Below are 115343 nucleotides of genomic sequence, written 5' to 3'. Positions count from 1 at the left end.
CCTGAAGACACAGGAGCAGCGCTACCGGGCTCTTATCGAAGCGAGCGCCGCCATGGTCTGGCGTGCCTCCCCCAACGGTTCGCTCATCGAAGGATTCTCGGGCTGGGCAGGTTTTCCGAGCCAGCCCTCCGATGAACTCAGGGATTACGATTGGCTGGATGCCGTCCACCCCGATGACCGCGAGCGAGTGACCTCCGCGTGGCTGGAAACGCTCGCATCGGAAGAGGCCTCGACGACCGAATATCGCGCGCGCGGTCCCGATGGCTTCTATCGCTGGGTCCTGACGAGGGCTGTCCCCCTCCGCGCGCCCGATGGGGCAGTCCAGGAATGGGTCGGCACCGTCACGGATATCCATGAACAGAAATCCGCGGCCGAGCGCCTGCGCCAAAGCGAAGAGCAGTATCGCGCTCTGATCGAAGCCAGCGCTGCGATCGTCTGGCGCGCAGCCACGGACGGCTCGATCACCAAGGTCTGGGGATGGGAGGCGTTCAGCGGCCAGCCCAGGAGAGAATATACGGGTTTCGGATTCCTGACCGCTGTGCATCCCGACGACCGCGAGAAGCTCCTCGCGCAATGGCGGGCGATCCGGCTCTCGGAAGAACCCGGAATGCTGGAATATCGCATTCAGCGGGCGGACGGCCGATACCGGTGGGTTCTGGCGAGAGCCGTGCCTCTCCTGAATGAAGACGGGTCCGTGCAGGAATGGGTCGGCACGGTCACGGACATTCACGATCAAAGACGAGCCGAAATGAAGCTGCGCAGCAGCGACGAAAGGCTCCGGCTGGCGATCGAGACGACGGCGCTTGGGATCTGGGACCTGGATCTTCTGACCGGACGTCGCCAGTGGATGCCGGAGGCCCGGCAGATCCTCGGCCTCGATGCCGATATTTCCCTGACGCGCGAGATCGTGCTCGGCGGCATCCACCCCGACGACCGCGATCGCATGGAGCATATGTTCTATGACGACGGGGTCGGTGGCAGCCTGACCTATAGCGGCACCTTCCGCGTCATCCGCAGCGATACGGGCGAAGAGCGCTGGATTTCGGCTATCGGCCGCACGATGATCGACGACGAAGGACGTCCCGTTCGCAAGATCGGCACGGTTCAAGACGTCACCGAGCGCAAGGTCGCCGAAAACGCCCTGCGCTCCAGCGAAGAACGGCTGCGCACCCGGGAAGCTCATCTCCGGTCGATTCTGGAAACCGTGCCCGATGCGATGGTCGTGGCGGATGAAAGCGGCATCATCCGCTCCTTCAGCGCCACGGCGGTGCGCATGTTCGGCTACGACCCCGAGGAGGTTCTCGGAACCAGCGTCAAGTATCTCATGCCTCTCCCCTATCGCGAACAGCATGACGGTTATATCCGGCGATATCGGGAAACGGGAGAACGCCGCATCATCGGGAGCGGCCGCGTCGCCGTCGCCCAGCGCAAGGACGGCTCGACCTTTCCGATGGAAGTGCAGGTCGGCGAGATGGAGTCGGACGGCGAGCGCTTCTTCACGGCCTTCATCCGTGATCTCACGGAGCGCCAACGAACCGAGACGCGCATGCAGGAGCTGCAATCCGAGCTCGCCTACATGTCCCGGTTCACGGCCCTGGGCGAGATGGGCTCGACGCTGGCCCACGAGATCAATCAGCCGCTGACGGCGATCACGAGCTATCTCAAAGGCTGCAGCCTGATCCTGGCCGGCAACGAGGATGAGAAGGTCGCCCTCGTGCGCGGTGCCATCAACGAGGCTGCCGAGGAAGCCCTGCGGGCCGGCGAGGTCATCCGGCAGCTGCGCGAGTTCGTCGCCCGCGGCGGAAGCGAGCATCAGATCGAGGGGCTGCAAAGGCTGGTCGAAGAGGCCAGTGCCCTGGCTCTCGTCGGAGCCAAGGAGAAGGAGATCAAGGTCGAGTTCGACTTTCCCTCCGACAGCCCGCTGGTTTTCGTCAACCGGGTTCAGATTCAGCAGGTTCTCCTCAACCTGATCCGCAATGCCATCGAGGCCATGCAGGACGTTTCCCGGCGCGAATTGCGGATCATGGCAGGCGTCGACGGGCGCGAACCGCTGGTTCGGATCAGCGTTCAGGACACCGGTTCCGGGATCGCGCCGGAAGTCTTGAAGAACCTGTTCAAGCCGTTTACGACCACCAAGCGGAGCGGCATGGGCGTGGGCCTCTCGATCAGCCGAACGATCGTGGAATCCCATGGCGGCAAGATCTGGGCGAATTCGACACCCGGCGAAGGAACCACGTTTCATTTTACCTTAAGAACCGTCGACAAGGAGGATATGGCCAGTGTCGAACACGCCGATCGTATATGTGGTGGATGATGACGTCGGGGTACGCAAAGCCTTGTCGTTTCTGCTGGTATCGGCTGGCCTGAACGTTCGCCTGTACGAATCCGCCAAAGCATTCCTCGAAGAAGTCGGCGATCCGGGCCGGTGCTGCATCGTCACGGATGTTCGCATGCCCGGCATCGACGGGCTCGAATTCATCCGGCGTCTTCAGGCCCGCGGCATCAATGCCCCCGTCGTCGTCATGACGGGCCACGCCGACATTCCGCTCGCCGTCGAGGCCATGAAGGCGGGCGCGATCGACTTCCTCGAGAAGCCGTTCAGAGAGGACCGCTTCCTCGAAGTGGTCCGTTTCGCCCTGGTCTGCGACGAGAAGAGCGTGCGTAAAAGCCAGGAGCTTCTGAGAACGCAGGCGCGCCTGCAATCCCTGTCTCAGAGGGAGCGGCAGGTGCTCGACGGTCTCGTTGCCGGCAAGGCCAACAAGATGATCGCCCACGAGCTGAACATCAGCATCCGAACGGTGGAGATCCACCGCTCCAACGTGATGGCGAAAATGGAAGCCAAGAGCCTGTCCGAGCTGATCCGTATGGCTCTCTTCCTGGAAGTCGCAAGCGGGACCTGACGTCCAATCGCCAAGGGTCACCGACGCTCGCCTGTGGCGAGCTCAAAGCCATTCAGGCAAATCTCTCCAACAGAAACCTCGACAGACCCATGCTCGACGTCAGACGCATTGCTCCGGTTCCAGCCAACGAGGCGATCGATCCCTCGTCTGGCAAACCGGACGGGCACCATATCGTCTCCAATAACAATCGCTGGTCGAAGGCGGATTTCGAGTTCAGGGATCTGACGAGCGAGGCATGGTGCGAACTCAGGTTCCGGATCGCCTGGCATCCGGAGGAAAGCAACCGGATGGCCCCTGACTTCGCGGCCATCGGTGTGAACTTCCTCGCCGAGGATGGATCGGGCGTCGACTTCGCTTATGTTCCCGGTCTCGCAAGAAGCCAGATCGATCCGCATAGCTCGCTCGTCGCGGGACCCGACTATCACGGCCACGGCTCCGCACTCCCCTCATCCAACAGGATCGCATGCACTTTTCTCGTGCCGGCGCCGGCCAGGCACCTGTCCATCGCCATTCGCAGCTGGCGCAACTCCCACCCGTTTTCGATCAGCGAGATCGAACTCAGCCAGCATGCTCCACCGTCATCGACAGATGCCGAACCGCCGATTGGAACTGCGCCGCGCAACGAAGCTGGGGCAAGTTCGCGCAGCACCTGGCTCGCTTTGGGCGGCGAACCGACATGGCTGAGCTACGGCATCGTTTCCGGCCACCCGCTCGTCGTCCGCGGGCAACTCGTCCGCGACATCGCAGATCCGCAAGGAGCTCTGGTGCGCGTCGTTTTCCGCGATGCCCAAGGGCAGGCTCTGCCGCTTCCCTATCACGATATTTCCAATGCGCCGGGGATAGGGGCCTTCATCGAGGTTCCCGTTCATCGGCAGACGCGGCGGTTCACCCTCGAACTCTCTCCTCCCCCACATGCTGCAACGGTCGATCTCGGCTTTCAGCTCCGCGCGGGCGACACCGCGATCAGCTTGGCGACACCGCTTGAAATCTCCGTGGGCGACCGCCTTCTTCTCGAGGACATTCAGGAAGAAGCCACACCGGACGTCACCGGCTTCCTCGAGCAGGCGCTCGGACGCCTGCAGCCATCATCGGATGCCGCGCATACGCGTCTTAGATCAGACCAGACGGGCCATTTGTGGGACAGCGATGCGCTCACGACCTTGTCGACCTTTCACGACAAGCTTCATATCGTTCAGCACGGAGACAGGCCTCTTGCGACTGGGGGCAGGCTCGCGCTTCAGGGTCTTGAGCCCTGGGGGCTTCCCGATACGCTTACGTGGACAGAGGACCCCTTTCAATCACCGGGCTGGCGTCTCGCGTTCCAATCTCTCGCATGGCTGCTTCCCATGGCCGGCGAACCAGGACGGAATGCCCGCTCGCGTGCGATCGACTTCGCGATTTCCTGGTCGAACGCCAACCCATGGGGGCAGCCCGCGGATCCGCTGAGCGCCTATCCCTCGTCGGTGGCGGTTCGAACCGAAGTCTTCCTGCATCTCCTTGCTCTGAACGCCGCATCGACGAGCCCGGCCGCGCTCAAGCGGCAGCGTAACCTCTTTGCCGAGACCATCAGGCATGGCTTCACCCTGGCGGAGATCGTCAGCCAGAACGTCTTCTCGCATTCGCTGCTGCAGATCCGCACCGCGGGCGCCCTGCTCGCGTTGGCCTGCGCGCTCCCGCGCTTTCCCATGGCCTCTTATTGGAAATCGATTGCGCTTGCCCAACTTCGCAGCGGGTTCGATCAGCTTCTCGGGCCGGACGGAGCTTCGGTCGAGGCCTCCTGGCATTGCCGATTGGAGGCCATCTCGCTGGCTCTCATCCTAGCGCAGAACCTCGAAGACGAGGCGGACAGTGCCGGATTCCGCACGCATCTCTCGGCGCTCGCGAAGACGCATCTCCGGCAAACCGTCGCGATCACCGATCCTGTCGGCATGCTTCCCGCCTTCGGTGACATGCCTCACGGCCACCACTACGCGTCCTGGCTGCGGCGGCTGATCTCCACTTATGGCCGATCGCTGCTCGCCGACCGAAATCTCGCCGAGGAATTGGCCTATCCGACCGGCTCGCGATCGATCATTTCGGAAGAGGCCGGTATTGCCGCCTTCCGGCACTATGAGCGCAAGCCGAACTGGGCTTACCTCTGCACGTCGTTCAATACGCAGCGCCACGAAAACGGTCACTTCGACTGCACGTCGTTCGTTTATGCGGCCAATGGCATGCGCTGGGTCGCAGATTCGGGAGGCTCAGGCCTCCACGATGCTGGCCCCGCCAGGCAGTATCTGCTGTCGTCGCGGGCGCACAATGTGGCCATTCCCGATGGCCGCGAACAAACGGCCGGAACGGGATGGATCGAGACGGATCGCGCCGTCAACGGAGCCAGGCTGCTGAGCATCGGGACCAACGTACACGGCCCGGACTGTCGGCATGCCCGCACATTCCTCTGCCTGGACGATCTGAGCGCGGTCGCCGTTCTCGATCGTTTCCAGACATCCCGTAGCCAGCTCTCGTTTCGCGGGTTCCTGCATTTCGAGGAAAACGTTGCCGTCGCCTTGGCACAGGCACAGCTTGCCATCGGCTTTAGCGGCAAGAGCAGGCTGCGCATCATTCCCCACATCGTTGCGGGAAAGTTCGACGGGATGGCGGTGGAAAGCGGCCGCAGCGCCAGGCTCGGTGAGCTGCAGGGATTCGTCTCCCATCCCACAGGCGGGCTTCAGCCGGCCAATGTTCTGAACTACACGCTATCGGGTCCTGGCTCCGCCTGCGGCGGCGTCGTTCTCGCCGCCAACGAGCAGGGCCTGCGGAAGATTCAGGAGCTGCTCGCATCTCCGGGCGTACAAAGCCTGTTTTGCTGAATCGCCGCCGGTTCTCCTTCTCAATCCCTTAGGCGACGCGTCGCTGAGAGTGGAAAACCGGATCCGCTATTCGGCACGATGCTCTAGTCGAACAGGGCGTCGATGGCGTCCTGGGATGTGACGCCCTTGTCGCTCGCCAGCGCGGGGCCGTTCAACAGTGCCGCGTCGCCCTTGCGCCTTGCATCGTCGACGGTCTCGACATCCTTGAAGCTCTCGAGTCCGCCCCAGATCTCGATCATGTGGTGAACGCGCTCCTCGACGAACCGCATCGCGCCGACGACCTTGCCGATGCGCTGCCCGGTAATGTCCTGGAAATTGCAGGCCTCGAAGATGCTGATGACCTGATCGAGGATCTCGCGGGCGATCTCCTGGTCGCCGCCCGTGAGGCGGGACGACAGGTTGCTGGAGAGCTCGTCGATCCGCTCGGCCGATGCCAGGATCGAGTTGGTTGCCGTTTCCGTGCCGAGAACGATCGCGCCGAGCTCGTCCGTGACCCGATTGATCTCCTGCCCCTGGGCGCCGGCATAGCGCAGGGTTGCGATCTCGCGCTTCGTGCGCGCGATCGCCTCGTAGATCGAGTCGAGCTCTGCCTTGAGACGCAGGGCCTCCTGCATGTCCCTGCGGTGCTCTTCGAGCAGGGAGGTCGAGATCTCGCGGGCCGGAACGATCGATTCCTTGATCAATCCGAGCATGTTCATGACCTCGGAATGCCTCTCCAATACGCCTTCGTCATTGGAAACGACACCGAGGCTCGCCTCGATACGGTAGCTCTTATGGGGCTTCATGGCCGTTGCTCGCCTGACAGTCAAACGCCGAAGACGGAACTGATCTTCGTTCGCAGGGTTTCGGCGTTGAACGGCTTGACGATGTAGTTGTTGACGCCGGCCTTCTTGGCGGCAACGACGTTCTCGGTCTTCGCCTCGGCCGTGACCATGATAAATGGCAGCGAGCTCAGCTCCCCGTCGGCACGAACCTGCTGAAGCAGCTCGTAGCCGGTCATCGGCGCCATGTTCCAGTCCGAGATGACAAGGCCGTACTTTCTCGCCCGCAGCTTCTCGAGCGCTGCCTGGCCGTCTGACGCGTCGTCGACATCGTTGAAGCCGATCTGCTTGAGAAGGTTGCGCAGAATGCGGACCATCGTCTGATAATCGTCGACGACGAGAACGGGGGTGGACAAATCTAGACTCACGGAACTCATCCTAACTCAACATGGGAACTTTCAGCTCTAGCCGGCTTCAGGCGGCCTCACGCTCGGTCTCAAAAGCGAGCACGGCGTCGACATCGAGCACGATCAGCAGCTTGTCGCGGAGCTGGTGCACGCCCTGGGACAGACCGACCCAGCCGCGATCCATATGGACTGGATTGGGCTGCATCTCGTCCGGGTCGAGCTTGAGCACCTCACCGACATCATCCACGAGCAGGCCGTAAGCCTCTCCGTGGTTTTCGAGGCCGACGGCCATCCGGCGCTCCATACCTGTCGCATCGTCGAGACCGAGACGTCGGCGCAGGGATACGGCCGTAACGACGCGGCCGCGCAGGTTGAGCAGGCCTGCGATCTCTCCTGGCGCCAGCGGCACGGTCGTCATTTCGCTGACGACGAAGACGTCGTGAACGCGGCTGATCGGAAGGCCGAGGAGCTGGCCTGCCACCATGACGGTGACGAACTCCATTTGCCGGGAGGTCGCCTTCGTCCCTCCGGACGCGATCGAATCGATTGACTTCATGATCAAGCAGCCTCTTCAAACGATGCATTGAGCTCGGCCAGGGCGGAAAGCAGGCCGCGCCGGTCGATCTTCGATACGATCTCGGAAATCCTCAGCTTTCTGGCGAGAGCGATCTGCTGCGGGTCCGGCTTGACCGTCATTCCGATCACGGGCGTGTTGGCATGATGCGGGTCGGCACGCAGCGAGGCGACCAGCGCGAAGCCGGAATGGCCGGAGAGTTCGAGATCCGTCACGACGATGTCAGCATGGAGGCCGCCGGACAGGAGACGGACCGCCTCTTGCGCGGTCGAGGCGGTCTGAACGCGATAGCCGGACGCCTTGAGCACGGGCACGAGCATGTCGCGGAAGAAGGTCGAGCTGTCGACGAGAAGCAGCGACTTGTCCTGGCTGGCGCGCCGATCCTTACGCGCCCAGGTTTCGAGCACCATCGGCAGGTAATGCGCCACGTTGACGATCTCGGTGGTGCGCCCGCGCACCACCGCCGATCCGACGAGATCGGAGCGTTCGGCGAGAAGCTCGACGTCGAGCTTGTCCTCGACGATGTCGACAATCTCCGCAACCGCCAGACCCATGGAAACATCGCCATCGGAGAAGACCAGCAGCGACTGCATGCCCTGCCGCTTGATCGCCAGCTCCTCGTCGCAGGAGACCAGCGGCATCAGGCGTCCGCGATACTGAACGACCGGGCGTCCGCTCGACCATTCGATGGTCGAGGCCTCGATCTCCTCGAGACGTGTCACGAGCGACAGCGGCACCGCCTTCAGGCTCTCGCCGCCGCCGCGGAAAACGAGCAGGCTCGTCATGTCGTCGGCCGCGGCAACAGTTTGCTCCGTTCCGGCGTCGCTCTGGAACTCGTTGCTGTCCGCTTCCGATCCGACCATGCGCGCCAGACCGTTCGGATCGATGATCAGAACCACGGCACCATCGCCGAGGATGGTGTTGCCCGAGAAGAGCTGGATGTGACGCAGCTTGGAGGACATCGGCTTCACGACGATTTCTTCCGTATGGAAGACGCCGTCGACGAGAATGCCGAAGCGCTGATGCGCAACCTGGGTCACAACCACGAAGCCGTGATTGGCATCCTCGTTGCCGGACAGCCCCATGACCTTCGACAGAGGCACGATCGGCAGCAGACGGTCGCGCAGGCGCAGGATGGGCGTTCCGTTGATGCGCTCGATGGAGTGCTCCGACGACGGCGACACGCGGACGAGCTCGGAAACCGCGACCTGCGGAATGGCGAAGCGCTGATCCTTGGACGACACGATGAGCGCTGCGACGATGGCGAGCGTCAACGGGATCTTGATGGTGAACGTCGTGCCTCGGCCCTGCTCGGAGCGGATGTCGACGGTTCCGCCGATCAGCTCGATATTGGTCTTGACGACGTCCATGCCGACGCCGCGGCCGGAGACCGAGGTGACCTTGGCAGCGGTCGAGAAGCCGGGATGGAAGATGAACTTCGCGACCTGCGCATCGCTCATTCGCTCCACTTCCGAATCCGTCGCGATGCCCCGCTCAACGGCCTTCTTGCGGATGGCTGCAAAGTTCAAGCCCTTGCCGTCGTCGGCGATCTCGATGGTGATCGAGCCACCTTCGTGATAGGCGTTGAGGCGGATCGTTCCCTTTTCCGGCTTGCCGGCGGCCTTGCGGTCTGCAGGATTCTCGATGCCGTGGTCGGCCGAGTTGCGGACCATATGCGTGAGCGGGTCCTTGATGACCTCAAGCACCTGCCGGTCGAGCTCGGTATCGGCTCCCTGCATGACGAGCTCGATCTTCTTCGAAAGCTCGTTCGACAGGTCGCGAACCACCCGAGGAAGCTTCTGCCACGCATTGCCGATCGGCTGCATGCGGGTCTTCATGACGCCGTCCTGCAGTTCCGCCGTCACCTGCGACAGGCGCTGCAGCGGCACCTTGTAGCCGTGATCTTCAGAGCTTCTGCGGGCGATTTCGAGCAGCTGATTGCGGGTCAGCACGAGCTCGGACACCATCGTCATCAGATGTTCGAGCGTGTCCACGTTGACGCGGATGGTCTGGACCTTGCCGGCCATCCCTTCGCCGCTCTCGCCTGAATCGGAAGTCTCCGCATTCTTCTTCGCGGATTGTGCCGGGGCCGGCGGAGCCGCAGGGACCTTCGGGGCGCTGGCGACGGGCTTCTCGATGACGAGAGGTGCCGGCCCGGGTGCCTCGCGAAAGGCGCGCTCAAGCTCATCCAGCGACACTTCACCGGGCTTCAGCGGCCGTTCAAGAACCTGATAGGTCAGCGATCCCGATGTAGATGCCGTCTGCGGGCCAGGGGCCTCCTGGAACGCGCGCTCCAGATCGTCGAGGGAGACCTCGCCCGGCTTCAGCTCGCGCTCGAGCACCTGATAAACAGTCGATCCGGACGTCTGCGATTTTACGGGCTGCGCCGGTGCCACTGGCGGAGGCGCTTCCTGCGCCGCCATCTTTTCCAGCATCTCGATCAGGTCGGAATCGGATCCCTCCGGTTCTGCGCCTTGGCGCTCCAGCTCGCCCAGGATCTCCTTGATCCGGTCGAGGGTGGTGAGAATCAGCGACACGGCGGGGGTCGTCACCGGCATACCGTCGCGGAACTTACCCATCAGCGTCTCGGCGGCATGCGCGAGCGCTTCGAGACGCGGCAGGCCGAGGAAGCCGCAGGTTCCCTTGATCGTATGAACTAAGCGAAAAATATTGCTGAGAATTGCTTCGTTGTTCGGATCTTGCTCGAAGCGGACCATCTCCACGTCGACCGTCTCGAGATGTTCGTTGGTCTCGGTTAGAAACTCAAGAAGGAGGTCGTCCATTGCCGTGTCTCAACTCTTACTAAGCGAACGATGGGCACCAAATGCGGCGCCTCAAGATGAATGGATCACGCGGGCATAATGCCAATAATGAAGCGCTGAACCTCATGTTCATGCTTGAGGGATTGCTTGGAAATCCCCAAAAGGCGCCGGTGATGATCGAAGCGCCTTGTTCACCTGTCAGATGTCGACATTCGTTCCACCGAGAGCAACTCTCCCGACCAAGGCCGCTTCATCGACCCGATCTGCCGGAACACTTCTTCTAACCGTCAGCCTCCGCCTGACGCTGAGGAAATTTAAATCTCCGTTTCCTGCAATAAAGTTAACGACTTGGCGTTTCGTTGCAGAATTTGCACTGGCTCAAGGCGATACGAAGCGACGGCATGGTTGATGAATTGCTAATCGCAACCGCAACATGAACGAAGCGGATCTCTCGCGCAGACAAAGGTGTCGGGAGAGTTCCGCTCGTTCGATCGCCATGCTCAGCGTCCGGTTCAGGCCGCCTTGATGCCTGACAGGAAAGCATCCACTTCGCGGCTGAGATTCGCGGAATGGTGCGAAAGCTCGCGTGCCGCGCCCAGAACCTGCGATGCGGCCGATCCGGTCTCGCCGGCGCCCTGGCGCACCAGCGCGATACTGCCGGTCACCAGTTCCGTGCCACGGGCAGCCTCCTGGATGTTGCGCGATATCTCGCCGGTCGCGGCGCCCTGCTCTTCCATGGCGGCAGCGATCATGGTCGAGATATGCGACATCTCGCCGATGGTCTTGGCGACGTTCTGGATCGCAGCTACCGATTCCTGCGTCGCCTGCTGGATCGCGGTGATCTGCGCCGCAATCTCGTCCGTCGCCTTGCCGGTCTGGCTCGCGAGATCCTTCACCTCCATGGCGACCACCGCGAAGCCCTTCCCGGCTTCGCCAGCGCGGGCGGCCTCGATGGTCGCGTTGAGGGCGAGCAGGTTCGTCTGGCTAGCGATGGTGTTGATCAGCTGAATGACGGTGCCGATCTTGTCGGCCACGGTCGCGAGCGTCTGCACGGTCTCGTCCGTCCGCTTCGCGTCCTCCACCGCCTGGCCGGCGATGCGGGAGGATTCCGCCACTTGGCTCGCAATTTCGCGAATCGAGATCGAGAGCTCTTCCGTCGCCGCGGCGACGGTCTGAACATTGGCGGTGGTCTGCTGTGCAGCGGAGGCGACATTGACCGACTGATCGTTGGTCTGGTCGGCAACCGAGGTCATGGACTGCGCCGTGGATTCCATGTCCGACGCCGCATTGGCGAGGGCATGAGTCATGGTGCTGACATTCACCTCGAACTTCCGGGTCATTTCGTCGAGCATCTGCGCGCGGCGGGTCTTCGCCTCCAGTTCGAGCATGGCCGTCTCATCGGCGCGCCGCTTGGCGATGATGGCGTCCTTGAAGGTTTGGACCGAACGGGCCATCGCGCCGATCTCATCGGAGCGGCTGACGGACGGAATGGCGATTTCGGTCTCGCCGGCGGCAAGCGCATCCATCGTGGTGGTAAGAGCCTGAACCGGCCTGACGAGGCCGCGGGCGAGGAACCAGGCGCAGGCGATCATCACGGCGAGGAGGCCCGCCACCCAGGCGCCGGCCTCAAACACGCGGTCCTTGAAGATGGCGTCGATATCGTCGGTATAGACGCCGGTGCCGATCACCCATTGCCAGGGCGCGAAGGCAAGCGAATAGGCGAGCTTGGGCGACGGCTCGGGCTGCCCGGGGCGCGGGAAGAGGAAATTGACGTAGCCACCGCCCTGCTTTGCCGCCTGCACGACCTCGAACATGTAGCGCACGCCATTGGCATCGCGCTGGTCCATCAGGTTCTGACCTTCCAGCTTCGGGTTCACGCCGTGGGCGAGGTTCACGCCCTCATAATCGTAGACATAGAAGTAGTCGTTGTTACCGAACCGGATCGCCCGCATCGCGGTCTTGGCGCGGGCCTGAGCTTCTTCCTTGGATACACGGCCCGCATCGGCCTCCGCGGCGATGCTCTTGACTACCGACAGCGCGGCCTCGACCTGGCCTGCAATGGCGACCTTGCGTTCGCGGACGATGGAGTCGCGGATGGCATAGAGCTCGACGACGATCGCTGCGACGCACAGCAGAATGGCTGTTGCGACAAGGACGGCAAGGCGACGGGAAATTGTGAAAGACATCGAATTAACCTGATGGATTGCGTTTCATACGAAAACGACTGCCCGGAAGTTCATCCCGGACAGTCGATCTTCATTGCTCAAAATTTCAAGATGCGGCGCCGACGTAGGAGTAGCCGATATAGCGCTTGGCATCGATCGGGTCGTATCCCAGACGCTGGCGCAGCTTTTTGCGCAGCTTGCTGATATGGCCCTCGACCACGCTGTCCTCGACGTCGTCGCTGTAGATGCCGTAGACCGCATCGAAGATCTGCTTTTTGGTGAGCCGGTGCCCCCGCTTGCGGACGAGATATTCGAGGATGTGCCGCTCGCGGCGCGGAAGCGCCAGCGGAAGGCCGTCGATCTCCGGGTCGCGCCCATCGAAGAACACCTTGAGCTTGTCGCCCTCGTTCTGCGTCTTCTTGCCGGCATTGGCATTCACGCGCCTCCAGACCGCCTCGGAGCGGGCCAGGATTTCCCGGACATGAACCGGCTTACGGACCACGTCGTCGAATTTCGCGGTGAAGAGCTCGAGGGTCTCCTCGAGGGAGCGAATGTCGCTCAGGGCGATGATCGGCGCCTTGGAGTAGCGCCGGATGCTTTCCGCCGACTGGACCCGCTCGTCGAAGGTGCCGAGAACGAAACCCTGAATGGCATCGAGGTCTGAATCGGAGGCTGTTTCCAGCCAGTCGCTGAATTCGTTTGCGTATAAGCCAAGGGAGGATATGCCTTCACGCTTGAAGCTCGCAACATATCCGGACGTTACCATCTGCCGGTCATCGACGACGATATACATTTTCTCTGCCCCGCCTTAGTAATTAAGTGCGTCTAATCTATTTTTATTTGCCGCTTGCAGTTTTTATACTCAACAGAGTCGCTCTCTGCGGCTGAGTTGGAAGGTATATTTTGCCGAGTCGGCGGACAATACGTAAAGAATGGGACCCGCCGAGAGCTTATGGTTAATCGGTCTTAATCAACCTTAATCGGCCGGTAAGATATTGCCGGCTGAGAGCATGGCGCCCACGCCAGACACGCCAAGGATCTGATAGGACACGTCTTTTCCGATGGTCCGAAAATCCTGCCGGTGGGCACGCTCCCGCACCATCCGCCCCGGCAACATTGTCACTACGTAGTTTCCGCAAGTATTGCGTACGTAGAAGCACCTGTTCGTGCTCAAGCAGCTTATGCCGGATCAGGCGCGTCGGGACGGACCGCAAGCGCGACTCAGACAAGATTCGGCCTCGTGGAATGCTCCGGCGGAATATGCTGTCGACACCAAAAGGGACCTGCCATTTATTCCGTTAACTCTAAGTGATCGTAGGTGGCCGCCGATTCTTGACCGCAATCTGGCCCACCAGTATTTCCTGAAGCTGACTATAGTTCATTCATTGCGGACAATAGGTCACCAGCACTATGGCAAGCCTTCCCTGCGAAGGTCGGCATGACGCGCTGCCATTTTACCGGTCTTGAGCCCGGATCATGAGTGCAACGGATCGAGCTCCGCTCGAGGCATGATGCCATTCCGTTGAGTCGGTTGAACTCCGGCAGCTTTTCAAGGAGCGCACAGTTTCCGAGCGGGCAGTTTTTCGTATGATCGAGCGTCCAAGGTCCAGCAATCTGCCTGAATGGAAAGAGGTCGACCGTCTTGCCGCGCTCCAGAAACTCGACATTCTGGATACCGAGCCGGAGGTCGAGTTCGACAGCATCGCGAGGATTGCGGCCCAGATATGCGATGCCTCGATCGCCTACATTTCCTTCATCGATGAGCATCGTCAGTGGCTCAAGGCGAAGATCGGATTGGATATCACCGAGGTTCCCCGGGAGGCATCGGTCTGCAGCCATGCCATGCTGGAACCGGGATTGTTCGTCGTCTCCGACCTGAATGCGGATCCGCGCTTCCTCGATCTTCCTAGAGTCTACGGCATTCCCCTGCCGTCCTTTTATGCAGGGGCTCCATTGAGAACCGCTGACGGTCTCCCTCTCGGCATGCTTTGCGTTCTCGATCGCGAAGCCCGCCCGGAAGGACTGAATCCGCAGCAGGAAGAAGCACTCGCCGCTCTGGCGCGCGCAGTCATGTGCCAGCTCGAGTTGAAGCTCGCGAACAGAGCGGTGGCGGAGAGCGAGGAGTTCTCGCGCCGGCTTCTGGCAAGCTCCGACGATTGCATCATGGTCTTAGACCTGCAAAGACGCCTCCGCTTCATGAGCCAGGGCGGCATGCGCGCCATGGAAGTCTCCGACTTCGGCGCGGTGGAGGGACGCAGCTGGTGCGATCTCTGGAGCAGCGCTGCCGGAGAGGATGCGCACAGGGCGATCGAGGCTGCCAGGACCGGGGTCACGGGTCGCTTCCAGGGGCCGTGCGCGGTAGCGGCGAGAGCGCCGAAATGGTGGGACGTTGTCGTCTCGCCCATCATGGGGAGAAGCAGCGCGCCGCAGGGCTTCCTATGCATTTCCCGCGACATCACGGAGTTTCGCCATACCGAGCAGAGCCTGCGCCGGAGCGAGCAGCGTCTGCGCACCCTCGTCGACGTGATGCCGCTCTCCTTCTCGTCGCCGCAGGTGGTCTGGTTCACCGATCCTGACGGAGAATTCACCTATTGCAACGACGTCTGGTACGAGTACACGGGGCTGCGCTCGGATGCCTCGCCGCGAGAGGGATGGACCTGCGTCGTCCAGCCTTCGCATCGCGAGACAATCGTAGGCCAGTGGAAGGATGCGCTTGCAAAGGGTGTGTCCTTCGAGATCGAGATGTCGCTCCGCCGCGCTTCGGACGGCATGTATCGATGGTTCATCGTTCGTGGGCAGCCCCTCAAGAACGAAGAGGGCCATGTCGAGCAATGGTTCGGCATCGCCATGGACATCCATGAGCGCAAGCAATCCGAACAGGCGTTGAGCGACAGCGAGGAGCGGCTGCAGCTGGCCTTGAAGGCCGCTCATATGATCGCCTGGGAGTTCAACCCGCAAACGGACGCCACCACGCGTTCGGAGAACTCGCTTGCTCTCTTGGGCATCCATCCCGGCCTGGACAGAACCTTCATGACGGGCATCCATCCGGAGGATCATCAGAAGGTCGAGGGATTTCTGAAGCGGATCCAGACCAGCGGTTCGGATTCCATCGAATGCCGCTATGTGATGCCGGGCGGTGAGGTGCGCTGGCTACGGGCCCGGGGCGAGCAGGCCGCGCCCGATCGCATCGTCGGCGTGACCTTCGATATCAGCGAGCACAAGGAGGCCGAAGAGGAGATCTGGCGCTCGGCCAATCACGACGCTCTCACCGGGCTGCCCAATCGCAATCTCTTCCAGCATCGTCTCGAAGCCGCTCTCGCCCAGGCCGCGCAGGCCGGCAGCAGCGTGAGCCTGCTTCTGATCGACCTCGACGATTTCAAGGACATCAACGACACGCTCGGTCACGATGCGGGCGATGCCCTGCTGCAGGAGACGGCCCGTCGCCTGTCCGCGATGGTCCGCAAGTGCGATACGGTGGCGCGCATCGGCGGCGACGAGTTCGCGGTGCTCGTCGTTGAGCCGCTCAAGCTCGAGAATGCCAACAGGCTGGGATCGCTGATCGGAGAAATGCTGCGCCAGCCGTTTACCTACCAGAAGCGCACGCTCGTCAGCAGGGTGAGCATCGGCATCGCCGCCTATCCCGATCACGACGGGACGCCGACCGAGCTGGTGAAGGATGCGGATATCGCGATGTATCAGGCGAAATCGCGGGGCCGCAACCGGGTCATCACCTATTCGCCCGAGATGAGAAAGGCGATCGAGCAGCGCGTGTCTCTCGGCAGAGGAATCCGGGAAGCAATCGCCAGCGACGAGATCGTTCCGTTCTATCAGCCGAAGGTGAATCTCGCGACGGGCGAGATCGTCGGCCTCGAGGCGCTTGCGCGCTGGCGGCATCCCAGCGAAGGCATCCTGACACCCGCCTTCTTCGGCGCCGTCTTCGAGGATCACGAGATTGCAGCGACCATGGGCAAGCTGCTGACCTCGAAGATCGCCGCCGATGTGCGCCAATGGCTCGATCAGGATCTCTCCTTCGGCCGGATCGCCTTGAATCTGTCTCCGGCGGAGTTCGCCCAATCGGGCATCGTCGACAACATGCTGCGGACGCTCGACTGGCTCAAGGTGCCGCCGAGCGTCTTCGAGGTGGAGGTCACGGAGACCGTACTCCTCGGGCGCAATTCCGACAGCGTGTCCTCTGCGCTCGCCCAATTCCGGCAGCAAGGGATCCAGATTGCCCTCGACGATTTCGGCACCGGCTACGCCTCGCTGACCCATCTGAAGCAGTTCCCCGTCGATCACATCAAGATCGACCGCAGCTTCGTGAGGGACCTCGAGCACGATTCCGACGACGAGGCGATCATCGCCGCCGTCATCAGCCTGGGCAGGAGCCTTCAGCTTGCGATCACGGCGGAGGGGGTGGAGACGCATGGGCAGGCGCGCCGCCTGCGGGAGCTGGGCTGCGATCATGCCCAGGGCTATCTCTATGCGAAGCCCATGGCGGCCGAGCAGGTGCCGGAGCTTCTCAGGCGCTGGAACTCCATGCTGGTGAAGCCTCGCTCGGAGAGGAATGCCAGGATGCTCGTCGGCCGGCCGTCAATCGGGTCTTCAACCTTCCGAACTGATCTTCCACTCTGAAAAGCGCGTCGCTCCGCGCTGAAAAGCCATCCGCCTTTCCGCTCGATGCGCTGGGCCATACGCTCAGAAAGTGATCTGGCTCAGGGCCAGATCAGCCTCTGGATGCTGCATATCCAAGCCATGCCAGAACAACCGCGACACCACAGGCAAGCCAACTCGCCCATGTTGGAATTGAAGTCTGCCCGACAGTAATCGGCAGCCCCGTGACGGCCCTAACCATTTGCAGGACAGCTACGAGAACAAAGATCAACGCTGCAAGAAGCGAATACTGATTGGCGGTCATTGGCGCCTCCCTGGCAGCACGAAACAGCGAACATGCCATCGACAGGTAACCTACAGGTTTTGCCTTACTTATAACTTAGATGCACACGCTGATCCCATGGATGCCGGAGACGATGGAGGAGCGTACCCTGACCGGCAGGCTTCACGGGGTTGTGGACACTGATGGTCTACCGGTCCATCTCCCCCTCGTATCAGTACGCGTTCGGTTGCTTTCTGATGAGTCCGCGCCTTAGAAAGCGATATCGGAGAAGGAGCCCAGCCGAATGAGCGTTCGCATTTCAAGCCCCCGCCTGAGTGCCGAAATATCCGAGACCGGAGCCGAACTCGTCCGGCTCCAGGACGAGCATGGGCGCGAATTGCTATGGGACGGCGATCCCGCTTTCTGGACCGGGCGCTCGCCTCTGCTCTTTCCCATCGTCGGCCGTGTCAGGAACGACCGGATCCGGGTGCGCGATACGGAATATGAGCTGCCGAAGCATGGCTTTGCACGCATTTCGACCTTCGATCTGGCGGAGGCCGACACCTCCCGCTGCCGCTTCCGCCTCTCCTCCGATGCGACCACGCTCGAGCGATATCCTTTCCCATTCCAGCTCGACATCGCCTACGCCATCGAAGGCAGCACGCTGACGATCACGGCCGTGGCGGGCAATACGGGCTCCGATCCGATGCCGGTCTCGTTCGGATTTCACCCGGCCTTTCGCTGGCCTTTGCCCTATGGGGCGCCCCGTGAAGCCCACGCGATCCGGTTCGAGCACGAAGAAGCGGCCCCCATTCGTCGCCCGGTGGACGGCCTGATCGCCCGGGAGGCCTTGCCCAGCCCGGTCCAGGGCCGTTCCCTGCTGCTGCGGGACGACCTTTTCGAAAAGGATGCCATCGTCTTCGACGATCTCAGGAGCCGGTCGGTCGAGTATGGCGCACCGGACAGCGGGAGCATTCGGGTCGACTTTCCTGGCATGCCGCATCTCGGAATCTGGACCAAGCCCGGCGCCGGCTATATCTGCATCGAACCGTGGCAGGGCCATGCGGACCCGGAAGGTTTCGAGGGCGAGCTCTCCACAAAGCCGGGAATCGTTCTCGTTCCGCCCGGTGAGAGCCGAAACTTCTCCATGACGATTACCGTCGACAGCAAAGGATTCTGAGGTCCGGGCGGGTCGCAGACGCTATTTCAGCGGCTCTTCCACGAGCGCGCGCAGGTGATGAACCACATCTTCGCTGCGATAGGGCTTCGGCAAGAAGCGCCCGTCGTCCGGGATCTGCTCGGGGCTGGGCTTATGATAGGCGGAGGACACCAGGAGCGAGATGTGCGGCCAGCGCCGGTGGACGCTTTCGGCGAGATCGAGACCGTTCATGGAGCCGGGCATGTCGATGTCGGTGAACAGGACCTGCACATCCTCGGAGCAGGATTCCAGAACGGCCAAGGCTACATCCGCGTTGGCGGCCTCGAGCACGTGAAACCCGGCATCCTGCAGATCGTCGGCGGCAGCCATCCGCACGAGCGGCTCATCCTCGACCAGCAGGACGACAGGACTGTTTTCTGAATACTCGTTCATGTGGCATGGAACGAAGCTAACCTATGTTAGTTCCTAATGCTCAGGTGGCTTTTTCGAGCAAGGAGCAAGACTGTGACGTCGCACAAATTCAAAGTCGGAGATCAGGTCCGGCTGGTCAGGCTTGCGAGCACCAATACGGTCGAGGCATTTCTGAACATGGTGTCGGCCACGGATCCCACAAAGCTCGACGAGACCTGGGAAATCACCCGGCTGCTGCCTGAGGACAGCAGCGGCTTCCAATATCACATCCGCGGAGCCCAGGCGGGGCCGGGCCGCCTTGTGCGGGAGGAGCAGTTGCAGGCTGCCTGAACCTGGGCGGCAACCAAAGAAGCGCCGGAGCCTATCGACGAGACAGGCCCCGGCTTAAAGCATCGGACCCAAAAGTGGACTTGCACTTTTGGGATGATTCCGATGCTTTCTTCTTGAATGAGAGCATCGGTCAAGACGGACCCGGAGGGCCGCGTCAGCGACCCAGCGGGCCACGCAAGTGAAAACCGGATCCACTTTTCCGTCCGATGCTCTAGGGCCACCTCAGCCGGCTTTGCGCAGCGGAGCAGCAGCGGTTTGGGGGGCCTGATCGGCGGGACGCTTCTTCCGGCGGCGGAAGGCGTGCAGCTCCTGGCGAACCGACTCCAGAACCGGATCGAAGTTCGAACCATGTTCCTTCGCAAGATCGACGAGCACGTCGATTGCCCGAAGCAGGCGCGCCTCGGTCACGGGCTCCCATTTGCGGCCTGACCATTCATCCATCTCAGATCCTCCTCATGGACTGCGACAGACACTGATCCAGAGAGTCTTGCATCCGGGTTAAAGCCGGTGCCCAAAACCCTCTCCCGACCTTCCCTCCCACCGGCACCTAAGTGCGTGGAACCGCTGCCTTATCGCTGCGGTTTACCGTTGCCGGCTCGTTCCGACCGGTGCGTTGACGAATGAGGTTGGTCCGACCATGGCGAATAATCCGGCTGTTGAACAATCTGGAACGGGGCGAGCCGCCCGGTCTTCGGCCGTCACGACCATGTGGGCCGTGGTGCTCGGATGGGCTCTCGTCAAGCTGGTCGCCGGAGGCGAGCGCCGGAGGATGCCGGTTGCCCACGGGCGTGCCTCGCAGAGTCCCGCCCCGGCCGCGGGCGGACAGCGCAGCGAGGACAGGGGCTTTGGGGAAAAGGAGCATGCTCCGCCGCATGCCGCCCATGAGAAGGGCCGCGGCCGCCAGGCCGACGCGCCGACGGAGATCCCCGCCCGCGGCTGGAAGGATATTCTCTGGCGCACCTACGAGGAATTCCAGAAAGACCGCGTGATGTCGGTTGCGGCCGGCGTGACCTATTATGCTCTGCTGGCCGTGTTCCCGGCGATTGCTGCCCTGGTGTCCATCTATGGGCTCTTCTCCGATCCCTCCTCGATCCAGGATCATCTTGCAGCCCTGTCCGGCGTGCTGCCGGGCGGCGGGGTCGACATCATCCGCGAGCAGGTGGTCCGCATCGCCTCGCAGGGCGGCGGCACGCTCGGCTTCGGCTTCATCTTCGGCTTGGGATTGTCCCTGTGGAGCGCCAATGCCGGCATGAAGGCTCTCTTCGACGCTCTCAACATCGTCTATGATGAGGAGGAGAAGAGAAGCTTCGTCGCGTTGAACCTGCTGTCTCTCACCTTCACCCTCGGCGCCATCGCCTTCATTCTGTCGGCGCTGGTCGCGATCGTGGTTCTTCCGATCGTGTTCAATTTCATCGGATTGGGTACACAGGCGGAATGGATCCTCGCCATTGCCCGCTGGCCGCTTCTTCTGATCGGCCTCGTCCTGGGGCTGTCGCTCATCTATCGCTTCGGCCCAAGCCGCGACAAGGCGGAATGGAAGTGGGTGACACCCGGCGGCATCGTCGCCGCAATTCTGTGGCTCGTCGTCTCAATGCTGTTCTCGTGGTACGTGGCCAATTTCGGGAGCTACAACGAAACCTATGGTTCGCTCGGCGCCGTGATCGGCTTCATGACCTGGATCTGGCTGTCGACGATCATCGTTCTGCTGGGCGCCGAGATCAATGCCGAGATGGAGCACCAGACCGCCAAGGACACCACCGAAGGCACCCATCAGCCGATGGGAACGCGCGGCGCGCAGATGGCGGACACGATCGGCGTCACCAAGAGCTGATGAAAACGTCGATGCGGGGTCAGGCCTCGGCCTGCGCGCTCTTTTCGGAGACATACTGCATGCGCGCGGCGCTGCCCGGCTCCACGCCTTTCTCGGCGCACCAGCGGGCGAAAGAATCGGGTTCGATCTGGATGCGGGAGATGTGAAGGCCGGCGGCGCGGCCGACGCTCTCGTTGTTTTCGGCCGCTGCCAGCCAGGCCTCATAGGTTGGGGCAAGATTGTGCCGGTCGCTCATCATGTCGCGGATGCGGGGATAATCCTCTCTGCGGTACCAGGGCAGGCCGATCCGGCGGGTCGGCGTGTCCGACATAGGATGAGTCTCCCTCGCTCCTGTCAGGCGATCGAGCCCTCTTGAGACGAGGGCTCGATGCCGGACCATTCATTCAGCTCAACAGGTATAGGGCAGCCGGCACGGCTGTCAGCAGGCCGGCGGTCGCAAACAGCATGAGGCGATGATCGGGATTGGCGATGCGATGCACCTTCCGCGCCGTCGATCCTGCCTCCATGCTCCACCCGTTCATGCAGGAGCACAGGAGCCGGTGAGAGGCGCCTTCCGACAGTTCGAAGAATTCCATGGCATCCCCGAGCGTATCGCCTTTCAGGCCGGCAGCGCGCAGGACGGGATCCTCGAAGGCGACGGTGATGGGGGATTCGTCGGACCGCAATTCCGGGCGCTTGTTCTTGGGAACGAACTCGATCTCGCCCAGGGACCTCAGGCGCCGTTTCGGCTGGCGCTCCAACAGTTCGGCCCAACGCTCGAGGCGTTCGTGCCGCGACAGGAAACCTTGCTTGAACTCATGCACCTCAGCGACGCTACGCAGCTTCTCTACAGGCTTGTGTTCCATAGGTATTCTCCTGCAAGGGAGCCGACCCTGAATCCAGGGCCGAGCCCAGGGGAGCCTATCATCGCCCGAGTCCCGGGCTTTTTTGCGTCAAAGTATCCTTTAAAAGAGCGTCTCGTGCGGGTGGGCCACATGCTCCTGGAAGATCGCGCCGGTCGCCGGCTCCACCTCCTTGAGCACGACCGCATAGCCCCAGAGATTGGCCACCATCTGCAGCACCCGCTGCGCGTCGTCCTTGTGCAGCAGCGTCCTGTTGAGCACGTGATGGTGCAGGATCAGGCGCCGGTCGCCGGCGAGATCCACGTCGATCACCTGAATGTCCGGATCGCTCCAGCCGACATCGTAATGCCGCGAAAGGGAGCGCCGCAGGCGGCGATAGCCGCGCTCGTCGTGAATGGCCTCGATCAGCAGCTCCGGCTGCTCCGGATCGTCGACGAGGTGGAACATGCGCCATTGCCGGATCAGATGCGGGCTGAGGAACTGGGAGATGAAACTCTCGTCGCGGTAATTCGCCCAGACGTCGCGCAGGACCGCCATGGCATCACCTCTGCCGGCGATGTCCGGGAACCAGTCGCGATCCTCCGCCGTCGGCTCGGTGCAGATGCGCTCGATGTCCTGCATCATGCCGAAGCCGAGCGCGTAAGGATTGATGCCGCCGTAATGCGGATCGTCGAATTGCGGCTGACGGGTGACGTTGGTGTGCGACTGAAGGAATTCCAGGAAGGCGCCGTCGCTGATCTGCCCGGTCTCGTGCAGCCGCGTCATGATGCGGTAATGGCAATAAGTGGCACAGCCCTCATTCATCACCTTGGTCTGGCGCTGCGGATAGAAATACTGCGCGATCTGGCGGACGATGCGCAGGATCTCGCGCTGCCAGGGCTGCAGACGCGGCGCCGACTTCTCGAGGAAGTACAGGATGTTCTCCTGCGGCAGTTCGAGCAGGGCGCGGCGGCGCTCCTCGCTCAGCTGCGGCTTGGCCGCGGCGCCCTTGGTGGGCACCGTACGCCAAAGATCGTTGAAGGTCTCCTCCTGGTGGCGATGGCGCTCTTCCTCCCGCCGTTCCTCGGAGCGCAAGTCCGGCCGCTTCTTGCGCGGATAGCGATGGACGCCATGGGACATCAGCGCATGCGCGGCATCCAGCACGCGCTCGACGGCGGCATGACCGTAGCGCTCCTCGCAGCGCGTGATGTATCCCTTCGCGAATTCGAGATAGTCCAGGATGCCGTCCGCGTCGGTCCATTCCTTGAACAGGTAGTTGTTCTTGAAGAAGTGATTGTGCCCGAAGGCCGCGTGCGCGATCACGAGCGTCTGCATCGTCGCCGAGTTCTCCTCCATGATGTAGGAGATGCACGGATTCGAGTTGATGACGATCTCGTAGGCGAGGCCCATGAGGCCTTGCCGATAGCTCGATTCATGCATCGCGAAGCGCTTGCCGAACGACCAGTGCTTGTAGAACAGGGGCATGCCGATCGAGGCATAGGCATCGAGCATCTGCTCGGCGGTGATCACCTCGATCTGATTGGGATAGACATCGAGTCCGAGCTCGCCCACGCCGATCGCCTCGACCGCGTCATGGATGCGCTGGATCGTGCCGAAATCCCAGTCGGCTCCCTGGTAGAGCAGGCCGTCGTGCTCGATCACGCTCATGGTACTCGTGCTCCTGCCTCCGCGTCGCGCCGGCGGAAGAGCTCGCGGAAGACGGGGTAGATCTCGCGGCGGTGGTTCACCTTGCGCATGGCAAGATTGGCGCCCTGCTCCTGCAGGGTTTCATAAGTCTGCCAGAGCGACGTCTTGTGATTGATGAAGCCCGTCTGCATGCGGTCGCTGTCGCTGCCCACTTCGAGATAGGCGTAGTACTGGCACACGGGCAGGATCACGTCGCGCAGGAGCGCGGCGCTGGTGGTGCCGTCGTTCGGCGAATTGTCGCCGTCGGAGGCCTGGGCCGCATAGATGTTCCAGGCATCCGGCGAATAGCGCTCCTCGACGATCCTCTGCATCTCGCGCAGGGCCGAGGACACGACCGTTCCACCGGTTTCGGGGCTGTTGAAGAAAGTCTCCTCGTCCACCTCCTTGGCTTCGTGGGTGTGGCGGATGAAGACGATCTCCACATGCTTGTAGCGCCGCGTCAGGAAGATGTAGAGCAGCATGTAGAAGCGCTTGGCGAGGTCCTTCATGTGCTCGGTCATGGAGCCGGACACGTCCATCAGGCAGAACATGACCGCCTGCGCCACCGGCCGAGAGACGGGTTCGAAGCGGCGATAGCGCAGGTCGATGGGATCGATATAGGGGAAGCGCTTGGTTCGGGCTTCCAGATGCTCCAGCTTCTGGCGCAGCTCCAGCAGGCGCTCGGAGGTCTCCTCTTCCTTTTCGAGAAGCGCGATCTCCTCCTGCAGGCGCAGCAGTTCCTCGGGCTTCGGGCGCCGCATGGCGATGCGGCGCGAGAGGGCGTTTCGCATGGACCGCAGCAGGGCGAGATTGACCGGCGAGCCGGTGACCGTGTAGCCCGCCCGCCTCAGGCCCTGCGTCTCCACCGTCGCGACGCGTCGCTTGGCGAGATCGGGCAATTCCAGATCGTCGAGGAAGAGGTCGAGGAATTCGTCGCGGGTCAGGACGAAACGGAAATCGTCCTCGCCCTCGCCGTTGTCTCCGCCGGCCGCGCTGCCGCCCCCGCCGGGCGGCCTGTCGACGGTATCGCCTTCCACGAAGCGCTTGTTGCCGGGCAGGATGTGATCGTGCACGCCACCTTCGCCGGACCGCCGGAAGCTGGGTTCGCGGACACCGTCGGCCGGGATCGAGACTTCGCCTCCTCTTTCGAGATCGGTGATGTCCCGATCACCCGCGGTCTGACGCACGGCCCGCTGAATCTGCGCCTTGGCTCGGCGCAGAAAGCGTTGGCGATTGGCCAGACTCTTGCCCCCTGGGTTGAGGCGCCGGTCGATGATGTACATAGGAACGCCTGATCTGCCTCCGTCTTCCGTCAGCCCGCCTGCTTCACGCGCATGTACCATTCCACCAGGCGCCGTACCTGGCGTTCGGTGTAGCCGCGCTCCATCATCCGCTTCACGAACTCGCCGTGCTTCTTCTCGGTCTCGCTGTCCTTCTTGGAGCCGAAGCTGATCACGGGCAGGAGTTCTTCAACCTGCGAGAACATCCGGCGCTCGATCACGTCGCGGATCTTCTCATAGCTCGTCCAGGAGGGATTGCGGCCATGATTGCCGGCCCGGGCGCGAAGCGAGAACTTCACGACCTCGTTGCGGAAATCCTTCGGATTGGCGATGCCCGCCGGCTTCTCGATCTTGGTCAGCTCCTGGTTCAGGAGCTCCCGGTTGAGTAGCTGGCCGGTATCGGGGTCCTTGAAGTCCTGATCCTCGATCCAGGCATCCGCATAGGACACGTAGCGGTCGAACAGGTTCTGACCGTAATCGTGATAGGATTCGAGATAGGCCTTCTGGATTTCGTGTCCGATGAAATCCGCATAGCGGGGCGCAAGCTCCGCCTTGATGAATTCGAGATAGCGCCGTTCCACGTCCTGCGGCAGCTGCTCGCGCCGCAAGGATTGTTCGAGCACGTACATGAGGTGGACCGGATCGGCGGCCACCTCGATGGTGTCGTGGTTGAACGTGGCGGACAGGACCTTGAAGGCGAAGCGGGTCGAAATGCCGTCCATGCCTTCATCGACGCCGGCGGAATCCTTATATTCCTGCAGGCTTCGCGCACGCGGATCGACCTCGCGCAGGCTCTCGCCGTCATAGACGCGCATCTTCGAATAGAAATTCGAATTCTCATGCGCTCTGAGCCGCGACAGAACCGAGAACCGGGCCAGCATTTCGAGCGTGGCCGGAGCGCAGGGCGCACCCGACAGTTCGGAGCCGCGGATCAGCTTCTCGTAGATCTTCTGCTCTTCCGTGACGCGCAGGCAGTACGGCACCTTGATCACATAGATGCGATCGATGAAGGCCTCGTTGTTCTTGTTCGTCCGGAAGGTCTGCCACTCCGCCTCGTTGGAATGCGCCAGGATGATGCCGCTAAACGGAATCGAGCCGATGTTTTCGGTACCGACATAATTCCCTTCCTGCGTCGCGGTGAGCAGGGGGTGCAGCATCTTGATCGGCGCCTTGAACATCTCGACGAATTCGAGAATGCCCTGATTGGCGCGGTTGAGGCCGCCGGAATAGCTGTAGGCGTCGGGATCGGCCTGGGACAGGGTTTCCAGCTTGCGGATATCGACCTTGCCGACCAGGGACGAGATATCCTGGTTGTTCTCGTCGCCGGGCTCCGTCTTGGCGATCCCGATCTGCCGCAGGCGGGACGGGTTGATCTTGATCACCCGGAATTTCGAGATGTCGCCCCTGAACTCGTCGAGGCGCTTGATCGCCCACGGGCTTAGGAGGTTCGTCAGCCGGCGCTGGGGAATGCCGTAACGCTCCTCGAGCATTTGACCCATCTGTTCCGGATCGAACAGCCCGAGCGGGCTCTCGAAGACCGGGCTGATCTCGTCGCCGGCTTTCAGGACATAGATGGGGTTGACCTCCATCAGGGCTTTAAGGCGCTCGGCGAGGGAGGATTTACCGCCGCCCACGGGCCCGAGCAGATAAAGGATCTGTTTGCGCTCTTCCAGGCCCTGCGCAGCGTGACGGAAGAAGCTGACGATCCACTCGATCGTCTCTTCCATACCGTAGAATTCGGAAAAGGCCGGGTAGACCCGGATCGTCCGGTTCATGAAGATGCGGCCGAACCTCGCGTCCTTCGAGGTATCGACAAGCTGCGGCTCGCCGATCGCTGCCAGGATGCGCTCGGGAGCGCTCGCATACATCATGGGGTCGTTGCGGCACCCTTCCAGGTAGTCCGCCAGGGACATCTCCGCCTCGCGGCGGGTTTCATAGGTCTTCAAGAAACTCGAGAACAGGTCGTCGGAATGAAGCATGGCGCCACCGAAATCCAATCCCTCTCAGAGACAACTATTGTAGCACCGCTAAGGTTGCCCAGACCATGCGATACCGCTATGCGGTCAAATGATGCGGCGTACTCCTTATCCTCATGGCGGAGAATCGTCAGTCGGGGCTCGCCTCTGGAGCCTGCGCGACTGGTCATTTGCCCACCCTTGATACCTAGACTCGCGGATTGCGGGCGGGACAGCAAGTTAAAGTTTCCGGCAATCCCGGAAATTCACTGTGCTGCTTTGCCGCCTGCGTGAGCTTTTGACGCCTTTTTCGTCAGCCTTCGCAAGGTTTCGCGACCCGATCCGAGCGACGCGACCACCGTTCATCACGGGCGTGTTACCGATCATTGAAACGTGCAAGCCCTTAACCGATGCTGAATTTGCACGGCGATCCTGCAAACAAACCCTCTGCCATCGGTTGACGATCGCCCGACCGAACCTATCGTTTGTTGCGTTCGGCTTACCTCTACAGACCCGCCGTATCACGGCGCGTGACTGCACCATCCGCCGGCCGACAATTCGGAGAATATTCCCGTGATCAAAGCTTTCGGCTACGCTGCCCAGGACGCGACCACTCCGCTTGCTCCCTTCAGCTTCGAGCGTCGGGATCCGCGCGAGCGCGACGTCCAGATCGAAATCCTTTACTGCGGTGTCTGCCATTCCGACCTGCACACGGTTCGCGGCGAGTGGGGCGGAACGCTCTATCCCTCCCTGCCCGGCCATGAAATCGTCGGACGCGTCACGCGCGTCGGATCGGGCGTGCAGAGATTCAAGGCCGACGATCTCGTGGGCGTCGGCTGCATGGTGGATTCCTGCCGCACCTGCCGCTCCTGTCGGGAAGGCCTCGAGCAATACTGCGAGGTGGGTTTTACCGGCACCTATAACGGCCCCGAGCAGGGCACCGGCGCCAACACCTATGGCGGCTATTCCAACACCATCGTGGTGGATGAAAGCTTCGTCCTGAAGCTGCCGGACGGGCTTGATCCCGCGGCGGCAGCGCCGCTTCTGTGCGCAGGCATCACCACCTATTCGCCCCTGCGGCGCTGGCGGGTGAAGGAGGGGCAGAAAGTCGGCGTCGTCGGCCTCGGCGGCTTGGGCCATATGGCCGTCAAGCTGGCGCGCGCCATGGGCGCGCATGTGGTGCTGTTCACCACCTCGCCCAACAAGCGGGAGGATGCATTGGCGCTCGGCGCTCACGAAGTCGTGGTCTCGCGGGATCCAGACGCCATGAAGGCGCACGTGAACAGTTTCGATTTCATCCTCGACACCGTCGCCGCACCGCATGATCTCGACGCCTATCTCGTGCTTCTCGCCCGCGACGGCGCCATGGTGCTGGTCGGCGCGCCCGCCGAACCGCATCCGGCCACCACGGTGTTCAACCTGATCATGAAGCGACGCCAGCTCGCCGGCTCCCTGATCGGCGGCATTCCCGAAACCCAGGAGATGCTTGATTTCTGCGCCAAGCACGGGATCGTGTCCGAGATCGAGATCATCCCGATCCAGAACATCAACGAAGCCTATGAGCGCATGCTCAAGAGCGATGTGAAGTACCGCTTCGTCATCGATATGGCCTCGCTGAAGCAGGACGCTGCCGCCTGATCTTGAAGCGCCTTGGCACTCGATACGCCCGCCTGCCAAGGCGGGCGTTGCCATGATCGGCCCCAGGAACCGAGCAAAGCCGATGCCGGTTAACGGCCAAGGCAGCACATTGGCAGCGCCGGACCGATCCGTCCGGCAGGATCGGTTCTTGCATGGTCTCCGATACGGGACGGCTCCTGAAAGTGGCTCTGGCGGGCTGGTGGAACGACCGCGCCATGAGCCTGGGTGCCTCCATCGCCTTTTTCACGGTCTTTTCTCTCGCGCCCATGCTGCTGGCGGCCATCGCCGTGGCAGGCCTCGCCTTCGGCCGTGAGGCGGCGCAGGGCGCCATCGTCGGCGAGCTCGGCGGGCTCATCGGCACCAAGGAGGCGTCCGCCCTCGAAGCCCTGATCGCCGGCGCCAGCAATGTCGGTTCCGGGATCATCGGCACGAGCGTCGGCATCGCGACATTCCTCCTGCTCGTCACCGGCGCCGTGGTGGAACTGCAGGATGATCTGAACATCATCTGGAAGGCCAAGCCGCCGGCAAGCTACGGCGTCATGGATTTCGTCCGCACTCGGCTCGTCAGCTTCGCGCTGGTGCTCGGGATCGGGTTCCTGCTGCTGGTCTCGCTCGTCATCGACACAGGCCTGACGGCCGTCGGGCATTATCTGGAGGCGAATTTCTCGGGCGCGACGGTCATTCTGCGCTTTCTCAACAACCTCGTCTCCTTCGCCGTGGCAGCGGTTCTGTTCGCGATGATTTTCAAGATCCTGCCGGCGGTCGATATTACCTGGAACGACGTGTTCACCGGCGCCCTGGTAACGGCCCTCCTGTTCACCTTCGGCAAGTTCCTGATCGGGTATTATCTCGGCAAGAGCAACGTCGCCTCGGCCTACGGCGCCGCTGCCTCGATCATCACCATCCTGCTCTGGATCTACTATTCCTCTCTCATCCTGCTGTTCGGCGCGGAGTTCACGAAAGCTTATGCGGAAAGCCGCGGTAGCCTGTGCCCTGGCCACAACACGACCCCGTGAACGAAAAACGGGCCGGGGAAGCCCCGGCCCGTTCCATTCATTACGTCCCGTGAGCTGCAACGCCTATTCGGCCGCCTGCCCCATGGCTCCGTTCGCGGCGACATTGCGCATGCCGCCAAGAACCTCCTCGGCCGAGGCCTGGTAGTTCTTCACGGAGCTCGTCCACGGCCCCCAGGCGGCCGGATCGAGCTTGTCGCCGTTCTTGCCGAGGTTCTTCAGCCGGCGCTGATCCTCGTCGGTCAGCACCTGCTTTTGCAGCGGCGGCAGGTTCCGGACATCGTCGGGCTTGATGCCGAGCATCTTGCCGACGCGAGTGCCGTAATCGTCGTGCACCATCAGGAAGTGCCACACCATGCGCTCCTGCACGTCGCGTTCGCACTGGCCGAGCAGCGTCCCCATGTTGTTGACGAGGTCGTCGCGCTCCCAATCCATCATGGTGCTGTAGCGGCCCCGGGGATGGAGGTAATCGTTGCGCCGCTCGAGGACGCTGCGAGTGAGCCGTCCGCGCACCTCGGGCGGATTGTTCGGCTCCTCGCGCGGCGATTCATGCAGGCCGTTATGGATCGACGGCTCGTAATTCACATGCGGGTTCTGCCCCGGCGCCAGATCCCGCCGATAGGCCATCGTCCCGCCGTTCAGATTGGTGGAGACCTTGGCGTTCTTGGCCTGGTTCACCGGCAGCTGCAGGTAGTTCGTGCCGACGCGGTAGCGCTGGGTGTCCGAGTAGGAGAAGGTGCGGCCGACCAGCATCTTGTCGTCGGAGAAGTCGAGCCCGTCTACCAGCACACCCGTGCCCATGGCGATCTGCTCGTTCTCGTTGAAATGATCCTCGACATTGCGGTTGAGCGTCATCACGCCGATATGCCGCAACGGAAAGTCCTTCTCCGGCCAGACCTTGGTGTCGTCCAGGGGATCCCAGTCGAGCTCGGGGTGGTCATTGTCCTCCATGATCTGCACGTAAAGGTCCCATTGCGGATACTCGCCGCGCTCGATCGCCTCGAAGAGATCCCTGGAGGCGGAGCCGAGATCCTGCCCCTGCACCTTGGCCGCCTCGTCCGCCGTCAGGCTGGCGACGCCGCAGCGCGGGTGGAAGTGATACTTGACCAGGACCGTGTCGCCCTTGTCATTGACCATCTTGTAGGTGTTGACCCCGAACCCCTCCATATGGCGGTAGCTCGCCGGGATCCCGCGCGGGCTGAACAGGTGGGTCAGCATGTGCATGGATTCAGGCGTCTGGCTCATGAAGTCGAAGATGCGGTTCGGCTCCTGACGGAAGGTGACCGGATCGGGCTTGAGCGAATGGATGACGTCTGGAAACTTGATGGCATCGCGAATGAAGAAAACTGCCAGGTTGTTGCCAACCAGATCCCAATTGCCGTCCTCGGTGTAGAATTTTACCGCAAAGCCGCGCGGATCGCGGGCGACCTCAGATGAATCGCGGCCGCCGATCACTGTCGAGAAGCGGATCGCCAGGGGAGTCTTCTTGCCGGCCTGCTGGAACAGCTTGGCCCGGGTGTATTTGGACGCAGGCTCGTCGCCGATCTTGCCGGTCACCTCAAGCTCGCCATAGCAGACGAAGCCGCGGGCATGGACCACCCGCTCCGGGATGCGCTCGCGGTCGAAATGGGTGATTTTCTCCAGGAACTGGTAATTTTCCAGCGTGGCCGGACCGCGGCTGCCCACGGTGCGCTGCGACTGGTTGTTGGCGACCGGATGTCCCTGCCTGTTCGTCAGAACACGGTCGGACGTTCCGGACGGTGCCTTGGGGGTCTTGCCCATCATTTATCTCCCTTGATTGATCGGCCATGGCCCGATTGTGCGGAGCACAGCCTCCGGCGCAGCATCATGAACGCGCGTGCACCCGCAGAGGCGGAGTAAGGGGATACCTGATGCAGAAACCGAGAAAGGGAATAGAAAGAGCCAGAACGCCACAGCCGGAGAATGGAGTGGCAGGGCATCACTGCAGCAGAGAATCGGCACCAGCAGATCTAGCAATTATTACCTAGTACCACATTCAAGCTACCATTTAAGGCGAGTTGACCGATGTAACTTGTTTCGTGTGATCTGAGAGTTCGGAAATTTTTCAGCACGATTTCTGTCAGCTCGGAGGACCTTATGAAAGGCGATATAAGGACTTTGGATAGAATCAGATTTCACTATGAAGTGGAGAGATCTCTCTCTGATCAACTGCGTCAGGCCTCTTCATCGGAAAGGGGCAAACTATACCATTCGCTCTACAACGAATTGTTCACGAGGGTCACCGATCACGAGCAGTTCCAAGTCAAGGGCAATGCCGAGGCAAGAGAAAAAGAAACCGCCATCCAGTTTGGCCGGCTCAAGCCCTTCCTCGGGAAAAACGATGTCTACTGCGAGATCGGTGCCGGCGACTGCGCATTGGCGATCGAAGCAGCGAAGCACGTCAAGAAGGCTTATGCTGTAGAGGTTTCGGAAGTAATTTCAGAAAACGCCAATTTTCCCGAAAATTTAACTTTCGTCCTTTCCGATGGAATCAGCATTCCGATCCCTGAACGGACCGTCGATATCGTTTATAGCAATCAGCTTATGGAGCATCTCCATCCAGAAGACAGCGTATCGCAACTTAATAATATATATAAAACATTAAAGCCCGGCGGCAAATACGTTTGCATAACGCCCAATAGATTATCCGGCCCGCATGACATTTCCCGTTACTTCGACGACGTCGCAACCGGTTTTCATCTTAAAGAATACACCAATTATGACTTGAGGGATGTCTTCGCAAAAGCCGGCTTCAGAAAATTTAGAGTGATATTGAGCTGGCAACATGTGGTAGTTCCATGGCTTCTGCCATTGGCCCCATTCGTTCCAATGGAAAGAATGCTGGAAACTCTACCTAAAAAGCTCAGGCGGCGGCTATCGTTTGCTTTGGGAATTATGAAATTCGTAGCAATCAAATGAGACTGCCCTGAACCGCGCCGCCGCGAGAATACCGGCTGGTTCCAGGATGTCTCGATGGTCGCCGTCCGCACCCTACCGGGCCGGGCGGCGCCGGATGTGCGGATCGTCAGCGGAAGAGGCGATCCCCCTGCTCGTCGATGATCTGCTTGGCCTTGGTCACGGAAAAGGACACGGCATCGTCCTTGCTGGGATGCGTTTCCGCACGCACGAAGCGGTGCTCCTTCGTCCCGGCCTCGTAGTCCTTCTCGATGATTCCGGCTGTCTGATAGCCGCCCTTGGACGAGTAGGGTTCCGGGCGGATGCGAAAGCCCTTGTATTCCACAGCCTCGGCGGCAGGCTCCGCCTGCTCGCCCGCGCCGCTGCCTCCGGCAAACCGGTTCCACAGGTCTTTCAAGATCGAAGCCATCGCTGCCGCCACTGAACAAAGGGTGATTCGGGAGGCGGAAGCATAGCTGGGACATGGCAGGGGCGCGAATCGCTCTCGAACTCCCATCACGATCCGATGATCGTCCCGATGCGGAGATCCGAATGCCTTGACGCCGCCCCTGCCGCATCCAACTCTGAAGTCGGTTGAGATCAGAAGATACAGGGGCCCTCGCCATGAAACATCCTCTGTTCGGATTATGCTTGTCCGCTGCCCTCCTGACGGGCGGCGTCGCCTTTGCCCATCACGGCTGGGGCAGCTACGACGCGGCGAAGCTCATCACCATCGCCAGCAATGTCGAGCGGGCCGACTGGGAAAATCCCCATGTGATGCTGGTCGTGTCCTATCAGGGCAAGGACTGGGAAGCGGTTCTGGCCCCTCCGTTCCGCATGAACGCCCGGGGTCTGACCCCCGACATGATCAAGCCCGGCACCGCGGTACGGATCGAAGGCTATCCCTCGACGCGGACGGCGACGGAAATGCGGGCCGAGCGTATCATCGTCGCCGGCAAGACCTACGAATTGCGCTAGGCCGCGATGTATCTCGATCTGCTCGCAGCCCTGGAAGCCTCATGGATCGGCCACGTGGGACGTCATTCCGCCTGGCTCTACATGGCCACGAACCTGCTGCATGTCCTTGGCGCCGCCTTCGTCGTCGGCGGCATCGCCGTTTTCGACCTGAAGGTTCTGGCCGAGCATGGAAAGAACGCCTGGCAGGTCGGCCGCTATGCCATCCCGCTCGCAGCCCTTGGCTTGGCCTTGCAGATCCCGACCGGGATCCTTCTCCTCGCAGTCGAGGCCCGCGCTCTCGGCGTGAATCCGGCGTTCTATCTCAAGCTTGCGTTCATCTTCCTCGGGCTGATCAACGTCGCTCTGTTTCATCTTCGTTTCGGTTCGGCCCTCCGCGCCGGCACGCTGCCTCCGGAAGCCCGCGCCTATGCGCTCGTTTCGCTGATTGCCTGGATCGTGGCGCTCTTGGCGGGACGAATGATCGCCTATCTCTAGCTTGGCGCAGAGCGTAGCATTCACCCCTGCTGCATCGAGAAAGACGAGGCTCCTGATGCGCTTGTGGCCGGTGCTCTGCGGATTGCTTTTCTGCTGCGGCGCCGCATCGGCCGATCCAAGTCCTGCCACCGAGACGGTCGAGCAAGCCCTGTGCCGACTCATCGAAGGAGCGGCAAGGGCGCAGCAGGTCCCGCACGACCTGCTCACGCGGCTGATCTGGCAGGAAAGCTCGTTCCGTCCGCATGTGGTGAGTCCGGCCGGTGCGCAGGGCATCGCGCAGTTCATGCCGGGCACAGCGAAGGAGCGCGGCCTCTCCGACCCGTTCGACCCGGAACAGGCTATCCCTAAGGCCGCCGAATTCATCGCCCATCTCAACGAGCAGTTCGGCAATTTGGGTCTTGCAGCCGCAGCCTATAACGGCGGACCCGCCCGTGTCGCATCCTGGCTCGCAGGCCGTGGAGATCTGCCCTCCGAGACCAGAAGCTACGTTTTGATCGTGACCGGCCGGACGGCCGAGGAATGGGCGCAGGAGGCCAGGGAGGCGAAGGCCGCCGGGGATGAGGAGAAGCCTCCCGGTGAAATGCAGAGCTGCCGCCAGATCGTCGCCGCCCTGCGCATCCCGAGACGTGGGGAGGAAACGGTCGAGGCGCCCTTCGCGCCCTGGGGCGTGCAGCTTGCGGGCAATTTCTCGAAGGAACGCGCTCTTGCCACCTTCCGGCGCACGAGCCAAGCCTATGCCTCGCTTCTGAAGGACACGCGCCCGATGATCATCGGCACCCGGCTGCGCTATCGCGGCACGCGCACCTTCTATCGCGTCCGCGCGCCGGCCGAGACGCGGCAGGAGGCCGAGCAGCTGTGCCGCAATATCCGCACCGCCGGCGGCAGTTGCATCGTGCTGCCGAGCTAAAGAAAAAGCCTGCACCGCCATCGCGGTGCAGGCTTTCAGGAATTCTCAAGCGAGCGAAGGATCAGCGGCGCTGGGGTCGCAGCGAACGCGCCAGCTCGCGGATCACGTTGTCCTCGATGTTGAGGTTCAGATCGTTGTCGTCATGCGCGTCATCGTCACTAAGATCGGCCTCCACCGGAGGAGCGGCGGGACGGGACAGGACGCCACGCTGGGCAGGTGCGGCGCGTTCGGCAGCCGGTTGAGCGGCGGGAGCGGCCGGAGGCGCATTGCGCTGCTGCTGTCCAACGGCGGCCTCGCTCCGGGACGGCGCATAGCCGCGCGGCGTCGCATAGCGGTTCTCGAGGGTGTCGAGCAGGCTGTTGAGCGCCGCGTTGGACATGGGCACGTCGGGAGCCTGCGGCGCGCCTTCGAGGGCGATGGACCGGTTGTGGTAGGCGACTTCCGTCGTCACGTCCTGACCGAACCACGAGAGAGGACGGAAATCCCTTGCCTCTTCGTCGCTCTCGAACGGCACCGAGATCAGGTCCAGCGGCCCTGGCGTCACGAACCGGAGGATCTGGATGTCGCGGGTGCCGACGGTCAGATGCGTGAGCAGATAATCGAGCTTTCCGGGCGTCACGTCGAGAAGCGCTTCGGCATGGGCCCGCGGCACCTCGGTGCGCTCCTCGATCGGACCATTGGGGCCCGAGTGAAGCAGCACCAGGCTGCCCTTGTCGCCTTCGACGACGACGAAGGAGCTGCGGTCGGCCTGATTGGGGAAGTGGCCTTCCGTAACCCGATTGCCTCCCCGCTCCTTGCGGATCAAGCGCGCAAGGGAAGAAGCAATAAGATAACGCCGGGAAGTAACCATATCAAGTTTCTCTACTATTGACGGAGTGCCACTTACCAGCTCGTAGAACTTACAGCCGCCCTGCTCAATAGAACGAAGTTGCAGTTTATATGATCGGGGCAATGTGCCTCAATTCGACACGCAACAACGTTTGCAGCGCAAGTGTTTTGAGCCTGTAAGCACAAGTTCTTGGAAGCCTATGATGGCGTTCCCATGGCAAAGTTCAATGGACGGAGCCAAAAGCTGCCAGAGTTTTGTCGATAAAGTTAACAGCCCTTCGGAGCCGTCCGACGAGACATCCGGCAGCCGATGCCGCCTCCGCATGCAGGATCGGGTTTCCTGCGCATCGAGCCATCACATAAGTTAACGACCCGGCACTTCAGTCGAGGAATGCCGGGTCGCCGAGCTTAAGGATTGTCAGCGAGTTACTCGCTGCCCTTGGTCTTCGGCACGTAAGGACCGTTGCCGTCGAAGGTGTAGGCGGTCTTCACCGTGGTATAGAATTCCTGCGCGTAGCGGCCCTGCTCGCGCGGCCCGTAGGACGAGCCCTTCCGGCCGCCGAACGGCACGTGGTAATCCACGCCCGCGGTCGGCAGGTTCACCATCACCATGCCGGCCTCCGCATTGCGCTTGAAATGCGAGGCGTATTTCAGGCTCGTGGTGCAGATGCCCGAGGACAGGCCGAACGGCGTGTCGTTGGCAAGCTCCAGCGCCTCGTCGTAATCCTTCGCCCTGGTGACGGTCGCAACCGGCCCAAAGATCTCCTCGCGGGCCACGCGCATCTCGTTGCTCACCTCGGTGAACAGGGCCGGTGCCAGATAGAAGCCGGGCGCTTCGCGCGTCAGCAGCTCGCCGCCGGCGACGAGCTTGGCGCCCTCTTCCTGGCCGATCTTGATGTACTTCAGGTCCTGGTCGAGCTGGCTCTGGTCGACGACCGGGCCGATATGGGTGCCGGCCTTCAAGGCATCGTCGATGACGAGACCCTGCATGCGCTCCTGCATCGCCGCCACGAACTTGTCGTGGATGCCCTCGGTCACGATCAGGCGCGAAGACGCCGTGCAGCGCTGGCCGGTCGAGAAGAAGGCCGAGTTGACGGCGCATTCAACCGCCACCTTCAGATCGGCATCGTCGAGCACCACCATCGGGTTCTTGCCGCCCATCTCGAGCTGGACCTTCTTCATCGGATCGGCGGTGACGCAGGTCTGGGCGACCTTGCGGCCCGTCGGCACCGAGCCGGTGAAGGAGATGGCCGAGATCTTCGGGCTGTTCAGCATCGCCTCGCCGACCACGGAGCCGCGGCCCATGACGAGGTTGAACACGCCCGCCGGCACGCCGGCACGGATGATGATCTCGGACAAAGCATGAGCCGAGCCCGGCACTAGGTCGGCCGGCTTGAACACCACCGTGTTGCCGTACGCCAGCGCCGGCGCGATCTTCCAGGCCGGGATCGCGATCGGGAAGTTCCAGGGCGTGATCAGGCCGACGACGCCCACCGGCTCGCGGGTGATCTCCACATCGATGAGGGGCCGCACGGACGGGACCTTCTCGCCGGCCATGCGCAGGCACTCGCCGGAGAAGAACAGGAAGATCTGGCCGGCGCGGGTCACCTCGCCGATGCCCTCCGGCAGGGTCTTGCCCTCCTCGCGCGAGAGCAGGCGGCCGAGTTCCTCCTTGCGGGCGAGGATTTCGTCGCCCACGGCCTTGAGGATATCGTGGCGCTGCTGGATCGAGGAGCGCGACCAGGCCGGGAAGGCGTGATAGGCGGCATCGATGGCCCTCTCGGCCTCGGCAGCGGAGGCGCGGGAATATTCGCCGACCACGTCGTTGGTGTTGGACGGATTGACGTTGGCCGAGGCTTCCGTCGCCGACAGCCACTCGCCTGCAATATAGTTCTTCGTCATCGTTAACCTGCCTGTGTGGTGTTGATGAGGCCCCGGCGGGCCAGGTTGGTCATGAGAGCGCCGATGCCGAAGGTCCAGGGCTCGCATTCGGAGCTCGGCTTCATGCGGTTCATCAGCGATCCGAGTTTGGGAGCGGCGATGGTGACGATGTCGCCGCGCTTATGCGTGAAGCCCATGCCGGCCTCGTTCCGATCCTGCGTCGGCGCGAACATCGTGCCCAGGAACAGCGCGAAGCCGTCGGGATATTGATGGTGAGGCCCCAACGTCTGCGCCACCAGATCCTCGGGATCTCGGCTGATCTTGGTGATCGACGAGGAGCCTTGGAGCTTGAACCCGTCCTCGCCTTCCACCGTCAGCGTCACGTTGGTCTTTCGGACGTCGTCGAGAGAGAACGTTTCGTCGAAGAACCGCACGAACGGGCCGACGGAGCAGGAGGCGTTGTTGTCCTTCGCCTTCGAGAGCAGGAGCGCCGAGCGCCCTTCGAAGTCGCGCAGATTGACGTCGTTGCCGAGCGTGGCGCCGACGATCTTGCCTTCAGCGGTGACGATCACCACGACTTCCGGCTCTGGGTTGTTCCAGGTGGATTTGGGATGAAGGCCCGCATCCATGAACGCCCCGACGGAGGACAGGGTCGGCGCCTTGGTGAAGACCTCCGCATCGGGTCCGATGCCGACCTCGAGATACTGGCTCCAGGCTCCTTGGGAGACGAGAACCTCCTTCAGAGCCATGGCCTCAGGCGATCCCGGCTTCAGGCGGCTCAGATCGTCGCCCACCAGCCGCAGAACCTCGGCACGGATGGCCGCGGCCGCGCTGGCATCGCCCCGCGCCCTCTCCTCGATCACGCGCTCGAGCATGGATACGGCGAAGGTCACGCCGGCCGCCTTGACGACCTGGAGGTCGATCGGCGCCAGAAGCCAGGGCTTGGAGGGATCGCGGCTGTCGGACGGCGTGTTCGCGGCAATCTCGTCGAGCGAGCCGATCCGCTCGCCCTGCGCCGTCTTGACCACGCGCGCCGGATCGTCCGCCGCGGCAAGTGCGCTGACCGTCGAGTAAGTTGAAGAGATGTCGAAGAGACCATCCTCCCTGACCGCCACGACGGACGGGCCGATGCCGGGGCGCCAGACGCGTCCGACGAGCGCGCCCCGATAACCGTCCTCCGGCAGAAGACGTGCACTATTGATTGAAGACAGGTGGTCCATCGGCTGGCGCTCGCTTTCCATCAGGGCTGGTCTCGCCCGTATCCCCGGAACTTCGGACGCGTCGTGAACCGACCAACTGGGGATCACCCGCGTCACTGCGTTCGATGTGCGCCCTTGATATAGCGACCCTGGCGCAAGCGGCTATAGGGAAAATGCTTCTCCCAGCCATCCGCAGGGGAAAGCGGGAACAAAGCCGGTTCATCTCCCGTTCGCAGCTTAAGATAATGCCATCGCCAAGAGGAATTCCGGCCCATGTCCGATACACCGTCTCCGAATCCGACACCGCAACCGGATGTTCCAAATCCGCCGTCGCAGCCGGACGTGCCGAACCCAGCGCCGCAGCCGGTTCATCCGGATCCCGGTCCGCCGGGAATCCCTAGCCCGGGAGAGCCGGTCGGCGTTCCGCCGGATGGTCCGAGCGAAGCGCCCGATCCGTCGGAACCGGTGGGTATCCCGCCGTCCGGACCGCAGGAGATTCCAATCGGGCCGGTGGGGAGTTAACCCGGCTTCAAATCTGTGCTTTGTGCATGGCGAGGCGGTTAGGGAGCCCTGCGCAATGGATGACAGCAGACCTTCGAATTCGGCCCATCTCGATTCGCCGTCCTACCGACTGGCGGCGATGGACCAGGATTTCCTGCTGGGCGATTCCATGCGCGGGGTCCGCTTCCTGCTGGAATATGCCAAGGCGGAGGAGCATCTGCGGATCTGGGGGGTGCGCTCCACCATCGTCGTGTTCGGCAGCGCACGTGTCCGCGAGAACGGGCCGGGCAAGCATAGGTTCTGGTATGAGCAGGCCCGCATATTCGGCGCCATCGCCTCGCAGCGCGGCGGGGCGATGACCGTGACCAGCGGTACTCGGGACAACGTGATCGCCACCGGCGGCGGGCCCGGCATCATGGAGGCCGCGAACAGGGGCGCCTTCGACGTGGGTGCGCCCTCCATCGGCTTCAACATCACCCTGCCGCACGAGCAGGAGCCCAATGCCTATTCGACCCCGGACCTGACCTTCCGCTTCCATTACTTCGCCATGCGCAAGATGCACCTGGCGATGCGAGCCAATGCGCTCGTCGTCTTCCCAGGCGGCTTCGGCACGCTGGATGAGCTGTTCGAGATGCTCACCCTTCGCCAGACAGGCAAGGCGCCGCCCCTGCCGATCGTTCTCTTCGACAAGGCCTATTGGCAATCCGTCATCAAGTTCGAGGCGCTGCTGGAGCACGGCATGGTGAGCGAGAAGGATCGCCAACTTTACCATTTTGCCGAGAATGCCGAAGATGTGTGGACCGCTCTCATCGAAAACGGTCTCGTCGTGCAGACGCTGGAACGCGATTTGGAGCAGGATTTCTGACCCCCCGATTTGATTTGACAAAGCCGGAGGGTTGAATTTTCATTCTCGTCATGGGGATTGCGATCTCCCCACGAGGCGACATGCCCAAGCATCGCATCCGCTCTAACCTTTACGGATGCACACCATGTCGTCATTCAACACGATCTCCACTGAAAAGCTTGCGCGCCTTATCGGCACGCCGAAATGTCCCGCGCTCATCGATGTTCGCACCGATGAAGACTTTGCCGGCGACCCGAGACTGGTTCCCGGCTCGATCCGGCGGCCTATCGCGCGCGTCGCGGATTGGGCACACGAATTTGCCGGCCGAACGGCCGTCGCGATCTGCCAGAAAGGGCTGAAACTGAGCCACGGCACGGCAGCCTGGCTGCGTCATGCCGGCATTCCTGCCGACTCGCTGGAAGGCGGTACGCTGGCATGGGCGCAGGCCGGGCTGACGATGGTGCCGGCATCAAAAATTCCGCCCCCCGACGAACAGGGCCGCACGATCTGGGTCACGCGTTCGCGCCCCAAGATCGACCGCATCGCCTGCCCGTGGCTGATCCGCCGCTTCGTCGATCCCAATGCGGTCTTTCTGTTCGTCCCGACTGCCGAAGTGCCGGGCGTGGCGGAGCGGTTCGCGGCGACGCCGTTCGACATCGAAGGCGAGGATATCGTCTGGACGCATCGCGGCGAATTCTGCACCTTCGACGTGATGGTGGACGAATTCGGCCTTGCCACGGAGCCCTTGAAGCGGCTCGCCGTCATCGTCAGGGGCGCCGATACGGCGCGGCTCGATCTAGCGCCGGAGGCACCGGGGCTTTTGGCGGCTTCTCTGGGACTTTCGCGCATGTACGCGGACGACCTCGCGCAGCTCGAAGCCGGGCTTGCTCTTTACGACGCGTTCTACCGCTGGTGCCGCGACGCGACGGATGAAACCCATAACTGGCCGTCGAAGAAACCCGGAGCCTGACGTGAACGACACGTTGCAGAACTTGAATGAACCTCCCGTCCGGGTCTCGCAGGATCACGGCGTTTCCCTGGGAGAGGCGTTCCATGTCTGGCTGCGCATCGCCGCCCTGAGCTTCGGCGGACCGGCAGGTCAGATCGCCGTGATGCACCGCATCCTCGTCGAGGAGAAGCGCTGGATCTCCGAGAACCGATTCCTCCACGCGCTCAACTATTGCATGCTGCTGCCGGGCCCGGAAGCGCAGCAGCTTGCCACCTATGTGGGCTGGCTCATGCACCGCACCTTCGGCGGCATCATGGCGGGCGGCCTGTTCATCCTGCCCGGCATCGTCGCCATCATGGGCCTCAGCTGGGTCTATGCCCTCTATGGCAAGGTCGGCTTCGTCTCGGCTCTCTTCTTCGGCCTGAAAGCGGCCGTGCTCGCCATCGTGCTCGAAGCGGTGGTGCGGATCGGACGGCGGGCTCTGAAGAACCGCGTTCTGATAGGGCTTGCTGCAGCGGCCTTCGCAGCGATCTTCTTTCTCGACGCGCCATTCCCGCTGATCGTTCTGATCGCCGGCCTGATCGGCTTTCTCGGAGGCCGGGCGGACATGCCGCAATTCCAGGTTGGCGGACATGATGGCGATGAAGCGGAAGACGACAACCTGCTGGGCAAGCATCTTCCGGATCACGTCCGCCCCAACATGAATCGAAGCCTGCGGGTGGCCGCCCTGTGGCTGGCGCTCTGGCTCACGCCGGTGTTTGTTCTCGTTCTGACGCTCGGCCCGGGAAATGTCTTCAGCCAGATCGCCATCTTCTTCTCCAAGATGGCGATGGTCACCTTCGGCGGCGCCTATGCGGTTCTCGCCTATGTGGCACAGCAGGCCGTCGACAATTATGGCTGGCTGCAGCCCGGCGAGATGCTGGATGGGCTCGGCATGGCCGAGACGACGCCGGGCCCCTTGATCATGGTGCTGCAATTCGTGGGCTTCATGGCAGCGTTCCGGGATGCCGGTGCCCTGTCCCCGTTGCTGGCGGGCACGCTCGGCGGCCTTCTCGCCACATGGGTGACCTTCACGCCGTGCTTTCTCTGGATCTTCTTAGGAGCGCCCTATATCGAAGTCTTGCGCGGCAACCGCTCTCTGAGCGGAGCCTTGACCGCCATCACCGCCGCGGTGGTCGGCGTGATCCTCAACCTGGCGATCTGGTTCGGCATTCACACGCTCTTCAGGGACGTCCAGCCGGTTGAATGGGGGCTCTTCAGCTTCGATGCGCCGGTATGGGCAAGCGTGAATGGATGGGCGCTTCTGCTCTCGGGCGCCGCCATCGTCGCGATGTTCCGATTCAAGATCGGGATGCTGCCGACCTTGGCCACCACCTCGGCGGCGGGCATCGCTCTCTATTGGGCCGGCCTGATCTCGTGAAGAGAAGGGGGTGAGACGATACCTCGCCTCACCCCATAAGCTTGCAGGCGTCAGGTCGTGGACGAAATCTGCCCGCCGTCGACGCGCAGAATCGAGCCCGTCATGAAGGAAGCCTTCTCGCTGGCGAGGAACACGGCGGCAGCCGCGAATTCCTCGATCTCGCCGTAGCGGCCCGCCGGAATGCCGGCGCGCGCTGCAGCCGCCACGTCATCCATGGAACGTCCGGTGCGCTCGGCATTGGCGGCATCGAGCTGCTTCAGGCGATCCGTGGCGATGCGACCCGGCGCAATGGCATTCACGGTCACGCCGGAGGATGCGACCTCGCTCGCCAGCGTCTTGCCCCAGCCGACGAGAGCCGGACGGATGGCGTTGGAGATCGCGAGATTCGGGATCGGCTGGATCACGCCGGAGGAAATCACCGAGATGATGCGGCCGAACTTGCGCTCGATCATGCCCGGCAGCAGCTGGTCTGCGATGCGCACCAGATTGACGAACATGGCCTCGAAGGACTGGCGCCACTGATCCGACGACACCCCTTGAGCCTTGCCGGGCGGCGGGCCGCCGCTGTTGAGCACGAGGATGTCGACGCCGCCGAGTGCCGCCACCACATCCTTGGCCAGGGCATCGACCTGATCGGCCTTGCCCGTGTCGCAGACGAAGGGAAGAGCGCCCTTGCCGATCTTCTCGGCCGCCGCCTTCGAGCCGTCCATGGTTCGGCTGGCGATGGCGACGCGGGCGCCATCCTCCGCCAACCCCTGTGCAATGCCGAAGCCCAAGCCCTTGCTCGCGCCGAGCACGAGCGCGCGCTTTCCGTCCAAACCTGTTTGCATTCCTGACAAACTCCCTTGTCTTTAAGAGCGCTCGATGCGCTCCATCAGCCACTCGATATCGGCAATCGTCTCCGGGCTCAGCTTCGGCCCCGGCTTGCGCAGCGTGTCGGTCGCGATGATGCCGCGCCGTTTCAGCACGTATTTGCGAACCGCCAGGCCGACTCCCGGCTGAGTCTCGTAGCGCACCAGCGGCAGATGGCGATCGAAGAGATCGTGCGCCTCCTTCCGCTTGCCCTGGTTGATGAGATTGACCACGCCCACCAGCATTTCGGGATAGGCATAGCCCGTCATGGCGCCGTCGGCACCGCGCTCCATCTCGAAGGGAAGGAACATGCCGCCATTGCCGCACAGGATGGATACACGGCGCACTTGGCCGGCATCGCTCGCGCGGCGCAGGGTGGTGATCTTGTCGAGGCCCGGCCAATCCTCGTGCTTGAGCATGACGCAGGAGGGACTCTGCTCGATGATCCGCATGATCACCTTCGGCGTCATGACCACATTGGTGGTGAGCGGATAATCCTGGATCACCCATGGCACGTCCGTGCCGATGGCTTCCACCGCATCGGCGTAATAGGACACGATCTGATCGTCGGTCTTGAGGGTCGAGGGCGGCGCGATCATCACGCCGGCAGCACCCGCATCCATGACCTTGGAGGACAGGCCCGACATGGCCGCAAAGCCCGCGGCCGAGACACCCACGATGACGGGAACGCGCCCCGCCACCGTGGCGATGACCTGGCGAGCGAAAGCCAGCGCCTCGTCGGCCGCCAGCTTGGGCGCTTCGCCCATGATGCCTAGGATCGTCAAGCCGGTCGCACCGGCCTTGAGATAGGCCTCGACCATCCGGTCGGTCGAGGCCACATCCACCCGTCCGTCACTCTCGAAGGGCGTGGGGCAGATGACGTAGACGCCGGCGGCGGAACTCGTGAGCAATGCTTCCTCCTGGACGAAGCGGGGCAAGAGAGGTCAGGCCCCTCATACACCCGCTTTCCGCCCAGTGCACTACCCTGTGGAAGCGAACCCGGCATGATCTTGGAGCCGATTCCACGTGCGCGAAATCGGCTCTCATCTTTCCTTTGATGCAATTTTAGCGGCGAACCGGCCACTTCGCCTAAAAATGCTCTAACGGTGGCCGGAACCGCCCTTCTTGCCGCCGCCATCCTGCTTGTTCACAGTCGCCCAGGCGCGCCGCTCGGCCTCTTTCTCGGAAACGCCGCGATTCTCGTAGCCTTCCTCGATATGCTCGGCCTTGCGCTTCTGCTTGTCCGTATAGGCTGACTTGTCACCGCGAGACATGATGTTCTCCTGTTCAGTCGCTGTCGAAGAGAAGCGCCCGGAGACACTTACCCTCTCGGCATCAACTGAGGCGAGGAAGCCAGGTTCCGCAATCCTGTTGCGGGCTTTTGGCGCATCTGCGCCGATGCCTCAACCGCTGTTGCGCAGGCCAGCCGCAATGCCGTTGATGGACAGATGAATGCCCTGCACGACCTGTTCGTCCGCATCGCCGGAGCGATGGCGCTTCAGCAGCTCGATCTGCAGATGATTCAGCGGATCGAGATAGGGGAAGCGGTTGCGGATCGAGCGGGCGAGAAGCGGATTGCGGTCGAGCAGGGATTGCTGCTGCATGATGGCGAGCAGTTGCCCGATGGAATCCTCCCATTCATGGCGCAGGCGCGGGAAGATGGCATCGCGCAAGGACTCGTCCGCCACGAGCTTCGAATAGCGGGACGCGATGGCAATGTTGCTCTTGGCCAGCACCATGTCCATGTTCGAGAGCAGCGCCTGGAAGAACGGCCATTCGCGGTACATTTCCTGCAAAAGCGCAAGTCCTGTATCCGGCCGCTTCTCAAGCCATTCGTTGACCGCAGATCCGAAGCCGTACCAGCCCGGCAGCATCAGCCGGCACTGCGCCCAGCCGAACACCCATGGAATGGCGCGTAAGTCTTCGATCCGACGCGAATTGGTGCGCGAAGCCGGCCGGCTGCCGATATTCAGATTGGCGATCTCGCCGATCACCGTCGATTCCCAGAAATAGCGCTCGAATCCTTCGGTCTCGTAGACGAGCGCGCGATAGGCCTTGAAGGCGCTGTTCGAAAGCTCCTCCATGGCCTTCAGGTATTCCTCGCGCGGCGCGGACTGCCCGGAATGCAGCAGCGACGCCTCAAGCGTGGCGGAGGCGAGAATTTCGAGATTGCGGCGGCCGAGATCCGGGTTCGAGTACTTGCCTGCGATGACCTCGCCCTGCTCCGTAATGCGGATCGCGCCCTGAACCGCGCCGCCGGGCTGCGCGAGAATCGCCTGATAGCTCGGCCCGCCGCCGCGGCCCACGGAGCCGCCGCGGCCATGGAAGAGGCGAAGGGCCACTTCATGGCGCCTGAACACCTCGATCAGTTCAATTTCCGCCTTGTAGAGCTCCCATCCCGAGGTGAGGAAGCCACCATCCTTGTTGCTGTCGGAATAGCCGAGCATGACCTCCTGCGCCTGATCGCGGCTGCGCAGGAGACGCATGTAATCGGGCAGCGCAAAGAGCGCATCCATCACGCCGCTGCAATTGCGAAGATCCGCAATGGTCTCGAAGAGCGGGATGATGTTCACATCCATCTCACCTTCGCGCGGACGCAGCAGGCCGGCCTCCTTCAGAAGCAGAGCGACCTCCAGAATATCGGACGGATCGCTCGCCTTGGAGATGACGTAATTCGGCACGGCCGTGCGGCCGTAGCGGCGATGCGCTTCGGCGGCCTCATGAACGATGGCGAGCTCGGACGAGGTTTCCGGAGAGTATTCGAGATAGGGCGATGTCAGGAGGCGCGGCGTGCGCAGTTCTTCGAGCAGCAGAGCGACGCGCTTGTCCTCGGCAAGCCCTTCGTAATCAGTGCCGGGAGCAGCCTTCTCGAAGAGTTCGGCGACGACGCGCTGATGGACGTCGGAGTTCTGGCGCATGTCGAGGCTCGACAGATGGAAGCCGAACACGTCGACTGCGCGGCGCAGCTTGCGCAGGCGGCCCCGCGCCAAAGAACCCGATCCGTTCGAGCGCAGGGAGCGGTGCAGGATCGAAAGATCGCCTTCGAATTCATCGACGCTGTCATAGGCCGGTGCGTCGCCCACCGCATGACGCGCCACGTCGCCATGCCCCAGGCGCGCGGCGGTTGCCGCAAGGCGTGCGTAGATGCCCGTGATCGCCCGGCGATAGGGTTCGTCCTGGCGATGGGGCGAGAGGTCGGGGGACGCTTTCGCCAGTTCCTGAACCTCGTCGGAGACATTCACATAGCGCCCGTCGAGCGACAGCTCGGCGCCGAGGCAATGCAGTTCGTCGAGATAGAAGCCGAGCGCGTGCTTGCTCTGCAGCAGCAGAGCCTGGCGCAATGCGTCCGCCGTCACGAAGGGATTGCCGTCGCGATCGCCGCCGATCCAGCTTCCCATGCGCAGGAAGGAGGGAACCTCCACAGTGCCCCAGGCGGGATCCATGGCCGCGAGCTGATCCTCCAGGGAGGCGTAGACCTGCGGCAATTCCTTGAAGAAGGTGTTGTCGTAATAGGACAGGCCGTTCGTGACCTCGTCGATCACTTTCAGCCGGTTGCGGCGCAGGATGCTGGTCTGCCAGAGGGTCAGGATGGCACGGCGCAGGGATTCCTGGCAGGACGCCTCCTCTTCCGGCGTCAGGCGCTGACGGTCCCGCCGCGCCAGAACCTGGGAGATCTCCATCTCCCGGTCGATGGTGCTCTTGCGGCGCACTTCCGTCGGATGCGCCGTCAGGACCGGGCAGACGAGGGCCGAGGCGAAGAAGGCCTGCAGCGCCGTGTGGCTGATGCCCGCCTCCTGAATGAGCTTGAGAGCCCGCCCCAGGGTTCCCTCGCGCGGCGCCGTGGCCTCCATGCCATGGGCGCCCGCCATCGCATGGGCCCGGGAGCGGCGGACGTGGTGCTGGTCTTCGGCGAGGTTCGCCAGATGGGAGAAATAGCTGTAGGCGCGGATGATCTGGTTCGAGCGTCCGCGCGACAGGCTGTTCAGGATCGTCTCGAGCTCCCGACGGGCGATCTCATCCTCATCGCGATGGAAGCGGATCGAGGTCTGGCGGATGCGCTCGACGATCTCGAAAGTCGCCTCGCCCTCCTGCTCGCGAATCGTGTCTCCGAGGATACGTCCCAGAAGCCGGATGTCGTCACGAAGGGGAAAATCCTTCTCGGGCGTAACGTCGGGATTGATCAGGGACATGGGCGCGCTCGCTTCAGCCGCATTTTGCTGCACTGCGAAATAAAACCCTTTGTCACCACGCGGCAAGCGTAATTTTATTTTAAATTCAGCCTAATTCGTGACCACCCAGCGCTCCGGGGCCTCCGTCTGGCCGATCAGCGCCAATCCATAGGCGATCGATTCGAACTGGTCCGCCGAGGTCAGGCGGTTCTCGCCGAATCGATCCACGAAGAGATTGCGGATGGCCGGCACGAAGGAGGTGCCGCCGGTCAGGAACACGCGCTCGATTTCCTCCGGCTTTACTCCGGCCTTGGCGAGCGCCTCGTCCACCGTGTTCGCGATCCGGCCGACATCCTCGGCGATCCAGCTCTCGAAATCGGCCCGGGTGATCCGTGCCTGAATATCGACGCCCTCTCCTTCAAAGCGGAAATCGGTCTCGTCCTGGCTCGACAGCGCCACTTTCGTCGAGGACACGGCGCGATAGAGCGCAAAACCCAGATCGTATTCGATGATGTCGATGAACTTTTCCAGCGGCACGGGCTCGAGCGCCGTGCGGGCGAGCTCGCGCAGCTCCTTCAGATCGCCGCTGCCCTTCATCATGGCGAGCTGATTCCAGCGCGCGAAATTGGCGTAGTAGTGGTTCGGGATGGAAAGGATCTTGCCCATCGAGCGATATTGCCCGCCCTTGCCGAGGCGGGGTGAGACGACCTTGTCGACGATCCGGTAATCGAAGGCATCGCCGGCAAGACCGATGCCCGAATGGCCCAGGGGCTCGGCCCGCAGCGCGCCGCCAGCCTTGGAAAAGCGCATCACCGAGAAGTCGCTGGTGCCGCCGCCGAAATCCGCCACGAGCACGGTGGAATCGCGATCGAGCTGCCGAGCATAGAAGAAAGCCGCCCCAACCGGCTCGTAGACATAGCGGGCATGCTCCGCCCCGAGTCGGCCGAAGGCGGCCCGGTAGCGCTGCATGGCGAGATCGTCGTCCGGGTTGTAGCCGGCGAACTGCACCGGCCTGCCGACGACGACGTTGCGGGCGCCCCAATCGAGGCGCGAGCCGCCATGGCGCATGAGGGTGCGCAGGAAAGCGCTCAGCAGATCCTCGAAGCCGTAGCGTTCGCGGAAGATCCGGGTCTCCTTGAAGGTGGCGCTCGCCGCGAAGGTCTTGAAGGACTGGATGAACCGGTGGGCGTGGAGCCCCTCCAGGAACTGGTCGATGGCCCAGGGCCCGCCCTCGACATGGGTGCGCAAGCCATTGCCGTGCCGCTCGTCCCAGAAGCATAGGGCCGTCACATAGACCTTCAGGCTCTCGCCGCCATGGGCGAAGGTCAGCGCTTCCACGCGCCCGTTCGGGTCCGCGATGGCAACAACCGTGTTGCTGGTGCCGAAATCGATGCCGATGGACAGATCGTGAGACGGGGGCATGGCGACCTCGAGGGACAGGCGAAGGGCCGGACGGTCTATACGCCAAGCCCCTCCAAGCCAAGCGGAAATGTCGGATGAGTCGATATTCCCTTACGACACTGCGACCCTACCGCTGTGGAGGGCCCGTTGACCGGTGGGTGTCCGGCACCGTAGAAGCCGCGCCTTACGTTGTCTCGGAGACTTTCATGCTATCCATCGGTCAGCGCATCGCGAACGAACTGAGTGTTCAGGAATGGCAGGTCAAGGCGGCCGTCGATCTGCTCGATAGCGGTTCCACCGTTCCCTTCATCGCGCGCTACCGCAAGGAAGTCACCGGCACCCTCGACGATGCCCAGCTGCGCACCCTTGAGGAGCGGCTGCGCTACCTGCGCGAGCTGGAGGACCGGCGCAAGACGATCCTCGACAGCGTCCGCGAGCAGGGCAAGCTCACCGACGAGCTGGCGCTCCAGCTCAACACCGCCGACACCAAGGCGCGGCTCGAAGATCTCTACCTGCCCTACAAGCCTAAGCGCCGCACCAAGGCGCAGATCGCCAAGGAGGCGGGTCTCGAGCCTCTGGCCGACCTGCTCCTCGCCGAGCCGGCCCGCGAGCCGAAGGAGGCTGCGGCCGCCTTCGTGAATGCGGAGAAGGACATCGCCACTCCGGAGGCCGCCCTGGAAGGTGCGCGGTCCATCCTGGTCGAGCGTTTCGCCGAGAACGCGGAGCTGCTGGGATCTTTGCGCGAAACCTATTGGGAGCGCGGCAGCCTCACCTCCAAGGTGCGCGACGGCAAGCAGAACGACGGCGCGAAATTCGCCGACTACTTCGACTTTGCCGAACCGCTGACCAAGCTCCCCTCTCACCGCATCCTCGCACTTTTCCGCGGCGAGAAGGAAGAGATTCTCGACCTGCGGATGGACGAGGACAAGGACAGCGCCGAGTCGGGCTATGTCAGCCGCTACGAGGGCAGGACAGCGCTCGCTTTCAACATCGCCGATCGGGGCCGCCCGGGCGACAAGTGGCTGCTCGACACGGTGCGCTGGGCCTGGCGCACCAAGCTGCGCTTCTCGATCGAGCTCGACATGAAGATGAAGCTCTGGCAGCTCGCCGAGGATGAGGCGGTCAAGGTCTTCGCAGGCAATCTGCGCGACCTGCTGCTCGCCGCTCCCGCCGGCGCTCGCCCGACCCTCGGCCTCGATCCGGGCTTCCGCACCGGCGTGAAGGTGGCGGTGGTGGATGCAACTGGCAAGGTTGTGGCAACCGATACCATCTACCCGCACGAGCCGAAGCGCCAATGGGATGAATCCATCGCCACGCTGGCGCGGCTCTGCCGGGTTCATAAGGTCGAGCTCGTCGCCATCGGCAACGGCACCGCCTCGCGCGAGACGGACAAGCTCGCCGCCGAGCTGGTCTCGAAACACCCGGACCTGACGCTCACCAAGATCATGGTGTCGGAGGCCGGCGCCTCGGTCTATTCGGCTTCCGCCTTCGCCAGCCAGGAACTGCCGGATCTCGACGTGTCCTTGCGCGGCGCCGTCTCCATCGCGCGCCGCCTGCAGGATCCGCTCGCCGAACTGGTGAAGATCGACCCGAAGTCCATCGGCGTCGGCCAGTACCAGCACGATCTCGCCGAGTACAAGCTTTCCCGCTCCCTCGACGCGGTGGTGGAGGATTGCGTGAACGCGGTCGGCGTCGATCTCAACACCGCCTCCGCTCCGCTGCTCGCCCGCGTCTCCGGCCTCGGTGATTGGGTTGCGCAGAACATCGTGACCCATCGCGACGCCAACGGCCCGTTCAAGACTCGCAAGGCCCTGACCAAGGTCTCGGGCCTGGGTCCGAAAACCTTCGAGCAGGCGGCGGGCTTCCTGCGCATCGCGAACGGCGACGACCCGCTCGATGCCTCCGGCGTCCATCCTGAGGCCTACCCGGTCGTGCGCCGCATTCTCGAAGCCACGAAGGGCGACATCAAGCTGGTGATCGGCAACGGCAATGTCCTGAAGAAGCTCAATCCGCAAAACTTCACGGACGAAAAATTCGGCGTGCCGACGGTGAAGGACATCCTGGGCGAGCTGGAAAAGCCTGGCCGCGATCCGCGCCCCGAATTCAAGACCGCCACTTTCATGGAAGGCGTGGAGAAGATCGGCGATTTGAAGCCTGGCATGATGCTGGAAGGCGTCGTCACCAACGTGGCGGCGTTCGGCGCCTTCGTTGATGTGGGCGTGCACCAGGACGGGCTCGTGCATATCTCCGCCCTCGCCGACACCTTCGTGAAGGATCCGCGCACGGTCGTGAAGCCGGGCGACATCGTGAAGGTGAAGGTGCTCGAGGTCGACGTTCCGAGGAAGCGCATCTCGCTCTCGATGCGCATGAGCGACCCGGCCGAGAAGCGTCCGGCCGGGCGCCAGGACGACAACCGGACGGCGTTCCAGAAGCACCGGGCTCAGGCCGAGAGGAAGCCGGCGCCGCCGGCCTCCTCGGGCGGCGCCCTCGCCGATGCCCTGCGCCGGGCCGGCATGGACAAGGGTGGTCGGAAGTAGGCGGCTTGTAGCCGCCTCTGAACTGCTCTAGAAGCAACATGTCTCACGGGGAGCCTCATGCCGAGGCTGAGAGGTGGTCAGGCCACCGACCCGTCGAACCTGATCCGGGTCATGCCGGCGGAGGGAATGAGCATGCGACATCGCCACAAAAGCCATGCCCCGTGCGATCTGCGCCGCCCAACCGGCCTGCCTCATGCATGGGAGCGCCCTTAAGATGCTACGCCGATTGCTTCTCACCCTCGTGTCGCTCGGGCTCGCCACCGGCCTTGCCCAGGCGCAGACCAAGCCGACGCTCACCGTCTATACCTACTCCTCGTTTTCCGGAAAATACGGCCCCGGCAAGACCGTCAAGGAGCGCTTCGAGGCGACCTGCGGCTGCGAGCTGACTTGGGTTTCCGCCGAGGATGCGGGCAGCCTGCTCGGGCGGCTGCGCCTGGAGGGCGAGAACACCAAGGCCGATGCGGTCGTCGGGCTCGACATGAATCTCGTGGCCGAGGCGAAGGCCCTCAACCTCTTCGCGCCGCATGGCGTGGATGAGAAGGATCTGGCACTTCCTATCAGATGGAGTGACAACACCTTCATCCCGTTCGACTGGGGCTACTACGCCTTCGTCTACGATTCCAACAAGCTCGCCAACCCGCCCAAAAGCCTGAAGGAGCTGGTCGACAATCCCAATGGTCCGAAAGTAGTGCTGCAGGACCCGCGCACCAGCGCGCCGGGCCTCGGCCTGCTGCTGTGGATGCAGAAGGTCTATGGCGACAAGGCCGGCGAGGCCTGGGGTAAGCTCAAGCCCCGCATCGTCACCTTCACCAAGGGCTGGTCGGAGGCCTATGGCCTCTTTCTCAAGGGCGAGGCCGACATGGTGATGTCCTACACCACTTCGCCGGCCTATCACGTGATCGCGGAGAAGAAGGACAACTACAAGGCCGCCGCCTTCGCGGAGGGCCATTACCTCCACGTGGAGCTCGCCGGCATGACGCGCACGACGAAGCAGCCGGAACTCGCCAAAAAATTCATGGCCTTCATCCTCAGCGAGCCGTTCCAGTCGGCGATGCCCGAGGGCAACTGGATGATGCCGGCGAAGCCCCCCGCTGCCGGCCTGCCGGCCGCGTTCAAGGATCTGGTGCAGCCGAGCCAGGCGCTGCTCTTCAGCCCTGAGGACGTGCAGCAGAACCGCCGCGCCTTCACCGATGCCTGGCTCAACGCCACGGCACGCTGATCGCCGATGCTGACGCTGAGGCTGCCCCATCCCGGAACCCTGGTGGCTTTGGCCATCGTGAGTCTGGTTGCCGGCGGCTTCATCGCTCTTGCCGGCTTCGATGGAGGGACGCCGGCGCTTCTTTCCATCGGCCCCTATCTCGGCCAGGTGCTCGCCTTCTCGATCACGCAAGCCCTTCTCTCGACATTGCTGTCGATCGCACTCGGCATCGGCCTCGCGCTGGCGCTGGCGCGCCGCAGGTTCCCCGGCCGCGATATCGTGCTCGCGATTCTCGGCACCACGATGGTGATGCCGACCATCGTCGCGGTCTTTGCGGTCTTTGCCGTCTACGGCCGCAGCGGATGGCTCGCCGAGCTTCTCGCGTTTCTCGGGTGGAAAGGCGGTTTCAGCATCTTCGGCTATCCCGGCATCCTGATCGCGCATGTGTTCCTGAACGGCCCCTTCGTCGCGCGGATCACGCTCGACGGATTGAACCAGGTTCCGGCCGAGCATTGGCGCCTCGCCACCGCCTTCGGCTTCACGCCCTTCCAGATCTTCCGCCATCTCGACTGGCCGGTGCTGCGTGGCGAGATGCCCGGCATCGCCGGGCTCATCTTCCTCATGTGCTTCAAGAGCTTCGCCATCGTGCTGGCCTTGGGCGGGGGCCCAAGCCGCTCGACCCTCGAAGTGGCGATCTTCGAGGCGCTGAAGATCGATCTCGATTTCGGCCGCGTCGCCTGGCTCGCCCTGATCCAGCTCGCGATCTGCCTGTCGATGACCACCCTTCTGCACTGGGCCTTCACCCGGCCGCCCGTCGGCCACACGATCCGCAACCTCGTTCATCGCCCCGATGCGAAGAACAAGGGGCTCAAGATTCTCGATGCTGTCGTGCTCCTTGTCAGCGCCCTCTTCATCGCGCCGCTCGCCTTCAGCGTGCTGACGGGCTTCCGCTCCATTCTCGCTGTGATCGATGCCGATCTTCTGCGCGCCTTCCTCACGAGCCTGACCATTGCGACCGCAGCCGCCGTGCTCGCATGCGCCCTCGCCTTCGCGCTCGCCTCCGCCGCCCGGCGGCAGCGCCTCGTGCTGCGCTCGCCGCGCATCGCGAGCTTCTACGATCTCCTGCCCGACGCGCTTCTCGCCGTGCCGCCCTTCGCGCTCACCGCGGGCCTTTTTCTGCTGATCCAGCGCTTCGGCGATCCGTCGCGGGCAGGCCTCATCCTTCTGCCGCTGATCAACGGGCTCGCGGCCGTGCCCTTCGCCTATCGCTATGTGGCGCCCCATCTCCTCACGACCGAGGAGCGCTACGGCCGCGTCGCGGCATCGCTCGGCCTCACCGGCTGGTCGAAGCTGGCGATCATGGACTGGCCGGTGCTCAAGCGCCCGCTCGCCGCGGGCTTCGTGCTTGCCATGGCCTTGTCGTTCGGTGATTTCGGCATCATCGCCCTTTTCGGCGGCACGGAACTGGTGACCCTGCCCTATCTGCTCTACGAGCGTCTCGGCGCCTACCGGCTCGACGAGGCATCGAGCATCGGCCTCGTCATCGTCCTCTTCGCCGTCCTTCTCGCTCACGCGTCAGGTCGTCTGTCCCATGCTGGTGATTGAGAATTGCCGCTTGACCTGGCCGGATTTCACGGCCGATTACTCGCTCACGGTCGAGACGGGAAATCTCTGCGCCGTCATCGGGCCCTCGGGCGGCGGCAAGACGACCCTGCTGCACATGATCGCCGGGTTCGAGCGGCCCGAGAGCGGCGCCCTGACCTTCAACGGGCAGGACCTCCTGCCGCTCGAGCCGGCGAAGCGCCCCGCGGCAATCGTGTTCCAGGACCACAACCTGTTTCCTCATTTAAGCGCAGCGCAGAACGTGGCGCTCGGGTTGCGCCCGTCCTTACGCCTGACGCGGGACGAGCAGTCGCTCGCGGCCGAGGCGCTCGACTCGGTCGGGCTCAAGGGCTTCGACGAGCGCAGGCCCGGCGAGATGTCGGGCGGGCAGCGTCAGCGCGTGGCGCTGGCGCGTGCGCTCGTCTCGGGCCGTCCATTGATCCTCCTCGACGAGCCGTTCAGCAGCCTCGATCCAGCCTTGCGCCGCGACATGATCCTGCTCGTCGACGAGATGCGGCGCAGGCGCCCCGTCACCATCCTCATGACGATCCACACGCCGGAGGATGCGGCCGACATGGCCGATCAGATGGCGTTCGTGGCCGACGGACGGGTGGTGGCGTCGGGACGACCCACGGACATTCTCGGCAGCGCACTCGCGCCGAGGATCGCGGCGGCCGTGTCGGATTCGTGACCGGCCTGTAACGCCCAACACTTTACAGAGTCCTCATCCTGAGGAGGCCGCGTAGCGACCGCCTCGAAGGAGGTTCCAGTGCTCTCTGGATGCTCCTTCGAGACGCAGACGTCTTCTGCTCCTCAGGATGAGGACTAAGGAGGGACAAAACGTGGATGGCCGGCACAGGGCCGGCCATGACGTGGTGGGTGTCACGCGCTGTCATTCCGGGGCCGCGTAGCGGAGCCGGGAAGCCATAACCGCTGACAGCGCAGGAAAGCGTGTAAGGCCGAGGGCCTCGCTTTGGGCTGTGGTGTTTATGGTTTCCGGGCTCGCCTTCGGCGCCCCGGAATGACAGCGCAGATGTCATCCCCGCTCCGCCAGAACCGAGACACCTTCCGCGTCGAACACATGCAACGCCTTGCGCGGCACATGGGCGGTGTACGACCCGCCCGGCGCCGCATCGGTCTCGCCCGGTGCACGGACGATCACGTCGTCGCCGCTCGCAAGCCTCATGTAGACATAACTCGACTCGCCGAGCTGCTCCACAGCATCGATGGTGCCGCGCAGCGAAGCGGCATCGTCTCCGCCCTCTTCCATGTGCTCGGGCCTGATGCCCACCGTGACGGCGTCTCCCGGTTTCAGGCTGGCGGGCCTCACCGCAAGCGGTGCTTCCGTCCCTGCAAATCCGATGGTGGCTATATTCCCTTCCACCCGCAGAACCTGCCCCTTGATGAAATTCATGCGCGGCGAGCCGATGAAGCCGGCGACGAAGAGGTTGCGCGGATGGCGGTAGAGCTCCAGCGGCGCGCCGACCTGCTCGATCCGGCCGTGGTTCATCACCACGATCTTGGAGGCGAGCGTCATGGCCTCGACCTGATCGTGGGTGACGTAGATCATCGTGGCGCCGAGATCCCGGTGCAGCTTGGCGATCTCGAGGCGCGTGTTGACGCGAAGCGCCGCATCGAGATTCGAGAGCGGTTCGTCGAACAGGAAGACGCTCGGGTTGCGCACGATGGCGCGGCCGATAGCGACGCGCTGGCGCTGGCCGCCCGACAATTCCCGCGGCTTGCGGTCGAGGAGCGGAGTGAGTTTCAGGATCTCCGCCGCCTGCCGCACGCGCCGGTCGACCTCCGCCTTGTTGGTCTTGGCGAATTTCAGGCCGAAGGCCATGTTCTTGTAGACGTTCATATGCGGGTAGAGCGCATAGGACTGGAACACCATCGCGATCTTGCGGTCAGCCGGCGGCAGCTCGTTGACGCGTTTGTCGCCGATCCTGATCTCGCCGCCGCTGACATTTTCCAGGCCTGCGATGATGCGCAGCAACGTGGACTTGCCGCAGCCCGAGGGGCCGACGAAGACGACGAACTCGCCGTCCTTCACCGCCAAGTTGATGTCGCGCAGGATCTCGGTCGCTCCAAAGGACTTGGCAACACCTTGCAGGGAAACGTCGGCCATCATTCACTTCCTGGAGCGAGACATCACTTCACGGCACCGGCGGTGAGGCCGCGCACGAGATAGCGCGAGAAGAGGAGGTAGAGCACGAGGACCGGCGCGATCGCCAGCGTCAGCGAGGCAAGCACCGCATTCCAGTCGGTCACGTATTGCCCGATGAATTGCTGCACGCCGAGGGTGATCGTCTGCTTGCCGTCGCCCGGTGCCAGGATCAGCGGGAACCAGAGATCGTTCCAGACCGGCACCATGGTGAAGACCGCAACCGTCGCGATGGCGGGGCTGATCAGCGGCAGGATGATGCTGAAGAAGATCCGGTATTCGCTCACCCCGTCGCAGCGGGCGGCATCGCGCAGATCCTTCGGGATCTGCTGAATGAACTCGCCGAGGATGAGAATCGCGAGCGGCAGCCCTTGCGCCACATAGACGAGGATCAGCGCGGTCAGCGTGTTGACGAGGTTCAGCTCCACCATCATGCGCAGGATGCTGACGCTGCCCAACCGGATCGGCACCATGATGCCGATGGCAAGATAAAGGCCGATCAGGGTGTTGCCGGGAAACTTGTACTCGGTCAGCGCCCAGGCGGCCATGGCGCCGATGAGCACGATCAGGACCAGGGAGACGATCGTCACCGTGAGGCTGTTGAAGAAGTAGAGCCCGAAATCCGCATTGGCGAAGACCCGGTCGAAGCCGATACTGGTGAAGGTCTGGCCGTTGGGGAGCCCTAGCGGATCTGCAAAGATCGCCCGGCGCGTCTTGAAGGCGTTGATCAGGATGAGAACGATCGGGCCGAGCGCCAGGATCGTGTAGAGGATGAGCCCGATATGGACGGCGATGCGGCCGGGCCTGACATTCATGCTCCCGCCTCCCCTAGAAGGTATGCCGCTGCAGCCGCCGCTGCACGCCGAAGAGATAGATCAGCACGCCGATCAGAATGATGATCAGCATGGCTGTCGCCACCGCCGCTCCCATGGTCGGAGAACCGACCTGGAGCTGGAAGCCGAAGAAGGTGCGATAGAAGAAGGTGCCCAGGATGTCGGTGGAGAAATTCGGTCCCGCCAACGCGCCCTTGATCGCATAGATGAGGTCGAAGGCGTTGAAATTGGCGACGAAGGTGAGGATCGACACCACGCCTAGCGTCGGCAGGATCAGCGGCAGGCGCACGAACCAGAACACGCTGAAGGGTCCCGCACCGTCGACGGTCGCCGCATCGAGCAGGTCGTCGGGAATGTTGAGGAGTGCCGCATAGATCAGCATCATCGGAATGCCGACGAACTGCCAGACGGAGATGAGGGAGACTGTCAGCAAGGCCGTCGATTCCTGGCCGAGCCAGGGTCCGAAGAGGCTTCCCAGACCCACGGCCTTCAGAAGGCTCGGTGCGATGCCCCAGAGTGGATTGAGGATCAGCTGCCAGATGAAGCCGATGATGACCACCGAGAGCATGGTCGGCAGGAAGATGAGCGTGCGGTAGACGCTTCCTCCCGCCAGCCGAGGGAGGCTGAGCAGCATGGCGAGGCCTAAGCCGATGCCGTTCTGCACCACCATGTGGATGGCGAAGAAGATCAGGTTGTTGCGAAGGGCGTTCCAGAAATGGCCCGACCAGTTCGGGTCGCCCAGGAGCGTCTGGAAATTCTGGAAGCCTACGAAGCTACGCGCGCCGGTCTCGTCGCCGGCATAGAGGCTGAGGCGTATCGTGTCGATCAGCGGATAGATCGAGAACAGGGTATAGATCGCGAGCGCCGGCGCCAGGAACACCGCGATGTGAACCGGAAAGCGCGCACGGACAGGAACCGCATCCGCCCGCTGCACGCTCGTGGCCGTGAGATCCGTCATGCTGACCTAAAACCGATGAGTTCGGGAAGAGCGGACCGCCCTGCACGAGCGGCCCGCCTCAACGTTTCAGCGCTTACTTCTTGTGCGGCTCGTACCAGCTGGCGAGGCCGTCCTCCACCTTCTTGGCCGCCTCCTCCGGCTTCATGGCGCCGTTCATCACCTGGGCGCTCACGTTCCAGAGCTCGGTCTCGAGGTTCGGCGTGCCGCGGGCGAGGATCTGATAGGAGTTGCGGATCGAGCTTTCGCAGGTGCCGCGCCAGCCGACGAACTTGGCCGCAACCGGATCCTTCACCGTGACCTTGTCCTTGGAGAGCGGGAAGAAGCCCGGCAGCTCGTTGGCGTAGATGTCGGCGAATTCGGGCGAAGCCACCCACGAGAGAAAGGTCTTGGCGGCGTCCGCGTTCTTCGACTTGGCATTGATGCCGATCGCGATATCCGTGTGGTCGCTGATGTAGCACTTGTCGCCGGCCTTCGCGACCGGCGGAGCGAAGGCGTCGAACTCGAAATCGGCCTGCTTGCGGAAGATCGGCACGTCCCAGGAGCCGGCCGGATAGATCGCCGCGCGGCCGAGCGTGAAGAGGTTCTGCGTATCGGGATACTTTTGGGCCTTGTAGCCGTCGCCCATGTAGGGCGCCCAGGTCGCCAGCTCCTTGAACACGTCAACATAGGCCGGATCGGTGAATTTCTGCTTGCCGTCGATGAGCGCCTTGCGGCCCTCCTCGCCCTTCCAGTAGTTCACGCCGATATTCTGGAAGCCCATGGTGGCGGCCTCCCACTGATCGGCCGTGCCCATGGCGAGCGGGGTGTACTTGCCGTCCGCCTTGATCTTGTCGAGCACCGCGTGGAACTCGGCAAGCGTCTTCGGCGGCGTGAGCTTGAGCTCGTCGAAGATCTCCTTGTTGTAGACGAAGCCGTGGATCACCGAGGCCATCGGCATGCAGAAGGTGGTCTTGCCGTCATCGGTCGACCAGGCACTCTTCGCCACGTCGGAAAAGTTCTCGATGCCCTTCACGTCGTTGACGGAAACCAGGTTGCCCTTCTTGAACATGTCGAGGGAGGTATCGAAGGGACGGCAGGTGATGAGGTCGCCTGCGGTGCCGCCGGCAAGGCGCGCGTTCAGGGCGGCGTTGTATTCGGTCGGCGGATCGGCCTTGAACTGAACCTTGATGTCGGGATGCTTCTTGTTGAAGGCGGGGATGATCTTTGTGTTCCAGACGTCCGCATCGTCGTTGCGCCAGCTTTCGATGGTGAGCGTCTGGGCCGAGGCGGCATTGGCGAAAGCAAAAGCCGCCGCGGCCACCGAGGCGGTCGCGAGCAGCCGTCCTGCGCGGCGCAAGGCTGCTTCCGAATGGAGTTTCGTCATCGTCTCTTTCCTCCCTAGCGGAGAGGCGTTTGGGATAACGCCCCTTGAGAAACTGTCCCTCTGATTGTCCCGTGCATTTTCTGTTGCATTCTTGTGCTTCGCAGCGGACGAGCCAGACTGTTCCACCGGAAAGCTTTCCGGACAAGTGACCTCATATTGGTATCGACAAAATTCAAAGACAACTGGTCTTTGACGGTAGCGCAGGAGGATTTACCGCCTTCGTCGTCGCAAATTCTTGCGCTCTTGCCGCGCTGTGCGAGCGGCCCGCTCGCCGAGGCATCTGGGTATTCTCGGCCGCCACCTCTTCCCGAACTGGATATTAAGTGGCATGGTGCCTGTCCGTTAAGAGAGCCCGCGAGATCCATTCCGATATGACCGACCTTATGTTCCTTGGCATCGACGGCGGCGGCACCAAATGCCGGGCCCGCCTGCGCAATGCCGAAGGCCGGTTGCTCGGCGAGGGAACCGGCGGGCCGTCGAACATCCGCCTCGATCCCGATCTGGTCTGGAACTCGATACTAGGCGCATGCCGCGAAGCTCTCGCGCAGGCCGGTCTCCCCGAGAGCGATCTCGAGCGAATCCACGCCGGCATGGGTGCGGCCGGCGCAGGACAGACCTCTGCCGTGGATCGTCTCCTGTCGCGCGCGCATCCGTTTGCGTCCTTCGACATCGAGACGGACGCCCACACCGCCTGGCTCGGCGCCTTCAACGGCGGCGACGGAGCGATCCTGATCATCGGCACGGGCTCCTGCGGCTATGGCGGTACCAGCGGCGATTGTCATTATGTCGGTGGCTGGGGCTACGAGATTTCGGATGAGGGCAGCGGTGCCGCCATCGGGCGCGAATTGCTGCGGCGCTGCATCTGGGCCCATGACGGACGCAGCCCCTCGACGCCGCTCTCGGATGCGATTCTGGCCGAGTTCAACAACGACCTCGAAATCCTGGTCGACTGGGTCGGCAAGGCCCGTCCGGCGGATTACGGACGCTACGCGCCGCTCGTCCTCGACCATGCCGAAAAGCGCGATCCGCTCGCCGTCGCGATCGTCTCGCAGGCTGCCGACGGATTGGGGGCGATCGCCCTGCGCCTGCTCGACCTCGGCGCGCCGGCGATCTGCCTCTTCGGCGGCCTGGCGGAGCCGCTCCGGCCCTGGCTGCCGCCGCCCGTCCAGAAGACCATCACCACACCTCTCGCGGATGCGGTCGACGGCGCCATCCTTCTCGCCCGCCTCGCGCTCCAGGGAAGGCAGCCATGACCGATCAATCCGGCGAGGCGCTGGCCTTCCTGCCTCTCGACGAGGGCAATCCCACGCCGCTTTATCTGCAGCTGCAGCAATCCATTGAGGAGGCGGTGCGCAAGGGCGCGCTCAAGGCCGATGCGGCGCTTCCCGGCGAGCGCGATCTCGCCAAGCAGCTCGGCATCTCGCGCGTCACCGTCCGCAAGGCGATCACGGGCCTCGTGCAGAAAGGCGTCCTCGTGCAGCGGTGGGGGTCCGGCACCTTCATCGCGCCGCAGATGCGGCTCGAACAGCCGCTCTCGCGCCTGTCGAGCTTTACCGACGACATGTCGGCGAGAGGCCTGAAATCCTCCGCCGTCATGCTGAGCCAGTCGACCGGCCCCGCCTCCACCGACGAACTCATGGCGCTCGGTCTCTCGCCCGGCGATCTGGTGAGCCGCGTCAACCGCCTGCGCCTGGCGAACGGCATCCCGATGGCGATCGAGAATGCCGTCGTGCCGTCCCGTGTGCTGCCCGACCCTTCGCTCGTGAAGCAATCGCTCTATGCGGTGCTGCACGATCAGGGCTTCATGCCGACCCGCGCCCTGCAACGGCTGCACGCGGTTCTCCTGAGCGAGGAACAGGCTTCCCTGCTCGGCGTTGCGCCCAAGAGCCCGGCTTTGTACATCGAGCGCCGCTCCTTCACCGCCGGGGGCGAAGTGGTCGAGTTCACCTCGTCCTATTACCGGGGCGATGCCTATGATTTCGTGGCCGAGCTGACCATCAGCCAGCCCGAACGGATGCAAAACGACGATGCCTGACAAGAACGACACTGCCTCCACCCTGACCGCCATGCTGCGCGAGGCGCAGGAAGCACCTGAAGTCGTCGCGCGCCTCATCGAGAGGAACGCGCACCTGTGCCGCGAGCTCGGCGAGCGCCTGCGCGCATCTCCGCCGCCGTTTGCCGTCACCTGCGCGCGCGGCAGCTCGGACAATGCGGCGACCTTCGTCAAATACCTGCTCGAGATCCATTCCGGCCTCGTCACCGCCTCCGTCGGCCCTTCCGTGACCTCCGTCTACGAGGCACGCCCGCGCATGCGCGACGCGCTCTTCCTCGCCGTGTCGCAATCGGGCCGCAGCCCCGATATCCTCAATCTCGCCCAAGCCGGGCGCGACGACGGCGCGCTGACCGTCGCCCTTCTGAACGACACCTCCTCGCCGCTCGCCTCCACCTGCGAGTTCGTGCTGCCGCTGCATGCGGGCCAGGAGAAGAGTGTCGCCGCCACCAAGTCCTTCATCGCCGCTCTCGCCGCCGGCTTCCAGCTCGTCGCCCATTGGTCGCAGGACCAAGACCTGCTCGATGCGCTCGATACCCTGCCCGACGTGCTGGCACGCGCCTCCGCAACCGACTGGTCGGCGGCTGTTCCCGTCCTGACGGAGGCCGACAACCTGTTCGTCGTCGGCCGCGGCGTCGGCTTCGCCGTCGCGCAGGAGGCCGCGCTCAAGCTGAAAGAAACCTCGGGCATCCATGCGGAGGCGATGAGCGCCGCCGAGCTGATGCACGGCCCATGGACGCTGGCCGGCGACCACTTCCCGATCCTCGTGCTCAGCCAGCGCGACGAGACCCTGAGCGGCGTCAACGATCTCGTGACCAAGCTCAACGAGCAGGGCGTTCCGGTCATCGTCGCCGGAGCGGCGGAAGGCAAGGCCAGCGTGACATTGCCCTCGGTCGAGGACGTACATCCCTATCTCGCCCCGATCGCTCTCATCCAGAGCTTCTATCCCCTCGTGAACGCCACTGCCTTGGGCCGCGGACGCAATCCGGACAATCCTCCGCGCCTGCGCAAGGTGACGGAGACCCTGTGATGGCCATTGCCCTGACCGGTGCCCGCATCTTCGACGGATCGCACATGCTCGACGGCCGCGCCGTCGTCATCGAGAACGGCCGCATCCGCGGCGTGCCTGCGGAAAAGGATCTCGGCACCGGCATCGAGCGCCGGGCCTTGCAGGGGCTTCTCGCTCCCGGCTTCATCGATACGCAGGTCAATGGTGGCGGCGGCGTGCTCTACAACGACTTGCGCAGCGTCGAGGGCATCAAAACCATCGCCGAGGCGCACCGCACCTTTGGCACGACAGGCCTGCTGCCGACCCTCATCACTGATACCCGCGAGACGATGGCCGAGGCGGTCGAGGTGATGCGCGCAGCGCTCGATGCCGGCATTCCCGGTGTGCTCGGCATCCATCTCGAAGGCCCCTTCATCAGTCCCGAGCGCAAGGGCGTGCACAATCCCGCCTTCATGCGTCCGATGGAGGATGAGGACATCGCCATCATGACCTCGCTTGCGAAGGGACGGACCCTCGTGACCCTGGCGCCGGAGCGCAACGGCATGGATGCCATCGCGCGGCTTGCGGCGGCAGGCGTGCTTGTCTGCGCCGGCCATACGGCGAGCGACTATGAGACGGTGATCGAAGCCACCCGCCACGGCCTGCGCGGCTTCACGCATCTCTTCAACGCCATGCCGCCCATGGCCGGGCGCGATCCCGGCCCCGTCGGCGCCGCGCTCGACAGCAGGGACACCTGGTGCGGCCTCATCGTCGACGGCCACCATGTAAGCGATGCGGCGTTGCGCGTCGCCATTGCCGCCAAGGGTACGGAGCGGATGATGCTGGTGACCGATGCCATGTCGGTGACGGGCACCGATCTCAAAAGCTTCGACCTGCATGGCCGGACGATCTATCGCAAGGACGGCAGGCTTACCACGGCGGACGGCACGCTCGCCGGCTCCGACCTCGACATGGCAAGCGCCGTGCGCAACAGCGTCGAGCGCCTCGGTCTCGCTCTGCCGGACGTGCTGCGCATGGCCTCGCTGATCCCGGCGCAGTTCCTGCGGCTCGATCACGAACTCGGCCGCATCGCGCCGGGCTATCGCGCCGACCTCGTGCTGCTCGACGACAGCCTGCAGGTGCGGCAGACTTGGATCGGTGGGGAATAGCGACTGAGCGGAGATCGTTCGATGAGCGCGCAAAGGGTTCTCGTGGTCGGGCTCGGCAATATGGGCCTGTCCCACGCCCTCGCCTATAGCCGGATCGACGGATACGAGATCGCGGGGCTCTGCACGCGCAGCATCGAGAGTATGGAACTGCCCGCAACGCTGCAGGACGCGCCGCGATTTACCGATTTCGATGAGGCTCTTGCCGCGACGAAGCCGGACGTCGTTTCCATCAACACCTGGTCGGACACGCATGCCCCTTACGCGATCCGTGCCATGGAAGCGGGCGCGCATGTCTTCGTCGAGAAGCCGCTCGCCGATACGGTGACGGATGCCGAGCGCGTGATCGATACGGCGATCCGCACCGGACGCAAGCTCGTCATCGGCTACATCCTTCGCCACCATCCGTCCTGGATCAAGTTCATCGAAATCGCGCGGACGCTGGGCTCACCTCATGTCTTCCGCATGAACCTCAATCAGCAATCGAGCGGCGCGGCCTGGGAGGCGCACAAGCGCCTGCTGCAATCCCTCTCCCCCATCGTCGATTGCGGCGTGCATTATGTCGACGTGATGTGCCAGATCACCAAGGCCAATCCGGTGCAGGTGCACGGCGTCGGCACGCGCCTGACCGAGGATATGCCGGAAGGCATGTATAATTACGGCCATCTCCACGTCAGTTTCGATGACGGGTCCGTCGGCTGGTACGAGGCCGGCTGGGGGCCGATGATGAGCGAGACGGCGTATTTCGTAAAAGACGTGATCGGCCCGAAGGGCAGCGTGAGCATCGTCATGGCCGAGACCGCTGGCGACATCCGCTCCGACGACATCAACGCCCATACCAAGACCAACCAGATCCTGCTGCATCACGCGGCGCTGAAAGAGGACGGCAGCTTCGCGAAGGCGGACGAGCGCATCGGCACCACCGACGAGCCCGACCACGACGCCCTTTGCGAGCGCGAGCAGCGATTCCTCCTGCGCGCGATCCAGGAGGATCTTGATCTGACGGATCACATGAACGATGCGGTTCGGTCTCTTCGCATCGTGCTCGCCGCCGACGAGGCGGTGCGGACCGGGCGGGTCGTTTCGCTCTGAAGGACTCCACCGTGTCAAGGGCGCACGACAAAAGCAATGTCATTCCCGGCAGGAGATGGCGCAGCCATCGGATGGGAAGGGAATCCACAGCGCCGTGCCTGATCGTGGATCCCCTTCCCGGCCTGCGGCCGCCGGGGATGACACCCTCCCGCGTCATGGCCGCACTTGTTGCGGCCACCCACGCCTTGGGAAACACAGCGGGGCAAAAACGTGGGTCCCCGGGATGATCCCCGGATCAAGTCCGGGGACGGGGATGACGGCGTGGGTGTCATGGCCGGGCCTGTCCCGGCCATCCCGATTGTTTGAAGCGCGGCGCTCTTCTTCGTCGAGATCACCGGCACAAGGCCGGTGATGACGTGAGGGGGTGAGACAGATCACCCCTTCTCGTAGAACACGAAGCTGCGGCCCCTTCCGGCAAACTCCCGCGCGTATTCCCGCTTCACCCGCCAGCCGTAGCGCTCGTAGAAGCGGCGGGCGCCGTGGTTGTCGCGAAAGCATTCGAGGCTTTTCGCACCGCGCGCTTCCGCCTCTGCCAGGAGACGCGCGCCGACGCCCTTGCCGCCGGCATCGGGGTCCATGAACAGCATGTCGATATGCCCGTCCGTCATGAGCAGGAAACCGATCTGCGCATCGTTCTCGAGGGCGACCAGCATGCGTTCCCAGGACGATGCGAAGCGCTCGGAGAAGAAGGCAGCGTCCCGGCCGGTGAGCACTTCCTCTTCCAGGATGCCCGCAAAGGCGGCGCGGTAGGAGCGCTCGGCAATCGCGGCGAGTGTCGGAATGTCCTCGAACCGCGCGGGCCGCACGATCACGGCTGTCCCCGCAGGCGCGGGTCGAGGGTGTCGCGCAGGGCATCGCCGAGAAGATTGAAGCCGAAGGACAAAAAGAGGATGGCGAAGCCAGCGAAGATCGCGCTCCAGGGCGAGAGCAGGAGGAAGTTGCGGCCTTCCGACAACATCAGGCCGAGCGACGGCGTCGGAGGCTGCGTGCCGAGGCCGAGGAAGGAGAGCGAGGCTTCGACGAGAATCGCGGCGGAGAGCAGCAGGCTCGTCTGCACCAGGATGACGGAGGCGAGGTTGGGCAGGATGTGCAGGAAGATGATGCGCGCGTCCGATGCACCGATGGCCCTGGCGCCTGCCACGTACTCGCTCTCGCACAGAACCAGCGCAGGACCGCGCAGGAGACGCGCGAAGATCGGCGTATACACCACTGCGATGGCGGCGGCGGCGCTGTAGGTATGCGGGCCCAGCACCGCGATGATGCCGATGGCGAGCAGCATGACCGGGAAGGCGAACAGCACATCCATGAAACGCATGATGATGCGGTCGGGCCAGCCGCGGTAATAGGCGGCGACGAGGCCGAGCGTCCCGCCGGCGAGAAGTGCCACGCCGACTGCGAGCAGGCAGGCGATGAGCGAGGTGCGATAGCCGTAGAGAATACGGGTCAGCACATCGCGGCCGAGCTGATCGGTGCCGAACCAGTTCAGCTCGGACGGCGCGCGCAGGCGTCTTGCGACGCTCTGCGCCATGGGATCGTAGGGCGCGAACAAAGGCGCGCCGACGGCGAGGATGATCTGGATCGCCACCAGGATGACGGCGAAGGCGAGAAGCTTGTTCTTGGCCAGACGCGACACGGCTTTAGGCTCTCACACGGGGGTCGACGACGATGTAGAGAAAGTCGACGAGAAAGTTCACGAAAACGAAGCCAGCCGTCACCACGAGGATGGTGGCCTGGATCAGCGGATAATTGCGCTCGGCGATGGCGCCGAGGATCAGGCGGCCGAGACCCGGGATGGCGAATACCTGCTCCACCACGATGGCGCCGCCGAGGAGATAACCGGTCATGATGCCGACGCTGGTGAGGAACGGGATCAGCGCATTGCGCAGGGCGTGCTTGTAGACGACCTTGCGCTCGGCAAGGCCCTTGGCGCGGGCGGTGCGGACGTAGTCCTGGCCCAACGCATCGAGCATGGCCGAACGCACGAGGCGCGAGAGATTGGCGAGGATCGGCAGCGCCAGCGCGAAGGCGGGCAGCATCATGCGCTGCAGATTGCCGATGGGGTCTTCCGAGAACGGCACATAGCCGAGCGAAGCGAAGCCGGGCGCCCAACTCGAGAGCAGCAGAATCAGCACGATCCCGAGCCAGAAGGAGGGGATCGTCAGGCCGGCGATCGCCGTCACGCGCATGGCGACGTCGGCCGCGCCGCCGCGGGTCTGCGCCATCAAGCAGCCGACAGGCACCGCGAGAACCGCACCGATGAGGAGCGCGAGGAAAGTGAGCTCCAGCGTCGGCCACAGATGCAGGAGGATTTCGCTCGAGACGGGACGGCCGGTCCAGAGCGAGGTGCCGAAATCGCCGCGCAGCGCATTTCCGGCCCAGAGCAGATATTGCTCGACGATGGGACGGTCGAGACCGACGCGGCGGTTGAGCTCCGCCATGCGCTCCGGCGTGATCTCGGTATTCGCCCCCAGCATGATCGCCACCGCATCGCCGGGGATCATCCGGATCATCAGGAACACGATGACCGACACGCCGAAGAGGACGATGACGAGATCGATGAGGCGTGCGATGAGGACGCGGTTCATAAAAATCGCTCTTAAAGAAAAGCCCCGGCACCGCATGAATGCAGCGCCGGGGCGAGATTCGGAATCAGTAGGACGCGTTGCGCAGCATCAGCAGCGAGCGGTTCGGCATCGTGTCGAAGCCCTGCAGCTTGCTGTTCATGGCCGAGAACAGTGTGCCGTAGGTCAGGTGCGCGATCGGGCCCGAGCAGGCGAGCTTCTGCTGCACCTTGTCGTAGGCGGTCTTGCGCGCAGCCTGATCCGCCAAGGTCCGGGCCTGATCGAGCAGGCCGTCGATCTCCGCATCCGAATACTTGAACACGTTGGTCGATCCGCCCGTGCGGAACGTGCGATAGAAGTAGTCGTCCGGATCGGGCTGGCCGGCATTGATCGAAGCGAACATGTCGAAGTTGCTGTTGCGCCAATCCTGGATGAACTGGCCCTGCTCCTGGTTGACCAGCTCGACCTTGAAGCCGGCCTTGTTGAGTTGCTCCTGCACCACCTGGGCGATGTCCTTGATGTCCTGGCGCGGCAGGACCTTCATCGACACGGCGACCGGCGTCGCGACGCCCGCTTCCTTCAGGAGCGCCTGGGCCTTCGCCGGATCGGGCTTGTAGCAGGCGAACTGGTTCACGTTGAGCGCCCAGGATTTCAGGGCCGGCGAGAGCGGGCCGCCGGGCACGCCCGCACCGAAGAGCGCCGCATCGACGATCTCCTGGCGGTTGATGGCGTAGTTCACCGCCTCGCGCACCTTCGGATTGTCGAAAGGCGGCTTCGACGTGTTCATGCCGATCAGCGTGTAGGCGAGATCCATGGTCTCGGACAGCTTCACGTTCGGCTTGCCCTTGAGCTGCAGCGCGGTCGCCGCATCGATATTGGGCAGAAGCGCATATTGGCCGTTGCTCAGGCCCACCTGACGGGTCGCCGATTCAGGCACGATGTTGAACTTGAGGCCTGCGAGCTTCGGCATGCCCTTGTCCCAATAGGCCTCGTTCTTGGTCAGGAGAATGAAGCCGTTCGGCTGCCATTCCTGGAATTTGTAGGGACCCGTGCCGACCGGCGCCTTCTGCAGAGCGTCCTTGTTCGTCTCCATGGCGCTCGGCACGATGGCGATGGTGGCAAGCGAGCTCAGGAGCGCGGCGGACGGCTCCTTGAGCTTCAGCTCGACGGTCGTGGCATCGACCGCGTTGGCGCTGTCGACCGCCGAGAGGCGGCTGGCGAGGGGCGACGCGATGTCCTTGCTCAGCAGGCGCTTGACCGTGGCGACCACGTCCTCCGCTTCCATGGCGGAGCCGTCGTGGAATTTCACGCCCTGGCGCAGCTTGAAGGTATAGGTCTTGCCGTCCGGCGAAACGGTCCAGGATTCGGCGAGGCCGGGAACGGTCTTCAGGTCCTTGTCGATGGCGGTGAGGCCCTCGTAGATATTGCCGTTCACCACCATGAAGCTCGGAAAGGCGGTGATGAGGTGCGGGTCGAGGCCCGTGGGGCCGTTGTCCACCCCGATCTCGAGAACCTGAGCCGAGGCTGAGGCCATCATTGCCGCCATGAAACCTGCACCGAGAGCGGTGCGCAGTGCTGACCTGACCATTGTCTTTTATCTCTCCCTTGGAAGCCGCAGGGGATTTATAGGCTATCGCCGTGGACCTGTCATGGTCCAATATCATACCACTCTGGACCGGATCGCGGCATATGCTATGGTCGGCGCCGAACCAGAGAGGACCGGAGAGAACGATGTCGCAACGCCCCATCGTCAAAGCCATCGGCGCGATCAGCGGCACATCCATGGACGGCATCGACGTCTCCATCGTCGAGACCGACGGCGACACCGTGGTGAAGCCCGGACCGGGTCAGACCTTCTCCTATCCCGAGGGCTTGCGGAAAACGCTTCAAGCCCTGATCGCCGAGCCGGCGCGGGCGCAGAGCGAGCCGCTGGAGGACCTCGAGCGGCAGGTAACGGAAGCGCATATCGACGCCATCCGCCGCTTCATGACGGGGGCCGGGATTGCGGCCGGGGACGTGAGCCTCGTCGGCTTCCACGGCCAGACGGTCTATCATCGGCCGGAGGTGCGCTTCACGCGCCAGCTCGGCCTAGGCGAAAAGGTGGCGGAGGCGCTTGGCATCGACACCGTGTATCGCTTCCGCCATGCGGACGTGGCCTCGGGCGGCGAAGGCGCGCCGTTCGTGCCGCTCTATCACCGCGCTTTGGCGAGCAAGCTCACGCAGCCGGTCATGATCCTCAATCTCGGCGGTGTCGGGAACGTCACCTATATCGACGGCGACACCGTGATCGCCTTCGACACCGGACCCGCGAGCGCCCTCCTCGACGATTTCGTCCTGCGCCGCAGGGGCCTGAGCTTCGACGAGAACGGGCAGCTCGCCGCTTCCGGCAAGGCCGATGCGGCGCTCGTAGCAGGGTTCATGACCAACCCGTATTTCGACCGCCCCGCGCCGAAATCCCTTGACCGCCAGGATTTCCACGCCCGCGCCAAGGGCGCCGAGGCGCTCTCCGATGCGGACGGCGCTGCGACCCTGGCAGAGTTCACGATCCAGTCCGTCATTGCCGCCCTGCGCCACGTTCCGCGCGCGCCGCAGCGCTGGCTCGTCACCGGCGGCGGGCGCCGCAATGCGCATTTCATGAAGCGCCTGCACGAGGAGCTGAGTGTCGCCGTCGAACCGGTCGAGGCTGTCGGCTGGAACGGCGATTTCCTGGAGGCGCAGGCCTTCGGCTATCTCGCCGTACGCTCCACGCTCGGCCTTCCCTTGAGCCTGCCGACGACCACCGGCGTGCCGCATCCGATGCCCGGCGGCGAACTGCACCGCGCGGCTTAAAGTCCATCATGTCTATGACAGCCTTGATCGACGGCGCCTTCGCGCCCGCCGCCGCGTCCATCCGCGACGGCAGGATTCCTGGTGCGGTTCTCGGAATCGTCACGGCGAGCGGCGAGCGAGCGGTGCAATGGGCCGGCCATGCGCAGCTTGTGCCGGAGCGCGAAACCGTTTCCCGTGAAACATGGTTCGATCTCGCGTCCCTGACCAAGGTCATCTTCACGACCACGGCCATCCTGCGGCTGGTCGAGGCGGGCAAGATCGCGCTCGACGATCCGCTCATCACGGTCATCCCGGACCTGCGCCAATACGACATGAACGCCGCCGAGCGGCGCCTCACCTTCCGGCAATGCCTGGCGCATCAGACGCATCTGCCCGGCGTCGAACCGCTCTACACCTACGGCCAGGATCCCGAGACCCTGCGCGCCTTCATCCTGCAGCGCGTGTGGCAGCCGGGCCCACCGGTCTATTCCGACATCAACTTCATGCTGCTCGGCATCGCCATCGAGCGCATCACCGGACAAAAGCTGATCGACCAGCCGCTCCCGGACAGGTTTTCGTTCCGGCCCGACCCCGCACTCTGCGCGGCGACGGAGAAAGACACCTGGCGCGGCCGCGTGATCCGGGGCGAAGTGCATGACGAGAACGCCTATGCGCTCGGCGGCGCCTCGGGCCATGCAGGTCTGTTCGGCACCATCGACGGCGTGCTCGACTACGCCCATTCGCTGCTCGACGGCTCCGGCCTCTCGTCCGATTCCATCAAGGCGATCCGCACGCGCGAATCGGAGAAGCGGACTGTGGGCTTCGAAGGCTTCTATCCCGGCTGGCACGGGGGCGATTCCTGCTCTCCCGACACGATCGGTCATACGGGCTTCACCGGCACCGGTTTATGGCTCGATTTCGAGCGCGGCCTTGCCTGGTCGCTGCTCACCAACCGCGTCCATCCGAGCCGGCACACGGATAGCGGGATCCTTCCCTTGCGCCGTGCAACGGGCGAGCAGGTGATCGCGTTGTTCGACAAGCATCAGCGCCTTTAAGGATGCCGAGAAAAAGTCGGTTGCTTATCCCGCCCGAGCCTGTGCGGGCCATTGTTGTGGCCACCAACTGGTCCTATACTGGTCTGGAAGAAAGTTGGCACAATGGCGACAGAACATTTCAGTACCCGCTACCACGACCTCGACACCTGGCCGAGCCTCGACATCCTTTCCGCCTTCTATGAGGGCCAGCTCTCAGCGGTGGCCGCGGTCAGGCCGTCGCTCCCCGCCATCGCTGCGGCGGCCGAAGAGGCGGTCGGTCGCCTGCGCCGGGGCGGACGGCTCGTCTATGCGGGTGCCGGCACCTCCGGCCGCATCGGCGTCCAGGACGGCACGGAGTTGCCGCCCACCTTCAACTGGCCCGATGATCGGGTGGTCTATCTGATCGCCGGCGGCACCGGGGCGATCATGCAGGCGGTGGAAAACGCCGAGGATTCGGTCGAGGACGGCATCGCGGGGATCCGCAGCAACAATGTCGGCCCGAACGATGTGGTGATCGGCGTGGCGGCGAGCGGCCGGACGCCGTTCACGATTGCCGCGTTGAAGGAAGCGGGCGCCCGCGGCGCCCAGACCATCGGCATCTCCAACAATCCCGAGGCCCCCATTCTGGAGGCCTGCTCTCACCCGATTCTCGCCGATACCGGCGAGGAGGTGATCGCCGGCTCGACCCGCATGAAGGCGGGCACGGCGCAGAAGATCATCCTCAACCTGCTCTCGACCCTGATCATGGTGCGCCTCGACCGGGTCTATCGCGGCCTGATGGTCAACATGCGCGCGACGAACGCCAAGCTGCGCCGCCGCAGCGAGATCATGGTGTCGCAGATCACCGATTGCGACGACGCCACCGCCGTCGAAGCGATTCGCCAATCGGACGGTGACCTGAAGACCGCCGTGCTCATCGCTCTCGGTGCAAGCCCCTCGGAGGCGCGCGGCGCGCTCGAGCGAAACGGTGGCAATCTGCGCAAAGCCCTGGCAGACTTCTCCAAGTCTTCCTGACCAGGACGGCATCGTAACAAAATCGGCCGGTCGCCCGGCTGGAAGAAGAGGCGAAGGGTTATGGGGCTGGGGCTTGGCATCGACGCGGGCGGCACCGCCACGCGCTGGCGGCTGGCGGATGCGGACGGCACCTGCATCGCCCAAGGAACCGTCGCCCCCCTCACCGGCCATCTGTTCTCCGCCGCTGCCGAGGAACGCGCCCGGCAGATCGTGCTCGACATGGCCCAGGCCGTGCTGAAGGCGGGAAGACCGCTCGGCATCATCGCCGGCATCACGGGGCTGACCCGCGACACGCCGGCGGAAGCGACGATGCGCTCCCTGTTCGCGGAGACCTTCGAAATTCCCGCCGACAAGGTCTTCGTCGCCGAGGACATGTGGATCGCCTACCTGTCCTATTTCGCGCTCGGCGAGGGCATCCTCGTCTATAGCGGCACCGGCTCCATCGGCTACTACCTGTCGGAAGACAAGGAAGTGATCCGGGTCGGCGGCCGCGGCAACCTGATCGACGACGGCGGCTCCGGCTTCTGGATCGCCCGCGAGGCCCTGAAGTCGGTGCTCCGGACCGAGGAGGAGAGTCCCGGCAAGGGCTGGACGACGACCCTCGGCACCCGCCTCGCGGCGGCCCTCGGCGGCACTGACTGGAACATCGTGCGCTCCTTCGTCTATGGCGGCGACCGCGGCAAGATCGGCTCGCTCGCCCGCGCCGTGGGCGAAGCGGCGAAAGCAGACGACGCCACGGCGCTACGGATCCTGCGCGAGGCCGGAGTGGAACTCGCCCGCCTCGCCAATGCCCTGATCAAGCGCCTTGGCGCCCGGCCCGTGGCCCTGGTCGGCGGGTCCGCACGGCTTCACCCCCTCGTGTCCGATGCCTTTCGCAAGGAGCTGGTGGCGCCGGTCGAGTTCATCGCCACCGATCTCGACGCAGCGCTCACGGCGGCGCGGCTTGCGGCGACGCTCAACAGGATGTGATGGATCCTGGAGGCCTGGCGACACAGGCTTCCCTCCCCCTTGCGGGGAGGGATTGAGGGTGGGGGTCGGAAAGTCAAAGCGTGGCGATCGATCCAGAAGGCGCGCGATCGATACCGCGCATCCCCTCTCCCGTGCGGGAGAGGGGCAGGGGTGAGGGCGGGCCGTTCAACCAGTCAAGCGCCGTCGTCTCCGCTGCAATACATCATCCGCTGTATTTCATCCGGCACCGGCCTCCCCTCACCCCGACCCTCTCCCAGCCGGGAGAGGGAGGATCGCGCTGCTTCCGCAGTCGCCCACCCGGTCATACCACCCCCACCCTCGATCCCTCCCCGCAAGGGGGAGGGAAGAGCCGCTGCACAGCCCGGAAGACCTTGCCTAATCCGCCCCGCTCGTCCAAGACTTCGGCGTCGAATCCAGACTCGAGACGTTTCAGCGATGCATGCTCTCTTCGTGGGCCAGACCTATATCGATGTGACCTTCCTGGCGGACGAACTTCCGACGGGGGACGAGAAGACCGTGGCGCGGGATTATGCGATCTCGTTCGGCGGCAATGCGGTCACGGCCGCCTTCGCCTGCGCCAAGCTCGGCATCGCGCCTGACCTGCTGACCTCGATCGCCGATGATTGGCTCGGCCGCATGTTCATCGACATGGCGGCGAAATACGGCATCTCGGTGCATCACCGGAAGGTGCACGAATCGTCCCTGTCCTTCATCATGCCGCGAGGCGGCAAGCGCGCCATCGTGCGCTGCCGCGACGACCATTACTTGCATCCCGTCCCGCCGCTGAACCTGCAGGGCTGCAAGGCGCTGCATCTCGACGGCCACCAGGCCGATGCGGCCATGCATTACGCCAGGATCTGCCGCGAATCCGGCATCCTCACCTCGCTCGACGGCGGCGGCCTGCGCTCCAACACCCATGAACTCCTGGAATTCATCGACGTCGCCATCGTCGCCGAGCGCCTGTGCGAGCAGATGAACCTGACCACGTCCGAGATGCTCTCCTATCTCAAGGGCCGCGGCTGCAGGATCGGCGGCGTGACTCTCGGCGAGCGCGGTCTCGTCTGGTACGACGAGACAGGCCAGGAAAACGTTCTGCCGGCCCTCAACGTGCCTGGCGAGAAGGTGGTGGACACCAACGGCGCCGGCGACATTTTCCATGGCGCCTATGTCTATTCCGCCATGGCGCGGCCCGACCTGCCCTGGCGCGAGCATTTCATCTTCGCCCGCGCCGCCTCGGCCCATGCGATCCAGCATCTCGGCAACGAGGCAAGCCTGCCGACCATCGAGAACATCGCGCAGGTGCAGGAGCTCTACACGGAGCGCAAGCTCGCAGCCTGATTTGAACCGAGATCCAGCCTGCGCGTCACGCCGATGGCCTCCAGGAAGGTCTCGTCGTGGCTGACGACCAGCAGCGCGCCGTCATAGGCCCGTAAGCCAGCCTCCACCGTCTCGATGGAATCGATGTCGAGATGGTTGGTCGGCTCGTCGAGGATCAGCAGCGACGGCGGCCTTGGCCCTCCCAGCACGCAGGCGAGCCCCGCCCGCAGCAACTGCCCGCCGCTCAACGTCGACACGAGCTGCAGGGCCGAATCGGCCCGAAACATGAATCGGGCCAGAGCCGAGCGGCAGGCATTCTCATCCGCATCGGGATTGATGCGGCGGAAATTGTCGCGGATCGAAACTGAGGGATGGAGCAGGCTCACGCGCTGATCGAACAGCGCGACGTCGCTCGTCACCCACACGCTGCCGCTCCAGGACTGCAATTGCCCGGTGACGAGGGCAAGCAGCGTCGTCTTGCCCGAACCGTTCGGTCCGACGACGGCAATGCGCTCCGGCCCGACGACGGACAAGGAAAAATCGCGCAGAATCGGCCGTTCCGGCTCGTACCCGACGCTCGCATCCTCGATGGCGAGAACCGTCCTGCCGGCAGGCAGATTGGTCGGCGGCAGCAGAACGGAAAACGGCTGCAGGATCTCGATGCGCTCGCGGGCCGATGCCGCCTCATCGACAGCCTGCGCGCGGCGCCGCTCGGCGAGGCGGGCGTTGCGCCCGCCCGTTTCCTCGCTGCGGGCTTTCAAGCCATTCATGAGAATGCGCGGCATGTCGCCCTTGGCGCGTTTTCGCTTAGCGACGCCGTCCTTGCGCGCCTTCTTCTCGTCCGTCTCCTGCGCCTTCCGGTCGATCTCGGCGACGCGCTTCTCGGCATCGGCCAGGTCGCGCCGTGTGGCCGCGAGTTCCAGCGCCTTGCGTTCGCGATACGCGCTCCAGTTGCCGCCATAGCGCGTGGCGCCGAGCGAGGTCAGCTCGAGGATGGCATCCATGGTATCGAGCAGTTCGCGGTCATGACTGACCACGATCGCACCGCCGCGCCACCCGGCGAGGAGATCGATCACCGCCGCGCGACCCTCCCGGTCGAGATTGTTGGTCGGCTCGTCGAGCAGCAGGACGTCTGGCTCCGCGAAGACGAGCGCGGCAAGGGCGGCGCGCGTGCCCTGCCCGCCCGAGAGCGAGGACAGCAGCGTGTCCGGCTGCGCATCGAGACCTACACGCGCGAGTGCGGAATCCATGCGGGCCTCCAGCGCCCAATCGGCATCGGCCAGTTCATCGACGGTGGCGTGGCCGGCCTCGGCACGGTGCAGGAGCGCCAGCGCGTCAACGACGCCGAACAGGGAAGCGATGGTCGCGTCCGGGTGGACCTGAACGATCTGACGCAGGACGCCCAAGCGGCCGTTGACGGCGACGCTGCCGGCATGGGGATGCAGCTCGCCGGAGACCAGCCTGAGAAGCGTGGTCTTGCCGACGCCGTTGCGGCCGACGAGCCCGGTCCGTTCCGGGCCGAAAGTCAGATCGAGATCGGAGAGAAGATTGCGGCCCTCAGGCGTGGACCAGGACAGGTGAGACAGAGCGATTGAAGCAGGCATGGAAATCCCCGGTGGCAAGGCAGATCGGCATTGCTGTCGGGTTGAAATCCATCGTGGCACTCATCCTGTCGAAACGGACGCCACATGCGGCGTCCGCGCCTGATATAAAGAAGCCTGCGCCTGGTCGCAAGTTTGCGGCAGGCATCGTCCGTGAAGGCAGCCCTATCAGGCTGCCTTCTTCTGATAATCCTTCACATCCGAGAACTGGATCGCCTTGTAGCGGTCGACCTCGTATTGAAGGTTGAACTGGTTCGGCGCCATGAAGACCGGGGCCTCGTCGAGATCGCGCGCCATGGACGAGAGGTGGCTCTCGATGAACTTGTCGAGCTCTCTCGGATCGTCCGCCGTGATCCAGCGGCAGATCGAGAAGCGCGTCGGCTCGTAATCGATCGGCAGGCCGTATTCGGCGGCAAGCCGCTCCTTCAGCACGTCGAGCTGCAATGCGCCGACGACGCCGACGATGGCGCCGGAGCCGTCCTGCGGCACGAAGAGCTGAACGACGCCCTCTTCCGCCATCTGCTGAAGCGCCTCGCGCAGCTTCTTCGCCTTCATGGCGTCCTGCAGCTTGATGCGGCGCAGGATCTCCGGCGCGAAGCTCGGCACGCCGCGGAAGACGATGTCCTCGCCCTCCGTCAGCGTATCGCCGATGCGCAAGGTGCCGTGGTTCGGGATGCCGACCACGTCGCCGGCCCAGGCCTCGTCCGCGATGGCGCGGTCCTGGGCGAAGAAGAATTGCGGCGCGTTCAGGCTCATGGGCTTGCCCGTGCGCACGAGCTTCGCCTTCATGCCGCGCTGGAGCTTGCCCGAACAGATGCGCATGAAGGCGATGCGGTCGCGGTGGTTCGGATCCATGTTGGCCTGGATCTTGAACACGAAGCCCGACATCTTGGGCTCGCCCGCCTCGACGAGACGCTTGTCCGCCTCCTGGCCGCGCGGCGGCGGTGCGTAGGCCGCCAGCGCATCGATCAGGTCGCGCACGCCGAAATTGCGCAAGGCCGAGCCGAAGAACACGGGCGTGAGGTGACCCTCGCGAAAAGCCTGCAGATCGAAGGGCTTGCAGGCTTCCTGCGCCAGCATCACCTCTTCCTGCCAGGCATCCGCCTCTTCCGGGGGCAGCAGGCTGACGAGCTTTTGATCGTCGGGACCGGAGACCGGCGTCGGCTCGTCGTCCGTATCGATGCGCCGAACCACGTTGCGGTGCAGATCGAAGGTGCCGGCGAAGCTCCTGCCCTGGCTGATCGGCCAGGTGACGGGCGAGGTGTCGAGCGCAAGCGTCTTCTCGATCTCGTCGAGAAGATCGAAGGGATTGCGCGCCTCGCGGTCCATCTTGTTGATGAAGGTCACGATCGGGATGTCGCGCATGCGGCAGACTTCGAACAGCTTGCGCGTGCGCGCCTCGATGCCCTTCGCCGCGTCGATCACCATGATGGCGGAATCCACCGCGGTGAGCGTGCGGTAGGTATCCTCCGAGAAGTCCTCGTGGCCCGGCGTGTCGAGCAGGTTGAAGACGCAGCCGCCATATTCGAAGGTCATGACGGAGGTCACCACCGAGATGCCGCGCTCTTTCTCGATCCCCATCCAGTCGGAGCGGGTCGAGACACGGTTCTTCTTGGCCTTCACCTCGCCGGCGAGCTGGATCGCGCCTCCGAACAGCAGCAGCTTTTCGGTCAGCGTGGTCTTGCCCGCGTCCGGGTGGGAGATGATCGCAAAAGTGCGGCGGCGGCCCACGGGGGCCGGAAGATCGGTCATGGCTGCTTTAAAATTCTCTGGAAACGGAGGTGAGGACAGAACGCCGCAGCGTCCCGCCCTTTTGCTGGGCTCTTCTCACCCCATATGGGGGTTTCCCGTCAACAGCGAAAGGAGGTGATCCAGTGTCTCATTGTCACTGCCGTCGCCTCGCCGTGGTCGCCCGCTAAGTCATTGATTTAGCTCTGGCTTTGTGGAGACGCCCGCGGCGTTTTACACGGCGAGATAATGCGGGGACACACAGGGGAATGCAAAAACCCTGTGTGTCCTCACTCAAATTGTCTCCTTGAGGTCGCTTTTCAGGTTCAGCGAAACGACCTGCCCTCTCCGCCAAAACCTCAGATCGTCTGGACCGTCCGGCGCCTGCCGGGTCGATCCGATCCATTCCGCTTGAGCCGACATATGGCTTGGCTCGGCCTCTTCAGATCATTGCTTGTCCGGAGCAGAACCGGCGGCACTCGGGTCGGGTTCTCGGGCCTTCCGCCAGACCAGGAAGTCATTGTACAGGCGCTCACGTGCTGCAGCGTCCGGCAGGGGACAATTGCCTTGTGCCGCCGTGAATTCCTCGAACGAACGACGCTCTGCGACCTCCTGGGCTCTGCGCGCGAGCAGGATTTCGGTCGGCCTGAAGCGTTTCCAGCCAATCGCCTGCTCGGCCGGATCGATTCCGTTGCCAGCGGGCTTCTGGACCTCGTCAAACAAATAGGTCGAAAGAGCCTCGCTCAAATCTGCGAGACGCTGGTAATGCGCGCTTCCCTCCGGCCAGTTGCGCAGAGCAAGCACGCGATTGACCGCGATGGTCTCGACCGGTTGGCCCTGATTGACAAGATAGGGATATTCCTCGTCCGTAAGCTGGCTTGGAGAATAGTGGACGATAAGATCCTCCAGCGGAGCGGCCACCGTCTGAAACGAGACGGGTACGAGGTGAAAGTTTCCGTCGGACTCGAATGCGAGAACGTCCTTCGACGTGTCTGAGGCAAGCAGCACGACAGCTTGAATTTCGTTCGATCGGAGACGCAGCGATGCTGTGAACGGATCGTCGTTCGTGAACTCCGCTTTAATGCCAAGCTTGTCGAAAATCAGCCGCGCCGTCAGGGCGGTGCCGCTCCCCGGTTGGCCGATACCGATCTTACGCCCGTCGAGGTCATGAAGGGTCGCGATGTCACGGCGGGCCAGGATATGCAGCCGCTGGCCCGGAACGCGGAAAAGATAGCGAAGGTTATCCTGAACGCCCGCTCGCATCCGGCGAGGCAGAGCCTCTATGGCATCCGTTGGAATGAGCGCGACGTCGATGCCAGGATTTTGGAGCAGCGTGAGAAGGTCCTGCTCCGGTCCCCTGCTCTGCCTGAGCCGGAGGCGGAGCCGGTTGCGCTCGAGGGCCGTCACGAGATCGACGACGAGGCGGTCATCGGCGTGTCCATCCCCACCCACGAGGAATGTAAACGGGGACGGTTCGCGTGCCTGCACCGGAGCGTGGCGGGATACAGCCTTTGAGGCCGGCGGGCCTTGCTTGGGAGCGGCGACCGTGGCCCGACCGACAGCCGTCACGGTGCGAGGAACCTCGTTGGAGCACCCCTCCAAACTCAAACAAAGGACTGCCGCCACCAGCAGCCCGACGGGACGCAACATGACAGTGCCCCCAATGGGTCCCCAGCCCTGTCACAGGTTCATGGTGATCAGAGGGGACGAGATCGTCTAGGGTACCGGGCCGCCTCTTTCTATTCATGGTTAACGGGCAAGATGCGCCGGCACTCTCGTCGAGCAATCCCGCCATGGTCGGCTTGGGGTCAGCCAAAACCTATTGAGTTTCGGCGAAGGTCCGTGAGGCCGCCTTTTGAGGCGGCCTTTCTTGTTGCTTGCAGTGGCTCAAGCCCCGAGCAGCTTGCCCGTCCTGGTCGCCGTGGTGCCCGCAACCTTGGCCATGCGCATGCCTTTGGTGACGAAGCGCACCGCGACCCGGGCGAACATCACGCCGTCGGACGGCGCCTTGGCGGGCGTGATCGCGCCGGTGAGCGGATCGATCAAGTCGGCGATCACCTCACCCGCCTTCACCTGCGCCCCTGGCTCAGCCTTGAACACCAGGATGCCATAGGCCGGAGCCTGGACCGGCTCGGAAGCGGCGAGCGGCGTTGCCTGACAGAGGGCTTCCGGTACCTGCGGAACCTCGCCGGCGATGATTTCGCGCAGGGTCAGGTAATCGACGATGGCGGCGGCATCGGACCCTGCGATCTCGTGGTCCACATCCCGTTCGCCGCGGAACTCAAGGGTCGTCGAGTGGCAGCCGAAGGGAATCGGGTGATCGGGGAAGCGGGCGGCGAGCTCCGCCCAGGGGCGGCTGCAGGCCTCATCGAAGGGCTCGTCGCCGGATTCATCGGCGAGCAGATAGGCATGGGCGCCGATCAGGGCCGAGAGCGGGGCGAATTCCGCTTCCGACTGGGTGTGTGTGTAGAGATGCACCACGGCTTCCGAGTCGCAATGCATGTCGAGGACGAGATCTGCCTCCTGGCCCAAGCCCAGCAGAGCCTTCTTCATCACCTCGGCGGGATTGGCAGGCTCCCAGGCATCGAGTTCGGCGCGCAGGGCCTCGCGGATCAACCGGACATTCGCCTCGCCATCAGCCGTGAGCTTGCCGTCGATCCGCTCGGCCACCTTCGGCACGAGATGCGGATAGCCGCGGTTGAAATTGACGCCGTCGGCGAGGTTGAAGCGGCCGATGGGATCGCCCATCACGCGCTGGGCGAGGCCGATGGGATTGGCGGAAGGCACGAGAACGATCTCGCCCTTGATCCTGCCCTCGGACTCGAGGGCCTTCAGCCGCTCGCGCAGATGATGCGCCACGATCATGCCGGGGATCTCGTCGGCATGCAGGGAGGCCTGGATATAGACCTGCGGTCGGGCGCCCGCCGTGCCGAAGCGCTGGACGGTCAACGACAAATTCGCCCCGGGGGCGAGGGGCGAAAGGGCGATCTGTTCTGTTCTCATGATCAATCGATAGGGTTCGGCGTGAGAGCGCCATCGGGCGGCGCGACCCTGTCAGGTAGCCTGCCACCCTTGAGATTGGAAGACGAAACCCTGCGGATTCGAGACGATGGCCGCAAGCCCCTGCAGGGCCGGCTCCGGATTGACGATGGCATAGACCGGCACCTTGCTCGCCCAGGCATCGTGCGGGGCCTTGCTGTCGAAGGCCTTTCGGAAGGCACCGGACTGAAGGATATCGACCATGCGCGGCGCGATGCCGCCGGCGATGAAGACGCCGCCGGAGGATTCGAAGGTGAGCGCCAGATCTCCCGCGAAGCGCCCGAGGAAGCGCGCGAAGAGAGACAGGGCATCGGTTGCGAGCGCGTCGCCCTCGCGGGCAGCAGCCAGCACGTCGTTGGGAATCGTGAAGGGGCAATCGACGCAGCGGTGGGCGGCAAGAGCCCTGGCGATGCGGAACAGGCCGGGACCCGACAGCACCACCTCTCCCGAAACCCGCCCGCCGACGCGTTCCAGATGCGGCCAGATGGCGGTCTCCTCGTCGTCCGTCGGCCCGAACTCCATGTGGCCGGCCTCGGTCGCGAGGATGGCTAGGCGATCCTCGACCGGCACGAGCGCCCCCGCCCCGAGGCCCGTTCCGGGCCCCAGCACCACACGCGGACCGGGCTTCGGCGGAGGGAATCCTCCGATCGGCGCGAGATCGCCCTTCGCCTCGTCGAGCACCGTCACGGAGGCGGCAACCGGCGTGTAGTCGTTGACGAGGGTCACGCGTTCGAGATCGAGGGCCTTGCCGATGGCCTCGGCATCGATCACCCAATGGGCGTTGGTGAGGCGGATCGCGGGAGCATCCACGCGGGTCGCGACCGCGATGATGGCCGAGCGGGGCGCCGGCCCGCGATAGGCTTCGAGCGCGATCCTGATCGCCGCCACGGGATCCGGCGTCTGCGCCGTCAAGGTCCGCGGCAGGAGCTGAACTGGCTCCCCCGGCGCAGGCAGGACGGCGAAGCGGGCATTGGTGCCGCCGATGTCGCCGAGCAGAACAGGAAATGCGAACATCGAAGCCTATCGTCCTTTCTGCCTTTCACACGGAACGCTCATGATCAGAACGCTTCCTCCCAGCTGCGGCTCAGGCGCACGGCTGAGTTGATGAGCCCGACCATTGAATAGGTCTGCGGGAAATTCCCCCACAGCTCTCCTGTCGTGTAATCCGCATCCTCGGAGAACAGGCCGAAAGAGTTGCGCAAGCTCAGGATGTGCTCGAACAATTCACGTGCCTCGTCCTTGCGCCCGATGACATTCAGCGCATCCACGTACCAGAAGCCGCAGATCATGAAAGCGGTATGCATGAGCCCGAAATCGTCTTCCACATCATAACGCAGAAGAAGATCGCCGCGCCGCAGCTTCGCACCGACGGCATCGACGGTGGCGATGAAGCGGGGATCGTCCGGCTTCACGAAATCGAGCTCGGCGAGGAGGAGCAGCGTCGCATCGAGATCCGCGCCGCCGAAGGAGGAGACGAAGGTGCCCGTCTCCGGATTGTAGGCGTTCTCGTTGATGACCTGATGCATGCGGCTCGCGTTCTCGCGCCAGAAGGCGGCGCGGTCCTCGCGGCCCATGGCTTCCGCGATCTTGATCAGACGGTCGCAGGCAGCCCAGCACATCACGCTCGGAAAGGTGTGCACGGCCGCCTTGGTGCGCAGCTCCCAAGGGCCGGCATCGGGCTGGTCGAACACCTCGATGGCCCGGTGTCCCAGCTTCTCGAGATGCGCGAACAGCGCACGGTTGCCGGTGCGGATCAGGCGCTTGTCGAGGAAGGCGTGCACCGAGGCGAGGACGATGCTGCCATAGGCATCGTTCTGAATCTGCGTATAGGCGGCGTTGCCGACGCGCACAGGCCCCATGCCGCGATAACCGGCGAGCGCCGTCGCCTCGCGCTCCTCCAGATCCGGCGAGCGGGTGATGCTGAAGAGCGGCGGCATGTCTTTCTGATCGGGGATCGCCTCCATGTCGTCGACGATGTTGGTGATGTAGGTGAGGTATTCCTCCATCGTCTTCGTGGTACCGAGCCGGTTGAGGGCCTGGATCACGAAATAGGCGTCACGCAGCCAGCAATAGCGGTAATCCCAGTTGCGCTTCGTGTGCGGCGCCTCCGGGACCGAGGTGGTGAGCGCCGCCACGATGGCGCCGGTCTCCTCATAGTTGCACAGCTTGAGCGTGATGGCGGCGCGGATCACCTCCACCTGCCAGTCGAACGGGATCGAGAGCGAACGCACCCAGTCGCGCCAGAAATCGACCGTGTTGTCGAGGAAGGAACGCGCAGTGGCATCCGTCTCGGACCGGAGCGGCTCGTCCTCGCCGAAGAAGAAGGACAGGGGCCGGTCGACCACGAAAGGACGCTCCTCCTGCACGTAGGACACCGAGGCATCGGTGGTCAGGCGCAGGGAATAAGCGGGGCCGACGAAGCGTAGATGGTTGCTGCCGCGGGTCAGGTTCGGCGATTGCCCGCCCCAGTCGTAATGAGGCCGCAGCCGCACGCGGATGCGCGGGCGGCCTTTCACGGGCTGGACACGGCGGATCAGCATCGGCGGGCGGAAGGTACGGTCGTAATGCTTGAAGCGCGGCGCGAAATCCGTGATCTCGAGAATGTTGCCGAACGAATCCGTCAGGCGCGAGAGCAGAACGGCCGTGTTCTCGATATAGCTCTGCTCGCAGGAAACCATGCCGACCATGTCGATGGCGAAGACGCCCTTCTGCTCGGCATCGCTGCGGCCCTCGGGGCTGTCGAGCAGGGCAGAGAAGACCGGATCGCCGTCGAAACGCGGAAAGCAGCTCCAGACGACCTGCGCGCGACGGTCGACCAGGGCCGAGATCGTGCAATTGCCAATGACGGCAAGGTCCAGCGAATTCATGTCAGCAATCATCCCCTTTGAAAGGCAGAGAACCTTCGAATGCCCATGTGGACAGGCAATGTCGCAAGTCCGCGGGCGTTCCAAGACGCACCTTGGCAATGGTTTCGCCGGCGCCGATGCGCACGGAGACGCCGCCATGGGCGTTCACGGTCTTGAAGCCGTTCTCGTCGGTCAGATCGTCGCCGATGAAGATCGGGCGCCGTCCCTTGTACGGTGCTTCATGGAGAAACCGTTCGATCACCTTGCCCTTCCCTGCCGCCGAGGGAAGAATTTCTGCCACAGCTTTTCCGTGTTGAACACGGTAATCGCCGCCGAGGGCCTCGACAGCGGCCTGTGCGGTCGCCAGGGCGAATTCTTTCTCATGCGGCGCCAGGCGCCAGTGGACGGCAACCGAGCAGCCCTTGTCCTCGATCAGAACGCCCTCCTTGCCGGCGACGATCTCGCGCAATCGCTTGACCATGGCGCGCAAGGCGGGATGCTCGACCGGATCGCACATGGAGAGCCGCCCGCCGATGCGATGCTCCAGCCCATGGAGGCCGGCCATGTCGAATTCATGCGGCACGAAGCGCCCGTCGAGAAACTCGACCGGGCGCCCGCTGATGATCGCGAGCGCACCGCCGAGCTTCTGCTCCAGGCGGGTGAGGATCTCGGGCAGGCCCGCGTCCACCACGACCGCGTCGGGCCGCTCGACGATGTCGACCAGCGTTCCGTCGAAATCGAGGAAGAGAGCGTAAGTCCCATCGGCGTCCGGCATCGAAACTCGTCCTGCAGGATCCTCACGCATTGGCCGCTGCTGGCCTCCGTCCCCTGGCGATCAGTCGCCGGATCCGCTGCTGCTTGCGCAGGCGCGAGGCGGCGAGAAGCATCTGCCCCGCCCAGCGATAGACGTTTCGTTCCTTGACCTGATCGCGCATCAGCCTCATCCGCTCCCGCTGCTCGTTCTGCGACATGGTCAGCGCGCGGTTGATGGCCTCGCCCATGGCATGGGCGTTGTAAGGATTGACGATCAGCGCCTCCGACAATTCGCGAGAGGCTCCCGCGAAGGCCGACAGAATGAGCACGCCCTGCTCGTCGTCCCGCGCAGCCACGAATTCCTTCGCGACGAGGTTCATGCCGTCGTGCAGACTCGACACGATGCAAAGATCCGCGGCGCGGAAAAGTTCAAACACCTGATCGGGCTCGTGATGACGGATGAGCAGCTTGATCGGTTCGTATCCGTTGCCGCCATGCCTCTCGTTGATGTCGCGCGCCAAGGCTTCGGCCTCTTCCTGAAGCTGTCGGTAATTGGTGAGTTTGCTTCTTGTCGGCGCCGCCACCTGAACGAAAGCAAAATTCCCGCGCCATTCCGGATGCTCGTTCAAAAGCGTGTCGATGGCCTGCATGCGGTCGAGAATGCCCTTGGTGTAGTCGAACCGCTCGATGCCGACGCCGACCCGCATCTCCTGCGGCAGGCCGAGACGCTCGCGGACGATCCTGCGGCATTCCTCCACGGGCTTTTGGCCTTCCATGGCGGTGGGCGGCCATTCGATGGAGATCGGATAGGGTCGGATCAGGGTTTCCTCGCCGCCGAAGAACACCGCGTCCCTCTCCCGGTCGATGCGGCTCTCCACGTAGGAATCGACCGCGTCCAGGAAGTTGTTGCAATGGGCCTGGGTGTGGAAACCGAGGATCGAGGAGCCGAGCAGCCCGTCGATGATCTCCTCGCGCCAGGGGCAGATGCCGAAGGTTTCGGAATTCGGCCAGGGGATGTGCCAGAAGGTGACGATGGTCGCCCGCGGCAGGCGGTTGCGGATCATGCGCGGCAGGAGCGCGAAATGATAATCCTGCACGAGAATGATCGGATCCTCGCGCTTGGCCTCGGCCACGATCGCATCGGCGAATTTCTCGTTCACCGAGCGGTAGAACTGCCAATCCGCCTCCCGGAAGATCGGCCGCACGAAGGCGATGTGGCAAAGCGGCCAGAGGCCCTCGTTGGCCGCTCCGTAATAATATCCGTCCTGCTCCTCATCCGTGAGCCAGACCCGGCGCAGGGTGTAGGCGGGGTGATTCGGGGGCACGGGCACCCGGTCATTGGCATCGACCGTGTCCCGGTCCGCGCTGCCGCTGCCATGGGCGACCCAGGTGCCGCCGCAGGCGCGCACCACCGGCTCGAGGGCGGAGACGAGGCCGCTTGCGGGGATCTGCAGGGAGATCTCGCCGCTCTCGGTACGGTTGTGGATATAGGGCTCGCGGTTCGAGACCACGATCACCTCGGAGCCGGACAATTCATTGGACAGGGCGGCTCTCAAGGTATCGGGCGACCAGTCCGTATGGGCGGCATCGATGGTGCGCCGCGAGGCCTCGAGCTCCTGCAGGACGTCGCGGATTTCCTGGCCCAAGGGGATGATGTTCTCCTCCGTCGGCGGCTGCGTATTGCCGGCGCGGGCGCTCTCGAGGGCCTGGCGAATGGAGGCGAGCCAGCGGCGCATGATGATCGCGGCGATCATGGCGGCGAGCGCCGCCGCCCCGAACGCGACGCCGGCCAGCGCCAGGAACAGATAGTTCCGCGCCTCCCCGCCACGCTGGTCGGCATAGCTCAGGTCGTGCAGCACCACGAGATGCCCCGGACGCCCCCCGGCATTGAGCGGGAAGGAGCTGACGAGGACGTTGTGATCCTGGTTGCGGACGATGGAGAAGCTCTCGGCATCGGAACGGGACGCTTCCGAGCAGGAGAAGGAGGGCGGCATGTTGCTGGTGGGAAAGCGCAATTCCTGCCCTTCGCAATAGCCTATGGCCAGCACCCGCTCGTCGGTGGCGATGCGCTCGAACAGGATGCTGGCCTGCTGGGCGTCGTTGCGGGCCAGAAGGCCGCTGACCTGGTCCCGGACGGAGTTGAAGACGAGGCGGGATCGCAGCTCGACGTCGCGGCGCGACCATTGTTCCACGAAGGAAGTCGCAAAGGGCAGCACGGCCAGGATGACGATGGCCGCCACGAGCATTGCGATGCCGCCGAAGCGGAAGATGATCCTCAAAACGCTAAATTCCTCAAGAAATTAAGACAGTTTCATCGAAGCCGTCCGGCATGGCGCCCTGCGGCGAGATGCTCGCTCGGGCTTCGATGGAGGGCCGCGGAGAAATGCAGCCTTCGACCCTGTTATGGGTTCGCGGGCGGAACTTTCCAGGCTTGACCGCAGTCTTGAGGTGGGCTTGAGGGCCTCTCGAACGAAAAACCGCGGCCAAGGCGCCTGCCCCGACCGCGGTTCGGAAGGATCGTCAGAGAAAGGATCAGTGCTCGCGGAAGGCGCGGGCGATCTGCTCCTGCATCGGCTTGAAGAAATATTCGAACGGGGTGCGCTGATTCACCTCGACGAAGACCTCGGCCTGCATGCCGGCGATCAGATGGATGTTCTCGAGCTTCTTGAGCTCGTCCTGGGGGACATCGATCCGGACGGTGTAGAAGGTCGTGCCGGTCTGCTGATCGCGTGACACGTCCGCCGAGATCCGGCTCACCGAGCCGTGCAGATCGGGCACCGTGCGCGCATTGGCGGCGTGGACCTTCACCGTGGCCTTCTGTCCGAGCTTCACCTGATCGATCTCGTGCGGCAGAACCTTGGCCTCGAGCTCGAGCTTGTCGTTGATCGGAACGATGTTCATCACCGGTTCGGCCGGCGAGATCACGCCGCCGATGGTGTGGACGTTGAGCTGGTGGACGAAGCCGTCGCTGGGAGCGCGGATGTCGATGCGCTTCAGCTGATCTTCGGCGGCGACCTTGCGCTCGGTGTATTCCGCGATCTTGCCCTGGATCTCGCGCAGCTCCTGCATCGCCTCGGCGCGCATCTGCTCGTCGATCTGGATGATCTGGAACTGGGTCTCGGCGATGCGGCTCTCGGCCTGGGCGACGGCAGCGATGAGCTGGCCGCGCTGGCCTTCGATGCTCGCGGCATCGCGCTCGAGGGCGTTCAGGCGCGTGATCGGAACGAGGTTCTTGTCGTAGAGGTCGCGGACCGCCTTCAACTCGCCGACGATCAGCTCGGCCTCGCGGGCCTTCGCATTCTGCTGCGCCTTCAATCCCACGATCTCGTCCTGGGACTGGGCGATGCGCTTGCGGAGCTGGTCCTTCTGCGCGTCGCGGGAAGCGCCGCGTGCGAGAAACAGCGTACGCTCGGACGAGACGATCTTCTGAACGGCCGGCTCATTGAGTCGGCTGGCGAATTCCGCCGGCATCTCGATCGTGGTTGCCCCGTCGCGCTCCGCCTCGAGCCGCGCCTGGCGGCCGATATATTCATCGAGCTGCTTGGTCACGACCAGCATGTTGGCGCGGGTCACGGTCTCGTCCAGGCGGACCAGGAGGTCGCCCTGGGCGACGCGGTCGCCTTCCTTGACCTTCAGCTCGCCGACGATGCCGCCGGTCGAATGCTGGATCTTCTTGACGCTGGTATCGACCACGAACTGGCCGCCGGCGACGACGGCGCCGGACAGGGTCGAGGTCGCCGCCCACAGGCCGATGGTGCCGCCGAAGAGGGCGATCATGGCGACGCCCGCAATCGTCGACTGGCGCAGGATCCGCTGGTGCGCGGAGGGTTTCTTCTGGGGAGCTTGAATGACCAACATTTAACCAACCTCTCGCAGGTTAGCAGCCGGAGCGGAGGCCGGTGCCTGCTGCGGGCGCGCCGGAGCCGGCGCCGCATTGCGTTTCATGACGGATTGCAGAACCTCGTCGCGCGGGCCGACGGCCTTGATCCGGCCCTCTTCCATGATCGCGACCTGGTCGACCTGACCGAGCGCGGCCGGACGGTGGGTGATGACGACCACGATGCCGCCGCGCTTCCTCACCGCGAGGATCGCCTGGTTCAGGGCCTCGTCGCCGGCGCCGTCGAGGCTGGCATTCGGCTCGTCGAGCACGACCAGGAACGGGTTGCCGTAGAGGGCGCGGGCAAGCGCCACGCGCTGACGCTGGCCGCCCGAAAGGGAGGCGCCGCCTTCGCCGATGCGGGTGTCGTAGCCGTCCGGCAGGTTGAGCACGAGCTCATGGGCGCCGGCGGTCTGGGCAGCAGCGATGATGTCCTCCGGCTTCGCATCGGGCTGGAAGCGCGAGATGTTCTCGGCGACGGTGCCTTCGAACAGCTCCACGTCCTGCGGCAGGTAGCCGATATTGCGGCCGAGCGCGTCGGGCTCCCACTGATCGAGGGCAGCGCCGTCGAGGCGGATCTCGCCGCGCAGGGTCGGCCACACGCCGACGAGGGCGCGGGCGAGGGTCGACTTGCCCGAGGCGCTGGGGCCGATGAGGCCGAGGCCCTGGCCTGCCTGGAGCTGGAGCGTGGCGGCTTGGACGATCGGGAGCGAGGCGCCGGGAGCGCCGATATAGACCTCTTCGACCGACAGGGCAGCCTTGGGGGCCGGCAGCGGCATGCGCTGGCCCTGGGCCGGAACGATGGTCATGATATGCGCGAGGCGGCGATAGGCCTGACGGGAGGCGGTGAAGCCCTTCCAGTGCGCAACCGCGATCTCGATGGGAGCGAGCGCACGGGACATCAGGATCGAACCGGCGATCATCAGGCCGCCCGACATCTGGCCCTGGATCACGTAATAGGCGCCGAGACCGAGGATGGCCGACTGGAGCACCATGCGGAACACCTTGGCGAAGGCGCTGATGCCCGACGAGGATTCGCTGGCGACGAGGCCGTCATTGACGTGGCGGACATGCACCTCGTCGTAGCGCTTGGCCAGGAAGCCCAGCATGCCGTTGGCACGGATCGCCTCCGCATTGCGGCGGCTGGTCTCGGCCATGGCGTGGCGCTCGGCGCCGCTCTTGGTCACCTCGTAGGAGGGACCTTTGCTCTTGGCGTCCGTATAGAGGGTGAGCAGGATGATCACTATGCCGCCGACCACCGACATGACGCCGATGCCGGGATGGATCATGAAGCAGCCGATGAGGAAGATCGGCATGAAGGGCATGTCGAACAGGGCGGTGGGACCTAAGCTCGACAGGAAGCCACGGATCGTGTCGAGATCGCGGATCGGCTGCATGCTCTCCGCCTGCCGGGCGCCCTTGAGGGGCATCGTGGCCACGAGGTCGAAGACGCGATGGGAGAGGATCTCGTCGAACCGGGCGCCGATGCGCGCCAGCATCCGACCGCGGAGCATGTCGAGGCCGCCGGAGAGAGCATAGGCCGCGAGCGTGATCAGCGAGAGGCCGATCAGGGTGGCGATGCTCCGGCTGGACAGCACGCGGTCATAGACCTGGAGCATGTAGATGGAGCCCGTGAGCGCCAGAAGATTGACGACCGCGGAGAACATGGCGACGCCGCCAAAGGAGGGAAGGCACGACTTCAGAGCGTCTTGGACTTCAGTGCTCTCTTCCCGGTTTCTCGATGCCTGCTTCATATTGTCTTTCCGTAGGCTCGCCAGTTGCCCGGCGCCATCATGATTTCAAAGCCACTATGCAAGGCTATACCTTATCATAGCAGTTGCCATCTGGCGATGGCTGCGATGTCGGGCTGGCGGCCCCACAAGAGTATCTCGTTATAGTTAGTCCTGGGAGGCCAGGTTTCTCAGCACTCTTATGGGTATTGAGTTGCCCCTAAGGTGGTCGGCTTTCCGTTACGCCACCTTTTGTAACCCTATTATATGTAACTATGTCAACAAAAAGGTGATTCAAAAAAGCAGCGCTTTGCGAAATCCCCTTCGTCCGAAGGGTATGTAACGTAAGCACCTCACCCAAAATGTAACGCTTTGGTAAAGATTTAAGGTTAATCCTCTCTGACCTGAAAATGAGGTCGGAATATGGACATCAGCCTAAGTTCTCAGGCCCGCAGCGAAGCAGCAAAACCGGCGGGCGAATCATCCGCCGGCGGCATCCGGATCGCTTCCGGTGCGAGTGCAGCTCTGGAAGAGGCCGTCAAAAGCGCGAAGCTCGGCCTCAAGCCTGCGTCCTCCCCTCATGTGGCGGCCGAGGAACCGATTGCAACCCGCAAACGGACATTTCCGATCGGGCTGCTGAGCCAGGCGGCCGTGGCGCTCGTGCTGGTCGGCGCCGGCTGGTCGGCCTCCTATATGGGGACGCTCGCCAATAAGGACGTGATCCGGCAGCTCGAAGCCGAGACGGCCCGCAGCCAGGAAATTCTGGAGCGGCTGAGCACGGAACTCGGCGCGCTGCGGCAGACGGTCGTCGCCTACAAGGACGTCGAGCACACCTCCTCCACGGCCTCCGCGTCCGAGCAGACGAAACTGACCGACAAGGTCGAGCGCCTGACGATCAGCCTGCAGGAGCCCGATAAAAAGCTGACCGCCCTGGAAGGCCGCCTCGACCGCATGGAAACCCAGATCCTGACGACCATCGCAGGATTGAACACCAAACTGACCGCACCGGCTGCAGCGGCTGCCCCCTCCCCTGCCGCTCCCGCGCCGACGGAGGCCGCTTTGCGCGAGGAGGCCCCTGCCCCCAAGCCGGCCAAAAGCGAACCGACGAAGAGCGAACCCGTCGACGGCTGGGTGCTGCGCGAGGTCTATAACGGCGCGGCCCTCGTGGAGAACCGCAACCGCCGCCTCTACGAGGTCATGCCGGGCGGCATGCTTCCCGGCGTCGGACGGATCGAAGGCATCGAGCGCCGCGGCGCCCGCTGGGTCGTCGTCACCGACAAGGGCTTCATCGGCACCTACCGGTAAATCCTCATCGCGGAATGATCGCCCGCAGGCCATAGACGAGCCCCGCAAAGACCGCGAGGCTCGCGATGTACATGAACACGAACCAGAGAAGCCGTTTCGAGCGATTCTGCGTCTCAGCCGCCATCAATGATACCCGTAGCCGCCGCCGGAAATCTCCTCCGCCACCTTGCCGCGGAAGACGTAGTAGGAATAGGCGGTGTAGGCGAAGGTGATCGGCAGGACGATGGCGAAGCCCACCAGAGCGAAGAGCTGCGAATTCACCGTGTTCGCCGTGTCCCAGATCGTAAGATTCGGCGGCACGAGGAAGGGGAACAGGCTGACGCCGAGGCCGAGATAGCCGAGCAGGAACAGGGCGATCGCCAGGAAGAACGGACGCACGTGCCGCCCGTCATCCAGATCGCGGAGAAGGCGGTAGGCCACATAGGCCGTGATCAGCGGGATCGGGGCGAGGAAGGCGATGTTGGGCCAGGTGAACCAGCGCGTCTCGATCTGGCGGCCGAGGAACGGCACCCACACCGACACGACGCCCATGGCGATCACTGTGGCGACGAGAAAGCGCAAGGCCATGCGCCGTGCCCAGATCTCAAGTTCGCCCGTCGTCTTCATCACGCACCAGGTGGCGCCGAGCAATCCGTAGCCGCAGATCAGGCTGAGGCCCGTGACCACGCTGAAGGGCGTGAGGAAATCGAAGGTGTCGCCGGTGAACTGGCGTCCGTCGGTTGCAAAGCCCTGCACGAAGGCGCCGAGCACCATGCCCTGGAAGAAGGTCGCAAGCAGCGAGCCGAAGAAGAAGGCGTTGTCCCACAAGAATTTCGAGCGCTCCGCCTTGAAGCGGAACTCGAAGGCGACGCCGCGGAAGATGAGGGCGACGAGCATGAGGATGATCGGCACGTAGAGCGCCGGCATGAGCACCGCATAGGCGATGTGGAACACCGCGAAGAGACCGCCGCCGCCCAGGACCAGCCAGGTCTCGTTGCCGTCCCAGATCGGCGCGACGGAGAACATCATGCGGTCGCGCCAGTTCTCGCTGCCCGCCGCCTTGAAGAGAATGCCGATGCCGAGATCGAAACCATCGGCGATGACGTACATGGCCACCGCCACCGCGATCAGCCCCGCCCAGATCAGCGGCAGCCAGAAGGCGAGGCCCTCGTATTCCATTCCGAATCCGAACATCTCTTGACCCTCCTAGCGCACGGGCAGCGCCTTGCGACCCGATCCGCCATCGAACCCCTCGTCCGCCGCCGAGAAGGGACGCTTCGGTTTTCTGTGCAGATCCTCGCCGCGAATGTCCTCGACCGGATCGGGCCCGCGCCGCAGGAGCTTTGCGAGATAATAGGAACCGAAACCGAACACGAAGGCGTAGACGACGATGAAGATGAGAAGCGATGCGGTCACCGCACCGGCAGTGACGGGCGAGACCGCATCGGCGGTGCGCAAGTGCCCGTAGACCACGTAGGGCTGACGGCCGATCTCTGCGACGAACCAGCCGAAGAGCACGGCGCCGAAGCCCGAGGGAGTCATGATCATGGCGGCGGTCAGGAAGGTTCTGTCGGTGAACAGCCTGCCCTTCCAGCGCAGGTACAGGCTCCACAATCCGATGCCCAGCATCGCAAAGCCGATGCCGACCATGATGCGGAACGAGAAGAAGACCGGCCAGACCGGCGGGCGCTCGTCCGGCGGCACGTCCTTCAAGCCCGGCACGACACCGTCGAAGGCATGCGTCAGAACCCAGCTGCCGATCTTCGGGATCGCGATCTCGTAACGGTTCGTCTCCGCCACCTCGTCGGGAAGGGCGAAGAGGCGAAGGGGCATGTTGTCCATGCGGTCCCAGTTGCCTTCGATCGCCGCGAGCTTGGTCGGCTGGTATTTCAGCACGCCGAGACCGTGCAGATCGCCGATGAGAATCTGGACCGGCACGAAGATGGTGGCGAACCACAAGGCCATCGACAGGGAGCGCCGCGAGGCTGCGAGCTTTATCGCCGGCGCATCGTGCGGATGGCGCAGGAGCATCCAGGCCGACATGCCGGCGACCGCGAAGGCCGTCGTTAGGTAGCAGCCCATCACCATATGCGCATAGCGCAACGGGAAGGACGGGTTGAAGACGACCTTGAACCAGTCGACGGGCACCGCCTTGCCGTTCTCGATGGCGAAGCCGTCCGGCGTCTGCATCCAGGAATTGGCCGAGAGAATCCAGAACGCGGAAATCAACGTGCCCAGGGCGACCATGCAGGTAGCGAAGAAATGCAGCCGGTCGCCGACCCTCTCCCAGCCGAAGAGCATGATGCCGAGAAAGGCCGCCTCGAGGAAGAAGGCGGTGATCACCTCGTACGCGATGACGGGCCCGAGCACGTTGCCCGTGAACTCTGAGAACCGCGACCAGTTGGTGCCGAACTGGTAGCTCATGACGATGCCCGACACCACGCCGAGGCCGAAGGACACCGCGAACACCTTGACCCAGAACCGGAAGAGATTGCGGTAGAGCGGATCGCCGGTGCGCAGCCAGTTGAATTCCAGAGCGGCGAGCCAGCTGGCGAGGCCGATGGTGAAAGCGGGAAAGATGATGTGAAAGGCGATCGTGAACGCGAATTGGATGCGCGAGAGCATCAGGGCATCGAATTCCATATCCGCTTCCCCTTATCGACATACCCTCCTGCTTTTAGGGCATCATCGAGGCAGGACCAGGGGCTGGGATCCTAGCGGGGATGGTTCTGCGGACTATATTCCGAGTAAAGCGGATGCCAGCCATGACTGAGGCGCTGCAAGGCTTCGAGCTCGATCGGATCATGGCTGCAGAAGATCTTCACCTCGCCGGCAGGATCGTTGGCCAGATCGCGCAGCCGATCCTGGTTGTGACGACGCATCGCGCCGTTTTCCTGCATCATCCGCTGATAGGCGAGAAGACCGGGCGGGCAGGAGGGGCTCTCATCCATCTCATGCCGATGGAAATAGGCATCGCCCGCATTGAGCAGCCATCCCTTCGGCATGTCGATGGCGATGCCGGCATGCCCCATCGTGTGGCCGGGCAGCGGGATCATCAGGATTTCGGGCGGCAGGCCGTCGAGATCGCGCACCGATCCGAATCCGAACCACCTCTCTCCAGTCGGATCGTAGAAGCGCCAATTCCGCACTCCGTCCCACTGCTCTGGACGATAGCGGCGGCGATGGATGAAGCCGTGCCGCACCTCCGCCTCCTCAATCTCGGCACGCAGAATGTGAACGGTCGCTTCCGGAAAGTCCTCCAGGCCGCCCGCATGATCGAAATCGAGATGGGTCAGCACGATATGACGCACATCGCGTGGCGAGATGCCGAGTTTCCTCACCTGCGCCAGCGCCGTATAGCGATGCTCCAGCTGAATGCGGTTGACGTGAACGAAGAGCGGGCTCATGCGCCCATAGGGATCTTCCACGTCGCGCTCGCCGAATCCCGTATCGATGAGAACGAGCCCGCTGCTGTCCGTCTCAATGAGCAGGCAATGGCAGACCAGATGCGCGCTCAGCCCGGGGCTCACTCCATCCCAAAATCGTCCTCCCACCGGACACATGCAGCCGCAATTGAGATGGTGGATGCGCATGGACGAGCCTCCCTGATGGACGGGAATGAAGCCCTAACGCGAGGAGAAAGGAAATGTTCGAGATGCAGCCGGCCTCAGCGACGGTCACTTGCGACAGGCGAAGGGCGGAAAGGTGCTTGCGGTACCGGCATTCATGGCAGCCACCACCATCATGTTGGCGAGACCGAGTTCCTCCTCGGAGCGCGGGCAGACATTGCCCTGCACCGTGCAGCCGGAGCCGAGAAAGGCTTCGTGACGGTCGAGAAAATCCTGACTCAAGCCATTCGTGCCAAGCCGCGCGAGCGCATCGCTCCAAGCCTTCTTGTAGCGAGCGCATTTCACCTCGGGCCAGCTCTGCGATGGCTGGTCCTGGGCAAGCGATGACCCCGATGCGCTCATGATGGCGCAAGTCACCGCGAACACGCCGATCGCGACGGCCCTCATCGAAACACCTTTCACCGTCGATTTCGGTAAGCGCGATGGATCACGCCAGCGATCTCAGGTCAAGCGGACGAGAACAGGGTGTCATCCCCTGCGGTCCGCAGGACCGGGAAGGGGCGATCCAGGGTCAATCGGGGCGCTATGGATTCCCTTCCCCTCCGCTCCGGCCGGGAATCACACCGAATGAATTCGCAGCACGCCTCGCCGCAATGCCTTAAGCCCGCATCTCGGGTTGCCCCTTGTCCTGCTTCGCGCCCCTCGACGCACGACGCTTCTTCGCCGGCTTCCTCTCCGCCTGCTTCTCCACCTCCCGTGAGAGGCGCTCCTGCAGCAGGCTCAGCACCGCCGCCTCTTCGGGCTTGAGGGAAGACAGATCCTCGCGCAGCTGCGTCTCGATCTTCTCCTTGACGTCGAGAAGCAGGCCGCCGTCGAGATAGCAGGCGAAGACCTCGGGATGTACATAGCACTTGCGGCAGATGCTCGGCGTGTTGCCGAGGCGCGAGGCGACCGTCTCGATGGCGTCGCGGATGTTCTTCTTGGCCTTGGCCTGATTGTCGAATTCCTCGAATTCCGACAGGGCGAGCGCCGCCAGCACGGTGCCGGCCCAGGTGCGGAAATCCTTGGCGGTGATGTCGCGCCCGGTGATCTCCTTCAGATAGGCATTCACGTCGGCCGAATCGATCGACTGGCGCTCGCCGCCCTCGTCGATATACTGGAACAGATCCTGGCCCGGCAGGTCCTGGCAGGCCTTGACGATCCTGGCGATGCGCCGGTCCTTGACCTGCAACTTCCAGGTCTTGCCGCTCTTGCCCTTGAACTGGAAGCGCAGCTCGCCGCCTTCCACCTTCACATGAGGATCGCGCAGAGTGGTGAGTCCGTAGCTTTTGTTCTGCTTCACGTAATCGGAATTGCCGACGCGGATCAGGGTGTTCTCGAGCAGATTAACCACGTCGCCAGCACTTTCTCCCGAGGCAGCCCGCGCAGGCTCATGTGCTCGTCGATGGTCTTGCGGATCGCCGGCAGGCCTTGCGCGAATTCGAGCATGTGCTCGTATTTCGTGCTCTCGCGAACCTCCCGAAAGGCCGGATGGTAGCGGTACTGCTTGCGGCCCTTGGCATCGCGCCCGGTCGCCTGGATATGGCCGTTGGCCCTCGGGCAGATCCACACATCCGTGTAGGCGGGCGGGATGGCGAGCGACCTGATGCGCTCCAGCACCGCCTTGTCGGCGACCTTCGTGCCGTCAGGCTTGGTATAGGTGAAGCCCTTGCCGGATTTCCGGCGGCGGATGCCCGGCCCCTCGTCGGAGACGTAAACGAGGCCCGCCGTTTCGGCGGCATCACGCGGATCGACGATGGTCTCGGTGGCGGCGTTCGGTTCCAGGAGCATGCGAAGCCTTGGATGAAAAGCAGAACGTCAACCGTGGCGCGCCATCCCCGGTTCCCTATGCTGCTGCCCCGCGCGGTTTCGACGCCGCCGCTCGTTGCGAATCGTGAACACGAGAATGGTGCCGCTCAGGAACACGCTGATGAGGTTGAAGATCACCACGGGCCAACTCCCGATCAGGTACCCGTAGATTGCCCAGAGCGTGAGGGCGGTGACGGTGACCACGTACATATGCATGGAGATCGCCCGCGTATCGCGCTCCCGCCAGGCCTTCACCACCTGCGGGACGAAACTCGACGTGGAGAGGGTGCCGGCAATCGTCGCCAGAAGCGTCGGCAGCCAATCCTCCATAGGTGATTTCTCCCATATCTTAAGACGACGGCAACGGGCGCGAAGCGCGGGGAGTTCCCTTTCGCCCCATGCCGAGGTTAATACTGCGTAACCGTTTCACCCGGATTATCCATTGTCTTCCTTGTCCCTGCCTGACGTCCAAGGCCGCAAGCTCGTTTTCGTCGTCACCGAAGACTGGTTCTTCGCCTCCCACTTCCTGCCCATGGCCCGGGCGGCCCGCGAGCTCGGGCTCGCGGTGGCGGTGGTCACGCGGGTGCGCGCGCACCGGGAGGCGATCGAGGCGACCGGCGCCAAGGTCATTCCCTTCGAGGCCGACCGGCGCAGCCTGAACCCGATCACGACGGGGCTGAAGACCGGAGATCTCGCCGCCATCCTCCGGCGGGAGAAGGCCGATCTGGTCCATTGCATTGCCCTTCGCAGCATCCTCGTCGGCGGCTTTGCGGCGAGCATGGTGGGGGTGCACAGGCGGGTCTATGCCCTGACCGGCCTCGGCTTTCTCGGCGCCCGCACGGACCGGATCGCAAAGCTCGCCCAGCGGACCGTCCGCCTCCTCGTGCGCGGCCTGGAGACCCGCCAGACCCGCTACGTCTTCGAAAACCCGGACGATCCGAAGCTCCTCGGCCTCGATCCCTCGAGCGACAAGGTCGTCATCCTCGGTGGAGCCGGCATCGATCCCGAAGCCCTGGAGCCCCTTCCCCTGCCCCCGCAACCGCCGCTCAAGGTCGCCATCGTCGCCCGTATGCTCTGGTCGAAGGGGATCGACGTAGCCGTCGAGGCGGTCCGCAGCCTGCGGAGAAAAGGGGCCGCCATCGAGCTGTCCCTCTTCGGCGCGCCGGACCCCGACAATCCGAAATCCATCCCCGAGGAGACCTTGAAGGCCTGGGGCGACGAGCCCGGCATCGCCTGGCACGGCAGGACGCACGACATTCCGGCCGTCTGGCGGGACCATCACCTGGCCTGCCTGCCCTCCCGCGGCGGCGAGGGCCTGCCGCGGACGCTGCTGGAGGCCGCCGCCTGCGGCCGGGCCATCGTCACCACGGACGTGCCCGGCTGCCGCGCCCTGGTGCGGGATGGGATGGAAGGACGTCTCGTTCCCGCCGGCGACGCGGCAAGCCTCGCCGAGGCGCTCCTGGACCTCTCCCGTCAGCCGGATCTCGTCGCCCGCATGGGCGGGGCCGCTCGTGCCCGCGTGCTCGACGGCTTCACCGAGCGCGACGTGATGGAAGGCGTCAAGCGTCTCTACGGCGCCATGCTGGCCTCATGATCATCGATCCCATCGCCTTCATCCGGGCCGAGACCCGGCTTCGCCCCGTCCCGCATGCACCGGAGATTTCGCTCCACGTGGCCGACGAGGCGACGGAGCTGTGGCAGAAGACCGAGGAGGAGCTCGGCGAGATCGGTCTGCCGCCGCCCTTCTGGGCCTTTGCCTGGGCCGGCGGGCAGGCGCTCGCCCGCTATGTGCTCGACCATCCCGGGACGGTGCGGGGGCGGCGGGTGCTGGACTTCGCCTCCGGCTCCGGCCTCGTCGCCATCGCGGCCACGAAGGCAGGTGCGGCCGAGGTGACGGCCTGCGACATCGACTCGTTCGCCATCGCGGCCATCGGCATCAACGCCGCCGCCAATCATGTCTCCGTCACCCCGCTCCAGGCGGACATCGTCGGCGAGGATCGCGGCTGGGACACGGTGCTTGCGGGCGACATCTGCTACGAGCAGGACCTCGCCGCTCGGGTGATCGACTGGCTGTCTTCCTTGAGCGCGCGGGGCGCCACCGTGCTGATCGGCGATCCCGGGCGCAGCTATCTGCCCAAGGACCGTCTCGACAGCCTTGCCGCCTATCAGGTGCCCGTCACGAGGACACTCGAGGACTCGGAGATCAAGCAGTCCAGCGTCTGGCGTTTCCGCAACCCTTAGGCGAAATCGGCATCATTGCCACTTCTGCACAGAATTCGGGCAGCCATTCTGCATTTTACCTATTCAAATATGTAGTGTTATAACCTATGTGAATGAGGTGGTTCGCGGTTCGGATGCCGGCCGCGGGCGCTGGGGCAAGATTCACCGACCCGAACCAGGAGCGATCCTATGGCTCATTTACCGTCACTTCAGCACCCAGGATTCAATGCCGGCGTTCCGATGCCGACGTTCCACTCTTCTGAACGGACGGAGCAGGCCCTTGCCCTGTCGGAGGCCTTCTGCCGCGCCAGGGGCGCGCGGCTGACCCCGATCCGCCGCCGCGTGCTGGAGCTGCTTCATAGTGCCCAAAAACCCCTCGGCGCCTACGACCTGGTGGAACTCCTCGGCTCGCAGGGCCACCGCATGGCCCCGATCACGATCTACCGCGCCCTGGATTTCCTGATCGAGCAGGGCCTGGCGCACCGGCTGGCGAGCCGGAATGCCTATATCGCCAGTTCGAGCCTTACCGGTGCCCGCACGACCACCGCCGTTCTGATCTGCGAGGTCTGCGGCGATGTCAGCGAGGTCGCCTCGCCCGACGTGGCCGAGACCGTCACGAAGGTGTTGCGGGAGCAGGGCTACCAGCCCCGCAGCCGGATCCTTGAGATCACCGGACGCTGCAGCCATTGCCGGGACGATCACTGATCGATCGGCCATCGTCACACAGGTCCGCTGAACTCGTTTAAGGGGTTGAGCATCGGATTCGATCCCAAAAGTGGCCTCCGCTTTTGGGTCCGATGCTATGGGCCGCGCTTGACGGGAAAGGCTTTTGGCATCAGCTAAACGGCGGCAGCCAGGAGCTGCCGTCGTGGATTGCAGCATGTCCCTCACCTCGCCTTCCGAGACCGTCGCCGCCTCCGAGAGCCTCGCCGGCCCGGCTCAGCGCCACCGCACCATCGGCGTGCGCGTCGGATCCGTCATGGTCGGCGGCGGCGCGCCGATCGTGGTCCAGTCGATGACCAACACGGACACGGCGGATATCGACGCGACCGTGGCCCAGGTTGCGGCGCTCGCCCGGACGGGCTCGGAGATCGTGCGCATCACCGTCGACCGCGACGAGGCGGCAGCCGCCGTTCCGAAGATCCGCGAAAGACTCGACCGGCTCGGCGTGGACGTGCCTCTCGTCGGCGACTTCCACTATATCGGCCATCAGCTTCTCGCCGATCACCCGGCCTGTGCCGAGGCCCTGGCCAAATACCGCATCAATCCCGGCAATGTGGGCTTCAAGGAGAAGAAGGACCGGCAGTTCGGTGCCATCGTCGAGCAGGCGATCCGGCACGGCAAGGCCGTGCGCATCGGCGCCAACTGGGGCTCCCTCGACCAGGAGCTCCTGACCCACCTGATGAACGAGAACGCAGCCTCGGCCAATCCGCGCGACATGCGCTGGGTCACCCGCGAGGCGATGATCCAGTCGGCCCTGCTCTCCGCCGCCCGCGCGGAGGAGATCGGCTTGGGGAAAGATCGTATCATCCTGTCTGCCAAGGTCTCGGCGGTGCAGGACCTGATCGCGGTCTACCAGGATCTCGCCCGCCGGTCGGACTACGCCATCCACCTCGGCCTCACCGAGGCCGGCATGGGCACGAAGGGCATCGTGGCTTCGTCGGCCGCCATGGGCATCCTGCTGCAGCAGGGCATCGGCGACACGATCCGCTACTCCCTCACCCCCGAGCCCGGTGGCGACCGGACGGTGGAGGTGAGGACGGCTCAGGAACTGCTCCAGACCATGGGCTTTCGCACCTTCGTACCCCTCGTCGCCGCCTGCCCGGGCTGCGGACGCACCACCTCTTCGGTATTCCAGGAACTGGCCCGGGACATCCAGACCTGGATCTCCACCTCCATGCCCGAATGGCGCCGCACGCATCCCGGCGTCGAGAACCTGAACGTGGCGGTGATGGGCTGCATCGTGAACGGTCCGGGCGAGTCGAAGCACGCGAATATCGGCATCTCGCTTCCGGGCACCGGCGAGCAGCCCGCTGCTCCCGTTTTCATCGACGGCAGGAAGGCCATGACCCTGCGCGGCCCGACGCTTGCCAAAGACTTCCAGAAGATCGTTCTCGACTACATCGAGAAGAATTACGGTCAGGCCGGGCGCGATGCTGCCGAATAAGGCAGCACACGCGAGCAGGGAACCCCAAGCGAAATTTCGTTTTAAGCTAAAGCGCGATATGCTAGAGAGCCCGCCGCGCCGGCACTGACGGCACCGCGCTCTTTGGAGAAACGGACGGAAATCAAGCCGCCCTTCGTCATTTATAGAGAAATTCAACTCGGGCCGTCCGCGGGCAGATCCGCAAAGAAAAGCAGACATGGCAGAGCAGCAAGCCATAGCCCCAGGGCATGCAGATTCCGCAGCCCCTGAGGCCACCCTACCGGGCAGCCATCATACGGCCAGCTTCTGGACCCTGACTCTCGGAGCCATCGGCGTCGTCTACGGCGACATCGGCACCAGCCCGCTCTATGCCATGCGCGAGACGGTCGCCGCCGCCACCGGCGGTCATCACGGCACCCCCGTCCCGCTCACCCGCGAACTCGTGATCAGCATTCTCTCGCTCCTGCTCTGGGCACTGATCCTCACGGTTTCGGTTAAATACGTCCTGCTGCTGCTGCGGGCCGACAACAAGGGCGAAGGCGGTTCGTTGACCCTGGTGGCCCTGGCGCAGCGCGCTCTCGGTCGCCGCAGCCTGCCGGTTCTCATGATGGGCATGGCCGGAGCAGCCCTGTTTTACGGCGATGCCGCCATCACGCCAGCGATCTCCGTGCTCTCGGCGCTCGAAGGCCTGAAGCTCGTGGCGCCCTCCTTCGAAGCCTATGTCCTCCCCGGTGCGCTGGCGATCCTCATCGCCCTCTTCGCAGCGCAGAGCCACGGCACCGGCAGGGTCGCGGCCTTCTTCGGACCGCTGACGCTCCTGTGGTTCATCACCATGGCGGGCCTCGGCCTCCTCCACATCGCCGACGATTGGGAGGTCCTGCTCGCCTTCAACCCCTATTACGGGGTGTCCTTTCTGATCACGCATCCCGGGACGGCCTTCGCGATCCTCGGCAGCGTCTGCCTTGCGGTGACCGGCGCCGAAGCGCTTTATGCCGATCTCGGCCATTTCGGCCGCAACCCGATCCGCGTCGCCTGGGGCACCGTCGTCTTCCCGGCCCTTGCCCTGAACTATCTCGGCCAGGGCGCGCTCGTTCTGTCGAATCCCGATTCCATCGCCAATCCGTTCTTCCTGCTGGCGCCGCCCTGGATGCTCCTGCCGCTCGTGATCCTCGCAACGCTTGCCACCATCGTCGCGAGCCAGGCGGTGATCACCGGCGCCTATTCCCTGACCCGGCAGGCGGTGCAGCTCGGCATCCTGCCGCGCCTCGAAGTGCGCTTCACCTCCGAGACGCATCAGGGCCAGATCTACCTGCCGCGGGTGAACTGGCTGCTGCTGGCCGCCGTGGTCGGCCTCGTGCTCCTCTTCGGCTCGTCATCGAGCCTCGCCAGCGCCTACGGCATCGCTGTCTTCGGCACCATGGTCGTCACGACCCTTCTCGCCTGCGTGGTGATCAGCATCAGCTGGGGCTGGGGACCGCTGAAGACCGGGCTCGTCATGATCCCGCTGCTCCTCATCGACCTCACCTTCCTGTCCTCGAACCTGGTGAAGCTTCTCGACGGCGGCTATGTCCCGCTCGTCATCGCCGGCGTGTTCTTCGTGCTGATGTGGACCTGGGTGAAGGGAACCCGCATCCTGTTCGAGAAGACCCGCAAGATCGACGTGCCTTTCCTCGAGCTGGTGCAGATGCTGGAGAAGAGCCCGCCGCACCGGGTGAAGGGCACCGCCGTCTTCCTGACGAGCGATCCGGACACCGCGCCGGCGGCACTGCTGCACAATCTCAAGCACAACAAGGTGCTGCACGAGAAGAACGTGATCCTCACCGTGAACAGCGCCGACGTTCCGCGCGTGGAGGACGAGGACCGCGTCGCCATCGAACATGTGGGCGATTCGTTCTGGCGCATCCGCCTGAGCTACGGCTACATGGAAACGCCGAACATTCCGCGCGGCCTCGCGATCCTGCGCCGCCAGGGTTTCAAGTTCGACATCATGGCGACGTCGTTCTTCCTCTCGCGCCGCTCGATCCGCCCCGCGAGCCAGTCGGGCATGCCGCTCTGGCAGGACAGGCTCTTCATCGGTCTCGCGAAATCCGCGAGCGACGCCACCGACTTCTTCCAGATCCCGACCGGGCGCGTGGTGGAAGTGGGTACGCAGGTGACGGTGTAAGCCTGTTGCCGGATGGATGACGAGATGTCAGTTTTGGAAGTCCATGACCGACATCGCCCTCCTCCGCCCGAGCCTCGGCCGGCTGCACGAATACGAAAATGCCCTTGAACGGGGATGGTCGCCCAACACCGACCAGGACGTGAGTCGCGAGCAGCTTATCCAGCTGAGGCGCAATCCGGCCCGTTTCCTGCACGATCTCTACAACAGCCCGATGGTCCGCCTGCCGGACGGACGGGAGGTGCCGCGCCTGCCGGCCCACGATTTCTGGATCGACGACGGCGAATTCTGCGGCCGCATCGGCTTTCGCTTCCAGCGCGGAACGGAGGAGCTGCCGAGCGCGATCTACGGCCATATCGGCTACACGATCGTTCCCTGGAAGCAGCGGCGCGGCTACGCCACGCAGGCGCTGAGGATGATCCTGCCCGTGTGCCGCTCGGAAGGTTTTTCGCGGGTGCTGATCACCTGCGACGACGACAACGACGGTTCGCGCAAAGTGATCGAGGCCAATGGCGGCGAGCCCGCGGGGACCCTCCCGCACCTATCACGACCCGACCACGTGAAATGCCTGTTCTGGGTGCCGACCGGATAAGCGCCGGATAGTTCGCGATAAAGATAGACGCCTTTTCCCTCCTCCTTGTGGGGAGGGCCAGGGTGGGGTGTTGGCGCCTTACCTTTATAGGCTATCGCACACACCCCCACCTCCAACTCCTCCCCACCGCAAGTCGGGTGTTCCCGACTTACGGCAGACCAAAGGCAAGTCTCGGGCAAGCCCGAGGCTTGTGGGGGAGGAGGGTCCAAGTCGTGCAGCGCAACCCTTACCGGCCGTTGACCCTGCGGTCGTCGCCGGGCTCGAAGCGGAGGTCGCGATCCAGGCGGCCGCCATTGTCGTCGTTGAGATCGTCCGCACCCCGTGTCCGGCGCAGCGCGAGCAGATCGTCGGCTCCGCGGGTCCGGGTGCGGGTCTGGTGCTGATCCTGGGTGCGCGTGCGCGTCCGGTCCTCGGCCCTGGCCTGGTTGCGGCCATCGTCATCCCGGGCGCGGCTCACATTGGCATCGCCGCCGCGTCCTCTGCCGCGGCCGCTGTCGTCGGCCCGGTTATCGTCACCGCCTCGACCGCGGCCCTGGCCTCCGTGATCATCCCCTCCGCGGCTGCTGCGACCGCCATTGTCGTCGCCTCCGCGACTGCTCCGGCCGCCGCTGTCGTCACTGGAACGGCCGCCTCCGTGGTCATCGCCACCGCGTCCGCCGCGGCCGCCGCTATCGTCTCCGCCGCGCCCTCCCCGATCGCCGCCGCCATCGTCGCCACCGCGGGCCATGGCCGGTGAGATGAGGGCGCTCGCGACGACCGCGGGGATTGCCGCCGCCGTCAGCGACGCCAGGACAGTTCCTAGAATCAGGACGCTCGGGCCCTTCTTGATCGGCTTTACCATCGTCTTCCTCCATTCATCCGTCGCGCCGGGAGCGGCGCCGATGGAGGCGAATCTGCACGAGGCCCGGCATGCGAACCTGATGAGTCATGTCAGCGAAATATCAGATTGGGCATGCTATGCTGGCGAGCTTTGGAAGGTTTCATGATCCGACGCCATCTCATCGTCCTGCTCGCCGCCGGCCTCGCCCTGAGTGCGGTGGAGAGTTCCTGGCCGGGCGTCGCGATCGCCAAGGACGGCGACAGCGGCGGCAATAGCGGCAGCGGCAGCGACAACAGCGGCAAGGGCAGCGAAAACAGCGGACGGGGCGGTGGCGACGATGACGGCGGAGGCCGGGGCCGAGGTGGAGACGATGGCGGCCAGGGCCGGGGCCGTGGACGCGGGGGAGACGACGATGTCACCGCAAAAACAGGTTGGGGCAGCACCTCCTCCGAGAGTGCCCGCGAGGCCGTCTCGCAGGGCTGGGCCCTCGCCCTGAGCACCGTTCTTCCCACTGTCTCGAAAGCAGTCCCCGGCAAGGTGCTGGAAGTGGATCTGCGCCAATCCTGGACCGGCGAGTGGCGCTACGAATTTCTCATTCTCACCCGGGATCGCCGCTATCAGGAGGTCGTCGTCGACGCCCGCCGCAACCAGATCCTTCAGATCAGGAGACGTTGATGAGGGTCCTTCTCGTGGAGGATGAGGCGGCCATCGCCAGGGATGTCGCGAGCGCCCTGGCCGAGACGGGCTATGTGGTGGACATCGCCAGGGACGGCGAGGAGGGCTGGTTCCGGGCCTCGACCGAGGATTACGACGCCGTCGTGCTCGATCTCGGCCTGCCGAAGCTCGACGGCCTCTCGGTGGTGCGGCGGCTTCGCGAGGAGGACAGCGCAGTGCCGATCCTCGTTCTGACCGCCCGCGGCTCCTGGCTGCAGCGGGTCGAAGGCATCGATGCGGGCGCCGACGATTATCTGACGAAGCCCTTCGAGATGGAGGAGCTTCTCGCCCGTCTTGCCGCCCTGCTGCGCCGTGTCGGCCGCCATGTCACGCCGCTGATCGAGGTCGGAACCATTCGCATCGATACCCGGCGCCTGCGGGTGATGATCAACGGCCGCGCGATCGAGCTCTCGCCGCTCGAATTCCGCCTGCTGCGCTATCTCGCCCACAACCGGGATCGCGTCGTCGCGCAGAGCGAACTCGTCGAGCATGTCTACGGGAACGACGAGCCGGACAGCAACACCATCGAGGCCCTGGTCGCCCGCCTGCGACGCAAGATCGGATCGGAGGCGATCGGAACCCGGCGCGGCCACGGCTACATCATGGAGACGCCTTCGCCATGAAACGCATCGAGCGCAAAGCCTGCAACTCCATCCGCGTGCGTCTGCTGACGGTTGCCGTCATGTCGATCATTGCGACGATTGCGGTGGCAGGCACCTCCCTGGTCGTGTTCTTCGAACGTCAGGTGCTGCGCTATGTCGAGCAGGACCTCAACATCCACTGGACCGAACTTGCGACCGCGTTCGGCACCGAGGGCGAAGCCGGAATCAGCCAGAAGCTCACCGATCCACGCTATCACCAGCCCTATGGCGGGGCCTATTGGCAGGTCTCCGAGAACGGGCGCCCGATCGTGCGGTCCCGCTCCCTGTGGGATCTGGACCTGCCCTCCGGCGGGACCCGGCAGGGCGCGGAGCGCGAAAAGGCCTTCGAGGTCGAGGGACCCGACGGCTCGGAGCTTTACGTGATCGAACGGGAGGTCACGGTCGATGGCGCCCAAGGCCCTCGAACCGTCAGCCTCGCGGTCGCTCTCGACCATGCGCAGGTGGTGGAACTGCGCGAAGCCTTCGGCTGGGACGTGACCCGCGTTCTCATCCCGATTGCTGCCGTGCTCGTTCTCTTCGCCTGGATTCAGCTCTCGCTGGGTTTAAGACCGCTGCAGGATGTCGGCCGCGACCTGAACGCCGTGCAGACCGGCCAGATCCGGCGCATGACCCGGCGTTTTCCCAACGAAGTCGCACCGCTGGTCGAGAGCATCAACAAGCTGCTCGACCGCCAGGAGAATCTCGTGCGCAAGGCGCGCGACCGGGCCGGGGCACTGGCGCACGGCCTGAAGACGCCCTTGACGATTCTCGGCGCCGAGGTGAGGCATCTCGAGCAATCCGGCCGGCATGAGGAAGCCGCGCGCATGCAGGAGCAGCTCGGCCTCATCCGCACGCATGTGGAGCGCGAGGTGGCGCGGGCGCGCACCAGCGGCGCATCGGTGGCCTGCGGAGCCTACACGCAGGTGGAAGAGACCGTCGCCCGCCTCCTGCGCCTGATGCAGCACATGCCCAGGGGCGAACAGCTCGTCTGGGAGACGGAGATCCCAGCCGATCTCGCCGTCGACATGGATCCGCACGATTTCGGCGAGGTCATGGGCAACCTTCTCGACAATGCCAGGAAATGGGCGGGAGCCCAGGTCACGGTGCGTGCCGGGCGCGCGGGCGAGAAGGCCCGGATCGTCGTCGAGGATGACGGGCCGGGCTTCTCCAAAACCGGCGGCGTACGCCCCGAACGCGGCGTGCAGGGACAGGCAGATCCAACCTCCAGCGGGCTCGGTCTAGGGATCGTCGAGGACATCCTGGCCGAATACGGAACGAGCGCGGAGATCGACGGCAACGGCCATTGCCGCATCGCGTTCGAAATCCCGCTCTGCCGCGAGCTGCCTTTGCCGGCCGACAGGCACGGGCGAAAGGGCGAAAGGCGGACGCCAGCCTAGAGCTGTTTCCACTTGTGTGGAATCACCTCTCTTCTTCGGTTTGCCGCATTTTTTGACGGCGAACCGGATCCACTTCGCCGAAAAATGCTCTAGCTCGATGCCGATATTCGCTCTCCAATCAAGGCCTTACCGGCTTTTGCATTGATCGGTCGCGATTGCCGCATGCGTTGAAGCGTTGAGCAAACCTCCTAAATCTATCCGGATTAAGATTTGTAGCGGCGCTTTCCGGTCAATCCTTGAAGACACCGAGCCAGGTCTGCCCTGCATCGACCAAGAGAGCACGTCCGTGACGAACGAAGCCGTCAACCTCACCAATTGCGACCGGGAGCCGATTCATATTCCTGGCAGCATCCAGGAGCATGGTTGCCTGCTCGCCTGCGATATCCATGCTTCCGTAATCTTGCGGCATTCAGCCAACGCAGCCGACATCCTGGGGCTTCAGGGCGAGATCAACGGCCGCGATCTGGACGATGTTCTCGGCGAGGAGGTGACCCATACCCTCCGCAATGCGCTCGCGACGTCAGGCGGTGAGAGCCGCGCGGCTCTCCTCTTCGACCTCGACATTCGCGATACGGCCTTCGATGTGGCCATTCACCGCTTTCACTCGACGGTGATCATCGAATTCGAGAAATCCGCCTCCCGCTTCACCAAGCCGCTTGATCTGACACGTGCCCTGATCGGCCGGCTCAACAAGGCGGTCAGCGCCGATCAGCTCATTCGCGACGCCGCCCGCCTCGTGCGCGGCCTTCTCGGCTATGACCGCGTCATGGTCTATCAATTCGGGCACGACGGCTCGGGGAAGGTCGTCAGCGAGGCCAAGCGCAGCGACCTCGAAAGCTTCCTCGGCCAGTATTTTCCCGCAAGCGACATCCCGCAGCAGGCGCGGGTTCTGTACTTACGCAACATCATACGCATCGTGGCGGACTCGGATGGCAGGCGAATCCCCATCGAGCCCGTTCTCGATGCCTCAGGCGAGCCGCTTGACCTGTCCTTCGCCCATCTGCGCAGCGTCTCGCCGATCCATTGCGAATATCTGCGCAACATGGGCGTCGCAGCCTCCATGTCGATCTCGATCATCATCGGCGGCGAGCTCTGGGGCCTGATCGCGTGCCATCACTATTCCCCACGCGTGCTCCCGATGGGTCTGCGCGTCGCAGCGGAAGTGTTCGGAGATTTCTTCTCCCTCCATCTCAACGCCCTTCTCCAACGCGGCAAGCTCGAGACGGCAACGCAGGCCCGTCGCTCCCTCGACAGGATCCTCAAGCGGGCCTCGCATCAGGCTAATGTCGGCGACACCCTTCGCGCGAGCCTCGCGGATCTCGGGCAACTGGTGCCATGCGACGGCCTCGGGCTGTGGATCGACGAGGTCTGGACGCCGCAGGGCAGCGCACCGCCTGCCGAGGCCGTCGCCTCCATCGCGAGATTCGTCGGCAACGTCGCCGATGGCGGACGGATCTGGGCAACCCATGCCCTCTCCCATCGTCTCGCTTCGGCCGAAGAATATCGCGACAGGGCCTCCGGCATTCTCGCCGTGCCGCTATCGCAAATCCCGCGTGACTACCTGTTCTTCTTTCGCAAGGAGCAGGTGCAGACGCTCGACTGGGCCGGCAATCCGGAAAAATCCTATGATGTCGGTCCGCTCGGCGACCGTCTCACGCCGCGCAAAAGTTTCGCCATCTGGAAACAGACCGTTCATGCGCAGTCGCAACCCTGGTCCGAGGCCGATCGCGAGATAGCCGAGGCCGTCAGGATCGCCTTGGCCGAGGTGGTGCTTCGCCATGGCGAGCTGCTCGCCGACGAGCGGACCAAGGCTGAGATCCGACAGCGCATGCTCAACGAGGAGCTCAACCACCGGGTCAAGAACATTCTCGCGATCATCAAGTCCCTGGTAGGGCATCCGGTGCAGGAAGGCCGCAACATCGAGGATTATGTGGCCTCGCTCCAGGGGCGCATCCAGGCGCTGGCCGTCGCCCACGATCAGGTGGCGAGGGGCGGCGGAGGAGGCTCCCTTGCCGAGCTTCTCGATGCGGAGCTGACTCCCTACCGCGGTCCTGCCACGACGATCATGCTCGATGGTCCGAAAGTGTGGCTCGATGCGCGCGCCTATTCGGTCATGGCGCTCGTGCTGCACGAGTTGTGCACCAACGCCGCGAAATACGGCGCACTCTCCAGGGAGGGCGGGAAGCTGTCGGTCGCGTGGTCGCTGGTGCCGGAGGGCGGCTGCAAGATCGAATGGCGCGAATCGGGCGGGCCCATCGTCTCGCCACCGAAGCGCGAAGGCTTCGGCACGGTTCTGATCGACCGCAGCATCCCCTACGATCTCGGCGGGGAAAGCCGGGTCGACTACCTGCCGACGGGGGTCGGGGCGTGCTTCTTCATTCCGCAAAAGCACATCCTGTTCGTGACGGTCCCGGGCGCCGACCAGAAGATGCAAGCGATATCGGCCGAGACGAGACAATCCATCGACCTGTCCGGCACGAGCCTGCTGCTGGTCGAGGATCAGCTGCTGATCGCGCTCGATGTCGAGGCAATGCTTACCGAGCGGGGACTCGGCGACATCACAATCAGCGCGTCGGTCGATGATGCGCTTCGCAAGCTCTCCGCCTTTATGCCGGACGTCGCCATCCTCGACGTGAATCTCGGCGAGGGGACCTCCATTCCGGTGGCGGAGGCTCTCGCCAGGCGCAAGATCCCGTTCGTCTTCGCAACGGGATACGGAGAAAAAGGCATGGTCCCTGCAGCATTCTCGGACATCCCCGTCGTGCGCAAACCCTACGATTCCGAGAGCTTGATCGGGGCGATCGCATCGGTGACGGGGCGCGAGCGTCCTCGCTGAAAACTCAGACCCGACGCTCGACCACGAAGCGCACGGCATCGCGCAGGATCTGCGCATGCGGACCGAAATCGTCGAGCGCCGCCTCGGCGGCCGCGACGAGCCGATTGCACTCGCTGCGCGCACCGTCCATCCCGAGCAGGTCGACGAGCGTGGCCTTGCCCTTCTCCTGATCCTTGCCCGTGCGCTTGCCGAGCGCTTCCGCCGAGGCTTCCCGGTCGAGGATGTCGTCCGCCACCTGGAACGCGGCGCCGAGGGCCCGTCCGTATGCGACGAGCTTTTGGCGGGCAGCCGCGTCAGCTTTGCCCAGGATCGCACCGGCCTCCACCGAGAAGGTGAGGATCGCGCCGGTCTTCATCATCTGGAGCAGGCGGACATCAGCCTCTCCCAGCTCCGCCGACCCGTAGCGGCCCTCGGCCGACAGGTCGAGGAGCTGGCCGCCCACCATGCCGCCCAAGCCCGAGGCGCGGGCAAGGCCGAGCACGAGATCGGCGCGAATCGCCGCATCCTCTGCCGTCGCGGGATCGGCGAGCACCTCGAAGGCCAGGGTCTGGAGGGCGTCGCCCACGAGGATCGCGGTCGCCTCGTCAAAAGCCTTATGCACCGTGGGGCGGCCCCGGCGCATGTCGTCGTCGTCCATGGAGGGCAGATCGTCGTGCACAAGGGAATAGCAATGCAGCAGCTCCACGGCGCAGCCGGCGCGCAGCGGCCCCTGCCCTTCGGCGCCGAAGAGGCGGGCGGCCTCCAGAGTCAGGAACGGCCGCAGGCGCTTGCCGCCGCTTAAGGTCGCATGCCGCATGGCGGCCATGAGGCGCGGCGGCCTGGCAAGCTCGCCCGGAGCGGCTTTGTCTGCTAGCAAGGCTTGGAGACTTGCTTCGACGATCTCCGCGGCGTCGGACAGCCGCGTCGTGAAAGTGCTGGTGGATGGCGTCATGATGAGCCTGAATTCGGATGGGGCCGCCGCTCCGCCCGAGGGAAGCGTCGGTGAAAGGTCGCGGCCGAGATGGGCATGGCGCTCGGGACGGCCGGGAGCGCCGATGTCGGCCGCCCGCCTTCTCCGCCGCTTCGTCCAGATCGGCCTTGGTCTCATCCTCTTATGGGTCGGCGCGGTCTTTTGGCTAGGGCTTTTGTACTGGGCCGTGCCGCCGGTCTCGACCCTCATGCTCGGCCGCTGGCTCACCCTTCAGCCGGTCGAGCGCGATTTCGTGCGTCTCGACGAGATCTCCCCCAACCTGCCGCTCGCCGTCCTGACCGCCGAGGACAGCCGTTTCTGCGATCATCAGGGCGTCGATTGGGGCGCCCTCTGGCTCGTGGTGGAGGCGGCAGACGACGATGGGCCATCCAGGGGCGCCTCGACGATCCCGATGCAGGTGGCTAAGAACCTCTTCCTCTGGCCGAGCCGGTCCTACGTCCGCAAGGGCCTGGAAATCCCGGTCGCGCTCTATCTCGACCTCATCTGGTCCAAGCGCCAGATGATGGAGGTCTATCTCAACATCGCCGAATGGGGCGACGGCGTCTTCGGAGCCGAGGCGGCCGCTCAGAAGTATTTCCGTAAATCCGCCAAGAACCTCACCCGCCAGGAGGCGGCCCTTTTGGCACGGGCCTTGCCCAACCCCCTCGTCCGCAATCCAGCCCGCCCCTCCTCCCGCCACCGGGCCCTGGCGGGGCAGCTCATGGCCCGCATGGAGAGGGCCGCGCCCTTCAGCGACTGCCTGAAACCGTAACGGAGGCAACGTGCGGCAAGGAAAAACCCTCGGATTGCGTCTGGGGGCTAGATATTTGCCCGAAGACCTTGTATGAGGCGCAACCTCATCAAGTTTGAGATGTGAGCGTTCCCCGGTTGAGCGGGCGCTCCGCTATTTTAACCGGAGACGAGTTATGGCCGTTCCAAAGAGAAAAACGTCGCCTTCGCGGCGCGGCATGCGTCGCTCCGCCGATGCCTTGAAGGCCCCGACCTACATCGAGGACAAGGATTCCGGCGAGCTGCGCCGTCCTCACCACGTTGACCTGAAGACCGGCATGTACCGTGGCCGTCAGGTCCTCAAGGTGAAGACCGAAGCCTGATCGATCGCGGCATGCGACGATACCAACCGGCGCTCAAGGCGCCGGTTTTTTTATGCCCGCAATCCCCAGAAGCTGCCCCAAGAGCCCTGATTTTCCATCGCTTTTTACGCTTCCTTAAGCCTGAGACGCGATCCTGCATCCTTGTTTCAGGGGCTTGGACCAGGCTTGCAAGAGGCGCCTTCGGTCACCCCGCGCGGTCTGGTGTCAAGGGTGAGTGTGATGGCGACGAAGCGGCAGGGCCGGACGGGACTTTTTCAGAGCGCATCCCGGCCTCAACGCAAGCGCCAGGCTCCACAGCGGACATCGCCTGCCGGCATCACCTACGCCTGGGACATGATCTCGGACGTGCTGACCTGGGGTCCAGGCGCCGCCGAGGCGCTCGGCCTGTCCGGCCGGGACCTGCCCAGGACCGGCAAGGCTTTCGCGCAGATGATCGAGCCGGGCTGCGGCCTTTCCCGCCCAGACGCCATCTCCGCAACGGAAGCCCACGCTCGCACCTACGACACCCGCTATGCGCTGCGACTCGAGCCGGATCGGGTGGTGATGGTCGAGGATGCCGGCCGTTGGCAGCCGGGCGTCCAGGGAAGCCCCGCCTTCGCCCGCGGCCAGCTCCGCATCGACCCGGCTTCGGGAGCCAGAGAGCTGCTTCCGGCCATTCTCAGAGCCCGCTCCGAGCTTCTGTGCAGGATTCAGAACGGCATCAACGAAGCCTTGCGGGTGTCGCAGACCTGTACCCTGATCGTCGGCAGCATCGATGGCGGCGAAGCGGATCTCGTCGCGGACATCGCCCGCGATCTCCGCCCGATGATGCGCCATTACGACCTGTTCGCCGCGCTCGGGCCGAACCGTTTCGCCCTGGCCCTTACCTGCTGCCCCGCTTCCGATGCGCCGAGCGCCATGAAGCGTCTGGATGCGCTCCTGAAAGATCGCGGAGCCGCGGCCTCCCTCCGCCTCGGTGCCGCCTGCGCGCCCGACCATACGTTCAAGGCCACGAAACTCCTGCGCTTCGCCGAACAGGCCTTGGCCTCGGCCCTGGAGCGGGACGAGTCCCGCAGCTTCTACGATGCACGCCCTGCCAAGCCGTCGCCAGCGGCGGAGCAGGCGCCATTCGACTGGATTGCCGCCCTCAACGAGCGCAGCCTGACGCTCGCCCTCCGGCCGATGGTGGAGGCGCATGGCCGCGCCCCGTTCCTGATGCAGGCCAGCGCCTCGCTTCGTGATGCTGCGGGGGGCACGATGCCGCTCGGACCGGTGCCGAGCCTCAAGGCCTCCAATCTCGCCCTTCTGGTCGACGGACGGATGCTGGAACTCGCCGCAGACCATCTCCAGCACCACCCGGACGAGCATCTCTCCCTGCCGGTTTCGCCAAAGGCCCTGCAGGATCCGGAATGGCTGCCCATGCTGGCGGCGCATCTCGGTGCCCGTCCCGGCATCGAGTCGCGGCTGATGATCGAGGTGCCGGAAGCGGCGCTCGCCGAATGCCGACGCAATCTCGGCCGGCTTCACGCCATGAAGGCCCTCGGCATCGGGCTCGCGCTCACGGGCTTCGGAACGGGCTACGTCTCGCCCATGCAGCTGCGCATGCTGCCGGTCGATCTTCTGACCATCGACGGTGCCTTCATCCAGCCGCTCAGGCGATCCACCGACGACCGCCTTTTCGTCCGCACCCTCATCGACCGGGCCCAGCAGCTCGGCATTGCCGTTGCGGCGGAATGGGTGGATGACGAAGCGACGGCCCGACTGCTCGCCTCCTGGGATGTGGATTACCTCCAGGGTGCGCTGTTCGGTGAGCCGGAAGCGGTCCAGCAGCCCTCGGCGCTCGCGCAGATGCTCAAGCGCGCCCGCGGCTGACGAAAACCTTCTACTTGCTTGCCAGCTTGTCGAGCTTGGCCTGCATGTCGGCCATCTGCCGCTTCAGTGTATCGAGGTCGCTCGTGTCCTCGCCCTTTTCTCCCTTCAAGACCTTGCCCTCGCCGTTGGCGGATGCAGGCTGCGGGAAGGGGGAGAACATGCGCATGGCCTCGGTGAAGAAGCCCATGTTCTTGCGCACCTGCTCCTCCATGGCCTGGAAGGCGCCGGGACCGAAAGCGCTGGCCATCTGCTCCCGGAGCTTCTGCTGTTCCTGGGACAGGTTGTTCATGGAGAATTCGAGATAGCTCGGCACCAGGGCCTGCATGCTATCGCCGTAGAAGCGGATGAGCTGGCGCAACACGGTGACGGGCAGAAGGTTCGGCCCCTCCTTGTTCTCCTGCTCGAAGATGATCTGGGCGAGCACCGAGCGGGTGATCTCCTCGCCGGACTTCGCGTCGTAGACCACGAAATCCTCGCCCTTGCGCACCATGCCGGCCAGATCTTCCAGCGTCACGTAGGTCGATGTGCCCGTGTGATAGAGGCGGCGGTTGGCATATTTCTTGATGACCGTCGGTTGTTTTTCCGTCGCCATGATGCGCCGATACGCTCCTTGGGAAATCCACCAGGTCCGGCACCCCCCATCCCGATCGTCGGAATGCCAGTCGTTAATGATTATAAGCCTTATGCCGGTCGATCAAAGCGCCAAAAGTCTAAGGTGCCCTGAGCCGGTCCGGGCGATCCGATCCTTGACATCCCACCCCCTGGGGATTTGATCGGGCCAGCACTACATTCGTCTTGCGATCAAGCAATCAGCACAGGAGAGAGGAATGCCCCGAGACAACATCGTCATCGTCGGAGCGGCGCGCACGCCCGTCGGCTCGTTCAACGGGGCCTTCGCCAACACCCCGGCGCACGAGCTCGGCGCCATCGCGGTCAAAGCGGCCCTCGAGCGGGCGAAGGTGGACGGCGCGGAAGTGGACGAGGTGATCCTCGGCCAGATCCTGACCGCAGGCCAGGGCCAGAACCCCGCCCGCCAGGCCGCCATGGCGGCCGGCGTACCGCAGGAAAAGACCGCCTGGGCACTCAACCAGCTCTGCGGCTCGGGCCTGCGCACGGTGGCCATCGGCCTGCAGCAGATCGCCAACGGCGATGCCAACATCATCATCGCCGGCGGCCAGGAATCCATGTCGCTCGCCCCCCACGCCGCCCATATGCGCTCCGGCACCAAGATGGGCGACTTC

The 115343-nt window shown here is 63.9% G+C and carries 95 protein-coding genes, 1 pseudogene and 1 riboswitch (1 of these 97 running past the window's edge); of the genes and pseudogenes, 46 read left to right on the top strand and 50 right to left on the bottom strand.

What is annotated here, in order from left to right; all coding sequences use genetic code 11:
• From JKL46_RS36535 to JKL46_RS02540, 3 genes are all read left to right on the top strand, one after another.
• Positions 1-2314: the 3' portion of a PAS domain S-box protein gene (locus JKL46_RS36535; RefSeq protein WP_201829843.1), read on the top strand. 434 nt of this gene lie to the left of the window's left edge; 2314 of the gene's 2748 nt are visible here — the last part of the coding sequence; its start codon lies beyond the left edge, outside the window; its stop codon occupies positions 2312-2314.
• Complete coding sequence (gene fixJ / locus JKL46_RS02545) at positions 2280-2900, top strand: response regulator FixJ (protein ID WP_201829842.1); 621 nt, start codon at positions 2280-2282, stop codon at positions 2898-2900. Before JKL46_RS36535 ends, fixJ begins: the two co-directional genes overlap by 35 nt.
• Before the next feature lie 89 nt (positions 2901-2989).
• Entirely contained in the window at positions 2990-5749 is a 2760-nt protein-coding gene (locus tag JKL46_RS02540) for a heparinase II/III domain-containing protein (protein WP_201829841.1), read from the top strand.
• An 83-nt stretch (positions 5750-5832) separates the two neighbouring features.
• Here the strand turns inward: JKL46_RS02540 and JKL46_RS02535 are convergent, their stop codons facing one another.
• The 6 genes from JKL46_RS02535 to JKL46_RS02510 form a co-directional block, all read right to left on the bottom strand.
• On the bottom strand, positions 5833-6534 hold the full coding sequence (locus JKL46_RS02535; RefSeq protein WP_201829840.1) for a protein phosphatase CheZ: 702 nt from the start codon (positions 6532-6534) through the stop codon (positions 5833-5835).
• 20 nt (positions 6535-6554) lie between these two features.
• Positions 6555-6938 carry a response regulator gene (locus JKL46_RS02530; RefSeq protein ID WP_201829839.1) on the bottom strand — a complete coding sequence of 128 codons (384 nt, stop codon included), beginning with the start codon at positions 6936-6938 and terminating at the stop codon, positions 6555-6557.
• Between the two features lie 46 nt (positions 6939-6984).
• Positions 6985-7473, bottom strand: coding sequence for a chemotaxis protein CheW (locus JKL46_RS02525; RefSeq protein ID WP_201829838.1), 489 nt, complete (start codon positions 7471-7473; stop codon positions 6985-6987).
• Between the two features lie 2 nt (positions 7474-7475).
• Positions 7476-10274 (bottom strand): hybrid sensor histidine kinase/response regulator, encoded by a 2799-nt coding sequence (locus tag JKL46_RS02520; protein ID WP_201829837.1) that lies wholly within the window; start codon positions 10272-10274, stop codon positions 7476-7478.
• 491 nt (positions 10275-10765) lie between these two features.
• Positions 10766-12439: a methyl-accepting chemotaxis protein gene (locus JKL46_RS02515; protein WP_201829836.1), complete on the bottom strand. Its 1674-nt coding sequence runs from the start codon at positions 12437-12439 to the stop codon at positions 10766-10768.
• An 85-nt stretch (positions 12440-12524) separates the two neighbouring features.
• Positions 12525-13211, bottom strand: a complete 687-nt coding sequence (locus tag JKL46_RS02510) for a response regulator transcription factor (RefSeq protein WP_201829835.1) — start codon at positions 13209-13211, stop codon at positions 12525-12527.
• Between the two features lie 794 nt (positions 13212-14005).
• On the opposite strand from JKL46_RS02510, the gene JKL46_RS02505 reads away from it, so the two are divergent.
• Positions 14006-17050, top strand: a complete 3045-nt coding sequence (locus tag JKL46_RS02505; RefSeq protein WP_201829834.1) for a bifunctional diguanylate cyclase/phosphodiesterase — start codon at positions 14006-14008, stop codon at positions 17048-17050.
• A gap of 91 nt (positions 17051-17141) precedes the next feature.
• Here JKL46_RS02505 and JKL46_RS02500 read toward each other — a convergent pair whose 3' ends face one another.
• A complete protein-coding gene (locus JKL46_RS02500; protein ID WP_201829833.1) occupies positions 17142-17333 on the bottom strand; it encodes a hypothetical protein in 192 nt (63 codons plus the stop codon).
• A gap of 262 nt (positions 17334-17595) precedes the next feature.
• Here JKL46_RS02500 and JKL46_RS02495 point away from each other — a divergent pair, with 262 nt between their 5' ends.
• Complete coding sequence (locus tag JKL46_RS02495) at positions 17596-18471, top strand: aldose 1-epimerase family protein (RefSeq protein ID WP_201829832.1); 876 nt, start codon at positions 17596-17598, stop codon at positions 18469-18471.
• Positions 18472-18492: 21 nt separating this feature from the next.
• Here the strand turns inward: JKL46_RS02495 and JKL46_RS02490 are convergent, their stop codons facing one another.
• Positions 18493-18882, bottom strand: a complete 390-nt coding sequence (locus JKL46_RS02490) for a response regulator (protein ID WP_201829831.1) — start codon at positions 18880-18882, stop codon at positions 18493-18495.
• 72 nt (positions 18883-18954) lie between these two features.
• Between JKL46_RS02490 and JKL46_RS02485 the strand changes: the two genes are divergently transcribed.
• Positions 18955-19191 carry a hypothetical protein gene (locus JKL46_RS02485; protein ID WP_201829830.1) on the top strand — a complete coding sequence of 79 codons (237 nt, stop codon included), beginning with the start codon at positions 18955-18957 and terminating at the stop codon, positions 19189-19191.
• A gap of 222 nt (positions 19192-19413) precedes the next feature.
• On the opposite strand, the gene JKL46_RS02480 is transcribed toward JKL46_RS02485, so the two are convergent.
• Entirely contained in the window at positions 19414-19632 is a 219-nt protein-coding gene (locus tag JKL46_RS02480) for a hypothetical protein (protein WP_201829829.1), read from the bottom strand.
• A gap of 196 nt (positions 19633-19828) precedes the next feature.
• On the opposite strand from JKL46_RS02480, the gene JKL46_RS02475 reads away from it, so the two are divergent.
• Positions 19829-21022 (top strand): YihY/virulence factor BrkB family protein, encoded by a 1194-nt coding sequence (locus tag JKL46_RS02475; RefSeq protein ID WP_201829828.1) that lies wholly within the window; start codon positions 19829-19831, stop codon positions 21020-21022.
• Between the two features lie 19 nt (positions 21023-21041).
• On the opposite strand, the gene JKL46_RS02470 is transcribed toward JKL46_RS02475, so the two are convergent.
• The 5 genes from JKL46_RS02470 to JKL46_RS02450 form a co-directional block, all read right to left on the bottom strand.
• Positions 21042-21332 (bottom strand): hypothetical protein, encoded by a 291-nt coding sequence (locus JKL46_RS02470; RefSeq protein ID WP_201829827.1) that lies wholly within the window; start codon positions 21330-21332, stop codon positions 21042-21044.
• Positions 21333-21405: 73 nt separating this feature from the next.
• Entirely contained in the window at positions 21406-21867 is a 462-nt protein-coding gene (locus tag JKL46_RS02465) for a hypothetical protein (protein WP_201829826.1), read from the bottom strand.
• A gap of 99 nt (positions 21868-21966) precedes the next feature.
• On the bottom strand, positions 21967-23511 hold the full coding sequence (locus JKL46_RS02460) for a SpoVR family protein (protein WP_201829825.1): 1545 nt from the start codon (positions 23509-23511) through the stop codon (positions 21967-21969).
• Positions 23508-24812 carry a YeaH/YhbH family protein gene (locus JKL46_RS02455; protein WP_201829824.1) on the bottom strand — a complete coding sequence of 435 codons (1305 nt, stop codon included), beginning with the start codon at positions 24810-24812 and terminating at the stop codon, positions 23508-23510. Before JKL46_RS02455 ends, JKL46_RS02460 begins: the two co-directional genes overlap by 4 nt.
• A 29-nt stretch (positions 24813-24841) precedes the next feature.
• Entirely contained in the window at positions 24842-26788 is a 1947-nt protein-coding gene (locus JKL46_RS02450) for a PrkA family serine protein kinase (protein WP_201829823.1), read from the bottom strand.
• A 549-nt stretch (positions 26789-27337) separates the two neighbouring features.
• Here JKL46_RS02450 and JKL46_RS02445 point away from each other — a divergent pair.
• Together JKL46_RS02445 and JKL46_RS02440 are read left to right on the top strand one after the other, a co-directional pair.
• Positions 27338-28402 (top strand): zinc-binding dehydrogenase, encoded by a 1065-nt coding sequence (locus JKL46_RS02445; RefSeq protein WP_201829822.1) that lies wholly within the window; start codon positions 27338-27340, stop codon positions 28400-28402.
• A 152-nt stretch (positions 28403-28554) separates the two neighbouring features.
• Positions 28555-29418 carry a YihY/virulence factor BrkB family protein gene (locus JKL46_RS02440; RefSeq protein WP_201829821.1) on the top strand — a complete coding sequence of 288 codons (864 nt, stop codon included), beginning with the start codon at positions 28555-28557 and terminating at the stop codon, positions 29416-29418.
• 63 nt (positions 29419-29481) lie between these two features.
• On the opposite strand, the gene JKL46_RS02435 is transcribed toward JKL46_RS02440, so the two are convergent.
• Positions 29482-31197 (bottom strand): catalase, encoded by a 1716-nt coding sequence (locus tag JKL46_RS02435; protein ID WP_201830027.1) that lies wholly within the window; start codon positions 31195-31197, stop codon positions 29482-29484.
• Positions 31198-31533: 336 nt separating this feature from the next.
• Here JKL46_RS02435 and JKL46_RS02430 point away from each other — a divergent pair, with 336 nt between their 5' ends.
• Complete coding sequence (locus tag JKL46_RS02430) at positions 31534-32355, top strand: class I SAM-dependent methyltransferase (protein WP_201829820.1); 822 nt, start codon at positions 31534-31536, stop codon at positions 32353-32355.
• A gap of 106 nt (positions 32356-32461) precedes the next feature.
• Here the strand turns inward: JKL46_RS02430 and JKL46_RS02425 are convergent, their stop codons facing one another.
• Positions 32462-32761, bottom strand: coding sequence for an HlyU family transcriptional regulator (locus tag JKL46_RS02425; RefSeq protein WP_201829819.1), 300 nt, complete (start codon positions 32759-32761; stop codon positions 32462-32464).
• Positions 32762-32982: 221 nt separating this feature from the next.
• Here JKL46_RS02425 and JKL46_RS02420 point away from each other — a divergent pair, with 221 nt between their 5' ends.
• From JKL46_RS02420 to JKL46_RS02410, 3 genes are read left to right on the top strand one after another with little or no spacing between them, the layout of a single operon-like run.
• The gene (locus JKL46_RS02420; RefSeq protein WP_246529100.1) at positions 32983-33309 is read left to right on the top strand and encodes a DUF6152 family protein; all 327 of its coding nucleotides are present in this window, start codon (positions 32983-32985) and stop codon (positions 33307-33309) included.
• A 6-nt stretch (positions 33310-33315) separates the two neighbouring features.
• Complete coding sequence (locus JKL46_RS02415; RefSeq protein WP_201829817.1) at positions 33316-33783, top strand: hypothetical protein; 468 nt, start codon at positions 33316-33318, stop codon at positions 33781-33783.
• 55 nt (positions 33784-33838) lie between these two features.
• On the top strand, positions 33839-34690 hold the full coding sequence (locus JKL46_RS02410) for a lytic transglycosylase domain-containing protein (protein WP_201829816.1): 852 nt from the start codon (positions 33839-33841) through the stop codon (positions 34688-34690).
• Positions 34691-34751: 61 nt separating this feature from the next.
• Here the strand turns inward: JKL46_RS02410 and JKL46_RS02405 are convergent, their stop codons facing one another.
• The 3 genes from JKL46_RS02405 to JKL46_RS02395 form a co-directional block, all read right to left on the bottom strand.
• Positions 34752-35540 (bottom strand): CYTH domain-containing protein, encoded by a 789-nt coding sequence (locus JKL46_RS02405; RefSeq protein ID WP_201829815.1) that lies wholly within the window; start codon positions 35538-35540, stop codon positions 34752-34754.
• A 404-nt stretch (positions 35541-35944) separates the two neighbouring features.
• Positions 35945-37420 carry an aldehyde dehydrogenase family protein gene (locus tag JKL46_RS02400; protein WP_201829814.1) on the bottom strand — a complete coding sequence of 492 codons (1476 nt, stop codon included), beginning with the start codon at positions 37418-37420 and terminating at the stop codon, positions 35945-35947.
• A 2-nt stretch (positions 37421-37422) separates the two neighbouring features.
• Positions 37423-38640 carry a fumarylacetoacetate hydrolase family protein gene (locus JKL46_RS02395; protein ID WP_425493232.1) on the bottom strand — a complete coding sequence of 406 codons (1218 nt, stop codon included), beginning with the start codon at positions 38638-38640 and terminating at the stop codon, positions 37423-37425.
• 535 nt (positions 38641-39175) lie between these two features.
• On the opposite strand from JKL46_RS02395, the gene JKL46_RS02390 reads away from it, so the two are divergent.
• From JKL46_RS02390 to chrA, 3 genes are all read left to right on the top strand, one after another.
• Entirely contained in the window at positions 39176-39964 is a 789-nt protein-coding gene (locus JKL46_RS02390; RefSeq protein WP_201829813.1) for an LOG family protein, read from the top strand.
• 124 nt (positions 39965-40088) lie between these two features.
• Positions 40089-40913 carry a chromate resistance protein ChrB domain-containing protein gene (locus tag JKL46_RS02385; protein WP_201829812.1) on the top strand — a complete coding sequence of 275 codons (825 nt, stop codon included), beginning with the start codon at positions 40089-40091 and terminating at the stop codon, positions 40911-40913.
• Complete coding sequence (gene chrA, locus JKL46_RS02380) at positions 40873-42312, top strand: chromate efflux transporter (RefSeq protein ID WP_201829811.1); 1440 nt, start codon at positions 40873-40875, stop codon at positions 42310-42312. The genes JKL46_RS02385 and chrA overlap by 41 nt, the downstream gene beginning before the upstream one ends.
• Before the next feature lie 50 nt (positions 42313-42362).
• On the opposite strand, the gene JKL46_RS02375 is transcribed toward chrA, so the two are convergent.
• From JKL46_RS02375 to JKL46_RS02355, 5 genes are all read right to left on the bottom strand, one after another.
• A complete protein-coding gene (locus JKL46_RS02375) occupies positions 42363-43142 on the bottom strand; it encodes an SDR family oxidoreductase (RefSeq protein WP_201829810.1) in 780 nt (259 codons plus the stop codon).
• A gap of 21 nt (positions 43143-43163) precedes the next feature.
• A complete protein-coding gene (locus JKL46_RS02370; RefSeq protein ID WP_201829809.1) occupies positions 43164-44075 on the bottom strand; it encodes a dihydrodipicolinate synthase family protein in 912 nt (303 codons plus the stop codon).
• A 189-nt stretch (positions 44076-44264) separates the two neighbouring features.
• Entirely contained in the window at positions 44265-44438 is a 174-nt protein-coding gene (locus JKL46_RS02365; RefSeq protein WP_009493188.1) for a hypothetical protein, read from the bottom strand.
• A gap of 129 nt (positions 44439-44567) precedes the next feature.
• Positions 44568-47354 carry a phosphoenolpyruvate carboxylase gene (gene ppc / locus JKL46_RS02360; RefSeq protein WP_201829808.1) on the bottom strand — a complete coding sequence of 929 codons (2787 nt, stop codon included), beginning with the start codon at positions 47352-47354 and terminating at the stop codon, positions 44568-44570.
• A gap of 90 nt (positions 47355-47444) precedes the next feature.
• The gene (locus JKL46_RS02355) at positions 47445-48755 is read right to left on the bottom strand and encodes an Hsp70 family protein (protein WP_201829807.1); all 1311 of its coding nucleotides are present in this window, start codon (positions 48753-48755) and stop codon (positions 47445-47447) included.
• Between the two features lie 185 nt (positions 48756-48940).
• Here JKL46_RS02355 and JKL46_RS02350 point away from each other — a divergent pair, with 185 nt between their 5' ends.
• From JKL46_RS02350 to JKL46_RS02335, 4 genes are all read left to right on the top strand, one after another.
• On the top strand, positions 48941-51271 hold the full coding sequence (locus tag JKL46_RS02350; protein ID WP_201829806.1) for a Tex family protein: 2331 nt from the start codon (positions 48941-48943) through the stop codon (positions 51269-51271).
• A gap of 36 nt (positions 51272-51307) precedes the next feature.
• Positions 51308-51415, top strand: a riboswitch (TPP riboswitch).
• Between the two features lie 70 nt (positions 51416-51485).
• Positions 51486-52490 carry a thiamine ABC transporter substrate binding subunit gene (gene thiB, locus JKL46_RS02345; RefSeq protein WP_201829805.1) on the top strand — a complete coding sequence of 335 codons (1005 nt, stop codon included), beginning with the start codon at positions 51486-51488 and terminating at the stop codon, positions 52488-52490.
• A gap of 6 nt (positions 52491-52496) precedes the next feature.
• The gene (locus JKL46_RS02340; RefSeq protein ID WP_201829804.1) at positions 52497-54074 is read left to right on the top strand and encodes an ABC transporter permease subunit; all 1578 of its coding nucleotides are present in this window, start codon (positions 52497-52499) and stop codon (positions 54072-54074) included.
• Positions 54075-54084: 10 nt separating this feature from the next.
• Positions 54085-54762 carry a thiamine ABC transporter ATP-binding protein gene (locus JKL46_RS02335; RefSeq protein ID WP_246529099.1) on the top strand — a complete coding sequence of 226 codons (678 nt, stop codon included), beginning with the start codon at positions 54085-54087 and terminating at the stop codon, positions 54760-54762.
• Positions 54763-55107: 345 nt separating this feature from the next.
• Here the strand turns inward: JKL46_RS02335 and JKL46_RS02330 are convergent, their stop codons facing one another.
• The 4 genes from JKL46_RS02330 to JKL46_RS02315 form a co-directional block, all read right to left on the bottom strand.
• Complete coding sequence (locus JKL46_RS02330) at positions 55108-56199, bottom strand: ABC transporter ATP-binding protein (protein WP_201829802.1); 1092 nt, start codon at positions 56197-56199, stop codon at positions 55108-55110.
• A gap of 23 nt (positions 56200-56222) precedes the next feature.
• Positions 56223-57050, bottom strand: coding sequence for a carbohydrate ABC transporter permease (locus JKL46_RS02325; protein WP_201829801.1), 828 nt, complete (start codon positions 57048-57050; stop codon positions 56223-56225).
• Positions 57051-57063: 13 nt separating this feature from the next.
• Positions 57064-58026 carry a carbohydrate ABC transporter permease gene (locus JKL46_RS02320; protein WP_210381184.1) on the bottom strand — a complete coding sequence of 321 codons (963 nt, stop codon included), beginning with the start codon at positions 58024-58026 and terminating at the stop codon, positions 57064-57066.
• Between the two features lie 73 nt (positions 58027-58099).
• A complete protein-coding gene (locus JKL46_RS02315; RefSeq protein ID WP_201829800.1) occupies positions 58100-59389 on the bottom strand; it encodes an ABC transporter substrate-binding protein in 1290 nt (429 codons plus the stop codon).
• A 371-nt stretch (positions 59390-59760) separates the two neighbouring features.
• Here JKL46_RS02315 and JKL46_RS02310 point away from each other — a divergent pair, with 371 nt between their 5' ends.
• Genes JKL46_RS02310 through JKL46_RS02290 form a run of 5 tightly spaced genes read left to right on the top strand, consistent with a single transcriptional unit; the run spans position 59761 to position 64685 of the window.
• Complete coding sequence (locus JKL46_RS02310; protein WP_201829799.1) at positions 59761-60642, top strand: glucosamine kinase nucleotide-binding domain-containing protein; 882 nt, start codon at positions 59761-59763, stop codon at positions 60640-60642.
• Positions 60639-61424 (top strand): GntR family transcriptional regulator, encoded by a 786-nt coding sequence (locus JKL46_RS02305; protein WP_201829798.1) that lies wholly within the window; start codon positions 60639-60641, stop codon positions 61422-61424. Before JKL46_RS02310 ends, JKL46_RS02305 begins: the two co-directional genes overlap by 4 nt.
• Positions 61417-62469, top strand: a complete 1053-nt coding sequence (locus JKL46_RS02300; RefSeq protein ID WP_201829797.1) for an SIS domain-containing protein — start codon at positions 61417-61419, stop codon at positions 62467-62469. The genes JKL46_RS02305 and JKL46_RS02300 overlap by 8 nt, the downstream gene beginning before the upstream one ends.
• Positions 62469-63596 (top strand): N-acetylglucosamine-6-phosphate deacetylase, encoded by a 1128-nt coding sequence (gene nagA, locus JKL46_RS02295; protein ID WP_201829796.1) that lies wholly within the window; start codon positions 62469-62471, stop codon positions 63594-63596. The genes JKL46_RS02300 and nagA overlap by 1 nt, the downstream gene beginning before the upstream one ends.
• Before the next feature lie 21 nt (positions 63597-63617).
• The gene (locus JKL46_RS02290; RefSeq protein WP_201829795.1) at positions 63618-64685 is read left to right on the top strand and encodes a Gfo/Idh/MocA family oxidoreductase; all 1068 of its coding nucleotides are present in this window, start codon (positions 63618-63620) and stop codon (positions 64683-64685) included.
• Between the two features lie 374 nt (positions 64686-65059).
• On the opposite strand, the gene JKL46_RS35325 is transcribed toward JKL46_RS02290, so the two are convergent.
• The 4 genes from JKL46_RS35325 to JKL46_RS02270 form a co-directional block, all read right to left on the bottom strand.
• Positions 65060-65497, bottom strand: coding sequence for a GNAT family N-acetyltransferase (locus tag JKL46_RS35325; RefSeq protein WP_201829794.1), 438 nt, complete (start codon positions 65495-65497; stop codon positions 65060-65062).
• Entirely contained in the window at positions 65494-66318 is an 825-nt protein-coding gene (locus tag JKL46_RS02280) for an ABC transporter permease subunit (RefSeq protein WP_201829793.1), read from the bottom strand. Before JKL46_RS02280 ends, JKL46_RS35325 begins: the two co-directional genes overlap by 4 nt.
• Before the next feature lie 4 nt (positions 66319-66322).
• Positions 66323-67270: an ABC transporter permease gene (locus tag JKL46_RS02275; protein ID WP_201829792.1), complete on the bottom strand. Its 948-nt coding sequence runs from the start codon at positions 67268-67270 to the stop codon at positions 66323-66325.
• Between the two features lie 64 nt (positions 67271-67334).
• Positions 67335-68834 (bottom strand): ABC transporter substrate-binding protein, encoded by a 1500-nt coding sequence (locus tag JKL46_RS02270; protein WP_201829791.1) that lies wholly within the window; start codon positions 68832-68834, stop codon positions 67335-67337.
• A 143-nt stretch (positions 68835-68977) separates the two neighbouring features.
• Between JKL46_RS02270 and JKL46_RS02265 the strand changes: the two genes are divergently transcribed.
• From JKL46_RS02265 to JKL46_RS02245, 5 genes are all read left to right on the top strand, one after another.
• Entirely contained in the window at positions 68978-70075 is a 1098-nt protein-coding gene (locus JKL46_RS02265) for an anhydro-N-acetylmuramic acid kinase (RefSeq protein ID WP_201829790.1), read from the top strand.
• 8 nt (positions 70076-70083) lie between these two features.
• Positions 70084-71109 (top strand): serine hydrolase domain-containing protein, encoded by a 1026-nt coding sequence (locus JKL46_RS02260; RefSeq protein WP_201829789.1) that lies wholly within the window; start codon positions 70084-70086, stop codon positions 71107-71109.
• Between the two features lie 102 nt (positions 71110-71211).
• Entirely contained in the window at positions 71212-72102 is an 891-nt protein-coding gene (locus tag JKL46_RS02255; RefSeq protein WP_201829788.1) for an N-acetylmuramic acid 6-phosphate etherase, read from the top strand.
• Between the two features lie 60 nt (positions 72103-72162).
• On the top strand, positions 72163-73071 hold the full coding sequence (locus JKL46_RS02250) for an N-acetylglucosamine kinase (RefSeq protein WP_201829787.1): 909 nt from the start codon (positions 72163-72165) through the stop codon (positions 73069-73071).
• A gap of 435 nt (positions 73072-73506) precedes the next feature.
• Positions 73507-74409 (top strand): sugar kinase, encoded by a 903-nt coding sequence (locus JKL46_RS02245; RefSeq protein ID WP_201829786.1) that lies wholly within the window; start codon positions 73507-73509, stop codon positions 74407-74409.
• Here the strand turns inward: JKL46_RS02245 and JKL46_RS02240 are convergent.
• From JKL46_RS02240 to JKL46_RS02195, 10 genes are all read right to left on the bottom strand, one after another.
• A complete protein-coding gene (locus JKL46_RS02240; protein WP_201829785.1) occupies positions 74382-75992 on the bottom strand; it encodes an ABC-F family ATP-binding cassette domain-containing protein in 1611 nt (536 codons plus the stop codon). The two genes, JKL46_RS02245 and JKL46_RS02240, sit on opposite strands and share 28 nt — an antisense overlap.
• Positions 75993-76157: 165 nt before the next feature.
• The gene (locus JKL46_RS02235; protein WP_201829784.1) at positions 76158-77741 is read right to left on the bottom strand and encodes a peptide chain release factor 3; all 1584 of its coding nucleotides are present in this window, start codon (positions 77739-77741) and stop codon (positions 76158-76160) included.
• A 423-nt stretch (positions 77742-78164) separates the two neighbouring features.
• A complete protein-coding gene (locus JKL46_RS02230) occupies positions 78165-79367 on the bottom strand; it encodes a TAXI family TRAP transporter solute-binding subunit (protein WP_201829783.1) in 1203 nt (400 codons plus the stop codon).
• A gap of 237 nt (positions 79368-79604) precedes the next feature.
• Positions 79605-80720: a succinylglutamate desuccinylase/aspartoacylase family protein gene (locus tag JKL46_RS02225; RefSeq protein ID WP_201829782.1), complete on the bottom strand. Its 1116-nt coding sequence runs from the start codon at positions 80718-80720 to the stop codon at positions 79605-79607.
• Between the two features lie 51 nt (positions 80721-80771).
• Complete coding sequence (locus JKL46_RS02220; protein WP_425493233.1) at positions 80772-81710, bottom strand: glucokinase; 939 nt, start codon at positions 81708-81710, stop codon at positions 80772-80774.
• A gap of 104 nt (positions 81711-81814) precedes the next feature.
• Positions 81815-83623 (bottom strand): glycoside hydrolase family 15 protein, encoded by a 1809-nt coding sequence (locus JKL46_RS02215; protein ID WP_201829780.1) that lies wholly within the window; start codon positions 83621-83623, stop codon positions 81815-81817.
• 1 nt (position 83624) lies between these two features.
• A complete protein-coding gene (otsB, locus tag JKL46_RS02210) occupies positions 83625-84377 on the bottom strand; it encodes a trehalose-phosphatase (protein ID WP_201829779.1) in 753 nt (250 codons plus the stop codon).
• A gap of 22 nt (positions 84378-84399) precedes the next feature.
• Positions 84400-86601: an alpha,alpha-trehalose-phosphate synthase (UDP-forming) gene (locus JKL46_RS02205; RefSeq protein WP_246529111.1), complete on the bottom strand. Its 2202-nt coding sequence runs from the start codon at positions 86599-86601 to the stop codon at positions 84400-84402.
• 286 nt (positions 86602-86887) lie between these two features.
• Positions 86888-88213 (bottom strand): HlyD family type I secretion periplasmic adaptor subunit, encoded by a 1326-nt coding sequence (locus JKL46_RS02200; protein ID WP_201829777.1) that lies wholly within the window; start codon positions 88211-88213, stop codon positions 86888-86890.
• Positions 88214-89986 carry a type I secretion system permease/ATPase gene (locus JKL46_RS02195; RefSeq protein WP_201829776.1) on the bottom strand — a complete coding sequence of 591 codons (1773 nt, stop codon included), beginning with the start codon at positions 89984-89986 and terminating at the stop codon, positions 88214-88216.
• Between the two features lie 399 nt (positions 89987-90385).
• Between JKL46_RS02195 and JKL46_RS02190 the strand changes: the two genes are divergently transcribed.
• Positions 90386-91267, top strand: a complete 882-nt coding sequence (locus JKL46_RS02190) for a hypothetical protein (protein ID WP_201829775.1) — start codon at positions 90386-90388, stop codon at positions 91265-91267.
• A gap of 123 nt (positions 91268-91390) precedes the next feature.
• On the opposite strand, the gene cydB is transcribed toward JKL46_RS02190, so the two are convergent.
• From cydB to JKL46_RS02160, 6 genes and pseudogenes are all read right to left on the bottom strand, one after another.
• Entirely contained in the window at positions 91391-92440 is a 1050-nt protein-coding gene (cydB, locus tag JKL46_RS02185; protein WP_201829774.1) for a cytochrome d ubiquinol oxidase subunit II, read from the bottom strand.
• A gap of 12 nt (positions 92441-92452) precedes the next feature.
• Positions 92453-93889, bottom strand: coding sequence for a cytochrome ubiquinol oxidase subunit I (locus JKL46_RS02180; protein ID WP_201829773.1), 1437 nt, complete (start codon positions 93887-93889; stop codon positions 92453-92455).
• A gap of 71 nt (positions 93890-93960) precedes the next feature.
• On the bottom strand, positions 93961-94776 hold the full coding sequence (locus JKL46_RS02175) for an MBL fold metallo-hydrolase (protein WP_343073998.1): 816 nt from the start codon (positions 94774-94776) through the stop codon (positions 93961-93963).
• 147 nt (positions 94777-94923) lie between these two features.
• The gene (locus JKL46_RS02170) at positions 94924-95262 is read right to left on the bottom strand and encodes a hypothetical protein (RefSeq protein ID WP_201829771.1); all 339 of its coding nucleotides are present in this window, start codon (positions 95260-95262) and stop codon (positions 94924-94926) included.
• 211 nt (positions 95263-95473) lie between these two features.
• Positions 95474-96645 (bottom strand): annotated as a pseudogene (locus JKL46_RS02165) (DNA topoisomerase IB).
• Between the two features lie 27 nt (positions 96646-96672).
• Complete coding sequence (locus JKL46_RS02160) at positions 96673-96993, bottom strand: SemiSWEET family sugar transporter (RefSeq protein WP_201829770.1); 321 nt, start codon at positions 96991-96993, stop codon at positions 96673-96675.
• A 112-nt stretch (positions 96994-97105) separates the two neighbouring features.
• On the opposite strand from JKL46_RS02160, the gene JKL46_RS02155 reads away from it, so the two are divergent.
• The 11 genes from JKL46_RS02155 (at position 97106) to JKL46_RS02105 (ending at position 110190) form a co-directional block, all read left to right on the top strand.
• Positions 97106-98257 (top strand): glycosyltransferase family 4 protein, encoded by a 1152-nt coding sequence (locus JKL46_RS02155; protein ID WP_201829769.1) that lies wholly within the window; start codon positions 97106-97108, stop codon positions 98255-98257.
• Positions 98254-98904 carry a class I SAM-dependent methyltransferase gene (locus JKL46_RS02150; RefSeq protein WP_201829768.1) on the top strand — a complete coding sequence of 217 codons (651 nt, stop codon included), beginning with the start codon at positions 98254-98256 and terminating at the stop codon, positions 98902-98904. The genes JKL46_RS02155 and JKL46_RS02150 overlap by 4 nt, the downstream gene beginning before the upstream one ends.
• 168 nt (positions 98905-99072) lie before the next feature.
• Positions 99073-99588 (top strand): Fur family transcriptional regulator, encoded by a 516-nt coding sequence (locus JKL46_RS02145; RefSeq protein WP_201829767.1) that lies wholly within the window; start codon positions 99073-99075, stop codon positions 99586-99588.
• A 175-nt stretch (positions 99589-99763) separates the two neighbouring features.
• Complete coding sequence (ispG, locus tag JKL46_RS02140) at positions 99764-101050, top strand: flavodoxin-dependent (E)-4-hydroxy-3-methylbut-2-enyl-diphosphate synthase (RefSeq protein ID WP_201829766.1); 1287 nt, start codon at positions 99764-99766, stop codon at positions 101048-101050.
• Positions 101051-101246: 196 nt separating this feature from the next.
• On the top strand, positions 101247-103193 hold the full coding sequence (locus tag JKL46_RS02135) for a potassium transporter Kup (protein WP_201829765.1): 1947 nt from the start codon (positions 101247-101249) through the stop codon (positions 103191-103193).
• Positions 103194-103236: 43 nt separating this feature from the next.
• Positions 103237-103782 (top strand): GNAT family N-acetyltransferase, encoded by a 546-nt coding sequence (locus JKL46_RS02130; protein WP_246529098.1) that lies wholly within the window; start codon positions 103237-103239, stop codon positions 103780-103782.
• A 190-nt stretch (positions 103783-103972) separates the two neighbouring features.
• Positions 103973-104518: a hypothetical protein gene (locus JKL46_RS02125; RefSeq protein ID WP_201829763.1), complete on the top strand. Its 546-nt coding sequence runs from the start codon at positions 103973-103975 to the stop codon at positions 104516-104518.
• Between the two features lie 246 nt (positions 104519-104764).
• Positions 104765-105277, top strand: coding sequence for a PepSY domain-containing protein (locus tag JKL46_RS02120; RefSeq protein WP_201829762.1), 513 nt, complete (start codon positions 104765-104767; stop codon positions 105275-105277).
• Positions 105277-105939, top strand: coding sequence for a response regulator transcription factor (locus tag JKL46_RS02115; RefSeq protein ID WP_201829761.1), 663 nt, complete (start codon positions 105277-105279; stop codon positions 105937-105939). Before JKL46_RS02120 ends, JKL46_RS02115 begins: the two co-directional genes overlap by 1 nt.
• Positions 105936-107354 (top strand): sensor histidine kinase, encoded by a 1419-nt coding sequence (locus JKL46_RS02110; protein WP_201829760.1) that lies wholly within the window; start codon positions 105936-105938, stop codon positions 107352-107354. The genes JKL46_RS02115 and JKL46_RS02110 overlap by 4 nt, the downstream gene beginning before the upstream one ends.
• Before the next feature lie 286 nt (positions 107355-107640).
• Positions 107641-110190: an HWE histidine kinase domain-containing protein gene (locus JKL46_RS02105; protein WP_201829759.1), complete on the top strand. Its 2550-nt coding sequence runs from the start codon at positions 107641-107643 to the stop codon at positions 110188-110190.
• 4 nt (positions 110191-110194) lie between these two features.
• Here JKL46_RS02105 and JKL46_RS02100 read toward each other — a convergent pair whose 3' ends face one another.
• Positions 110195-111121, bottom strand: a complete 927-nt coding sequence (locus tag JKL46_RS02100) for a polyprenyl synthetase family protein (protein ID WP_201829758.1) — start codon at positions 111119-111121, stop codon at positions 110195-110197.
• Positions 111122-111224: 103 nt separating this feature from the next.
• On the opposite strand from JKL46_RS02100, the gene mtgA reads away from it, so the two are divergent.
• The 3 genes from mtgA to JKL46_RS02085 all read left to right on the top strand — a co-directional run bounded on the left by mtgA (position 111225) and on the right by JKL46_RS02085 (position 114102).
• Positions 111225-111911 carry a monofunctional biosynthetic peptidoglycan transglycosylase gene (mtgA, locus tag JKL46_RS02095; RefSeq protein ID WP_201829757.1) on the top strand — a complete coding sequence of 229 codons (687 nt, stop codon included), beginning with the start codon at positions 111225-111227 and terminating at the stop codon, positions 111909-111911.
• Between the two features lie 154 nt (positions 111912-112065).
• On the top strand, positions 112066-112251 hold the full coding sequence (gene rpmF / locus JKL46_RS02090; protein ID WP_201829756.1) for a 50S ribosomal protein L32: 186 nt from the start codon (positions 112066-112068) through the stop codon (positions 112249-112251).
• 219 nt (positions 112252-112470) lie between these two features.
• A complete protein-coding gene (locus JKL46_RS02085; protein WP_201829755.1) occupies positions 112471-114102 on the top strand; it encodes an EAL domain-containing protein in 1632 nt (543 codons plus the stop codon).
• Between the two features lie 10 nt (positions 114103-114112).
• Here JKL46_RS02085 and phaR read toward each other — a convergent pair whose 3' ends face one another.
• Entirely contained in the window at positions 114113-114694 is a 582-nt protein-coding gene (phaR, locus tag JKL46_RS02080; RefSeq protein WP_201829754.1) for a polyhydroxyalkanoate synthesis repressor PhaR, read from the bottom strand.
• A 235-nt stretch (positions 114695-114929) separates the two neighbouring features.
• Between phaR and JKL46_RS02075 the strand changes: the two genes are divergently transcribed.
• A partial coding sequence (locus JKL46_RS02075) for a thiolase family protein (protein ID WP_484502696.1) occupies positions 114930-115343 on the top strand: 414 nt, incomplete at its 3' end.

It is taken from the genome of Microvirga zambiensis WSM3693, assembly GCF_016735695.1.
Lineage (GTDB): Bacteria > Pseudomonadota > Alphaproteobacteria > Rhizobiales > Beijerinckiaceae > Microvirga > Microvirga zambiensis.
The sequence above is the reverse complement of the archived record's forward strand: the minus strand, read 5'-3'. Positions and strand labels throughout refer to the sequence as shown.

Excerpts from the sequence above, each read along its gene's own strand:
- JKL46_RS02150 (WP_201829768.1), top strand. The coding sequence starts at position 98,254 with ATGATCATCGATCCCATCGCCTTCATCCGGGCCGAGACCCGGCTTCGC.
- JKL46_RS02250 (WP_201829787.1), top strand. The coding sequence starts at position 72,163 with ATGGGGCTGGGGCTTGGCATCGACGCGGGCGGCACCGCCACGCGCTGG.
- JKL46_RS02130 (WP_246529098.1), top strand. The coding sequence starts at position 103,237 with ATGACCGACATCGCCCTCCTCCGCCCGAGCCTCGGCCGGCTGCACGAA.
- JKL46_RS02110 (WP_201829760.1), top strand. The coding sequence starts at position 105,936 with ATGAAACGCATCGAGCGCAAAGCCTGCAACTCCATCCGCGTGCGTCTG.
- JKL46_RS02145 (WP_201829767.1), top strand. The coding sequence starts at position 99,073 with ATGGCTCATTTACCGTCACTTCAGCACCCAGGATTCAATGCCGGCGTT.
- JKL46_RS02330 (WP_201829802.1), bottom strand. The coding sequence starts at position 56,199 with ATGGCCGACGTTTCCCTGCAAGGTGTTGCCAAGTCCTTTGGAGCGACC.
- JKL46_RS02310 (WP_201829799.1), top strand. The coding sequence starts at position 59,761 with ATGACCGACCTTATGTTCCTTGGCATCGACGGCGGCGGCACCAAATGC.
- JKL46_RS02320 (WP_210381184.1), bottom strand. The coding sequence starts at position 58,026 with ATGACGGATCTCACGGCCACGAGCGTGCAGCGGGCGGATGCGGTTCCT.
- JKL46_RS02160 (WP_201829770.1), bottom strand. The coding sequence starts at position 96,993 with ATGGAGGATTGGCTGCCGACGCTTCTGGCGACGATTGCCGGCACCCTC.
- JKL46_RS02455 (WP_201829824.1), bottom strand. The coding sequence starts at position 24,812 with ATGTACATCATCGACCGGCGCCTCAACCCAGGGGGCAAGAGTCTGGCC.
- JKL46_RS02375 (WP_201829810.1), bottom strand. The coding sequence starts at position 43,142 with ATGCAAACAGGTTTGGACGGAAAGCGCGCGCTCGTGCTCGGCGCGAGC.
- ispG (WP_201829766.1), top strand. The coding sequence starts at position 99,764 with ATGTCCCTCACCTCGCCTTCCGAGACCGTCGCCGCCTCCGAGAGCCTC.
- JKL46_RS02510 (WP_201829835.1), bottom strand. The coding sequence starts at position 13,211 with ATGTATATCGTCGTCGATGACCGGCAGATGGTAACGTCCGGATATGTT.
- JKL46_RS02520 (WP_201829837.1), bottom strand. The coding sequence starts at position 10,274 with ATGGACGACCTCCTTCTTGAGTTTCTAACCGAGACCAACGAACATCTC.
- JKL46_RS02180 (WP_201829773.1), bottom strand. The coding sequence starts at position 93,889 with ATGGAATTCGATGCCCTGATGCTCTCGCGCATCCAATTCGCGTTCACG.
- nagA (WP_201829796.1), top strand. The coding sequence starts at position 62,469 with ATGGCCATTGCCCTGACCGGTGCCCGCATCTTCGACGGATCGCACATG.
- JKL46_RS02100 (WP_201829758.1), bottom strand. The coding sequence starts at position 111,121 with ATGACGCCATCCACCAGCACTTTCACGACGCGGCTGTCCGACGCCGCG.
- JKL46_RS02535 (WP_201829840.1), bottom strand. The coding sequence starts at position 6,534 with ATGAAGCCCCATAAGAGCTACCGTATCGAGGCGAGCCTCGGTGTCGTT.
- JKL46_RS02240 (WP_201829785.1), bottom strand. The coding sequence starts at position 75,992 with ATGCCTGCTTCAATCGCTCTGTCTCACCTGTCCTGGTCCACGCCTGAG.
- rpmF (WP_201829756.1), top strand. The coding sequence starts at position 112,066 with ATGGCCGTTCCAAAGAGAAAAACGTCGCCTTCGCGGCGCGGCATGCGT.
- JKL46_RS02425 (WP_201829819.1), bottom strand. The coding sequence starts at position 32,761 with ATGGCTTCGATCTTGAAAGACCTGTGGAACCGGTTTGCCGGAGGCAGC.
- JKL46_RS02135 (WP_201829765.1), top strand. The coding sequence starts at position 101,247 with ATGGCAGAGCAGCAAGCCATAGCCCCAGGGCATGCAGATTCCGCAGCC.
- JKL46_RS02275 (WP_201829792.1), bottom strand. The coding sequence starts at position 67,270 with ATGAACCGCGTCCTCATCGCACGCCTCATCGATCTCGTCATCGTCCTC.
- JKL46_RS02365 (WP_009493188.1), bottom strand. The coding sequence starts at position 44,438 with ATGTCTCGCGGTGACAAGTCAGCCTATACGGACAAGCAGAAGCGCAAG.
- JKL46_RS02465 (WP_201829826.1), bottom strand. The coding sequence starts at position 21,867 with ATGGAACACAAGCCTGTAGAGAAGCTGCGTAGCGTCGCTGAGGTGCAT.
- JKL46_RS02405 (WP_201829815.1), bottom strand. The coding sequence starts at position 35,540 with ATGGTTACTTCCCGGCGTTATCTTATTGCTTCTTCCCTTGCGCGCTTG.
- JKL46_RS02500 (WP_201829833.1), bottom strand. The coding sequence starts at position 17,333 with ATGACCGCCAATCAGTATTCGCTTCTTGCAGCGTTGATCTTTGTTCTC.
- JKL46_RS02475 (WP_201829828.1), top strand. The coding sequence starts at position 19,829 with ATGGCGAATAATCCGGCTGTTGAACAATCTGGAACGGGGCGAGCCGCC.
- JKL46_RS02490 (WP_201829831.1), bottom strand. The coding sequence starts at position 18,882 with ATGAACGAGTATTCAGAAAACAGTCCTGTCGTCCTGCTGGTCGAGGAT.
- JKL46_RS02300 (WP_201829797.1), top strand. The coding sequence starts at position 61,417 with ATGCCTGACAAGAACGACACTGCCTCCACCCTGACCGCCATGCTGCGC.
- thiB (WP_201829805.1), top strand. The coding sequence starts at position 51,486 with ATGCTACGCCGATTGCTTCTCACCCTCGTGTCGCTCGGGCTCGCCACC.
- JKL46_RS02410 (WP_201829816.1), top strand. The coding sequence starts at position 33,839 with ATGCGCTTGTGGCCGGTGCTCTGCGGATTGCTTTTCTGCTGCGGCGCC.
- JKL46_RS02215 (WP_201829780.1), bottom strand. The coding sequence starts at position 83,623 with ATGAATTCGCTGGACCTTGCCGTCATTGGCAATTGCACGATCTCGGCC.
- cydB (WP_201829774.1), bottom strand. The coding sequence starts at position 92,440 with ATGTTCGGATTCGGAATGGAATACGAGGGCCTCGCCTTCTGGCTGCCG.
- JKL46_RS02225 (WP_201829782.1), bottom strand. The coding sequence starts at position 80,720 with ATGAGAACAGAACAGATCGCCCTTTCGCCCCTCGCCCCCGGGGCGAAT.
- JKL46_RS02245 (WP_201829786.1), top strand. The coding sequence starts at position 73,507 with ATGCATGCTCTCTTCGTGGGCCAGACCTATATCGATGTGACCTTCCTG.
- JKL46_RS02515 (WP_201829836.1), bottom strand. The coding sequence starts at position 12,439 with ATGTCTTTCACAATTTCCCGTCGCCTTGCCGTCCTTGTCGCAACAGCC.
- phaR (WP_201829754.1), bottom strand. The coding sequence starts at position 114,694 with ATGGCGACGGAAAAACAACCGACGGTCATCAAGAAATATGCCAACCGC.
- JKL46_RS02085 (WP_201829755.1), top strand. The coding sequence starts at position 112,471 with ATGGCGACGAAGCGGCAGGGCCGGACGGGACTTTTTCAGAGCGCATCC.
- JKL46_RS02115 (WP_201829761.1), top strand. The coding sequence starts at position 105,277 with ATGAGGGTCCTTCTCGTGGAGGATGAGGCGGCCATCGCCAGGGATGTC.
- JKL46_RS02355 (WP_201829807.1), bottom strand. The coding sequence starts at position 48,755 with ATGCCCCCGTCTCACGATCTGTCCATCGGCATCGATTTCGGCACCAGC.
- JKL46_RS02120 (WP_201829762.1), top strand. The coding sequence starts at position 104,765 with ATGATCCGACGCCATCTCATCGTCCTGCTCGCCGCCGGCCTCGCCCTG.
- mtgA (WP_201829757.1), top strand. The coding sequence starts at position 111,225 with ATGTCGGCCGCCCGCCTTCTCCGCCGCTTCGTCCAGATCGGCCTTGGT.
- JKL46_RS02350 (WP_201829806.1), top strand. The coding sequence starts at position 48,941 with ATGCTATCCATCGGTCAGCGCATCGCGAACGAACTGAGTGTTCAGGAA.
- JKL46_RS02230 (WP_201829783.1), bottom strand. The coding sequence starts at position 79,367 with ATGTTGCGTCCCGTCGGGCTGCTGGTGGCGGCAGTCCTTTGTTTGAGT.
- JKL46_RS02495 (WP_201829832.1), top strand. The coding sequence starts at position 17,596 with ATGAGCGTTCGCATTTCAAGCCCCCGCCTGAGTGCCGAAATATCCGAG.
- JKL46_RS02195 (WP_201829776.1), bottom strand. The coding sequence starts at position 89,986 with ATGAAGCAGGCATCGAGAAACCGGGAAGAGAGCACTGAAGTCCAAGAC.
- JKL46_RS02260 (WP_201829789.1), top strand. The coding sequence starts at position 70,084 with ATGTCTATGACAGCCTTGATCGACGGCGCCTTCGCGCCCGCCGCCGCG.
- JKL46_RS02440 (WP_201829821.1), top strand. The coding sequence starts at position 28,555 with ATGGTCTCCGATACGGGACGGCTCCTGAAAGTGGCTCTGGCGGGCTGG.
- JKL46_RS02505 (WP_201829834.1), top strand. The coding sequence starts at position 14,006 with ATGATCGAGCGTCCAAGGTCCAGCAATCTGCCTGAATGGAAAGAGGTC.
- JKL46_RS02290 (WP_201829795.1), top strand. The coding sequence starts at position 63,618 with ATGAGCGCGCAAAGGGTTCTCGTGGTCGGGCTCGGCAATATGGGCCTG.
- JKL46_RS02200 (WP_201829777.1), bottom strand. The coding sequence starts at position 88,213 with ATGTTGGTCATTCAAGCTCCCCAGAAGAAACCCTCCGCGCACCAGCGG.
- JKL46_RS02395 (WP_425493232.1), bottom strand. The coding sequence starts at position 38,640 with ATGGAAAGCGAGCGCCAGCCGATGGACCACCTGTCTTCAATCAATAGT.
- JKL46_RS02415 (WP_201829817.1), top strand. The coding sequence starts at position 33,316 with ATGTATCTCGATCTGCTCGCAGCCCTGGAAGCCTCATGGATCGGCCAC.
- ppc (WP_201829808.1), bottom strand. The coding sequence starts at position 47,354 with ATGTCCCTGATCAATCCCGACGTTACGCCCGAGAAGGATTTTCCCCTT.
- JKL46_RS02430 (WP_201829820.1), top strand. The coding sequence starts at position 31,534 with ATGAAAGGCGATATAAGGACTTTGGATAGAATCAGATTTCACTATGAA.
- JKL46_RS02525 (WP_201829838.1), bottom strand. The coding sequence starts at position 7,473 with ATGAAGTCAATCGATTCGATCGCGTCCGGAGGGACGAAGGCGACCTCC.
- otsB (WP_201829779.1), bottom strand. The coding sequence starts at position 84,377 with ATGCCGGACGCCGATGGGACTTACGCTCTCTTCCTCGATTTCGACGGA.
- JKL46_RS02470 (WP_201829827.1), bottom strand. The coding sequence starts at position 21,332 with ATGTCGGACACGCCGACCCGCCGGATCGGCCTGCCCTGGTACCGCAGA.
- JKL46_RS02460 (WP_201829825.1), bottom strand. The coding sequence starts at position 23,511 with ATGAGCGTGATCGAGCACGACGGCCTGCTCTACCAGGGAGCCGACTGG.
- JKL46_RS02205 (WP_246529111.1), bottom strand. The coding sequence starts at position 86,601 with ATGCTCGTGGCGGCCATCGTCATCCTGGCCGTGCTGCCCTTTGCGACT.
- JKL46_RS02435 (WP_201830027.1), bottom strand. The coding sequence starts at position 31,197 with ATGGGCAAGACCCCCAAGGCACCGTCCGGAACGTCCGACCGTGTTCTG.
- chrA (WP_201829811.1), top strand. The coding sequence starts at position 40,873 with ATGAAACCCATAACTGGCCGTCGAAGAAACCCGGAGCCTGACGTGAAC.
- JKL46_RS02385 (WP_201829812.1), top strand. The coding sequence starts at position 40,089 with ATGTCGTCATTCAACACGATCTCCACTGAAAAGCTTGCGCGCCTTATC.
- JKL46_RS02480 (WP_201829829.1), bottom strand. The coding sequence starts at position 19,632 with ATGGATGAATGGTCAGGCCGCAAATGGGAGCCCGTGACCGAGGCGCGC.
- JKL46_RS02540 (WP_201829841.1), top strand. The coding sequence starts at position 2,990 with ATGCTCGACGTCAGACGCATTGCTCCGGTTCCAGCCAACGAGGCGATC.
- JKL46_RS02170 (WP_201829771.1), bottom strand. The coding sequence starts at position 95,262 with ATGAGGGCCGTCGCGATCGGCGTGTTCGCGGTGACTTGCGCCATCATG.
- JKL46_RS02450 (WP_201829823.1), bottom strand. The coding sequence starts at position 26,788 with ATGCTTCATTCCGACGACCTGTTCTCGAGTTTCTTGAAGACCTATGAA.
- JKL46_RS02315 (WP_201829800.1), bottom strand. The coding sequence starts at position 59,389 with ATGACGAAACTCCATTCGGAAGCAGCCTTGCGCCGCGCAGGACGGCTG.
- JKL46_RS02270 (WP_201829791.1), bottom strand. The coding sequence starts at position 68,834 with ATGGTCAGGTCAGCACTGCGCACCGCTCTCGGTGCAGGTTTCATGGCG.
- JKL46_RS02265 (WP_201829790.1), top strand. The coding sequence starts at position 68,978 with ATGTCGCAACGCCCCATCGTCAAAGCCATCGGCGCGATCAGCGGCACA.
- JKL46_RS02305 (WP_201829798.1), top strand. The coding sequence starts at position 60,639 with ATGACCGATCAATCCGGCGAGGCGCTGGCCTTCCTGCCTCTCGACGAG.
- JKL46_RS02390 (WP_201829813.1), top strand. The coding sequence starts at position 39,176 with ATGGATGACAGCAGACCTTCGAATTCGGCCCATCTCGATTCGCCGTCC.
- JKL46_RS02340 (WP_201829804.1), top strand. The coding sequence starts at position 52,497 with ATGCTGACGCTGAGGCTGCCCCATCCCGGAACCCTGGTGGCTTTGGCC.
- JKL46_RS02255 (WP_201829788.1), top strand. The coding sequence starts at position 71,212 with ATGGCGACAGAACATTTCAGTACCCGCTACCACGACCTCGACACCTGG.
- JKL46_RS02235 (WP_201829784.1), bottom strand. The coding sequence starts at position 77,741 with ATGACCGATCTTCCGGCCCCCGTGGGCCGCCGCCGCACTTTTGCGATC.
- JKL46_RS02400 (WP_201829814.1), bottom strand. The coding sequence starts at position 37,420 with ATGACGAAGAACTATATTGCAGGCGAGTGGCTGTCGGCGACGGAAGCC.
- JKL46_RS02190 (WP_201829775.1), top strand. The coding sequence starts at position 90,386 with ATGGACATCAGCCTAAGTTCTCAGGCCCGCAGCGAAGCAGCAAAACCG.
- JKL46_RS02325 (WP_201829801.1), bottom strand. The coding sequence starts at position 57,050 with ATGAATGTCAGGCCCGGCCGCATCGCCGTCCATATCGGGCTCATCCTC.